Consider the following 113473-nt stretch of genomic DNA (forward strand, 5'->3'; position numbering starts at 1 on the left):
GGTTCAACAGGGCTTTACCCTGATCGAACTGATGATCGTGATTGCGATCGTCGGTATCCTGGCGGCGATCGCGCTGCCGGCGTATCAGGATTACACCATCAGGGCGAAAATGAGCGAGCCGATGGCTTCTCTGGCAGAGGGCAAAACGTCTGTTCAGGAATACTATGTGGCCCGTGGATTCCTGCCAGATTCTGCATCGGAAGCGGGTATCACGGAGTTTCAGAACAAGGACGTGGTCAAGTCTGTCTGGTTCACCTCAGCCGGCGGTCCGGCTCTGTTCGCCAGCGTCCAAACGAGTCTGTATTCCGGCGCTACAGATGGTGCTGATACCTTCATGCTTTCGGGAACCACGCGTTCTGATGGCTCGATCATCTGGAAGTGTAAGCAGGGTACAACAGATGAGATCCCCGCAAAGTACCTGCCTGGATCCTGCCGTTAATTTTGCCTAATAGCAAAAGTGGCACAGACGAAACCCGGCGCTAGCGCCGGGTTTTTTTGTTAGCAGTGGTTCAATATTCGTGATCCTGGAAAAAGGAGAATATTCCTTCAATTTTGACGGAGTCCGGTGGATTCCCGCAGTTGCAGGACTCCTTGTGGTCTGGCTGGTTTACACCATGGGCGCAGGCGCCCCCTTCACCTTTGACGACGAACCGTCGCTGACTGGCAATTATCTCGCGCATTTCTCGCCAGCCGCCCTCGATCACTGGCGAGTGGCCAGTGATAGTTCCGGATCAGGTTCGCTTCGCCGCCCGGTCACGATGTTTACGTTCTACCTCAATTTCGCTCTCAGCGGTGAGTACTCTCCACGGGCAATAAAAGCGACCAACGCATTGATTCACTGCGTGATCGCTGCGCTGTTGTATTTCCTTTTCATCAAGGTGCTGAGAGTTGCCGCCCCAACGCCGCGGAACGCCTGCCACAGGAAATTGAACTGGATGGCTGCGTTGGCAGCCGGAGCCTGGCTCCTGCATCCACTTCACGTGTCAACGGTGCTCTATTCGGTACAGCGAATGGCGCAACTGTCGACTCTCTTTGTCGTACTGGGGCTGTTGTTATTTGTCACCCTCAGAACTCGCTGGAGTCGGCGCGGGGCCACTGTGGCTGAAGTGGTCGCTGGTGGGCTGTGGCTCCTCCTGATCGGTTTGCTGGCCGTTTTCAGTAAGGAAAACGGCATTCTGCTCTGGTGGCTAATCCCGGTCTGTGAGGTTTGTCTGTTTCGCGGCTCCTGGGCCGGTAGCGAGCGCAAGTGGCTGCAATGGCTCGGATGGATCGCGTTCGTCGCGCCCTTGCTATTGATCGCTGCTGTGTTCTGGTGGCAGCCGGACATGTTCACATCGGGATATCTGCAACGCAATTTCACGATGGAAGAGCGTGTGCTGACCCAGGCGCGCCTGCTGTGGCGCTATGCCGGCTGGATTGTCTGGCCCAATATTTTTGATATGGGGTTTCAACACGATGATATACCCATATCCAAGGGGTTGTTGGCGCCGGTCACGACACTGATATCAGTGGCAGGCTTGCTGGGCGTTCTGGCTTTAGGCTTTCTTCTGAGGCGGCGTGTACCACTTCTATTATTCGCCGTCCTGTTTTTCCTGGTGGGCCATTCACTCGAATCCGGGTTTCTTGCTCTGGAGATGGTGTTTGAACACCGAAACTACCTTCCGTCTATCGGCATCTGCCTGTTGCTTGGTAGTCTGCTGCTTCAGGTGTTGAATCGTATCGATGCGTCGCGACGAGTATGGGCAGTAGCGTTTCTTGGCCTGGTGTTGATGTCCCTGCTAGCTGCCCGCGTCCATACCTGGTCCAATGACCTGCGGCTGGCACAAAGCAATCTTGCAAGACATCCTGATTCGGTTCGCTCGAACTATTACTATGCGCATACTCTGTTGCGTTATTACAGCGGTCAAGATGTATTGGGCCTGACGCCAGAACAGGCGAACGATTACCTGCTCAAGGGCCGATATTATTATGAGGTCATGCATCAGCTTGATAAGCAGGACATTGCAGCACTCGTGATGCTTTACTACCTCGATAAAGCGTACTTTCGGGCACTGGATGAGACAACCGACTGGTTAGGTGCGCTGATCGCTGCTTTTGATGGCAAGGTGCTGAAGCAGTCGGACAGGAATGCTTTGGCCGTTCTCGCCGAGTGTATGGGAGACGGCAGTTGCGAGACGAGTGAATCAGAAATGAACGCTATCTACTCGGCGCTCAAAGCGAACTACCCCAATGGCCTGGATGCCGCACTATTCAAGTATTTTTATTACCTGGCTTCCAATGCAACACCACAATTGAAGTTGCAGATGCTGCAGGAAATCCAGTCGATTCGCCCCGGGCTGATTGATCTCAATTTTTCCCGTGTAGCGGAGCTGGGTCGACTCAAAGCCCACGCTGAAATATTTGACACTCTCCTGGAATGGACAGCCGCGGATCCGGATCGCAGGTATTTGCCTGCCCTAAAGCAGCTATTTGAGGGTGGAGCGTCAGAGTGAATTACCCGATGCAGCGGGACTGGCTTTTCTGTGGCTGCCTCCTGGGTGTTGCTCTCGCATTGGCGGCCTGGCTGTACTGGCCTGGCGCAAGCGGGCCGACGATGCTGGATGATCGCTCGAGCTTAGAGGTGCTGAAAGAAGCGGAGCCTGGCGTTCGTTCCCTGGTTGAGCAAATCTTCGCAGATAAATCAGGCCCGCTCGGGCGCCCGGTTGCGATGGCAAGCTTCGTCATGGAACAGTTGGTGGTTGGCCCAACGGGCACCTGGTCAAGCAAGGCGACCAACATCATCCTGCATCTAATAAATGGTGCATTGCTGTTCTGGTTATGCTGCCTGCTCCTATCTGATGCTGGCTACCACGGATCGAAGTGGTATGCGCTGCTGGCCGCAACGATCTGGCTGGCATCTCCCCTGTACGTGAGCACGGTACTTTACGCAGTACAGAGGATGGCGATGCTCGCGGCCACTTTTATGCTGCTGACGTTGATTTCCTACTGTTACTTCCGATCGCGGTTTGTGCGGGGAGAGTTGGCCCGGCGGAGACTGATTCTGGTCATTGTTTTCCTGGTACTGGCGATTCTGTCAAAGGAGACAGGGATCGTTGTGCTGCCTGTCTTAGTGCTAATGGAATTAATGTGGTTCGAGTCGAACAAGGAAAACGCCACAAGAGAGCGGCTTTTGCGCAGGTGTGCCTGCGGTGCGGTAATCACCGGTGTGGCTGCGATAACGCTGGTATTTTTGTTGTATTCCGGGAGCGTTCTCTCGCCCTACGCTATACGAGAGTGGACCCTGCTGGAAAGAGTTCTCACGGAAGGGAGGATACTCTGGGACTATGTAGGGCAACACTACTTCCCCGATGTTAATCGAATGGGGTTGTATCATGACGACATAGTTGTTTCGCGGAGCCTGAGTGAGCCAGCTTCTACGTTTTGGTCCTTGTTGGCCTGGCTGTTTGTTGCTGTTGCTATCCTCGTCGGATTGTTGTCCAGCTTTGGGCGAAAGTTGGGATTTTGTTGGCTCTTCTTTTTGATGGGGCATAGTACTGAATCGACAGTTCTCCCCCTTGAGCTCTATTTCGAACATCGCAATTACTTTCCCGGGATAGGCCTGATTCTCTTTCCTGTGACGGTGGTTGCAGAACTGTCCCGTCGATGGCCTCCGCTAGGAGCGCCACTGCTCGCTTGGGGAGGTGTAGCTGTGACACTCCTTCTGTTCAAGACGAGCTCACAAGTTCAGATTTGGTCCAGTAACGAACTTCTCATCCTTAATCAGGTCACTTATCATCCACGATCTTTTCGCGCGAATGCCGATATGGCTTCGCTTCTGGCTTCAACTGGAGCGCTTGAGCGGGCGCTTGAGTTTTCGGCGGTAGCGCATGAATACTCTTCGGAGCCGGATGGCGACCATCTGCTGCGCAACTATGCCTTGAGCTGCATGGCATCCCGCTTACCTAATCGGCCATGGGCTCCTGGATATGAAGCATTGGCTTCTGCCAGGCCTCTCAGCTCTGTTCCTACCGTATATACGTTTGTTCAAATGGTGCAGGATGGGCGGTGTACTCACCTTGACACTTACGCTATAGCAGATGCTTTGGCGCACACTTACCTGTCTGCACAATCGAAGGTAACAGCTTCAGCGAATATGTACAGTGTTCTGGCTGTCCTGGAAAATTCTCTGGCGAGATGGGGTAATGCGTACTCCTACGCGCAACTTTTTCTTGAAGGAGCGCCAGGGAGTACGCGAGGCCAGCTAATGCAACTGCATTTTACTACCGCCTTAGGTAAAGTAGACGAAGCAGCCGAGCTAAAGGCCCTTCTGCTTGAAAAACAGGCGCATGGCGAACTCACGGTAGCCGAACAAGAGAACTTGGCGCTTTACGTTCAATAATCAGAGTCCGGAGTTCTACACGGGTGCATCTTTCCATCGTCATCCCCGCAAAAAACGAAGAACAGGGCCTGTCCAACACCCTGCCGCGCCTTGCTGAACTCTACCCCGAGGCGGAGATCATCGTTGTCGATGACGGTTCGACGGACGGTACTCGCGGTATCTGCGAAGCATCCGGGGTAAAGGTGCTGTCCCAGCCCTACAGCAAGGGCAATGGCGCGGCCATCAAGGCCGGTGCCCGCGCTGCCAGCGGCGACGTGATTGTATTCATGGACGGTGACGGCCAGCACGACCCCATGGATATTGAACGCCTGCTGTACAAGATGGACGAGGGCTACGACATGGTGGTCGGTGCCCGCAGTGGCCTGTCTGACCAGGCCAGTATCGCGCGCTGGGGGGCGAACGGGTTTTACAATCGCCTGGCCAGCTGGATGGTGAACAAGAACATTCCCGACCTCACCTCGGGCTTTCGCGCGGTGCGGCGCAAGAAGTTCCTCGGCTTCCTCTACCTGCTGCCAAACGGTTTCAGCTATCCCACCACTTCCACCATGGCATTCTTCCGCGCCGGGTATTCGGTGGGCTTTGTGCCGATCTCGGTATCCCAGCGGGTGGGCAAGAGTCACATCAATGTGCTGCGCGACGGGGTGCGCTTCCTGCTGATCATCTTCAAGATCGGCACACTGTACTCGCCGCTCAAGGTTTACTTTCCCACTTCGGTGGCGGTTGCCGGTATTGGCTTCCTCAACTACCTGCTGGCCTGGGCGGCCTCGGGCTCTTTTCGTTTCACCAATATGAGCACGCTGCTGGTGCTGGCGGGCATGATCATCTTCCTCATGGGGTTGCTCTCGGAACAGCTCACCAACCTGCAGTACAAAGACGCGGATGCCGACCCGGACGACGAATGATCAGTAGGGCACTTTCAGTGCCAGCGTCTCCTTCACCTGCTCCATCACCACGTAGCTGGTGGATTCCAGTACACCTGGCAGGGTAAGCAGGGTCTCCCCCAGAAATTCACGGTAGGCGGTCATGTCGGCCACCCGCGCCTTGATCAGGTAGTCGAAGTTACCGGACACCAGGTAGCACTCCTGTACTTCCGGCAGGTCGAAGGCGCTGTTCTTGAATTCCTCGAAGATGTCCTGGGCGGTGCGGTTCAGGCGGATCTGCACGAACACCACCAGGCCGGCATCCAGGTATTCTGGATTGAGGATGGCCTGGTAGCCGCGAATGATGCCCTCGCGCTCCAGGCGTTTGATGCGCTCCTTGCAGGGCGTGGGCGACAGGCCGACTTCTTTGGCCAGGTCCACATAACTCATGCGGGCATCATTCTGCAGCAGGCGCAGGATTTTGCGGTCAATGCGGCTGAGGGTGTGGGCGCGGCGTTCCATGAAATTCCCTGGCAATTTGGTTATAAAAACTGATTCGATTAATACATTTTGGCTTTTAAATAGCTGAAAGCGCTGTTTGCGGGCCTCAAGTTTGTGAATCTACTGATTTGCAGGGAAAACTCCAGTGAAAATCTCCGCTATCGCCTTCTAGACTGGTGGTTTAGACACTTATTTAGCTGGCCCTGACCAAGGAGGCTCACATGTTGATCGGCGTACCCAAGGAAATCAAAAACCACGAATACCGCATCGGCCTTACCCCGGCCGGGGTCAAGGAACTGGTGAGTCACGGTCACAAGGTATTGGTGGAGCACGACGGTGGCCTTGCTATTGGCTTCGACAACGAGCAGTACCTCGGCGCCGGGGCGGAGATTGTCGCCAGCGCCGAGGAAATCTTCAAACGGGCTGACATGATCATCAAGGTAAAGGAGCCCCAGCCCGCGGAGTGTCGCCAGCTGCGCCCGGGCCAGTTGCTGTTCACCTACCTGCACCTGGCCCCGGACCCGGAGCAGACCCGCCTGCTGCTGGAATCCGGCGCCACCGCCATCGCCTACGAGACCGTCACTTCCGACGGTGCCGGCCTGCCGCTGCTGGCGCCCATGAGCGAGGTGGCCGGCCGCATGGCGATCCAGGCCGGCGCTCACAATCTGGAAAAGGCCCAGGGCGGCAACGGCATGCTGCTGGGTGGCGTGCCGGGCGTGGAGCCGGCGAAAGTGCTGGTGATTGGCGGCGGCGTGGTGGGTATCAACGCCGCGCGCATGGCGATGGGGCTGGGGGCGGACGTCACCATCCTCGACAAGTCACTGGATCGCCTGAAAGAGCTGGATATGCACTTCGGCGGGCGCCTGAAAACCATTTACTCCACCGCCGATGCCATCGAGCGCCATGCGCTGGAGGCGGATGTGGTGGTCGGCGCGGTACTGATCCCCGGCGCCGCGGCGCCCAAGCTGATCAGCCGCGAGCTGGTGAGCCGCATGAAGAAAGGCGCGGTGATGGTGGATGTGGCGATTGACCAGGGCGGCTGCTTTGAAACCAGCCGCGCGACCACGCACCAGGACCCGACCTACGTGGTGGACGGCGTGGTGCACTACTGCGTGGCCAACATGCCCGGTGGCGTGGCGCGTACCTCAACCATGGCGCTGACCAATGCAACCCTGCCCTATGCGCTGAAACTGGCGAACCTGGGGGTGGAAGCGGCGCTGGATCGCGATCCGCACCTGCGCAACGGGCTGAATGTGCATGCAGGCATGATTACCTGCGAAGCGGTGGCCGAGGCGCTGGACTATGACTATGTGGAGCCGATGACGGCACTGGGTCGCACGGCGCTGCAGCAGTCTGCTTGAACTGAAAGGCGCCCCGGCTATCGCGGGGGCGCCTGGAAGATTCAAGTCATTGAAGCGGGGCGTTGTTACGCCCCGTATTTCGCTTTTGCTTCCCGCCGCCGCCGGTGCAGGACTGGCTCGGTATAACCGTTGGGCTGCGCGCAGCCCTCGAACACCAGTTCACAGGCCGCCTGGAACGCCACTGAGTCAGCAAAGCCGGGGGCCATATTGCGGTAGCCCGGGTCGCCGGCATTCTGCTCGTCCACCACCGCGGCCATGCGCTGTAGCGTCTCGCGCACCTGCTGTTCACTGCACACGCCGTGGCGCAGCCAGTTGGCAATGTGCTGGCTGGAGATGCGCAGGGTGGCGCGGTCTTCCATCAGGCCCACATTGTTGATGTCCGGCACTTTCGAGCAGCCCACCCCGGCGTCGATCCAGCGTACCACATAGCCGAGAATGCCCTGGGCGTTGTTGTCCAGCTCGCGCTGGATGTCGTCCGCAGATAAACCTTCCGCTCCCTTCAGCGGAATGCTGAGAATGTCGTCCAGCGACGCGCGCTGGCGGTTTGCCAGTTCTTGCTGGCGCGCGGCCACATCCACTGTGTGGTAGTGGGTGGCGTGCAGGGTGGCGGCGGTGGGTGAGGGCACCCAGGCGGTGTTGGCGCCGGCCTGGGGGTGGCCGATCTTGGCTTTCAGCATCTCGGCCATCAGGTCCGGCATGGCCCACATGCCCTTGCCGATCTGGGCGCGGCCGCGCAGGCCGCAGGCCAGGCCGGTGTCCACGTTCCAGTCCTCGTAGGCGTTGATCCAGGGCTCTTGCTTCATGGCGCCCTTGGGCGTCATGGCGCCGGCCTCCATGCTGGTGTGGATTTCGTCGCCGGTGCGGTCGAGGAAGCCGGTGTTGATGAACACCAGCCGTTCGCGGGCGCGGCGAATGCACTCCTTCAGGTTGATGGTGGTGCGGCGCTCTTCGTCCATGATGCCGAGCTTGAGCGTGTTGCGCGCCAGGCCCAGGGCGTCCTCGATACGGTCGAACAGCTCGCAGGTAAAGCTCACTTCCCCGGGGCCGTGCATTTTTGGCTTCACGATGTACACGCTGCCGCAGCGCGAGTTGCGCGGCTCGTCACTGCTTTTCTGCAGGTCGTGCAGGGCAATCAGGGCGGTAAACATGCCGTCCATGATGCCCTCGGGGATCTCGCGGCCCTCGCTGTCGAGGATGGCGTCGTTGGTCATCAGGTGGCCGACGTTGCGCACGAACATCAGGCTGCGGCCGGGCAGTACCAGGTCGTTGCCATCGGCGCCGATAAAGCGGCGATCCGGGTTGAGGCGGCGGGTATGGGTATCGCCATCCTTGCTGATGGATTCGCTGAGGTCGCCGCGCATCAGTCCCAGCCAGTTGCGATAGACCACCACTTTGTCGTCGGCGTCGACCGCGGCAACCGAGTCCTCGCAATCCTGGATGGTGGTCAGGGCGGCTTCCAGGGCGATGTCTTTCACCCCGGCGCGGTCGGTAGCGCCGATGGGATGGGTGGTATCGATCTGGATATCGATGTGCAGGCCGTTGTGGCGCAGCAGCACGTTGGTGGGTGCATTGGGCTCGCCGGCGTAGCCGCGGAACTGGGCCGGGTCGGCGAGCGAGGCGATCTGGCCCTCTTGCAATACCACCTGCAGCACGCCGCCCACCACGGTATAGGCTTTTGCCTGGCTGTGATCGCCGGTGGACAGGGGGCAGTGGGCATTGAGGAAATCGCGGCCCATGGCGATGACCTTGTCGCCGCGCACCGGATTGTAGCCGGGGCCCTTTTCCGCGCCGCCGTCTTCGCGGATTACATCGGTGCCGTACAGGGCGTCGTACAGGCTGCCCCAGCGGGCGTTGGCGGCATTCAGTGCATAGCGTGCGTTCATCACCGGCACCACCAGCTGGGGGCCGGCGAGGGTGGCGACTTCCTCGTCCACGTTCTCGGTGGCGATGGTGACGTCGCCCGGTTCCGGCAGCAGGTAGCCGATTTCTTCAAGGAAGGCTTTGTAGGCGGCGCGATCATAGCCAGCGCCAGGGTGGTCGCGGTGCCAGGCGTCAATCTTCGCCTGCAGCGCGTCGCGCTCGGCCAACAGCGCACGATTGCGCGGGCCGAGCTCGTTGACGATGGCCTCCAGAGCGGACCAGAACGCCTCCGGGGCGACGCCGGTGCCCGGTGCAATATCCCGCTCCAACAGTTCATGCAGAACGGCGGCAATCTGCAGGCCGCCTTGCTGGATACGCTCACTCATGCTGTACATCCTTTGCTGGCCGCGCGAAGCGGCGGGTCTCTGGTAGTAAAGCCGAATTCTAGGAGGGCACCCATAATTTAGCTAATTTATCGTTTTTATCGTGGCCATGCGCTTTGTGAATGGTTGCAGGAGGGCTTGTTGCTAACCCCATCGGGGAATGCGCTGCATCTGGCTGGACAACATAGCGCTCTGCTATTGTTGCCGCCGTCTAAACAGAGGACCATCCATGTCGACACCTTTTCCCTTGATCAAGCTCAACACCCGTGACGTCGAAGCGGAAACCTACTATCTCGACGCCGCCAAGCTTATAGCAGGTAACCCCAGGCAGACCCTCTGGAACCACTACACCGACCCCACCGGCCGCTATTTCGCCGGCTTCTGGCACAGTGAGCCCGGCAAGTGGCACATCAACTACACTGAAGAAGAAACCTGCCATCTGCTGGAGGGTGTCAGTATCGTGACCGACGAGGCGGGAGCCGCAACCACCCTCAGGGCGGGCGACAGCTTTGTGATCCCCCGGGGCTTCACCGGCACCTGGGAGGTGGTCGAAGCCACCCGGAAACTCTACACAATTTACGAAGAACCCGGCCAGTGAGAGGATCGCGCGGTGGCGTTGCAAGCGCCGCCGGACTCAGGCCGCGTGGCAATCGCCATTAGCAGTGGGTATCATGCCCGGCCGCGGCTAAAGTCGCCGGGTTCCCTTTGTCTGCAGGAGTGAAAACGATGGATAACGCAGTTCCCGCCAGAGTCTGGCTTATCGCACATCGTCTCAAATTTGCGGTCCGGGGAATTGTCCATGCCTGCTTCTGTTATCACCCTGCGCGGGGTCACAGCGCTTACGCCTGAAGGGCGCGCGCTCTTCACTCAACTCAATCTCGGTTTTTCCAGCGAGCGCACCGGCCTGGTGGGGCGCAACGGTGTGGGTAAATCCACGCTGTTGCGGTTGATCGCCGGCGACGTGAAGCCGGATGCCGGCGCTGTCGAGTGCTCCGTCACTGTCGTTTGGCTGCGACAGGGCTGCGGGGCGACGATACGCGGTACCGTGGCGGAGCTGTTTGGTATCGAAGCCGCTCTTGCCCGCCTGGCCCGCATAGAAGCGGGGCAGGGCACACTGGCGGATTTCAGCGCAGCGGACTGGACCCTGCCGGCCCGCTTCGAAAGCGCCGTTCTCGGCAGCGGTCTCGATGTACGGGCCGATACGCGCATAGAAACCCTGTCCGGCGGCCAGCGCACCCGCCTGGCGCTGGCGGCGCTGTTGTTTGGCGAGCCGCAATTCCTGCTGCTGGATGAACCCACCAATGACCTCGACAGCGAGGGCCGCGCCGCTGTCCTGGACCTGCTCGCCAACTGGCGTGGCGGCGCGCTGGTGGTCAGCCATGACCGCAACCTGCTGGGCCAGATGGACTGTATCGTTGAACTCACCGGCCTGGGCGCAACGCGCTACGGGGGCAACTGGCTGCATTACCAGGCGTCGAAGCAGGCCGAGCTGGCCGCCGTCGAGCGCGATGTGGCCGATGCCCGCAAGCAACTGGCCGCGACACAGCGCAGCGCGCAACAGCGTGTGGAGCGCAAGGCCCGCAGCGATGGCGCCGGGCGGCGCAAGCGCGCCAGGGGCGATGCCCCGAAGATTCTGCTGGATGCCAGGAAAGAGCGCAGCGAGGCGACCGGCGGCGGCAACGCGCGCCTTGCAGAAGCCCGCCAGGCCGCCGCGGAAAGCGCACTGCAAACCGCGCGCGACAAGGTGGAAATACTGCAAGCGCTCAGTATTGATTTCCCCTCCGTCGGGCTGGCTCGGGGCAAAACGGTCCTCGAACTGGAGGCGGTGACGGCTGGCTACGCGCCTTTGCAGCCGGTGTTGCAGGATGTTTCGCTGAGCGTGAGCGGCCCCGGGCGCGTGGCGCTTACCGGCCCCAACGGTTCCGGCAAATCGACCTTAGTGGCGGTGATTACCGGTGAACTGGCGCCGCTTTCCGGGCGGGTGGCATGCCGGGTGGATTGGGCTCGGCTGGATCAGCGGACCGGGTTACTGGCCGAGCACGCCACCGTGCTGGACAATTTCCGCCGGCAGAATCCCGGGCTGCCGGACGAGGCCTGCCGCGGGGCGCTGGCGCGCCTCGGTTTCCGGGCCGCCGCGGCCCTGCAGGAAGTCGCCAGCCTGAGTGGCGGCGAACGCCTGCGCGCCGCCCTGGCCTGTGTGCTGGGTGGTGAGTCGCCGCCGCAGCTGCTGTTGCTGGACGAACCCACCAATCACCTGGACCTGGAGGCGATCGCCGTCCTGGAAGCCGGGCTCAGGGCCTATGACGGCGCCCTGCTGGTGGTGAGTCACGATGAGGCCTTTCTCGACGCCATCGGGATCGACCGGCGCATCTCCCTCGGGAATTGATCCGGCGCTGGCGCCGTGCTCAGGGCAGGGGCGCCTGCCCGTCCATTTCCCGCGCGGTATCGGCGATCAGCTTGCGCAGCCACTTGTTGGCGGGGTTGTGCTGCAGCAGGGGGCTCCAGGCCATTTTCAGTTCCAGCGGCGGGATATCCAGCGGCGGCTCGCGCAGCACCACCCGCGGGTTGTTGCGCTTGAGCATGGCGGCGCGGGTGGGCAGGGTGACCACCAGGTCGTTCTGCTCCGCCAGGGTCATGGCGGCCTGGTAGTGGCGGGTAAACACACGGATCTGGCGTTTTTTGCCGAGCTTTGACAGGGCGCTGTCCACCCAGCCCAGGCGCTGCACATCGTCCGGGTCCACACCCACGCCCACGCCCATGCCGGTCTTGCTCACCCAGATGTGGTTGGCCTTCAGGTAGTTGTCGAGGGTGAAGTCATCCAGCAGCGGATTTTCCGGGCTCAGCAGGCAGGAGAAGGAGTCGTTCCACAGGTGAATCTGGTGAAAGGACTGGGGCATGGAGTCGAAGCGGTTGATCACCATGTCCACCTTGCCGCGCTCCACATCGAGGAAGCTCACGTCCGAGGGGGTCATGATGTCCAGGGTCAGGCCCGGCGCCTGGGTGCGCAGCTTGCCGAGCACGGTGGGCAGCAGGGTGGATTCGGCGTAGTCGCTGGCCATGATGCGGAAGACGCGGCTGGCCTGGTCCGGCTCAAAGGCGGAGCGCGGCTGCACGGCGCGATCGATTTCCGTCAGCACCTCGCGCACGATGGGCTCCAGTTCCAGGGCGCGCTCGGTGGGCGTCATACCGTCGGAGGTGCGCACCAGCAGCGGGTCGTCGAACAGCTCCCGCAGTCGGCGCAGGCCGTTGCTCATGGCGGGCTGGGACAGGTTCAACTGGTTGGCGGCCTGGGTCACATTGCGCTCCCGCAGCAGCGCGTCCAGGTAGACCAGCAGGTTGAGATCGATACGGTTCAGGTTCACGGGGCCCCCGGTGGCGATTTATTCACCCAGTGAATGCCTGGGATGCTGTGGATCAATTTACGAAATTATACGCGGCCCGATACAATTGCCAATCCGTGCCGCCCTTCCGTGGTGGTATCGTCATCTTTCAGGTATTCAACTCACTGGTATTCCCATGGCCTATTACCGCGCCCCCCTAGACGATATGACCTTTCTCATCGATGAACTGCTGGATGCCGGCAGTCGGCTGGGCAACCTGCCGGCCTACGCGGAGTTGGGCGTGGGGCCGGAACTCACCACCGCCCTGCTGGACGAGGCCGCCAAACTGGCCGGCGATGTGATTTCCCCCCTGCGCCGGGTCGGCGACGAACACCCGGCCACCTGCGCCGATGGTGTAGTGTCGATTTCCCCCGGCTATGCTGAAGCCCTGCAGCAACTGGGTGAAGGCGGGTGGTTCGGGATTGCCGCGGATCCCAACTATGGCGGCCAGGGCTTGCCGGAGCTGTATTCTACGGCGGCCTTTGAAATGTGGAACAGCGCCGACATGGCCTTCGCCCTGCAGCCGATGTTGAGCGCCGGCGCGGCGCTGGCCATTGCCGAACACGGCAGTGATGAACAGAAGCAGCGCTGGTTGCCGAAGATGTACAGCGGCGAGTGGTCCGGCACCATGAACCTGACCGAATCCGGGGCCGGCTCCGACCTGGGTGTGATGAAGGCCCGCGCAGTGCCGGAGGGCGAGCACTATCGCATCCACGGGCAGAAGATATTCATTACCTGGGGCGATCACGAAGCCTGTGAAAACATCGTGCACCTGGTGCTGGCCAAGCTGCCCGACGCGCCCGAGGGCAGCCGCGGGATTTCCCTGTTTATCGTGCCCAAGTACCTGGTCAATGAAGACGGCAGCCTCGGCGAGCGCAACGATGTCTACCCGGTGTCGGTGGAGCATAAGCTCGGCATCCACGGCAGCCCCACCTGCGTGATGGCCTTCGGCGACAACGACGGCGCCATCGGCTATCTGCTGGGCGAGGAGAACCGCGGCCTGGCCTGCATGTTCACCATGATGAACGAAGCGCGCCTGAAAGTCGGCATGCAGGGCCTGGGTATGTCGGTCGGCGCCTACCAGCAGGCGGTGGAGTACGCCCGCGAGCGAGTGCAGGCCGGGGTGCCGATCATCCAGCACCCGGATGTGCGCCGCATGCTGCTGACCATGAACGCACTGAATGAAGCCATGCGCGCCCTGGTGTATACCGAGGCCCTGAGCATGGACCTGGCCCACGCCGGACCCGAGGCGGAGCGCGCCGGCGCCCAGACCCGGGTGGACCTGATGATCCCGGTGATCAAGGGCTGGCTGACCGAGGTGGGCCAGGAACTGACCTCCCTCGGCGTGCAGGTGCACGGCGGCATGGGTTACGTGGAGGAAACCGGCGCGGCGCAGTTCCTGCGCGATGTGCGTATCGCGGCGATTTACGAGGGCACCAACGGCATTCAGGCGGCGGACCTGGTGGGCCGCAAACTCGGTCGCGATGGCGGCGGCGCCATGCTCGATGTGCTGGACCAGGTGGCGGATACCGTGTCCGCCCTCAATGCCAGCGGCGACGCGCAACTGGCGGGCATTGGCGCGGCCCTGGCCGGCGCGGCGGCGGATTTGCGCGGTACCACCGAACAGATCGTCGCCAGCCTGAAGGCCGATGCGGAAGTAGCGCTGGGCGGCTCCTTCGATTACATGATGCAGGCGGGCTATGTGCTGGGCGGCTGGCACCTGGCGCGCGCGGCCCTGTTGTGTCACGAGCGCATCGCCGCGGGTGAAACGCGCGAATTCTATCCGCGCAAGATTGCCACCGCGGCCTTCTACACCGAGGTGATCCTGCCGCGCAGCGCTGGCCACTCAGGAGCCCTGCGCGGCGCCGGTGGTCAACTGAAGGCCTTTCCTGAAAACTGGTTCTAGGGAGACAACTGTGAGTACGCTGTCCACACCCGATCTGTCCGACAATGCCCCCGAGGCGCAGGCCATCGAGTTGCCGTTTGCCAACTACGGGGCGCGCAAGCAGTTCAGCGGCCGCGCTGTCACCATCAAGTGTTTCGAAGACAACTCACTGGTCAAGGCACTGGTGGCCGAACCCGGTGAGGGGCGAGTGATTGTGGTGGACGGCGGCGGTTCCCGCCGCCGCGCCCTGCTGGGTGACATGCTTGCCGAGCAGGCCGCCGCCAGCGGTTGGGCCGGTCTGGTAATTTACGGGGTGATCCGCGATGTGGACGAGATCGGCCGCACGGATCTCGGGGTGCAGGCCCTTGGCACCGTACCGCTCAAGACCGACAAACGCGGTGAGGGGCAGCGGGATATTCCGCTGCATTTCGGCGGTGTGGTGATTGAGCCCGGCGACTATATCTATGCCGATAACAATGGCGTACTGGTGAGCAAGGTAGCGCTGGGCTGAGCGGCCTTAATCCAGCCGCATCGACAAATCCATCGCCTTGCAATCCTTGGTGAGGGCGCCGATAGAGATAAAGTCCACCCCGGTTTCCGCCACCGGGCGCAGGGTCACGTCGGTGATGTTACCGGAGGCCTCCAGTTCTGCCCTGCCCTTGGCCAGGGTCACTGCCTCGCGCATTTTTTCCAGGCTGAAGTTGTCCAGCATGATGCGGTCGGCGCCGGCCTCCAGGGCCTGGGCCAGTTCGTCCATTGATTCCACTTCGACTTCCACCGGCTTGCCCGGGGCGATGCGCCGGGCCGACTGTACCGCTTTGGCAATGCCGCCGCAGGCGTTGATGTGGTTTTCCTTGATCAGGAAAGCGTCGAACAGGCCGATGCGGTGGTTGTGGCAGCCGCCACAGCTCACTGCGTACTTCTGCGCCATGCGCAGGCCGGGAATGGTCTTGCGCGTGTCCAGCAGGCGCACATTGGTGCCCTGTACCTGGTCGGCATAGCGGCGGCAGGCGCTGGCGGTGCCGCTCAGCAACTGCAGGAAGTTGAGGGCGCTGCGCTCGGCCGTGAGCAGGCCGCGAGCGGGGCCGGAGAAGGTGAACAGGGTGTCGTTGGCGGCCACGGCTTCACCGTCCTGGTGTTGCCACTGCAGTTGTATGCCCGGGTCGACGGCCTTGAACACCGCATCCGCCCAGGGGCGCCCGCACAGCACGCCGGCCTCCCGGGTGATGACCCGGCCCGTGGCCAGTGTGTCGGCGCCAATCAGTTCGGCGGTAATATCGCCGCTGCCAATATCCTCGGCGAGGGCGGCCTGGACATTCTGTTGGATGATGTCGGCGGGCAGCTTCAGCATGGTGGTCACTCATCGTGCAGGGGAGGGGGATTCTAGCAGTTGCACCGCGGTGCGTCAGTGGCGGGCAGCAATCGTTGAGCCCGGCGCCGGGCCTCCGCTATGATGCCTGCAGTCACTGGAGAAACCATGTCCTTTTACCTGGAGCAGGGCTGGCTGCGGCCGGCGCGCATCGTTCCTTCCCCCAACTTCGGGCCGCGCCCGGAAGGGGTGGCGCCGGATCTGCTGGTGATCCACAACATCTCGCTGCCGCCGGGGGAATTCGGCGGCGACTGCATAGCGCGGCTGTTTAGCAACTGCCTGGACTGGGGCGCTCACCCCTACTTCGAAACGATTCGCGGGCTGCAAGTGTCCTCCCACCTGCTGATCCGGCGCGATGGCGAGGTACTGCAGTTCGTCAACCTGCTGGAGCGGGCCTGGCACGCCGGCCAGTCGAGCTACCAGGGCCGCGATAACTGCAACGACTTCAGCATCGGCATCGAACTGGAGGGCAGCGACGACACCCCCTATGAGGAGGCCCAGTACCGCGCTCTGGCGGCGGTGAGCGACTGCCTGTTACGGGAATTGCCGGGTATGAGCGCCGAGCGGATTGCCGGCCACAGCGATATAGCGCCCGGGCGCAAGACGGACCCGGGGCCGGCCTTCGACTGGTCGAAATACCGCGGGCTGCTACACTGCGGAAAAGCCCAATAATGTAGGCCCCGTTCATCGCCAATGACTGAGCCACCGCGCACGGAAGCGACTCTCCCCTCCCTGATTGCCAGCCTCGCGGCGGACTATGGCGATTCAGTTCTCAGCCTGACTGTACTCTTTCACCCCGACCCGCGGCGCATCGGCGCCTGGTATGAAACGCCGCTGGGCCAGCACGGCGGTACATTGGAGCTGGGCCGCTTGCAGCCTGTTTTTTGCAGTCGCAGCGGGGAAGAGGCAGCGCTGGGTGAGGGGCATGTGTCGCGGCAGGCGCTGCAGTTACATTACAACCGGAACGGGCTGCGTCTGCAGCGCCGCGCGGGTGCCTGCGCTTGCCGGCTCGATGGCCTCGCTCTCGGCGACGAAGTATTCTCTCTGGATCGAGACGCGCTGAACAGCGGTTGCGTGCTGCAGTTGGGTCACGCGCTCGTCCTGTGGCTGCACTGCGGGCCCGCCCGTGGCGCGCAGCGCGCTGAGGTGGCGCCGGACCTGTTGGGCTCTGGCGCCGCCATGTGCGCCCTGCGTCAGCAAATTGCCCGTGTCGGCCCCACCGACCTGGACGTGCTGATTCTCGGCGAAACCGGTACCGGCAAGGAGGAGGTCGCCACGGCCCTGCACCGGGTCAGCGACCGGGCACGGGAACCGCTGGTGCCCATCAATATGGCGGCGATACCGGCAGGACTGGCTCCGTCCCTCCTGTTTGGCAGTGTACGCGGCGCCTATACCGGCGCGGCCGCCAGCCGGGGCTATTTTCGCCAGGCGGAGGGCGGCACCCTGTTCATGGATGAAATTGGCGCCACGGCGGCCGAGATTCAGCCGCAGTTGTTGCGGGCCCTGCAGCAGCGGCAGGTGCAGGTGGTCGGCGGCGCCCTGGAGGCGGTGAATGTCCGCGTTATCGCGGCTACCGACAGTGACCTGGACGCCGCGGACAGCAACTTCAGCAGCGCCCTGCGCTATCGCCTGGGTAGTATCGAAGTCCTGCTGCCGCCGCTGCGTGAGCGGCGCGAGGATCTGGGTGAACTGTTGCTGGCCTTCCTGCGCCGGGAGGCGGCGGTTCTGGATGCCCATTCGCTGTTACCGGGCAGCGGTGCCGACCCAATGCTCGCGGCGGGTTGGGCCGAGGTCATACAGCGCCTTGCCCGGTACGACTGGCCCGGCAACGTGCGCGAGCTGGCCAATACTGCCCGGCAGTTGTTGCTGGGTGGCGATGGTGGGCTGGTGATGCCGGCGGCCCTGGAGGCGCGATTGCAAGGCGGCGCGGAGAAAGCGCCGCAGGAAAATTCAGTCAATGCGCCAGCGGCCGTTGCGGTGAGTGTCGATGACTTTCGCGCCGCCCACACTGCGGCGGAGTTCGAAGTGGCAGCCACCGCCCGGCGTCTTGGGGTGTCGCGGCAGGCGGTGTACCGTCGGCTGCAGGAGAGCGGTTTCCGGCTGGCCAGCGAAGTGTCGGAAGACGAACTGGCCGCAGCCCTGGCAGAGGCAAATGGCGATGTGCGGCGTGCGGCACTTGCCCTGCGGGTCTCGGCGCAGGGCCTGCGCGCCCGTCTGCGGCAGCGTGGTCGCTGATGGGATCGGCAGCCTTCGGCGCTCCGCGGATCGGGCCCTACCGGGTACTGCGGCTGATACGTCGCGGCGGCCAGGGCAGTGTTTACCTGGGCTACGACACCCGCCTGCAACGACGGGTGGCGATCAAGCTTTACCACCTGCCGCCGGGGCGGGCTGAGCGGCGCAAGGTGGTGGACGAGGCGCGCATCATTGCCGCTATCGACAGCGACCGGGTAGTGCAGATTCACGATGTGATCCTGGCCGGAGACTACCTGGCGATGATCATGGCCTATGTGCCGGGGATCGACCTGGAGGAACTGCTTGCACAGCAGGGGGCGCTGGAACTCGGCGCCCTGCTGAGCCTCGCGACCGATGTGGCGGCGGCGCTGGCGGCGGTGCGCCAGCAGGGGATTGTCCACGGCGATCTCAAGGCCAGCAATGTGCTGGTGTCCGACAACGGTCGCGCCGTGCTCAGCGACTTCGGCATTGCCCGGGCGCCGGGGCGGGCGATCGGCGTTCACGGCGCGGCCAGCGAGAGCGCCCTGAGTCCGGAACACCTCAGCGGAGAAGCGCTGGATGTGCGCTCGGATCTGTTTGCCCTGGGTTGCCTGCTATACCGGATGGCCAGCGGAGAGCATCCCTTTCTGCGCCGCGGAAAACTCGATGTGACGCGGCTGCGGGAGGGGGACGCGCCACCCTTGCCGGACGCCCTTATCGATGGCAAGCCCTTGCCGGAGGGGCTGCGGGACCTGATTCAGCGCCTGCTGCAGAAATCCCCCGCGGATCGACCGGACAATACTCACCGGGTGCGGCAGATACTGCGTCATCTGTCCCACGAACAGCCCCAGAGCCTGCTGCGTCCGCCCCTGGCGGGTTTGCGCTCCAGCCTGCGCCAGGAGTCGGAGGACGATCTGCCGCCCGCCCTGCCGCAGGATTTCCGGCGCCAGGGGCGTTCCCAGCTGTCCGACTGGCGGGGCTTCGAGCAACTGACGTTGTCGGATGTTCGTCGCCTGCTGGGGAGACGGCGGGTTCAGGCTGCCATCGGCGCGGTGGCGGTGCTGACTGCCCTGCTGGTGGCTCTGCTGGTGCCCAGGCCCTACCGGGTGGAGATGGTGATGCCCCGTATTGAAACCAGCTCCGCTTCGCAACTACCCGCCGGTCTCTCCGTGCGCTGGCTGCAGGTGCAAGTGTGTAAGGCGGCGCTGGCGCAGGATGGCAGCCTGTTGTTCTACAATGCGCCGTCGTCCTGTCCGCCCGCCGGTCAGGGCGTGGCCAACAACCGCCAACCGCCGGCGGCGAACGAACAACTGGAAGTTGATCTTCACTGTGGCGAGGAGCTGTGCCTGCTGGGTCTTGCCCGCAGTGGCGCCGGCGTGGAGCGCTACCGCCAGGCTGTGCTGCTGCCGGACATGTCCCTGCGGCGCTGGCAGGCGGTACTGGTCGATCTGACCCGGGACAGCTACGTCACGCGTTAAACGCTGCTCACCGAAGCTGCCAGCAGCAGCTGCGAGACAAAATACAGCGGTGTCCCCCACAGCCCGTTGCGCCGCTCGCTGAGCACAAATTGTTGCCGCGCCACCGCCAGGTCGGACAGGGCGAAGCCCACTGCACCGGGCAGAATCCACAGCGCGGCAGGGTTGCCCCAGGTTGTGGAGGCGGCGAGCAACATGGCGGCGATCACGGCAATGTATAGCCGGACAGCAAGGCGCATGTCGCCCGGCACATGGGGTGCCAGCCAGCGCCAGCTGGCGAACACCAGAATTGCCACCGGCAGGGCGCTGACCCACAGGGCGCCGACGGTGCCGGGCAGTTGGCAAAAGGCCACGATATACAGCAAGTGGCCGACCAGGAAGGCGCCGAGTCCCGCCATGAAGGCGCTTTGCCGCTCAAACATCAGCAGTAGGTCCCCCGCCATACAGGCGACCAGTCCGGCCAGCAACCACTGGCCGTAACTGCTGTGCAACGCGCCCAGGCTCCAGGCCAGCGCCAGGAAGGCGAGGGCGGCCAGGGGTTTGCACAGGTAGCGGCCGGGGCGCCACTGGCGGTAGTCCGCCACCACCAGCGCTGGAATGGTCAGGACGGCGAGCAGCAGGGCTGTGTAAGTGTTTATCATGCTGCTGTCTCCCTGGCTTTGACCGCGCGCCACAGGGCTTCATTGCGGGGGGCGCTAATACCGAATTGCAGCGCCTGCCGCAGTACAAAACCAGTGATGTAGTCGATCTCGCTGCGCCGCCCGGCGCTGAAGTCCTGCAGCATGGAGGAACGGTTCGCCGCGGTGGCGCGAATCACCTCGAATACCTGTGTTTCCAGCCCTTCCAGTGCCGCTGCCTGCCCGGCTGCACGGGCCACCGCGGCGATCTCCCGGCACAGCTCCCCGACCTGGGTGGCCAGTTCCGGGCGTTCGCCCAGTTCACCGTTGGCGCAGTTGTGCAGCGCAGTCAGCGGATTGATGGCGCAGTTGATCGCCAGTTTGCGCCACAGGGCGGCGTTGATATCGCTCTCCCAGCGGCAGTCCGGCAGAGCGTCGGCAAGGGGGGCGAACCAGTCCGGTGCATGCGGAACGCCCGGCATGCCAACGCGGGTGATGCCGTGGCCGGCGTGCAGCACCACCCCGTCTCCCTGGCGGTGGGCGCCCTGTGTGCTGGTGCCAAGGGCCGGGCGCAGTGCCGGCGCCACGGTGCGCAGCTCTTCCGCGTAGCCCATGCCGTTGGCCATCAGGATGACCCGGCTGTCATCGTGGAGGCGGTGGCGTACGGTCGCCAGCGCCGGCGCCACATCGTAGGCCTTGGTAAAGACCAGCAGCTGCTGAATCGGGCCGCTGGCGTCCGGAGACTCCCAGGGCAGGGCGTGGTGGCTGGCGCTGAGGCCGGTGATGTCGATTGCCATCGCTGCGCCGGATGGCGCCGTGCGCGGCAGGAGCACGACCTTCAGCCCGGCGCGACTGAGCTGGGCGGCGTAGAGCCGGCCCATGGCGCCACAGCCGAGAATATGCCAGTGCGAGGCAGACACGGATCAGTCGGCCCGCCGGGGGATTGTAAACTGCGGGAGCCGCATTACCATGTGCACCTCTATGTATGCAGTGGCGAGGATCAGGCACTATGCCATCATTCGACGTGGTATCGGAAGTGGATCTGCACCAGCTCACCAACGCGGTGGACCAGGCTGGGCGTATTGTCAGCAACCGCTTTGATTTCAAGGGCGTGGAGGCGTCTTTCCAGCGCGAGGAGCGCTCCGTGATCATCACCGCAGAGGCCACCTTCCAGATTACCCAGATGGAAGACATGCTGCGCACGGCACTGATCAAGTGCGATATTGCCGCGGCGGCCATGGAGTGCGGCAAGCCGGTGCCCTCCGGCAAGGGGGTGAAGGAGACGGTGACGTTGCGCCACGGCCTGGACAGCGCCCAGTGCAAGCAACTGGTCAAGATGATCAAGGACGCCAAGCTGAAGGTGCAGGCCCAGATCCAGGGCGAACAGGTGCGGGTGACCGGCAAGAAGCGCGATGACCTGCAACAGGTGATCGCCCTGCTAAAAGATGCCGACTTCGAGCAGCCCCTGCAGTTCACCAATTTCCGCGACTGACACCGTCTCGCTAGCCTTGCGGCAGGCCGAGGGTTTGTACCTGGCCTGCCGCGGCAAGCAGTTGATCCACTTTTGCAGCCAGGTCCACGCCTTCGGGGCTGGTATCGGCAAACCACAGTACTTCGATATGGTGGTAGAGCAGGGCGTAGGTGGCCAGCTGCTGCCAGTCGCGCTGCGCCGGCTGGCGCAGCAGGTAGTTTGCCAGCAGCTCCTCGCAGCCCGCCCGGCCCAACTCATCGCCAGCGCAGACCACCGCTAGGTCGAACCAGGGCGACCCCATCGCGCAGTACTCCCAGTCCAGGGCCTGCAGGCGTCCGCCACTGACAATCCTGTTGGCCGCCAGCAGGTCGTTGTGGCACAGGCAGAGGTTGTTCTGGCCCCGCTGCCAGGCGAGGACCTCGTCGATGGTGTGATCGATGGCTGCCAGTGCCTGGGCCAGGCGATGTCCGGGCGTGCAGTGGCGGCGGTAGCGGGTGGTGCGTTCGCCGAGATCCAGGCGGTGATGCAGGGGGGGCAGGGCGTGGATGCTGCGCAGCAGTCGGGCAACGTCGGCGGTGTTGTGTTCGCGTTCTGCATCCAGCGCCAGATAGTCGTACACCAGCGCCCCCAGATCGGGGTTGAAGTAGCGCGGCCGGGGGGCGATACCGGCCCGGTGCGCGCTGTGCAGGGCACGCCACTCAGCCTGGCGACTGATACCGTGGTGGGCGGGATCAACGCCGTCCAGGCGGATTGTGAACAGGCGCCCATCAGCACTGGAAACTTTGTAGCTGCTATTGCTGAAACCCGGGCCGAGTTCGGCCGCGACGGTCGGTTCGGCGGGCAGGGGCGGGTCGCAGTCCCAGTGTCGCCACTGGGACAGGACCCGGGCCAGCCTCAGCTGGCGGTCGCGCGGTAGTGGTGTAACCACTGCCAGAATCCGGCCACAACGATGACCAGGTAGACCGCAAACAGGGCCGAGAAAAGGTAGAGCTCGCGGTCGATATAGAGATAGATGGATGCGCCGTCGATCACCAGCCAGTAGATCCAGTTTTCCAGTACCTTGCGCGCCACCATCCAGGTGGTGAGGATGGCGCCCCAGGTGGTGAAGGAATCCAGGTAGGGCATGGCGGCGTTGGTGTAGGCCGTCAGCAGGTTACCGCTGATGGCCGAGAGTGCCAGTACGGCGGAAATGGCGACGGTGTGCTGGCGCAGGGTCCAGCGACTGATCGGGCGCTGGCCCGCCTCGTCGCTGACACCGCCGCTGCTCTGCTGCCACTGCCACCAGCCGTACACCGCCATCGCCAGGTAGTAGATCTGCAGGGCAGATTCCATCACCAGCCCCACCTGCCAGAACAGGTAGAGGGAAATGGCGGTGCCGACAAATGCGGCGTACCAGCACCACAGGCTCTCGCGCACTGCGAGCAGCAGATAGGCCACACCCAGCACCACGGCGATCAACTCCCAGCCCGACATGGCGGCCAGGGCATTGGCCAGGTGCTGTGTCAGGCCGGGTTCACTCATCGACGCAGCTCCAGTTCACCGGGAATGAATTTGCACACCAGCACCTGCTTGCCGAACGCCTCGAAGTTGGCTTTCAGTTCCTGGCGCACGATGGCGAACACGCGGTCGAAGTCACCGCAGATCTGGGTGCTCATGGCGTTGGTGACAATGACCAGGTCGCCGTGCTCGCGCAAGCGGTCGATAAAACCCTGGATGACGGGAATGTACTCTTCCTGCAGGGGATAGAGGCTGAGTTCGGCGGTGAGTTTCATGCTGTCTCCTTGTGCATCCGTCATCAGAAAGTGTAGCGCCCGTAGACGCCAAAGGTACGCGGTTCGCCATACTGCAGGTAGGGCTCGGTGACATACTCCTTGCGCGGATCGTTGCCGAAGCTGCCGAAACCGCGCACAAAGTAGTCCTCGTCGGTGAGGTTGCGGCCCCACAGGGCGACGCTCCAGTTGTCGGCGCTGTAGCCGATGCGCATGTGCAGCAGGTCAAAGGCAGGCGCTTTCAGCTCGTGCCGGTCGGAGAAGTAGAACTCGTCCTTGCCCTCCAGGTCCAGGCGGGCGTAGAAGCCATCGCCAAAGTCGTAGCGGGCGCCGGTGGCGTACTGGTAACCCGGGGCGTGGGCCTGTTCCCGGCCCGAGAGGTCGGTGCCGGCGGCGTTGACGTAGTCCTTGAACTCGGTTTCCAGCAGGCCGACATGGGCGTAGAGGGACAGGCTGTCAGTCACCACCCAGTCCGCCTCCGCCTCCAGGCCGTAGTTCTCGCCTTCGGCGGCGTTGCTGATGTGGTCGAGGAAGGTGGTGCTGTTGTCATCGCGCACGATCACCAGCGAGCCCTTCACCTGCTGGTCGACACGATCCATGTAGAAGGCGGCGAGTCGCAGGCTGAGCCGGTTGTCCAGCAGCCGCCCTTTGTAGCCCGCCTCGTAGTTGAGCAGTGATTCCTCGTCGAAGGTCTGTACCCGTTCCAGCTGGCTGATAACAGCCGGGTCATCGTAGGCATTCATGCTGGCCAGGATGCCGGCATTGACGCCGTTGGCGCGATAGCCACGGGACAGGCCGCCGTACAGCATGTGGTCGTCGCTCAGCGTGTATTCCAGGGTGATGCGGCCACCCCACAGGGTTTTGCCGGGATCCGAGGCGACCCCGTTGCTGTCGCCGTAGTCGGTATTGCGGCGTTCTACCCGCGCGCCGGTGATCAGGCTCAGGTGCTCTGTGAGGCGGGTGTCGAGCTGGCCGAAGGCGGCGTAGGTGTCGATGTCGTAGCTGCTGCGAAAATCGCTGTCCAGGTAGGTGTAGCGGCGCAGCAGGTCTTCGCGATCGCCGAGGTAGTAGAGCCCCGCCACCCAGTCGCTGCGACCGCCAAACAGGCGGGACTCGTCATTCGACAGCAGGCGCAGCTGGGCGCTGGTGCTGTCGCGATCGCGCAGGTACTGGTCGAAGGAGGAGTATTCCCAGCCGGGGGCGATGCCGACAAAGCTCCAGTCCTCATCGAAGGAGTACTCGGTATCGGAAGTGGCCAGGCTCAGGGTTGCCTCCAGGTCGAAAGCGGTCAGGGATTGCTGCCAGTCCAGGGCCAGGGCGCTGGATTCCTGGCGGTCGCGGCCGGGCTGGTCCGACAGGGTGTGGCGGGTGTTGTCCAGCGAGAAGGCGTCGAAGCCGTTGTCGGCATCCAGGTAGAAGGCCGTGATGTCCAGGGTGGCGCTATCGCTGGCCAGCCAGCGCAGTTTGCCGCGCACGCTGGTCTCGTCGCGATTGTTGGTGTCGTCGCGATCGAGGAAGTCATTCTCGAAATAGCCGTCGCTGCGGTATTCCTGGACCGCAATGCGGTAGAGCAGGCTGTCTTTTACCAGTGGGCCGGTACCGACAATGCCGGTGCTCCAGGTGTCGTAATTGCCGGCAGTGCCCTCCACCGACAGGGAGGGTTCGTTTTCCGGGGCGGCGGTGCGCACGTTGATCAGGCCGGCCAGGGCGTTGGCGCCGTGCAGGGTGCCCTGCGGGCCGCGCAGCACTTCGACCTGCTCCACATCGAACAGGGTGCCTGCGGTGCCGAGGCCACTGAAATCGACGCCGTCGATAATAAAGCCGATAGAAGCGTTCAGGGGCTCCTGGTACTGGCTGCGCTCGCCGATACCGCGAATCTGGAAGAAGCGTGCGCGCGAGGTGCCGCCGGCGAAATTGACGTTGGGGGCCAGGTTCAGCACCTCTTCCAGGTGCTGGGCAGCGCGCTGGCGAATGTCGTCCTGGGTGACGACGCTGGTACTGTTGGGCTGTTGCAGCAGGCTGGTGGGCCGGAACTCGGCAGTGACCAGGATTTCCTCCAGCTCGGCGGCCGCAAGGGGCGCGCTGCTGGCGAGTGCGATGACGGCGGGAAGCAGTCGTTGGCGGAAGTGCATGAATGGTTCTCCTCAAATAAAGCACAAGAGAGAACCGGTTGGACTAGCGGAACGGAAGGAGTGGTGCGCGAGTGTCCGCCATTGCGGCGGGTCGCACATCCGAAGCACCTGTCCCTACGCCGGTTCTAACCGGATCAGGTTCAAAGGGTTCACCAGAAACTGGTATCTCAGGCCGCAGCCACCCCCAGGTTTGCATCGGCATTATAGGGCGCATACACTGAGCTGCCAATAAAAAGAGCCGGGTCAGGCTCACACATGGAATCGTTCAATGGCCGAGCAGCCTTTAGATGAACACCGCTTCACGGAAGAAATAGAAGGCGCCCCTTCGGCGGAGACCCCCGAAGCCATTCGCCAGCGCAATCTCCGGGAAACACTCTCCCTCAATAGCTATCTCTACCGGCAGTCGCGACAGCTGGAATACATGCTGCTGGGCGCCGCCGATCTGCAGTCCCTGCTGGAGGTGCTGCTGGTCAATCTACCGCGGCATTTCGGCCTGAGCGCCGCGGAGCTGTGGTTGTACGACCCGGAACAGGTGCTGGGCGGCCTGATGGCCGACCCTCACCGCTACGGCGCAGACCTGCAGCTACACGGGGATGTTTTCGCCATGCAGGAGCTCTACGACCTGGAGCCGGCGGTGGAACTGGTTGATGCGGCGGACACACGCATGTTCGAAGTGCTGAAATCCAGCCACGGCATCGAGCAGGGTTTGTTGGTCCCCCTGCAGGACGGCGGGCGTGTGATCGGCAGTTTCCACTGTGGCATCGGCGAGCCGTCCTTTCCGCTGGGCGCGAACGAGCTCGCGCATATCGCCCACCTCGGTACCATTATTTCGCTCTGCTTTCGCAATGTAGTGAGCAGCCAGCAGATATCCCGGCTGACCATGATTGACCCGCTGACCCAGATCAGCAACCTGCGGGGTTTCGAAAAGGACATCGCCCGGGAATTGTCCCGGGCGCGCCGGGCGGATCAGCCGGTGTCGGTGCTGATGGTGAATATCGACGAGTACAACGATCTCTATCAGCACTACGGCGAGGTGACCGGCCAGTTCCTGGTCAAGAAAATCTCCGAGCGCATCTCCTCCGGCTTGCGCACCACCGATTATCTGGCGCGCCTGGACAGCGCCCAACTGGCCGTACTGGTGCCGGGCAGTGGTGAAGTGCTGGCGGGGGATATCGCCGAGCGTATTCGCCAGGACATCGAGCACTTTGCCGTGGATGACGGCCGCGGTGCCAGCCTGGAAGTGACCGTCAGTGTGGGCTATGCCTGCTGGGAACCGCAGCAGTTTCCGGCCATCGACATGCGCCAGCTGGCCAGGCAAATCGAGAATACCGCCGCCAAGGCACTGGAGCAGGCCCGTCGGGAGGGGGGCAATCGCTGTCGGGTGAACCGCCTCACCACGCTGATGGTGTAAACTCCCGACACACCCGTTGGGAGGACCACAGCGTGAAAACCATTGAGCAGCTCTTCGACAACAATCGCAGCTGGGCCCAGAGCATCAAGACCAGCGACCCCGACTTCTTCGAGAAACTCGCCAGCCAGCAGAGCCCCGAATACCTCTGGATCGGCTGCTCCGACAGCCGCGTTCCCGCCAACCAGATTATCGGCCTGATGCCAGGCGAGGTTTTCGTGCACCGCAATGTGGCGAACATGGTGGTGCATACCGACTTCAACTGTCTCAGCGTCCTGCAGTACGCGGTGGATGTCCTGAAAGTGAAGTACGTGCTGGTGGTGGGGCACTACGGCTGTGGCGGGGTGCGAGCGGCCTTCGAAAACAGCGAGAACGGCCTCATCGATAACTGGCTGCGCAACGTCAAGGATGTGAAATACCGCTACCGGCAGGAGCTGGAGGACCTGGGTGACGATGACGCCCGGGTAGACAGACTCTGCGAACTCAATGTGATCAGCCAGGTGGCCAATGTGTGTCACACCACCATCGTGCAGAACGCCTGGGCCCGGGGCCAGAAACTGTCGGTACACGGCTGGTGCTACAGCCTGCGCGATGGCCTGCTGCGCGACCTGGACTGCGCGGTTTCCGGGCAGGCGCAGATCTCCGACGCCTATCGTATCGACTGAGGCCACGGCCCTCGCTGGTGAGTCCGTCTGGCCCGTTTGGGTGATGGTGGCAGGCGCGGCAGTCGCTATGCTGGCTTCTGGCCTGCCCGGGCGAGCGTCCGGCGCAGATATTGACCGATAGCAATAACAACATTGAGGAGGCTGTATGCCTTTTGACCCCGTTGAACTCGCCGGCAAGAAAATCCTGATCACCGGTGCCACCGGCCAGGTGGCGCAACCGGTACTGGCCGCCTGGGCCGGGCAGGCCGACGTCTACGCACTGGCGCGCTTTGCCAGGGCCGAGGACCGGGAGCAGGTAGAGGCGCTCGGAGCCACCTGCCTGGCCGCCGATCTCGCCGACCCGAAGGGCCTCGAAGGCCTGCCGGACGACTTTGACTATGTATTGAATTTCGCCGTGGTCAAGACCGATGACTTCGACTACGACCTGGCGGCCAACGGCGAGGGCGTGGGCCGCCTGATGCTGCACTGCCGCAAGGCGAAGGCCTTCCTGCACCTGTCTTCCACCGCCGTCTACGAATACGCCGGCCATGAACCCCGCGCCGAAAACGCCCCGCTGGGGGATAACCACCGGGTCATGTTTCCCACCTACAGCATCAGCAAAATCGCCGCCGAGACCGTGTGCCGCTTTGTCGCCCACCAGTTTGGCATTCCCACCACCATCGCCCGCCTCAGCGTGCCCTACGGCGACAACGGTGGCTGGCCCTGGTATCACCTGCTGATGATGGAACAGGGCATCCCGATCGACGTGCACCCGGATGCGCCGAACTACTACAACCTGCTGCATGTGGATGATTACATCGAAAAACTGCCGCGCCTGCTGGCGGCGGCTACCCCCGAAGTGACCACCGTGAACTTCGGCGGGTCCGAGAAAACCAGTATCGAAGAGTGGTGTGCCTACCTCACCGAACTGACCGGCCTGGAGCCGACCTTCAAGGATAACCCGCAGGCCTTCGGCAGCCTGTGCATCGACGTCGAGCACATGCACGACCTGATCGGCCCCACCGGCGTCGACTGGCGCGATGGCGTGCGCAGCATGGTGGAGAAACTGTCGCCGCAACTGCTCAAGAAATGACCCCGGAGCGCAGCGCCCGCCTGCGGGCAGTGCTGGCGCGGCGCCAGCCGGACCTGACCCTGATCACCGACTTCGTCAACAAACAGCGCAACCTGTCCGCCATCGTGCGCAACTGCGACGCCGCCGGCATCATGCAGGTACATGCCGTGCTGGGGGAGGAGCACTTCCGCGCCTTCCGCGGCACCGCCATGGGCTCCCACCGCTGGGTGGACGTGCAGCGCCATGCCGCCGCGGAAGACGCCATCGACCCCCTGCAGTCGCGTGGCTTTCAGGTATTGGCCGCCCACCTGGGCGAGGGCGCCCGCGACTACCGCGACGTGGACTACTGCCGTCCCACCGCCATACTGCTGGGCGCCGAGCGCCGCGGCGTCAGCGTGGCGGCCCAGACCCGGGTAGACGGCTTTATCACCGTGCCGATGATGGGCATGGTCGAGTCCTTCAACGTCTCCGTCGCCGCCGGCATCATCCTCGCCGAAGCCCAGCGTCAGCGCAGCGCCGCCGGCCTCTACGACCAGCGCCGCATCGATGAGGCGACCTACCGGCGCCTGCTGTTTGAATGGGCCTACCCCGATCTGCGAGACTACTGCGAACAGCGCGGCCTGGCCTATCCGCCGATCGACGACAGCGGCGAACTGATCGACCCCTCGGGCTGGTACGCGGCCGTCAGAGAAGGCCGGGCGCCGCTGGCCGACACCGAAACAGGAGCGACTACGTGAACAACCTGCTGCTGATCCTGCTGCTGATCTTCGCCGGCGTGGCCCTGATGGTGGTGCTGGGCGAGCGCTTCGCCGCCCCGGCCGATCCCGAGAAAATGGCCCGGTTGCGGCGCTGGCTGATTCCCCTGGTGGGACTGATGCTGGTGCTGTCGCTGGTGGATTACTATCTTTAGATTGAGCCGCGCCTACTACAACGTTACCAGACCGAATTCCGGGACGCAGGAGTGTGCAGGGTGCCCGAAGCTCTTCCTGGGCCGTCAGCGGCCTGGACGGCTGCTGCCGAGCCCCCACGGACGGGTACACGGCGTGTCCCGGAAGGGCTTCGGGTGCCGTGCGCACGGCTTCGAAGCTCCAGACTGCTCATCGACAAACCTAGTTTCACAGCTGCATTGGGGTCACCAGCCGATACCACCCGTTAGGGTGATGCCCTTTACCCCGGCCTTTGCCAGACTTGCACTCCCAAAATAACGAGGGCAGACCATGGCCGAGACAACCCCGGAAGCAAAACTCCTGAGCGGCGAACTCTGGAACGAATTCTGCGACGCCCTGAAAACCGCCGGCCAGCAAGTACTGGCCGAAGGCGTGCCCGGCGACGCCCTGACCCGCGCCGAAGGCTATCGCTACCTGACCCGCCTGCTGCGCCTGTCACTGGAAAAACAGATCGAATTCAGCGATGCCCAGCACCCCCAGTTCTACTCCCTGTCCCACGAAACCGCCAAAATCGGCAACGACAACCCCGACAACTTCTACCAGAACTGCGCCGTCGACGGCCGCTTCGAGTACCGCATCCGCGGCAACCGGGGCAGCGTCGACTACCTGAGCATCGAAACCAAGGCCGGTTCCTTCGCCGGGCAGGGTGACATGGCCCCCACCGGCCATATCGAACTGGAAGAGCTGGACGTCGATGCCGACGGCAACTTCGAGCTGATGGTGTCCGCCAGAGAATACAGCGGCAACTGGCTGCCCATGACCGAGGCCAGCGACAACCTGCTGGTGCGCCAGACCTTCAGGGACCGCGCCCGCGAGCGCCGCGCCGAGCTGTCCATCGAGTGCCTGAACCCCGCGCGCGACGCCGTGCTGCAACCGGCCGAGTTCGCGCAGCAGTTGCAGGCGGTCGTGCCCTTCGTGTCCGGCACCGCCGGCCTGTTCCACCAGTGGATGCAGGTGTTCTCCGCACACATCAACCAACTGCCGCCCAACGAGCAAAGCATGTGCCTGCGCGCCGGTGGTGACCCGTCCATTTACTATCACAACAGCTACTGGCAACTGGCCTCGGACGAGGCGCTGGTGGTGGAATTCACCCCGCCCCGGCAGTGCCGCACCTGGAACCTGCAGCTGTCCAATTACTGGATGGAATCCCTCGACTATCGCTATCACCGGGTCTGTGTGAACAAACACAGCGCGGTGCCGGAAGCCGATGGCAGTGTGCGCATTGTGATTGCCGGGAAAAACCCCGGGCAAAACTACCCCAACTGGCTGGATACCGCCGGCCACAGCAACGGCGCCATGCTGCTGCGCTATGTAGAGGCGCAGGACAAGCCGCCGATCAGCACCCGGGTGGTCAAGCTGGCGGCATTGGCCGGATGAGAGAACTGGCTGCCAGACCAGTACGCCGCGTCGCTCCTGCGCAGGCAGGAGCCCATTTTTCGGACGATAACAGCAGGAACCGCTTGCAATGAGTAACGATATTACCTTCGACCCGGAACAGGCCATCGCCGATGCCAAAGCCGTAGACGGCCTCGATGACTTCGGCGATACACTGCACGAAGAGCCCCTGCGCCGCCTGTTCTGGTCGCTGGACAACGAGGCCGATCTCAACGCCTTCGGCCGTGCCGCCATGTACCAGCGGGTGGTGGACATCCTCGCCACCCGTCTGCGGGTGCAGGCCTGGCTCAAGCGCTACCCGGAAATCCGCGACGAGGTGATCGAGGCGCCGCTGGTGATTGTCGGCCTGCCGCGCACCGGCACCACCATGCTGCACCGCACCATCGCCGCCGACCGGCGCATGTACTCCCCCCTGTGGTTCGAGACCCGCTTCCCCTGCCCGGACCTGGACTGGGACTTCACCGCGGATGGGGATCGCCGCATCACCGACGCCAAGGCCGAGGTCAAGGCCATGGTGGACGCCAACCCGGAGTTGATGTCCATCCACCCGATGGATGCGCTGGGGCCGGACGAGGACATCATGCTGCTGGAGCAGTCCTTCTACAGCTTCAATATCCAGTCTTTCGCTTACCTGCCGAGCTACGACGAGTGGATCGAGGCCCAGGACCACACCCCCGGCTACGAATACCTGAAGCTACTGCTGCAGTTCCTGCAATGGCAGAAAAGGCGCAGTGGGCAGCAGGGCCAGCGCTGGGCCCTGAAGGCGCCCCACCATTTGCACTACATGGACCTGGTGTTCAAGGTATTTCCGGACGCAAAGGTAGTACAATCCCACCGCGACCCGGTGGATACCGTGCCCTCCCTGGCCAGCCTGATCTACGGCGTGTGGGTGATCTACTCAGACAGCGCCGACCCGAAAAAGGTGGGCGAGCAGTGGGCGCGCAAGTTTGCCAATGGCATGCGCCACACCATGGCAGTCAGGGAATCCCTGCCCGCCGACGCCTTCCTCGACCTGTGGTTCAAGGACACGGTCAGCCAGCCGCTGGTGGAGATCGAAAAGGTCTACGCCTTCCTGGGTATGGATCTGACGCCCGAGGCGCGGGAGGAGATGGCCAAGTGGCAGGACTTCAACCGCCGCGAGCTGCGCCCGCCCCACGAGTACACCCTTGAACAGTTCGGCCTGAGTGAAGCCGGCCTGAAGGAACAGTACCGGGAGTACCGGGCCGCTTTTATCGACGATTGAACATCGACCAACGCAGGGCCCGGCAGAGGCCCGGCCGGCGCAGATTCTGCGCCGGCGCCAATAACAGCAACCCCGACGATTCACCAACGCAGAGAACTGGAGTTATGGCAGAACAGAAAGCAACCAACGTGCACTGGCACGAGGGCGACATCACCCGCGAGCACCGCGCCAAACTGCTGGGCCACAAGGGCGCTACCCTGTGGTTCACCGGCCTGTCCGGCAGCGGCAAATCCACCGTGGCGGTGGAACTGGAAGGTCGCCTCAGCGAGATGGGCATCCTCGCCTATCGCCTGGACGGCGACAACGTGCGCATGGGCATCAACAAGAACCTGGGTTTTTCCGCCGAGGATCGAACCGAGAACATCCGCCGCATCGGCGAAGTGGCCAAGCTGTTTGTGGACGCCGGCGTCATCGCCCTGTCCAGCTTCATCAGCCCCTACGCCGCCGACCGCGACCAGGTGCGCGATCTGCACGAAGCCGCCGGCATGGACTTTATCGAGATTTTCGTCGACTGCTCCCTGGAGGCCGCCGAAGCCCGCGACCCCAAGGGCCTTTACAAGAAGGCCCGCGCCGGCGAGATCAAGAACTTCACCGGGATCGACGACCCCTACGAGGCGCCGGCCAAACCGGAACTGCACCTGCATTCCGATCAGCAGAGCCTGGACGAGGAAGTGGATGCCATTCTCGCCCTGCTGCGCGAGCGCGGCATTATCGCCGCCTGAGACTGACCTGATTTCCTGGAGACCATCATGATCAAACCCCACGGTTCCGACCAACTGAATCCGCTCTACGTGCAGGATGACGCCGCCCGCGCGACGCTGGCCAAAGAGGCCGAGGGCCTGCCCTCACTGCTGCTGAACTCCGCCGCCGCCGCCAACGCGGTAATGCTGGGTGCCGGTTACTTCAACCCGCTGACCGGCTACATGAACCTGGCCGACGCGCTGAGCGTGGCGGAAAAGCTGCACACCATTGACGGCCTGTTCTGGCCGGTGCCCATCGTCAACCTGACCAGCGCTGATCTTGTGAAAGAAACGGGTATCGAGCCCGGCAGCCGCATCGCCCTGCGCGACCCCAATGTCGAGGGCAACCCGGTACTGGCGGTGATGGATGTGGACGCCGTTGAAGCCGTATCCGACGAACAGATCGACTTCATGGCGGAGAAAATCTTCCGCACCCTCGACCCGGAACACCCCGGCGTGGCGACCTTCAAGAGCCTGGGGCGCACGCTGCTGTCTGGTCCCATTCAGGTGCTGAACTACTCCTACTTCCAGGGCGAGTTTCCAGAGACTTTCCGTACCGCCTACGAGATTCGCGCGGAAATCGCCGAGCGTGGCTGGGAAAAAGTCGTGGCCTTCCAGACCCGCAACCCCATGCACCGCGCTCACGAGGAGCTGTGCCGCATGGCCATGGATGACCTCGGCGCCGACGGTATCCTGATCCACATGCTGCTGGGCAAACTGAAGCCGGGCGACATCCCTGCCGAAGTGCGCGATGCCTCAATCCGCAAAATGGTGGAGGTGTACTTCCCCGAGAACACCGTGATGATTACCGGCTACGGCTTTGACATGCTCTACGCCGGACCCCGGGAAGCTGTCCTGCACGCCGTGTTCCGCCAGAACACCGGCTGTACCCACCTGATCGTGGGCCGCGACCACGCCGGCGTGGGCGACTACTACGGCGGTTTCGACGCCCAGACCATCTTCGATGAAGAGGTGCCGGAAGGCGCCCTGGAACTGGAGATCTACCGCGCCGACCACACCGCCTACAGCAAGAAGCTGGACAAGGTGGTGATGATGCGCGATGCGCCGGATCACAGCAAAGAGGACTTCGTGCTGCTGTCCGGCACCAAGGTGCGCGAGATGCTCGGCAACGGCATCGCCCCGCCCCCCGAGTTCTCCCGCCCGGAAGTGGCCAAGATCCTGATGGACTACTACCAGTCTCTCTAGGTCCCTCGATAAAGGCCTCACCAAGGTGAGGCCTTTATCCCCGATGGGGCGCGTTACTGGGAACTGACTCGCCAGCAGGAGGGAAATTACCGGCAGAACCTCGGTAAATCCCTGCATTTACATCGTATTTCATAATACTGTCACAGTTTTATCTTTTAATCCGGCACCCTATAATCGACGGCATCACCGCCCGGCCGAAACCTTCGCCTGGCACCTGATGGGAGTGCGCTTTGCCAGCTCAATGGCTCGACAATAAAAGTGATGTAGCTGAGCGCGCCGCCGCGAAATTGCAGCAGTTAGTACAGACCCTGGCCAGGCCGCAGCACCTGAAACGCCTGCGCTGGCTGTTGTTGCTGATCCTGCTGGTGTGGGCGGCGGCGGCGCTGGCGCAGCTGATCTGGGCCCTGTGGCCACCGGCCCCGGCTGGCGCGATGCCCGAGCGGGTTATCAACCCGGTCAGTGCCGCCCCATCGGCCAGCACTACGGTCAGCGTCAATCGCGAAGCGCTGGTGACACGGCAGCTGTTCGGCGCGCCGGTCGTGGATGCGCAGGAACTGCCGCTGACGCAGGCCGCCGGCAGTTCCGCCAGCGAGCGCGAGGGCATTGAAAAGGGCGCCCGGGAGACCCGCCTGGAACTCACCCTGCGCGGGGCAGTGGCCTCTTCAGACGATGGGCTGGGTCACGCCATCATCGAATACCGCGGCCAGCAGGCGGTCTACGCCGTGGATGACGAGCTGCCAGTGGCCGGCAACGTGAAACTGGCCAAGGTGATGCCCTCCCAGGTGGTGCTGGACAACAACGGCACCTACGAACTGCTGACCCTGTTCGAGAAAAGCGAATTCGACAGCCAGCTAGCCGGTCTGCCGGCTGCGCCAGCGCCCACAGCAGAACCGCGCAGGGTCGAGGCCGGTGCCGAAGCGGGCGAGCTGGCCAGCGGTTACCGCGCGCAGCTCTACCAGAACCCCGAATCCCTCGCCAGCCTGGTGCGCATCAGCGCGGTGCGCGAGGGCGGCCAGCTGCAGGGATATCGCATCACGCCCGGCAAGGAGGCGGCCCAGTTTACCCAGCTTGGCTTCAAGTCCGGCGACCTGGTAACGGCGGTCAACGGTATCGCCCTGGACAACCCGGCCAACACCATGCAGCTCTACCAGGCCATGCGCACGGCCGAGGAAGTCGTGTTTGAGTTGCAGCGCGATGGCCAGCCCCTGACGGTCTCGGTAACGCTGGGTGCCGCCGAGGGGGAACAGTGATAGAGTCAGCCACACTTTGACGAGGATGCAGGTCTTGCTACAGCGATTGCTAAAGCCCCTGGGCACCGCCCTGTTGATCTCCCTGGCGGGGCTGGCGGCGCAGCCCGTCTTCGCCCAGGAGTTCACGGTCAACCTGAAAGAGACGGATATCCAGGAGCTGATCAAGTTCGTGGCCGAGGCCACCGGCACCACCATCGTGGTCGACCCCTCGGTGAAGGGCAAGGTCAAGGTGGTGTCCTCCAAACCGGTGACCCGGGACGAACTCTACGACCTGTTTCTCTCCATTCTCGAGGTGCACGGCTATACGGCGGTGCGCTCCGGCGGCGTAGTGAGAGTGATCCAGAGCAAGGACGCCCGCTCGGCGCCGGTCAGCGTGCGCGACGTCAAGGCCGGGCAGGGCAATGACGAGTACGTCACCCAGGTGATGAAGCTGGAGAATATCTCCGCCGCCAAGCTGATTCCGGTGCTGCGCCCGCTGGTGCCCCAGCAGGCGCACATGGCAGCCTATGCCCCCAGCAATGCCATTATCATTTCCGACATCGCTTCCAATATCGACCGCATCAGCGACATCATCAAGCGCATGGATCGCTCGGCGGTGCAGGAAACGGATCTGATCAAACTCAAGTATGCGGTGGCCGAGGACGTGGTGCGCATGCTCAACCAGCTCAACGAATCCGAAGCCCAGCAGGGCGGCGGCGTCGAGAGCGAGATGCTGCTGGTGGCCGACAAGCGCACCAACAGCGTGCTGGTCAGCGCCGACGAGCTGGAGCGGGCGCGCATCCGCAAGCTGGTCACCCACCTCGACACGCCGCTGGAGCAGAGCGGCAACGTGAAGGTGGTGTACCTGGAATACGCCAAGGCCGACGAGATTGCCGAAGTGCTGACCCGCGTGATGCAGAACATCAGCCAGCTCGATCCGGACGAAAAACAGCCGCGGCGCAGCACCAGCAATACCTCGACCATCGAAGCGGATGTCGGCACCAACTCCCTGATTATTACCGCCGACGCCGACGAGATGGCCGCCATCGAATCGGTGATCCACCGCCTCGATATCCGCCGCGCCCAGGTGCTGGTGGAGGCGATAATCGTCGAGCTGACTGTCACCGATGGCCAGGACCTCGGCCTGCAGTGGCTGTTCGCCAATGACAGCGGCGCCTTCGGCAGCAACATTACCGCCGGTGACCGGCGTGTGCAGAACATCGGCGGCTCCATTCTCGACCCGGATGGAGGCGACGACGACAGTGGCGGCGGGCCCACCACCGGGGACTTCGACGTGGCGGCTCTCGCCGGCGCCCTGGCGGGCAACGACGGCCTCAACCTGGGGTGGGGTGTGATTGGCGAAGACCTGTCGATGACGGTGATCCTCAACGCCCTGAAAGAGCAGAGCAATGCCAATATCCTGTCCACGCCGAGCCTGCTGACCCTCGACAACCAGGAGGCCTACATCACGGTGGGGCAGAACGTGCCCTTCGTCACGGGTTCCTATACCAACACCGGCGCCGGTGACGGCGTGTCCAACCCCTTCCAGACCATTGAGCGGGAGAATGTGGGTATCACGCTGACGGTCACCCCCAATATCAACGAGGGGGATTCGGTGGTGCTGGAGATTTCCCAGGAGGTGTCCAGTATCAGTAACAGCGCGGCCAGCCTGATCGCCTCGGACATCATCACCAATGAGCGCAAGCTGCAGACCAAGGTGCTGGCGGCGAACAACAGAGTGGTGGTGTTAGGTGGCCTGATCAAGGACGATGTGTCTGACGGCCAGCAGAAAGTCCCGCTGCTGGGCGACATTCCGGTGCTGGGCCGCCTGTTCCGCTCGGATCGTGTGGAGGTCGTGAAGACCAATCTGCTGATCTTTATCCGCCCCACCATCATTCGCGACGACCGTGAGCTGGAAGGCGCTACCGCGGAGAAATACCGCTATATCCGCGGCCAGCAGCAGCTGCGCAAGGAGCGGGGCCTGATGTTCCTTGACGACAGCAACATCCCGGTACTGCCGGAATGGGAAGAGCAAATCAAACAGCTGGAGCAGATTCGCGATGAATCCGCTACAGCCAGCCCCGAGGGCGAGGGCAGTTAGATGTCCGTCGAGGGGCTGAGCCAGCCGGAGCTGCAGGCGGAGGGCGCTGCGATGGATGCCGCGCTGGACGATGTACCGCCCCCGGAAACGCCCGCCGGCAAGGGCCTGCCCTTCGGCTACGCCAAGCTGCACGGCGTGCTGCTGGACCGGGAGGAGCGACCGCCGGTACTTTATTGCCAGGTTGAACCGCCGCTGCAGGTGCTGGTGGAACTGCGCCGCTTTCTCGGCGAAGCCTATCGTCTGCAGGCCGTCGACGAAGCGGACTTCCAGCGTCGCCTGACGCTGGCCTACCAGCGCGGCAACAACGAGGCAGTGCAGATGGCGGAAGACCTTTCCGCCGACGTGGATTTAAGCCGCCTGGCCGACGAAATTCCGGAGGCGGGCGACTTGATGGACGCCGAGGATGACGCGCCCATTATCCGCCTGATCAACGCCATCCTGTCCCAGGCGGTGCGCGAACAGGCCTCCGATATCCATATCGAGACCTTCGAGGACCGCCTCAGCGTGCGCTACCGCATCGACGGGGTGCTGGCGGAAGTACTGTCGCCCAAGCGCATGCTGGCGCCCTTGCTGGTGTCGCGCCTGAAGGTGATGGCGCGGCTGGATATCGCCGAAAAGCGGGTGCCCCAGGACGGCCGCATCTCGGTGCGCATTGCGGGCCACGCGGTGGATATCCGCATGTCCACCATCCCCTCCGCCCACGGCGAGCGGGTGGTGCTGCGGCTGCTGGACAAGCAGGCCGGGCAGCTGCAACTGGAACAGCTCAACATGAACACCCAGGTGTTCGACGCATACCAGCGCGCCCTGCACAGCCCCCATGGCATCATCCTGGTTACCGGCCCCACCGGGTCGGGCAAGACCACTACGCTTTACGCCGGGCTGTCCCACATCAACCAGACTTCGCGCAATATCCTCACCATCGAGGACCCGATCGAGTACATGCTGCCGGGAATTGGCCAGACCCAGGTCAACACCAAGGTGGAGATGACCTTTGCCCGCGGCCTGCGCGCCATTCTGCGCCAGGACCCGGATGTGGTCATGGTGGGTGAGATTCGCGACCTGGAAACGGCGGAGATTGCCGTGCAGGCGTCCCTGACCGGGCACCTGGTGCTGTCCACCCTGCACACCAACACCGCCATCGGCGCGGTGACCCGCCTGCAGGATATGGGTATTGAACCCTTCCTGCTCTCCTCCAGCCTGATCGGGGTGATGGCCCAGCGCCTGGTGCGCCTGCTGTGCCCCGACTGCAAGCAGCCCCACGATGCGCACGATTCGGAGCGGGAAATGCTGGCCGTGGCGCCCGGCGAGCCGTTGCAGCTTTACCGCGCTGTGGGTTGCGAGCGCTGCAATTACAGTGGCTATCGCGGACGTACCGGCATTTATGAACTGATCGAAGTGGACGACACCCTGCGCACCATGATCCATGAAGGTGTCGGGGAGCAGGCCATGCTGGCCGAGGCGCGCAAACACTACCCCGGCATTCAGCAGGACGGGCGTCGTCGCATACTGTCCGGCCAGACCAGTCTCGAAGAGGTACTGCGGGTTACCGCAGTCAACTGAGTCTCCCGTGACTGCGTACCGCTACAAGGCGCTGAACCCCGGCGGCAAACTGGTCAAGGGCGTTGTCGAGGGCGACTCCGAGCGCCAGGTGCGCAACCAGTTGCGCGGCCAGAAGCTGCGCCCGGTGGAAGTGGCAGTGGCCAACCGCCAGGCCGCCAATACGCCAAGGTTTCGCTTCAACCTGTTCCAGCCGCGCATCAGCGTCTCCGAGCTGGCCCTGCTGACCCGTCAGCTGGCCACCCTGGTGCAATCCAACCTGCCGCTGGACGAGTGCCTGCAGGCTGCGGCGGAGCAGAGCCGCAAGGCACGCACCAAGGGCCTGCTGCTGCAGGTGCGCTCGCGGGTGGCAGAGGGCCACACCCTGGCCTACGCCATGGGCGAGTTTCCTGCGGTGTTTAACGACATGTACCGGGCCATGGTCAATGCGGGTGAGCACGCCGGCTATCTCGGGCCGGTGCTGGAGCAACTCGCCGACTACAACGAGCAGCGCCAGTACACCGCCCAGAAGCTGAAAATGGCGATGATCTACCCCTTTATCCTGATCGGGGTGGCGATTGCCGTGGTGGTGGCACTGATGGTGTTCGTGGTGCCGGAGCTGGTGGGTATCTTCGCCCACTCCAAGCGCGAGTTGCCGCTGCTGACCAAGATCCTCATTGCCACCTCGGACTTTTTCCGCGATTACGCGCTCTACGTGCTGGTAGCATTGACGGCGCTGGTGATCGGTCTGCGGCGGCTGTTGCGCGATCCGGCCCGGCGCAAACGCTGGCACCGGCTGCAACTGCGCATCCCGGGGATTTCGCGGCTGGTGATAGCGATGGACACCGCCCGCTTCGCCTCGACCCTGAGCATCCTGATGGCCAGCGGGGTGCCGTTGCTGGAGTCCCTGCGTATCGCCGGCCAGGTGCTGACCAACCTGGTGCTGCGCGACGACAGCGCGGCGGTGGCGGAGCGGGTGCAGGAGGGCTCCAGCCTCAACCGGGCCCTGCGCGAGAACGGCCGCTTCCCGCCGATGATGGTGCACATGGTGGCTTCCGGCGAGACCAGCGGCGAGCTGGAAACCATGCTGGAGCGCTCCGCCACCAACCAGGAGAGGGAGCTGGAGATGACCCTCGGTACGATGATGAGCCTGCTGGAGCCCCTGCTGGTGGTCTTTATGGGTGTGATGGTGCTGACCATTGTCCTCGCCATCCTGCTGCCGATTTTTGATCTGAACACAATGGTGAGATAGCACTATGAGCAATTTTTCAATGCGCCGAGGCAATCGCGGTTTCTCCCTGGTGGAGATTCTGGTGGTGCTGGTAATCATGGGCCTGCTGATCAGCGTGGTGGCTCCCACGGTGTTGAACCGCGCCGACGAGGCCCGGGTGCAGAAGGTCTACGCTGACTTCAAGGCGATAGAGACGGCGCTGAAAATCTACCGCCTGGACAACTACGTCTACCCCACTACCGAGCAGGGCCTGGAGGCGCTGGTCAAGCCCAGTACCCTGTCGCCGGAACCGCGCAATTTCAAAGAGGGCGGCTACCTGGCAGAAGTGCCGCAGGACCCCTGGGGGCGGCCCTATCTTTACCTGAGTCCGGGTGAGAATGGCGAAGTCGACATCTACACCCTCGGCGCCGATGGACTGTCCGGCGGCGAAGGCCAGAACGCCGACTTCGGTAACTGGAAGGAAGAGGAATAAGGTATGCACGGCCCCCGCCAGCGGGGCTTCAGCCTGCTGGAGCTGCTGGTTGCCCTGTTTGTGATCGTACTGGTGACCTCCCTGGCCACCCTCAACGTGGGCTCCGGGGGCTGGGACCGGGGGCTCGAGGCGCAGCTGCAGACCCTGCTCGACACCAATGCCTTCGCCCTGGAAGAGGCGCAGATGAGCGGCCTCGATCACGGCCTGCTGTTGCAACGGGTGGATGTGGATGGCGAGACTGTCTATCGCTACGGCTGGCGCCAGCTGCGCCCGGAGGGCTGGCGCCTGCCGGACAGCGGCGAGGACCTGTTCGAGGACCGCGACTTCGACCCCGAAGTGGCACTGCTGCTGCGCATGGAAGGGCAGGTGGACGGGGAACTGCTGTCTCCCGCGGACCCGGCCACAGCGGCCCCGCAGATCGTGTTCTACGCCAGCGGTGAAGCCAGCCCCGGTGAAATCGATGTGCGCCGGCGCAGCGACGACAGCCTGCTGTGGCGCCTGCAGTGGGATCTGCTGGGCCGCGGTGAATTGCTGCCCCGCGGCGAGGCCAGCCAGCGGGATGACAATGACGACTGAAACCCGCAGCAGCGGCTTCACCCTGGTGGAGGTGATGGTAGCCCTGGCCGTGGTGGCGCTGGCCCTGCCAGCACTGATCATGGCGCTGTACCAGCAGGTGGACGGTACCGAACACCTGCGGGACAAGTCCATGGCGCAGATTGTCGCCGCCAACAAGCTGGCGGAATTGCGCCTGCTCAGCCAGGCCCGCGGCAATCTGCTGCAGGGAGAGGAGAGCGGAGGCAGCGAACTGGCCGGCCGCGACTGGAGCTGGCAGATTCGCAGCAGTAGCACCCCCGTGCAATCCTTCCAGCGTATCGAGATCGAGGTGCGCCGCGGCGAGAACAACACCAGCGGCCCGGCCCTGTATACCCTGAACGCTTTTATGTCGGCGGAGATCGAAAGCGCAGACCAGGAGCCGGTGGCCGATGAGCCCTAGCCGCCTGTCGTATTCGCGCCGGGCCGGCGGCTTCACCCTGGTGGAAGTGCTGATTGCGCTGGCCATTTCCGCGTTTATTGCCGCCGCGGCCTATACCGGCCTCAGCACGGTGATGACCGGCGTTGAGCGCAGCCGCGCCCAGGCCGACCGCACCTGGGAGATCAACCGCGCCCTGACCTTGCTGTCGCGGGACATCCGCCAGTTTGCCAATCGCCCGCTGCGCGATGAATTCGGCGACCTGGAGCCGGCCCTGCAGGGCGGCCCCGCCGCGCGCTTTATGCTCAGCCTGACCCGCGCCGGGTGGTACAACTCGCGCGGGCATCCCCGCAGCTCGCTGGAGCGGGTGAATTATGTGCTGGAGGATGAAGCCCTCTGGCGCGAGTCCTATCCGGTACTGGATCGTGCGGCAAACACCGAACCCCAGCGGGTGCGACTGCTCGACGGGGTGACTGACCTGCGTCTGCTGTTCCTGCGCGATATCGACGCCCTCAACCCGGCGAGCCGGGGCACCGAGGTGGACACCCGCGCCTGGCCGGAAAACTGGGTGGCCAACCTGAGCCAGCCGGATGTGCCGTTGCCACCGCCGGTGGCGCTGGAAGTCCTGCTGGAACTGGAAGACTACGGCGAACTGAGACGACTCTATGTCCTGCCGCCGTACTGATCAGCTAATGCCGGGAGCGGGTACGTCAGTGAGCGCTGCCATCGGCACTCGTTGCGACGGCCGTGCTTCCTGTGCTGTCATGCCAGCGCAGGCTGGCATCCATCGTCCCCGCCAGCAATCCGGCGCGGCGCTGGTGATCGCCCTGCTGGTGTTCGCCATCTGCGCCACCCTGATTGTGGCGATGAAGGCCGATTTCGAACTGTTCCTCCAGCGCGGTGCCAACAGCTTCCTGGCGGAGCAGGGCTACGCCTACCTGCGCGGGGCGGAGGACCTGGCCGCGCTGGCCCTGGTGCTGGACTACGACATGGACAAGGCGGCAGAGACGTCGCGGGATGACCTCACCGAGGAGTGGGCGAAGTCCAGGCTGCCCTTCATGCTGGACGACGGCAGCGGCCAGATGCGCGGCTTGCGCCCCGATCCGCAGAACGCCGGCCGGTTCTTCATCATCGAAGATCTGCAGGGCCGCTTCAACCTGAACAACCTGCTGGATGGTGGCAGTACGCCGCAGGGGCCGGGGGGGGAAGAGGGCGACCCCGGCGCTGTCCCGCGCTATACCCCGGTACAGGCGCAGTTTATTCGCCTGCTCCAGACCTTCGAGGAACCGGCCCTGTCCCAGCAGGAGGCCGCCGCGGTCACCGACGCGGTGCTCGACTGGATGGACAGCGACAATATTCCCCGCCCCTTCGGGGCCGAGGACGACTACTACTTCGGCCGGGAGCCGGCCTATCGCGCGGCCAACCGTCGCCTGTCCAGTGTGTCGGAATTGCGGGCGGTGGCCAACATCACGCCGGAGCTGTATCGGGCCCTGGCGCCCTGGGTGACAGTGTGGCCTCTGGAGGGCCGCAGCAAGCTCAATATCCACACCGCGCCGGCGCGCGTATTGCAGAGCCTGAACGCCGATGATGACCTCAGCCCGCTGGCGCCGGAACAGGCCCAGGCGATGGTCGAACTGCGCGGGGAGGCGGGCTTTGCCGATGTCGATGCTTTTCTCGGGCAGCCGCTGTACGCCGAGCGGGCGACCGACCAGCTGCGAACCCTGCTGGGAGAGAAAAGCGAATGGTTCCTTCTCAGCGCGGTGGCGGAAGTTGCCGACCGCAACCGCCACTTGTACAGTGTGCTGCACCGCAATCAGCGGCGGGTGGAATCCCGGGCGCGCTCGGCTGGCGAGTTGTAGAAGATGATAGACAAGCGCTCAATACAAGCCGCATGGCCTGTGATTTGCCCTGATCGGAGAATGTGTCCTTGCAGAATATTGCCGTAATCCGGCTCCTCGACGAGCAACTGCTGTGCTATCCGCCAGGAGCGGGGGAGCAGGCCTTGTCGCTGGACAGCGAGGATGCCCTGCGGGAGTTTGGCGAACAGGCGGCCCGCAATCGCTGGGGGCTGTGTTTTGCCGCGCCCGCCGCCGAGGTGCGGCTGCTGGACCTGAGCATCAGCGCCGAGGAGAAGAAGCACCTGGCGCGGTCCCTGCCTTTCATGCTGGAAGAGCAGGTGGCCGAGGATATCGACGCACTGCATTTTGCCACCCTGGCGCTGGAGCCGCTGCACTATGCCGTGGCGCTGTGTCGTCACCAGCACATGGAAGGCTGGCGTGAACACCTGGCGCCGCTGGGCGCTACCGTCAATCACTGGTTGCCGGAACCGCTGCTGCTGCCCTGGCAGGCGGGGGAGTGGTGCCTGTTGCTGGAAGGCGATCAGGCGGTGTTGCGCAGCGGAGTCTGCGCCGGTTTCGGTTGCGAACGCGCGCTGTTGCCGCTGTTGCTGGAGGCCGCCCTGGCGGAAGGTGAGCCGGAAGCGGTCATTGTCTACGGCAGCGACCAGGCCGAAGACTGCGCGCTGCTGCCGGCGGTCCTGCAGTCGCGCGCCCGCTGGCGTCGCGGCAACCTGTGCAGCGCCCTGATGCTGGTGGATACGCCGCCGGCCCTGAATCTCTGCCAGGGCAGCTATGCCGCGCGCCTGCCCCTGCAGCGCTGGTGGCAGGAGTGGCGCCTGGTGGCCTCGGTTTTCGCCGCGGTATTCTGCCTGCAACTGCTGGCGACCTGGCTCGACTATCGCTCCCTGGCCGCGGAAAACCTCAACCTGCGCGCGGCGCGGGAGGCCAGTTATCGCCAAGTCAGTCCTCAGGGTGTGGTGAATGAACCGGAATTACTGCTAAAGCGACAACTGGATGCACTGCGCGGCACCGGTGGCGGCGGCGCCTTCGTGCCCCTGCTGGACCGGGTGGGACAGGTCCTGGAGGGCGAGCCTGGCGCGCGCCTGGCCAGCCTCAACTACAGCGATCGCGGCGGCGAGATGCGCATGAATATCGTGGCCAGCGACTATGAGAGCGTGGAGCGTATCCGCGCCGGTATCAATGCCAGTGGGCTCAACGCCACCATGGAGAGCAGCAACGCCCAGGGCGACGGGGTGCGCGCCCGTATTCGCGTGGAGGGCAAGGGATGAACCAGTGGTTTGCACGTTTCAGTGCCCGCGAGCAGCTCAGCCTACTGGTGATGGCCATCGCCCTGCTGCTTTACCTGGCCTTTATGCTGTTGTGGAAACCGCTGGACGCCCGGCGCGACGACATGCAGGCTCGCAACGCCGCCACCGCGGCGTCGCTACAGCGGGTGGATACCATGGTGTCGGAGATCCTGGCGTTGCGCGAAGGCGGAGACGGTGCCCCCCAGCGCCGCAACCTGACCAGCCTGGTGAACCAGACGACCGCGGCGGCGGGGCTGGCGGTCAGCCGGTTGCAGCCCAACAGCCGCGGCGAGATCCAGGTGCGTTTTGAAGGCGTCGAGTACGCGGCCCTGGCGGGCTGGCTGTACGAGGTGGAGTTCGGCCAGGCGCTGCTGGTGCGGGAACTGTCGTTGACCCAGTCCGGCAGCGCCGGGCGGATCGATGCCACGGTTCGTCTGGGCCAGGGCGAATAGGCTATGGCACGTTTTGCGGCGCTGGCCGCCCTGCTGCTGTTATTGCTGGTCTTCCTGATTGTGGGCGCTCCGGCGCGTTTGCTGCCCGCGGTGCTGCCCGCCGGCCAGGTGCAGCTGGATGGACTCAGCGGCACGCTCTGGCGGGGCAGTGCCAGCCGCTGCCTGCTGCAAACCGCCGCCGGCCCCCTGCAACTGGGCCGCGTGGAGTGGCAATTGCGCCCCCTGTCACTGCTAACCCTGGCCCCGGCCCTGGACTTCGACAGCCAGTGGGGTGGCCAGCACGCGTCGGGCCGCGTGAAAATACACGGCGTGAACGATATCGGCCTGAGCCAGCTTTCCGCCCGCGCCGATGCCAGCCTGCTGCGCCAGCTGGCACCGCTGGCGGTGGATGGCGGCTTCTCCCTGCAGGCGGACTACCTGCGCATACGCGACGCCCGCCCCGCGGGCGCCAGGGGGCGACTGGTGTGGGAGCACGGCGCCTGGACTGCGCCCCAGGGGCGCATTGCCCTCGGCAGTTACGCCCTCGATTTTAACCAGCCCGACGCCGATACCGCGCTGGCGGCAGAGGTGATTACCCTGGCCGGGCCGGTGCAGGCCGTCGGCGATGCCAGCCTGGCGGGGCAGGACTATCGCGTCGATATCCGCATCCGGGCGGAACAGGGCGCGCTGGACCCGGCCCTGCAGCAGGGGCTGTCGCTGATGGCGCGCCCCGATGGCAACGGCTACCACCTCACACTGACCGGTGCCCTGTAACCGGTTTCACCCCACACAACAAAACACGAGGAGAAGTTCCATGTCTGCTGCCCCCTATCGCAAGTACGAGTGTGTCATCTGCGGCTTTATCTACGATGAGGCCGAAGGCCTGCCGGACGACGGCATTCCCGCCGGCACACGCTGGGAGGATATCCCCGACGACTGGGAGTGCCCGGACTGCGGTATTGCCAAATCCGAGTTCGACCTGATGGAGGACTGATGCGGCCTTCCGGCAGGTGGTTTGCGTTGCGCCCGGACTGAAGCGGCCCCGGGTTTTGATGTAGACTTGCGCCTGTCTGCCCCGCAGGGGGTGAATAACAATAGTTTCGGAGAGTTTTATGGCGACAGCCAGCGGGGAGCACTGGTCCTCCCGATTTGCATTTTTGATGGCCTCTGTTGGCTTTGCGGTGGGCCTCGGCAATATCTGGCGCTTCCCCTATGTCACCGGTGAAAACGGTGGCGCCGCTTTTGTAATTGTCTATCTGGCCTGTGCCTTCGGCATCGGCGTACCCATCCTGATGGCGGAGCTGCTTATTGGCCGCAGAGGCCAGGGCAGCCCCCCGGATGCCATGGCAAATGTCGCCGTGGAGAGCGGCCGCAGCCGGCAGTGGCAGTGGGTCGGCGGCATGGGACTGCTGGCGGCGTTTACCATCGAGATTGTCTACGCCGGCATCGTCGGCTGGGTACTCTGGTATTTGTACAAGGCCGTTACCACCGGTTTCGTCGATGTCGACGCCACGGCGGCGGCCGGCGAGTTCGCCTCCGTTCTCGACAGCAATATCGGCATGCTGTTCTGGACCCTGGTGGGCCTCGCGATCACCGGCTTCATTATTTTCTCCGGGGTGAAGGACGGCATCGAACGCGCGGTGAGCGTGATGATGCCGCTGATGTTTGTGCTGTTGGTCGGTCTTGCCGGCTACAACTATTTCGCCGGCGGCTTCGATGACGCGCTGGACTACCTGTTTACCCCTGACTTCAGCAAGATCGGCCCGGAAGCGGTGCTGGCGGCGATCGGCCAGGCCTTCTTCTCCATCGGCGTGGCCATGGGCGGCATGATGACCTACGGCTCCTACCTGCCGCGCAGCATCTCCATTACCCAGTCAGTGTTTATCGTTGTCATCGCCGACACCACGGTGGCCCTGCTGGCCGGCCTGGTGATTTTCCCGGCCGTTTTCAACTACGGTCTCGACCCGGCGGCCGGCCCCGGCCTGATTTTCCAGACTCTGCCGGTGGCCTTCGCCCAGATGCCGGGTGGCCATTTGTTCAGCGTGCTGTTCTTCACCATGCTGGCCGTGGCGGGCATCACCTCCATGGTGGGGCTGATCGAATCGGTGAACGCCTGGATCGAGGGCCGCTTCGGGTTCAGCCGTCACAAGAGCGCGGTGCTGGTAGTGGGCTCGGTGGCCCTGCTCAGCGTTATCAGCATCCTGTCCTACAACGTGCTGGAAGGCCTGCGCTTTGGTGGCATGAACTTCAATGACACCATGGACTACTTCTCCAACCAGGTGCTGTTGCCGTTGGGGGGACTGTTCATTGCCATCTTCGCCGGCTGGGCGGTCAAGCGCGCCCACAGCCGCGACGAACTGACTACATTGAACGGACTTGGCTTCAGCGTCTGGCACTTCCTGATTCGCTTCGTGGTGCCGCCGGCCCTGGCCATTATTTTCATCCTGGGCGTATCAGGCTGAAGGTGACGCAACTGACAATGCCCCGGGAGGCATCATGCTCGCAGCGGTAAACGACTTTCTCTGGGGCCAGATACTGGTGGTGGTGCTGGTGGCGGTGGGCCTGCTCTACACCATCGCCTCCCGCGCTGTGCAGTTCCGCTACTTCGGTCGCATGTTCGGCGTATTGGCGGAGGGTCTGCATCACGAAAAGGGGCAGGTCAGCTCCTTCCAGGCGCTGGTGGTGAGCGTGGCCGGCCGGGTCGGCAGCGGCAATATTGCCGGCGTGGCGGTGGCGATCACCCTCGGCGGCCCCGGTGCCGTGTTCTGGATGTGGGTCATCGGCCTGATGGGCATGGCCACCAGCTTCTTCGAATGTTCCCTGGCGCAGCTGTTCAAGCGTCGCGAGCCCGACGGTGGCTTCCGCGGCGGCCCCGCCTACTACCTGACCCACGGTATTCGCCAGCGCTGGCTGGCGATCATTTACTCGGTGTTGCTGCTGGTCACCTTCGGGCTCTGTTTTAACGGCGTGCAGTCCTACGTGGTGGCCAGCTCACTGGAGTCCTCCTTCGGCGTGCCCACCTGGGCCAGCGGCCTGCTGATGGTGGCGCTGCTGGGGGTGATTTTCTTCGGCGGTATCCGCCGCATTGCCGCGGTGGCGGAGATCGTGGTGCCGGTCATGGCGCTGGGCTACCTGCTGGCGGCACTGCTGGTGCTGGGACTGAATATCGAACGCATTCCCGCCATGCTGGGGCTGATTGTGCAGAGCGCCTTCGGCCTGGATTCCGCGGTGGGCGGCGGTCTCGGCGTGGCCCTGATGCAAGGAGTGAAGCGGGGCCTGTTCAGTAACGAAGCTGGCCTGGGCAGTGCCCCCAATGTGGCGGCGGTAGCGGCGGTGTCGCACCCGGCCAAGCAGGGTGTGGTGCAGGCTTTCTCGGTGTTTATCGACACGGTGATCATGTGCACCTGCACCGCCTTGATTATCCTGCTGTCGGATGTCTACCAGCCTGGCGCCGAGGGTGTGGCCGGCGTGGCCCTGACCCAGAACGCACTGGCCAGCCATGTCGGCAGCTGGGGGGCGGGCTTTGTCAGTGTGGCGCTGGTGCTGTTTGCCTTCAGCTCGATCATGTACAACTACTACCTCGGCGAGAACAGCCTGAATTTCTTCAGCGAGGAGAATCAAACGCTGTTCAACGGGTTCCGGGTACTGGTGCTGGGCCTCATTCTCTGGGGCTCGATGCAGGATCTGGGTACGGTGTTTGGTTTTGCCGACCTGACCATGGGCCTGCTGGGCCTGGTCAACCTGGTGGGGCTGGTGTGGATGTTCCGTATCGGGATGCGCTTGCTGGCGGATTACGATAGCCAGCTTGCGGCGGGTGGCGAGCCGAAGCTGCGCGTGGAAGATTATGCTGACCTGGATATTGATCCGGCGGCGTGGCGGGATTGATCGCTGGAAATGGCGGTTACTTGAGATTGGCGGGAGTCGGCTGGTGTAGTTTGGATGCCGCACGCAGGGCACCCGATGCCCTTCCGGATCGCGCCCGGCCCTACGAAGTACCTGCACTTCAGACTTTTGAGTCTCGCAGCAACAATCCGCTGAGCAAGGGCCGACAAAAGTCAGTCAGAGAATCGGCGAAAACAACCGCGCCACCCCGGTGGCAAAGGTAAACCACAGTGGTTTGTCGGCAATCTCCTCTGGCGTGACCCGGTGGCTGTGGGCGATATCGTCCTCCAGCATTTCCTCGATCTCCACACAGAAGTGCTCATCGTGCACCAGCAGCGTGATCTCGAAATTGAGGCGGAAAGAGCGGTTGTCGAAATTGGCCGTGCCGATGCCCGCCACCTTGTTGTCCATCAGCAGCACCTTCTGGTGCATAAAGCCGCCCTGATAGCGGTAGAGTTTAACGCCCGCGGGTAGCAGCTCGCGGGTGAAAGCCCAGTTGGCCAGGCCCACCAGCGGGCCGTCGGGTTCGTCGGGAATAATCAGGCGTACATCCACCCCGCGTAGTGCCGCCAATTGCAGTGCCGAGATGATGCCCCGGTCCGGCACAAAGTAGGGGCTGGCGATCCAGATACGGTAGCGCGCCTCCACAATGACCTGGTGGAACATCAGCCCCGCCTCTTCCAGCGTGCTGGCCGGGTCCGAGGCGAACACCAGCACATCGCTGTTGCCACAGCGCGGCGGTTCCAGCTGGTGCTGTATTTCCAGCGGTTTGCGCGTGGCCCAGCGCCAGTCGGTGGCGAAGGCAAGTTCCACACCCAGAACAGCAGGCCCCTCGAGGCGGGCGTGGGTGTCGCGCCAGAAGCCGCGGCGTTTGTTCAGGCCCAGGTATTCATCGCCGATGTTGTGGCCTCCCACCCAGGCTTGCTTGCCGTCCACCACCACGATTTTCCGGTGGTTGCGGAAGTTGAGCTGGAAGCGGTTGCGGCGGCCCTGGGTGGTGTTGAACGCTGCCACCTCAACGCCGGTTTTCAGTAGCTGCTTGCACATGCGTGTGCGGTGGAAATTGCGGCTGCCGATCTCGTCGTAGAGCAGGTGGACCCGCACGCCCTGCTGGGCCTTCTGCGACAGAATGCGGGTGAAGCGCGCACCGAGATTGTCGTCCCGTATGATGTAAAACTCGATCAGGATGTAGTCCGTGGCGGTCTCCAGCCCGTCGAGAATGCTCTTGAAGGTGGCCTGCCCGTTGACCAGCAACTCGATGCGGTTGCCGCTGGTGGCCGGTGTGCGACTGAGATTGTAGAGGCTGTTGTACAGCGGCAGCTCATCGGAATAGCCAATCAGGTAGTCGTCGAGGGCGTTGTGGGTGCGCTGCAGCAGTTCCCGTGTTTCGTGGGCGATTTCCCGGCGTTGCTCCAGGTAGCCAGCGAATTTGTTGCGCCCGAAAATGAGGTAGCAGGGCAGGGCCAGGTAGGGAATGGTCAGCAGTGACAGGGCCCATGCGATTGCGCCCTGGGCAGTGCGGACACGGATGATGGCATCGACGGCACAGAACACGGCCGTGAGGTAGAACAACACGGCGAGGGCGGCAATAACTTGGCTGTACAGGCTCAGGCTTCTACTCCGATAGTTTGCACTGACACCAGTCTAGCCGCTATTGGCGCTGCCACAAACTGTCGCCGTCCCGCCGGTCGCTGCTTCATCCTGTTCCAGCTGGCCTGCGAAGAAGACGGGCCTGCAACGATTGTCGACTGCCGTTGGAGTGTGGCACTCTCAAGGCATGTCCCGTGTACCTTCACGGCAAACATCGGCACGCCAGCCAGGTCATGCAGCGCTGGTGGCGCCTACAAAGGAGCGCTGACCCAATGACCACTATCGATATCGGCATCACCGCCAGGGATCGCGAGCAGATTGCAGACGGACTGAAACGCCTGCTGGCCGATTCCTATACCCTCTACCTGCAAACCCACAACTTCCACTGGAATGTGACCGGCCCTAAGTTCCGCGAATTGCACCTGATGTTTGAAGAGCACTACACGGAGCTGGCCACCGCGGTGGATGAGATCGCCGAGCGCATCCGCACGCTGGATGTGCCGGCACCGGGGACTTACAAGGAGTTTTCCCGTCTCAGTGCCATCGATGAGGTGGAGGGCGTGCCGGCGGCGGAAGTCATGGTGGATCTGCTGACCCGCGGCCATGAGCAGGTGGTGAAGACCTGCCGCGATGTGCTCAAGCTGGCCCAGGACGGCGACGACGAATCTACCGCGGCGCTGGTGTCGGACCGCATGCGCATTCACGAAAAAACCGCGTGGATGCTGCGTGCGCTGAACCAGTAGGCGCCTGGAAGTGCCGCCCCGGCCACCTGTGGTGTCGGGGCGGTTACCGTGCGCTCCCGGCGACTTTATTGCAGGAGGCTGGCCTGCAGGGTGAGCACGTCTGACTCGCTGAGTTCCAGGCCTTCGCGCACATAGGTATCGAAATCGCCCCAGTGCTCATCGATGCTGGCGAAGGCCGCTTCGATCCAGGGCCGTTGTACCCCCATCATGATGGCGATCTGCTGCGCTGCCTCCTCACCCTTGAACAGGCGCGCCAGCATCAGGTCGCGGCTGTGAGCCTCAAGCGAGATACTGTCGCTGAGCAGGTAGTCCCGAATGATGGTTTCCCGCGGCACACCCAGAATCTCCAACAGGATGGCGGCGGCAAAGCCGGTGCGGTCCTTGCCCGCGGTGCAGTGCCACAGCACCGGTTCGCCCCCGGCGTCGCGCACGGCGTGGATAAACTGACGGAACTGGGGGGTGAACTCGAAGGCGAATTGCCGGTTGGCCCGGGTCATCAGGGCGCCGGGGTCAAAGCCCTCGAAGTTGCCGCTTTCGAAGCGCTCCTTGATTTCCTGGACCATGGCCGAGTTGCCATCGTCCAGGGTGGGAATACTGATTACGTCAAATGCGGGATTCTGCGGCAGGCGGTCGGGTGCCGCGTCTTTCTCGAGCTGGGAGCGGAAGTCGATCAGGGTCTGCAATTGCAGGCGCTGTAGTTGTTCCAGGTCGAAGCGGCTGGCCTCTGACAGGTCGCCGGCGCGATACAGGGCGCCCCAGCGCAACTGGCGGCCGTCCGCGGTGCGGTAGCCGCCGAGATCGCGGAAGTTATCGATGCCCTCGAACGCCAGCAGGCGGTGCTCTGTCCGTTCTGCGGCAGGCAGTTCGGCGGGCAGGGCCAATGGAGCCGGCGGGATAAACTGGATTGTGGCGATAACGCCAATGGCGGCGGCAAGCGCCCATTTCCAAAGGCCTGGTTTCACAGGGCCCTCCAGGTGAGTGTTTTGCGGCCGGCAAGCTTAGCACCATCCGCGCGCGCGTCGGACGCCGGCGCGCCACCACCGCCCGCGGGTTTAATTGGCTGGTCTGCAGGTATAGCTGCGGTAAAGGGGAGGGCCTCACTGCTCCAGCTGGAAGGTGATGCGCGTGGTCATGTCGCGCTGGCCATAGGGAATTCCGTCCTGCACCGGGGCCTTGTACTTCCATTTCGCCAGGGTCTGTATGGCGGCGCGTTCGAACACGCCCTGGGGCTGTGCATCCAGTACCCGGATATTTTCCGTGCGACCACTGGCCGCCACATCAAAGATCAGGTCAACATGCCCTTCAATACCGCGGCGCAGGGCGGATTGCGGGTAGTCCGGTGCAATGCGAAATACCGGCACGATGGTCGAGGTGCCGGCCCCGGAATCGATGCGGCCCACTGCGGTATCCGGTATGAAGCGCGTGGTATCGATGGCTGTGTTTATTGCCACGTCACTCGTGTTGCTGGGCGTTTCCCATTGCGGTGGAGTTTCCGGTTCTGCCGGCTTTTCCGGCGTTTGTTTCTCTTCCACTTTGGGTGGCTCCGGGCGCTCCATGAACGGGTTGAAATAGGTTCGCTCAACTGCCGGTAATTCCGGTAGGTCGGTGGCGATCAATGATTGCATTATTAAAAACAGGGCAGCGGTCACCAGGGCGGCGAGGCCGGCTGCGCCGAGGCGTTGCAGCAGTTGCGGTGCGTAGCTTTGAACATACATGGTCGATTCCTCCGGGCAGCGGCTTGTCGCGGGCAGTCCGCCAGCCTCCTGTCGTCAGCGGGATGATGGTTGTGTGATAGGTGTGTTGCAGGTTGGTGTGGATCGGGTGAGTCAGGGGGGACGATCGGAGACCGGTGAGCGTTGCAGATCGAGCTGAATTAGCGGTTCTACTGCCCCGGATGGGAGGGCGTTGTGCAGCGTGGCAGGCAGTTGCTTTGCCAGCCGATAGTCTGCACGGTTTACCTCCAGCGTCAGGGCTGGCATTTTCGCCGCTGGTGGAATGCGCTCGGGGAGTCGCGCGAAGGGGAGCGCCGTTGGCGTCGGCCCGGCCAGCAACTGCAGCGTGACCTGTTGTTGAGCGGGGCTGAAAGTGACGCTGCCGTTTATAGACGTCGGGTTGAGCCCGGCCAGCGGCAGGATCAGGGCGAGGCTCAGCGGGATCAGCCAGGGCCAGCCGGTGGTGCTGTCGGAGTGGTCGAGGCCCGGCGAGCAGATATTGCGGATGCGCAGTGCCAGGTCCGGTTGCCGGCTGAGGGATACCGCCGCCAGCTGGCGGGGGTGGCGGGCCTGCGCGAGTAGCAGTGCGGCGTAGTCCGGGGGTGAGTGTCGAGCGGCCAGGACGTGGTTGTCGCAGGCCTGTTCCGATTCCAGTGCGAGCTGGGCGAGGGCCTGGCGCAGGCCTGGTATGGGCCAGTACAGCACGCCGGCAATCTGGCCCAGCAGATGGGTCAGCCAGTCGCCGCGGCGGATATGCGCCAGCTCGTGATCCAGTACCATGGCGCGTTCGACTTTGGTCAGGTGCGAGTAGGCCGGCACCAGGATGACCGGGTGCAGCCAGCCCCAGGTCATCGGGCTATCGACCCTGTCGCTGGTCAGAATGCGCAACCGGGCCGGCAGGGGACTATGCCGGCCTGCCAGCAGTGCATACCAGGCGGCGTCCGCCGGACCGGCGGTGACGGTAACGCGCAGCAGCTTCGCCATTTCCCATGCCAGGTGGCTCGCCCTGGCAGCGGCACCGCCAAGATAGATAAGCAGGACAGTGTCTGCGAGAAGCGAGGCGGGCCCGGTGGCACTGGCCGGCAGCAGGGGAAGCGACCACTGCGGTGCCCAGGCGCTGAGCACGGGCAGGCCGACCAGACACAGCAGGGTGGCAAAGGGGGCTCGGTGGCGCACTGCCGCGGAGCTCATGCCGAGGTCACTGGCGAGCAGGGCACCGATGGTCAGGATTAACAGCGCTTTGGCAAACAACAGTGCCAGCCCGCCCGGCGATGGGGTCGAGAAAGCGAGTAACTCGATCCATCCGCTCACGGGTAGCTACTCGCGCCGGCGGGCGCGTTCGCGCTCGATAAGGGCGGCGAGTTCGTCCAGTTCTTCGTCCGCCAGATCGTCGGCTCCCAGCCCCAGCAGAGCGTTGGCCGCACTGTGGGTGGAGCCGCCAAAGAAGGTTTTTACCAGACGCCTCAGGGCCCCCTGGCGGGCGCTGGTGAGGGGCTGCGCCGGTGCATAGATATAGCGCGAGCCCTCCTGCTGGAAGGTGACCTGGCCTTTGTCGACCAGGATGGCGAGCAGAGCGCGCACGGCGGAGTAGCTGGGGGCGCTGGGGAGGGCGGCGTGGATGTCGCGCGCCGAGGCGCGACCGAGTTCGTACAGCAGGTCCATGATCTGCCGTTCCCTGCGACTGAGTTGTTGACCGCCCTGGGCCATCTTTGCTCCTGCTAATTTATTAGCATACTGCTAATAAATTAGCACCTTCGGCGTGCATGTCAAGGCCGCTGAATGCCAGGCATCGCATCCGCGCCTGCAAAGGCGACAGGGGGGATAGCGCAGGTGTGGCAGCAAGTGGTGAGCAGGGATGGCGGGTACAGGGTACCCGCCGGGTAAGAGCGTTAACCCGGGATGGCGTTTTCCGGGCCCCAGTAGGCGCGCATTGAAACCACCTTGCCGGCGTCGTTGAACTCGAACACGTCGATCACGTCCATCTTCATGCCGGGCAGGATGACCTGGAAGGGGAAGGCCACGGCATTGCCGGCGCAGCGCGGGGTGCCGCTGAGGGCCAGCTTGGCGCCGGCGCCCAGGGCGCCTTCATAAAAGGCGCAAATGGCTTCAATACCGCGGTGGGGATCGGTGCCCACCGGATCTTCCACCACGGCGTCGTCGGCGTAGAGCGCGCGAATCATGCCGAGATCGGCCTTTTCAAAGGCCTCGATATAGCGATCGACGGCGGCCAGTTTGTCGGCTGTTTCCATTGCTGCTTCCTCTTATTGTTGCGGTTGTGGTTGATGGATTGTGCGCGGCCTCAGTAGCCGCACAGGCTGGCGTAGCGGTCCTTGTGGAAACCGGTGTCGCCGAGAATCTGCATCGCCGCGCGGGCCCGCTTCAGGAAGAAGCCGATTTCCAGTTCGTCAGTGACACCGATCCCGCCGTGCATCTGCACCGCTTCATTGGTCACCCGTTTGGCCAGTTCGTTCAGTTTGGCCTTGGCCAGGCTGGCCATCAGCGGCAGTTGTTCAGGTTGCTCGTCCACCGCGGACAGCGCCTGCAGTACCACCGACTGGCACAGTTCCAGCTCTACCTGAATCTGGGCCGCGCGGTGCTGAAGGGCCTGGAAACTGCCGATCAGGGCGCCGAACTGTTTGCGCTCCTTGAGGTAGGCCACGGTGCGCTCGAAGCTTTCCTTTGCCAGGCCCAGCATCTCTGCCGCCATGGCCACCCGGCCGCGGTCGAGTACCTGTTCCAGCACCGGCCATGCGGCGCCGGTCTCGCCAATCACGGCATCGGCGGGCACATTGACCTGCTCGAAGCGGATATTGGCGGCGTTGCGGCTGTCGGCCATGATCGTGCGCTGCACCGTGACGCCCGCGGCATCGCGGGGCACCAGCACCAGGCTGAGGCCTTCGCGGCTGTCGGATTCTCCACGGCTGCGCGCGACGACGAGGAGCTGGTCGGCGCTGTGGCCATCGAGAACGAAGCACTTGCTGCCGTTCAGTGTATAGCCGTCAGCGGCGGGGGTGAGGGTGGTTTCGATGTGGTGGGGGCGATGGTGGGGGCCTTCTTCCAGGGCCAGCGCGGTGGTCATTTCGCCGGCGGCGATGGCCGGCAGCCACTGCTCCTTCTGGGCTTCGTCGCCACCCAGCAGAATGGCGGAGGCGCCCAGTACCGCGCTGGCAAACAGCGGGGAGGCGGTGAGGGTGCGCCCGCTTTCCTCAATCACCAGGCCGAGGCCGGCGAAGCCGAACTCCAGGCCGCCGTAGGCTTCGGGCAGGGTAATGCTGGCCCAGCCCAGCTCACACATGTCCCGCCACAGGGCCGGGTCGTAGCCGGTGTCGTCGCGGGTATCGCGCAGTTTGCGCAGGGCTTCCACCGGGGCGCGCCGGGACAGGAAATCCCGCGCGGTGTCCTGCAGCAGGCGCTGCTCTTCATTCAATACCAATGCCATGATGTTTCCTTGCGCGCCCTCAGGACTGGGGGAGTTGTAGTACGTTTTTCGCGATCACGTTGAGCTGCACTTCGGAGGTGCCGCCGGCGATGGTCATCGCCTTGGACATGGCCCACAGCCGCAGGGTGTCCAGCTCCGAGGCGCTGAAGCCCTCGCCTTCCCAGCCCAGGCCGCGACTGCCCATGATCGCCAGCAGTAACTCGCTCTTGATCTTTTCCGCCTCGGTGCCGGCGTATTTCATCACCAGTGGCGCGGCGCTCTGCACTTTTGCGGCGCGCTCTTCGAAGGTGCGGAAGTGGGTCAGGGCGATGGCCTGCATCTGCATTTCGTAGTCGACCAGATCCGAGCGCAGTTGGGCGTCGGCGATTTTACCGTCCCTGAATGCCAGGTACTCGCGCGCGGCCACTGTGGGCGGTACCTGTTCGCGGGGCGAGTCGCTGCCCATCTCGGACATCAGCTTGCGCTCGTGCACCAGCAGGGCCTTGGCGATGGACCAGCCCTTGTTCAGCTCGCCCACCAGGTTTTCCTTGGGCACCTTCACATTGTCGAAGAAGGTCTGGCAGAACTCGGACTCGCCGCTGATCAGTTCGATCGGGGTAACGCTGACCCCCGGTGACGCCATATCGATCAACAGGAAGCTGATGCCCTCCTGCTTCTTGGCCACGGGGTCAGTGCGCACCAGGCAGAAAATCCAGTCGGACTTGTCGGCGTTGGTGGTCCAGATCTTGGAGCCGTTGACCAGGTAGTGGTCGCCCATGTCCTCGGCCCGGGTCTGCAGGCTGGCGAGGTCGGAGCCGGACCCGGGCTCGGAATAGCCCTGGCACCAGCGGATCTCGCCGTTGACGATAGCGCGGATGTGCTCCTGTTTCTGGGCTTCGTTACCGTATTCCAGCAGGGCCGGCCCGAGCATCCAGATGCCGAGACTGTACAGCGGCGTGCGCGCGCGGATACGTTTCATCTCCTCCTTCAGGATGCGCGCCTCCTGCGGGTCGAGGCCGCCACCGCCGTAGGCCTGCGGCCACTCCGGCGCAGTCCAGCCGCGCTCGCGCATGCGCTCAAACCAGAGGCGTGCGTCTTCGCTGGCGAACTGGCCCCGGCGTCCGCCCCAGTATTGTTCTTCGGGGCTGGCCAGGCTGCGCTGGCTCTCGGGGCAGTTGTCCTGCAGCCACTGCCGCACTTCGGTGCGGAAGGTTTCCAGTTGCTCCACGGTTGCGATATCTCCTGTGGTGGGCAAAACGTAATGGGCCAGCATAGCGGCCGGGGCGAGCGAGGCAATGACCATAGCAGTCACCCGCGCTGACAATACAGCACCCCCGCTCGCCGGCTGGCCACTCCCCGCCGCGCGGTACAGTGCCGCGAACCGGGCCACGTTGACCTGTCCTGCCGCCGCGGCCATGCTGGCGACGCCACAATTGCTTTCGTTGATAACAACAAGGAGCGCAACGATGCGTCGATTTGAAAACAAGGTAGTGCTGGTGACGGGTGCCGGCAGCGGGATTGGCCAGGGCAGTGCCCTGCGCATTGCCGCCGAGGGCGGCAGCCTGTTCTGTGTGGACCTGGATCAGGCGAGCGCCGAGGGCACCGCCCAGCAGATACGTGACGCCGGCGGCGAGGCCACGGCCCACGCCTGCGATGTCAGTAACGAGCAGCAGGTGATCGATTGCGTGGCCGCCTGTGTCGCGCACTACGGCAGCCTCTATGCAGTGATCAACATGGCGGGCATCCTGCGCTTCGATGACACCCGCGAGATCGAGCTCGGCAAGTGGCAGAAAGTGCTGGACGTCAATGTCACCGGTACCATGCTGTTCTGTCGCGAAGCCCTGCCGCACCTGATCGACAGCGGCGGCAGTATTGTTAACGCGGCTTCCACGGCGGCGCTCGCCGGCCTGCCCTGCGGGACCGCCTACTCCGCCAGCAAGGGCGCGGTGCTGGCCATGACCCGCAGCATCGCCATCGACTTCGCCAAGCAGGGGGTGCGGGCCAACTGCGTGTGTCCCGGCGATATCAACTCCGGCATGACCGAAGGTATCGAATGGCCTGCCACCATGGACTTCGACCTGATGCCGCGCATCGTATCGATCAGCGGTGCGAAGGGGCCGGAGGCCATCAGCGGGGTGATCGCCATGCTGGCTTCGGAGGACGCCATCCACATTACCGGTGAAGACATCCGGGTGGATGGCGGGACCCTGTCCTGATGCGAGGCCGGCGAGGGTAGCCGCGGCTGGCTATGCAGGCGGTGCGCCCGGGACGGTTCAGTTCTGGGCGCTCAACTCTACGGTAACTTTGCGCTGGTCGTCGCCGTTGCGCACCTCAACTTCGACTTTGTCGCCGGGGCGGTGCTTTTCCAGCACGCTGAGAAAATCGTCGTTGGAACGGATCTCGCGCCCGTCGATGGCGGTGATTATGTCCCCCAGGCTGATTTCGCCGCGGCTGTTGCGGAAGGCGCCGCGAATCCCGGCGTTGGCCGCCGGCATACCGGGGTACACCCGTACCACCGGCAGCCCTTCCATGCGGTAGCGCTGCACCCAGCGATCGCTGGCCAGTTCCAGGCCCATGGCGGGGCGCTGAATGCGGCCGTAGGCGATCAGTTGCGGCACCACCTCGCGCACCGTGTTCACCGGTATGGCAAAGCCGATGCCCGCACTGGCACCGCTGGGGCTGTAGATGGCGGTATTGACGCCGATCAGCTGGCCCAGAGAATTGAGCAGTGGCCCGCCGGAATTACCCGGGTTGATGGCGGCGTCGGTCTGGATCACGCCGCGAATGGTGCGATTGCTGGGTGCCTGGATTTCCCGCCCCAGGGCGCTGACCACGCCGGTGGTAAGGGTGGTGTCCAGGCCGAAGGGGTTGCCGATGGCCAGCACCTTGCGGCCCACGGTCAGCTCTGAAGAGTCCCCCAGCGGCAGAGTGACCAGATCCGCCGGTGGCTCCTGGATGCGCAGTACCGCCAGGTCCTTCTCGGGGGCAATGCCGACCACTTCGGCATCGTGTTCACTCTGGTCCTGCAGGGTCACGGTCAGGCGATGGGCGCCGGCAATGACATGGAAGTTGGTGACGATCAGGCCGTTGTCGTCCCACACGAATCCGGTGCCGGAGCCGCGCGGAATCTCGTGCACATTGAGGGAAAAGAAGTCCCGCCGCAGTGCCTTGTTGGTGACATAGACCACTGCCGGACTGGCCCTGGAGAATATCTCGGTGCTGTTCGCCTCGTCCTCGGTGGCAAAGCTGAGGTAGTCCGGGGCGGCGTTGACTGCGCCGGGCACCGTGACCGCAAGCAGCATGGCGGTCAACAGGCCGAGCTGGCGCAATGGTCGGGCAAACAACAAAAACAGGGTGGGATGTGAACTGTCTGGCATCGGGCCTCCTTGCATACGGCGAGCATATCTCGCCAGTTATGACAGCGCGAGTGTGTACCCGGTTCAACAGAGCAGTCGCGCTTCGCCTTTGCCGGCGCGGTGATTGAGCGTGCCAGTGGCATTTGCTTAACTCGGCGCGAACCTTGACCTTCAACGGTCACCGTGCGGCGACCGCTAGCAGAACAGGATAAGAGACGATGGGACAAGTAACAGTATCAGTGGCGAGCGGAGTCGCCGGTTTGGGAGCAACAGCGGGAGGCGGACTGTGGAAAAACTGATCTATCCCCTGTGGGCGAGCTCCGCCGGTGATGCCCTGCGCGACCGCCTGCTCACCGATATCATCCCCGCGCTGCGCGCCTGCGAGGGCACCCGCGCCGTGCGCCTGACAGTGGCGGACAGTGCGGTGGCAGCCGCTGCCGCCAAACGGGTGGAGCGTCTGCCGCCGGCACCTGACGCGGTACTATCCCTGTGGCTGGACAACGGTGGAGACCGGGCCCGGCAGGAGGCTTTGCTCGCTACGGCCTGCGACCGTTTCGACTGTCTGCTGGTGACCGAGGCGGAGCCCATTGTGAATCGCGACCAGCCTGCGGGCCCCGACGGCCGGGTGCCCGGCTGGTGCCAGGTGGTCTTTCTGGAAACGCCGCCGCGCCTCAGTCGGGCCGAATGGCTGGAGGTCTGGCAGGGCAGCCACACCCGGGTGGCCATCGACGTGCAGGATAACTTCGCCTATCGCCAGAATGTGGTGGTGCGGGCCTTCTGCGAGGGCGAGCGGCTGCCGGATGCGATGATTGAGGAGGACTTTCCCGCCGCAGCGATGACCTCGGATCACGCCTTCTATGGCGCACCGGACGACGCCGAACTACAGCGCCGGGTGCAGGCCATGATGGACAGTTGCGCCCGCTTTATCGATTTCGACCGCATCGATGTCCTGCCGATGAGCGAGTATGTGTTCGGGGACTTGCTGACGGCGCAGTTTGGCTAGCGCAGGCGGGTGCCCTGGCGCGGATTAACCTCCCAGGGCGCGAATGCGATCTTCCAGCGGCGGGTGGGAGCGGAACAGGCCGGTCAGCCCCTCTTTCATCTGTTCGCTGATACCGAAGGCGGTCAGCTCCCCGGGCATATCCTGGGGCAGGCCCTGCTCCGCCCGCAGGCGCTGCAGGGCGGCGATCATGGCGCCGTTGCCGGCGAGGCGCGCACCGGCGGCATCGGCCCGGTACTCGCGCCAGCGCGAGAACCAGAACACGATCATGCTGGCGAGGAAGCCCAGTACCAGTTCCGCGACGATGGTCACTGCATAGTAACCGAGGCCGTAGCCGCGCTCGGTCTTGAATACCACCCGGTCCACCGTGTGGCCGATGATGCGGGCCAGGAACATAACGAAGGTGTTCACCACGCCCTGGATCAGGGTCAGGGTCACCATGTCGCCGTTGGCCACGTGGCCGATTTCATGGGCCAGTACCGCGCGCACTTCGTCCCGGGAAAATCGCTGCAGCAGGCCGGCGCTTACCGCCACCAGGGCGGCGTTGCGGTTCCAGCCAGTGGCGAAGGCATTGGCCGCCTGGGAGGGGAAGATACCGACTTCCGGCATACCCACGCCGGCTTCCTTCGCCAGTTCCGCCACGGTGTCCACCAGCCAGCGCTCTTCCTGGCTGCGGGGCTGTTCGATGATTTCGGTGCCGGTGCCGCGCTTGGCCATCCACTTGGACAGGAACAGGGAGATCATCGAGCCGCCAAAACCAAACATGGCACACATGATCAGCAGGGGGCCGAGGTTCAGGTCGACGCCGTTGGCGGCGAGGATGCCCTCCAGGCCAAGCAGGTTGAAAACAATACTCAGCAGCACCATCACGGCGATATTGGTCGCCAGGAACAGCAGGATTCTCATGTCGGGGCCTCGGTTGTCGTGTAAGTCGCCACAGTGGCGTTTGTTGTGGCGCCCCAGCGGGCGCGACAGCTGGAAACAACTATGGTGGCAGGCTGGCTTTTTTCAAGCGTCCTGCTGCGTTTCATCCGGCGCGGTAGCCGCATCACTGTCGGCACCGGGGGCGGGGTCTTCAGCGGCTTCAGGCGGGGTCGGCAGGGGGATATCGCTGACTTCCAGCAGCGGCTCGCCCTTCGGCCCCAGGTCCGCCGCCACCACTTCGCCGCGCAGACCCACGTCCTTGGCGCTGAGTTCAAACAGAGTGTTAATGCCCTCGTCCTGGTGTTTCACCCGCACCACGGCGCGCGGGTCGCGGCCGTCCACCCAGGCCTTGGACTTGCCCCAGAAGTGGCCGAGCTGGTTGCGGATAACGAATACCTCAGTCATGGTGCTTGTAGGGTCTCCTGCTGGATCGGGGTGACAGAATGGGGCGCAGTTTAAGGCCTGGCTAGCCGAGCAGGAAGTCCTTGGCCTCATTGATGCGCGCCGCCAGGTAGTCGCTGCCACCGCGGTCGGGATGCAGCTTCTGGATCAGGCTGCGGTGGGCGGCGCTGATCTCGTCATCGCTGGCGTCCTGGCCGAGGCCGAGGATGGCCAGGGCTTCTTTGCGCGTCATGCCGCCGCTGTCGGCGCTGCGCTGCTCGCCCCCGGTCTGCTGCTGCCCGCTGTCGCTACCGGGGAAACGCTGTTCCACGTAGCCCGCCAGCAACTGGGCGGAGTCGCTGTCTTCCCGCTGGCAGTACTGCATCAGTTCATCCAGCTGGCCGCGATCCATCTCGTCGAGGAACCAGTCGCTAAACGGTCCTTTCAGCACTTCCCCGCTGAGTTTGCCGGTGACGTGATCCAGGTGAACCCGCAGGCATGCGGTTTCCACCGTCGATTGCTGGGGGCCGCGAGCCTGGGATTTGAGCGAGGTCAGCATCGGGAACAGCCGCAGCAGGGTGGGGCCCATCTGCCGCACGGCCACCAGCAGGCCGGTCAGGGCCGCGCCAATCCAGTGCATGCGGCCGGTGACGGTGAGGCCAATCACCACAATCACCGCGACGATCAGGCCGAGCTTGATGTACTCGGCGCGCCGCTTGTGGGGCGGCTGGCGGCGGGCGCGCTGGTAGAGGATGTAGACAACGGCGGCGATCGCCAGCAGCAGTATGAGACGGGGCACTGTTCCCTCAGGGCTTGAGTTGCTGAAGCAGCAGTTTAGCACCCTTGGTGGTCTGGTTTTCCAGCGCCGCGCGTCCGCCGCTGGCATAGCGGGCCACTGCCCCCAGCAACTCCGCCAGCAGGGCGGCGCTGGCGCTGTCGAAACGGGCCCAGGCACCGCCGGAGAGTTTCGCCATGTCCCTGAAGCAGGTTTCCACCTCGCGGGCATGGCCCTCCTGAAACAGGAACAGGGGGAGCTTGCGCAGGCCACATTCGCCGGCCAGCTGGCACAGTGTGTCGGCGTTTTCTTCCAGTGCATCACCGATGAACACCAGTGCCCGCAGGGGGGAGGCCTGGTGCTCCTTCAGGGCGTGGCGCAGCAGGCGGGCAATCTGGGTGTGGCCGCCCTCGCAGTGCACCCTGCCCATCAGCGAGGCGAGAGAGTCGCCATCCGCCAGCCATTCACTGGCAAAAAAATCGTGAAATCCGCGGTAGTAGCAGAGTTGCAGACTGAGATTGGCGGCGCCGCTGCCGCTGCGAAACATGTCTTGCTGCAGATGCGTGGCGGTATTCCAGGTGGGTTGGCGGCTGGCGGTGGCGTCGATGGCGAAGATCAGGCGCGCTTTGCGCTGCGCGAGGTTGCTGATGGCGCGGCTGGTGCCCAGAAAGCGGGCGATGTCGGTGGAGCTGGCTCGGCGCGAAGGAGGGCGGGCCATGGCGTGGCTCGTTTCAGTGTTGCTCCAGCCGATCCAGGGCCTTGAGGCCCTGCAATTCCTGGAGGTAGTGACGTCGCTCTGACAACTCGCGCACCGCCTGTCTCAGTTCGGCATCGCTGATGTTGCGACGGGTATTGACCAGCTGCCACAGCTTGCGGCTGCACAGCTCGCTGGCGTTAAAGGTATTGGATGTGTTGGTGGTCATGTCGATTGCTGTTCCTTGCGTTTACCGCTCCAGATTGCCATTCCTTTATGACAGCGGCGTGACGTGTAAAGTTTCCGGTTGTTGCAGTCAGCTTACCCCTTCACCGGGGAAAAGGGAAAGGGCGGCTCACCCTCGAAGCGCGGGCTGTCCAATAGCGGTTGCTCGCCAGCCTGCCAGGCCGCCACCTGAAAACGCGCCCGATAGCGGGCCCGCGGCGCGGCGGTAAAAGGGCGCTCGGCATCTTGCACCGCCACCAGTTCCACCATCAGTGCATCGACACCAAAGCGGGCAATACCGTAGCCATGGGCGTCGCTGTCGGCAAAGCGCAATCCCGGATTGGCCGGATTGCCACCCAGCCAGTTGGCCAGGCGTTCACTGCCCAGGCGCTGGTAGGCAAAGGCGGCCAGGACTCCCTGTTGCAGGGTCATATTCCAGTTGGGGTGGGAAATGCCGTCATGCTCGGCGGTGACCAGGGCGGCAAAATCCGGGTGGTCCTCGCCGGCGATGGCGCGCACGCTGTCGTAGAGGGGGGTGGAGCTGATACCGGCACAGTTGAAATCCACCGCCACAGCCGGGCTGTCGGCATCGCCGGGGTCGGCGAGAATGGCGCCGGCGCCATGCATGTGGTGATCGCCCGACAGCGAGACCACTCCGGCGGTGCCGGTGCTTTGCAGGTGTTCCATGATCAGGCGGTATTCGTAGGGATAGCCCTGCCAGGCATCGATGTTGAACACGCAGTCCTCATAACCGGCGAAGGGAATACTGGACAAATCCAGTCGCAGCGGCAGCAGGGGCAGGGGATTGGCCCACAGTTTCCAGGTGGCGCTGGAGCCGCTCATGCCCTGCAACAGCCACTGGCGCTGGGCGCCGCCGAGACAGGTTCCCGGCGCGCGGTCCCGGGCCGGGTTTGGCATCTGCCCGTCACCCCAGGGGAGAGTGGCAGGAGGCTGGCCGCCGTTGTACTCGCGCCCCGCATCCGCCAGTGCCACCAGTTCGACGGAGTTCATTGGCAGGCCCAGAGCTTCCGCGGTGCCCTCCGCCAGGCAGGGCGGGCTGCGGTAGCTGCGGGCGTCGGTGATGAACAGGTCCACCAGGCTGCCCCATTGCAGGCGACGGTAAATGCACAGGCTGTCGCGGGCCAGGCGATTGTCCGACTCGTCGTCTTCGCCGAGCGCGGCGCTGCGCAGGCCGTGGCTGGGCTGGTCGCTGAATTCGTCCAGGGCGCAGGGAATGTATTCGAACCAGGCGCGATTGGCGTCGAGCTTGCGCCGCGCCTCCAGCTGTGGCTCGGGGCCATAGTGACTGTAGCTCTGGAAGTTGTCGTCGCTGAATTCGTGGTCGTCCCAGGTGCAGATAAAGGGCCATCGCGCCCGCGCTTCCTGCAGGTGGGGATCGGCGAGGTAGGTCCGGTAGAGGTGGCGGTAGTCCGCCAGGCTCACCGCATAGCGGTTGCCCTCGCCGCTGGCGCCATCCGGGAAGGGGGGCAGTACCCGGGAGGGAGGGCTGCCGTCCTGGCGGGTATGCCAGCTGCGTTCGTAGATAAAGTCCCCGAGGTGCAGTACAGCGTCGATACCTTCCCCGGGCGGGGCCGCCCTGTCGTCCTCGATCATTCGGGCCCAGGCGCCAAAGTAGGCCTGTTCATAGTTCTGGCAGCTGACGAAGGCCAGCTTCAGGGGCTGTGCCTGATCCGGTGCGGGCGCGGTGCGGGTGCGGCCCGGGCGCGACACACTGTCGTCGGCTCCGCGAAAACGGTAGTAGTACCAGCGCCCCGGCGCGAGACTGTCGATAAACACCCGCAGGGTGTAGTCGTTCTCGGTATGCACTGACAGGGTGCGGGTGAGCAGCAGCTCGGCAAAATCCTCGCGCTCGCTGAATTCGAGGACGACGGCGCACTCCTCGGCGCCATCGCGCGGCACTGCGCGGGTCCACAGCGTGACGCTGCCACTGCGCGGGTCGCCGGAGGCAAGGCCCTGAGGGAAATCCAGCGGTGAGGCGGGCGTAGCGCCATCAACAGTAGCGGCGGCAAGATCGCCGGCGCTCAATAGATAGGTACCGGCGGACAGCAGGGTAATAAATTCTCGGCGTGAAAGGCTCATGGCGGGTTCCTGGCAACGAGCCGATACTCTAGCGATTTCTGTCGCTTCCCCACAGCCCCCCATCGGAAATGGCTGCGATGACAATGTCAGTTCTGATAGTTGAACCACTCTGCCCGATTCCGGCCGGAAGTTTTCGGTGAGCCGGTCTCTGGCAATTTGCCGCCTTGTTGCCCCGGCGGAAACTCGTTCTAATGCAGGGGCGGGCAATGTTGTACCAGAACGGTGGTGTGCGTCTGACCTGCTGCCACCGCGTGCAAAATAATGATAAACCAGAGGTGTGTAATGCCAGTATCTGTACCTTCCCGGAAGGGGTTCGCTCCTGTTCTGATGGCCGCCGCCGTGGCGTCGGCGCTGCAAATAACCCCTGCAACGGCTGTCGCCCAGAACAATGTACTTGAAGAAGTGGTCGTCACCGCACGCCGGCGGGCAGAGAGTCTGCAGGAAACGCCGGTGGCGGTCACCGCCATGGACGCCGCCGCCCTGCGCGATGCCGGTGTGCGCAACCTGTCCGACCTGAACCAGATTGCGCCCAGCATCGATGTTGCCAGCGCCAACGGCAATGCGCCGCTGGCCAACGTCTACATCCGCGGCGTCGGCCAGCGCAATTCCGGCGCCAATATCGACTCCGGCGTGGGTATATACATCGACGACGTTTACGCCGGCCGCCCGGATGGCGCCCTGCTGGACCTGAATGACATCCAGTCCGTACAGGTGCTGCGCGGCCCCCAGGGCACCCTGTTCGGCAAGAACACCACCGGTGGCGCGCTGGTGTTCACCACCAACCGGCCGACCGATGAGTTTGAAGGTTCGGTGGGTGTCCGGGTCGGCAACTACGATCGCCTGGATGGCGACTTTGTGCTCAATGCGCCCCTTACCGACAACCTGTGGACTCGCCTGTCCGGTGTCGCCCGCACCCGCGATGGCTATATCGACAACGGCTTTGACGGCGAGGATTACATGGACGAGGATCGCCAGAGCCTGATCTGGCAGACGCGCTGGGTGCCCACCGACAACCTCACCGTCGATCTCAATGTGAACTGGGCGGAAACCGATCAGACCATGCGGCCGCAGAAGTGCATGCCGGTACCCGAGATTATCGGCTGGCAGGCACAGATCTTCGACACCATCGCCATTGTGCCCGCCACCGGCAAAACCGTGGATGAACACTGCGCCGAAGCCCGTGAAGCCGGCGACAACAATACGGTGATCTCCGACCTCGGCGGCGACTACTACGCCGAGAACAAGGGGACTTCACTGACGGTGGAGTGGGGCCTGACCGATGACCTCAGCCTCAAGAGCATCAGCGCCTGGCGTGGCACCGAGGCATCGCAGAACGACGATCTCGACAGTATCGGGGTGCCCTTCCTGCACCGGACCAATACGGTACACCCGAGCTTCAACAGCCCCTCGGAAAGCGATCAGTATAGCCAGGAGCTGCAACTGGTGGGCAGCGGCTTCGATGAGCGCCTGCAATACGTGACCGGCCTCTACTGGTTCCAGGAGGAGACCGGCGGGCGCGCCAACACCAGCTACCTCGGCCCCTTCGACCCGGCCATTGCCAACCTGTTCTTCCTCAACGTCTCCTCCTCCATCCTGGACGCCGACAACCAGGCAGTGGCGGCTTTCGCCCAGGCGGAATGGGAGTTCAACGACAACTGGCGCGCCACGGTGGGCCTGCGCTACACCGACGAGGAGCGTGAACTCTCCCGCACCAACTACGCCATCGACCCGGCAACCCTCGACGCCAACGGCGGGCCGGCATTCCCTGTGGGCGGTGGTTTGTGGGCGGTGCAACGCCCCGGATTTGTCTACAATCCCGACTTCAGTCTCATGGAGATGGACACTGCCCGTGACAAGGTGTCTAACAGCGATGTCACGCCCATGGCCAGCCTGCAATACCTTATCGACGAGATGGGCTGGATCGACCAGGGCAGCGTGTACCTGACCTACAGCGAGGGCTTCCTTTCCGGCGGCCTGTCCGAGGCACCCACCGGCGATCTGGAAGAGTTCGAGCCGGAAGAGGTGGAAAACTGGGAGCTCGGCTTCAAGCTGGACCTCGCCGATCGCCGGTTGCGGATCAACGGCGCCCTGTTCTTTACCGATTACGTCAACCGCCAGCTCACCACCCTGGTGATCAACCCGGAGACCAACTCACCTTCCGGGGCCACCATCAATGCGGCCAAGTCCAGCATCGACGGGGTGGAGCTGGAAACGACCTGGCTGGCCACCGACAACCTCATGCTGACCTTCAACATGACGCTGGCTGACGGCGATATCCAGGAATTCGACGACACCCAGATCCTGCTGGCCGATACCAGTGTGGCGCCGGGCCCGGGCTGTACCCGCTCCAACCTGAGCCTGGTGGTGGTGGATGCCTGCCCCAACGACCGCTCTGATGAAAACCTGCCGCGCCTGGCCGAGCAGACCTACCTGCTGGCCGCCCAGTACACCATCGAAACCGGTATGGGCACCTTCCTGCCGCGGGTGCAGGCGAGCTGGAAAATGGACATGGAGTTCTGCTTTGATTCCAGCAGTTGCGAAAGCGGCCTGTGGTTCGAGGACGAGCAGTTTGAGCTCAGCGCCCGCCTGACCTGGATATCCCCCAGCGAGCGCTGGGTGGGCTCGCTCTATGGCACCAACCTGACGGACGAGGACTACATCGTGGGCGGTACCGCCCTGGTGGAATCCGAAGGGGTAGGCGGTTTGGCCTACGCGCCGCCGCGCATGTACGGCGCTGAGCTGGAGTACCGCTTCTAGAGGGCGGGCCTAGCAAAAAGGCAGTCAGCAGCCCGGTGACAGCAACCGGCCGAGCAACGCCGTGACCGCGTTTTCTACTCGCAGGATGCGCGGGCCGAGGGATACCGTCTCCAGGCCCGCCTTCTGCAGCATCTCAACCTCATAGGGAATAAAGCCCCCCTCCGGCCCGATGGCCAGGAGCAGGGGCGTATTCGCGTGGTCCGGTGCAGCCGCGGCAGTGGGGGCCGGATGGGCCAGCAGGCCGCGGCGGTTTTGCAGCAGGCCCGGCAGGCGGTCTTCCACGAAGGGCTTGAAGCGCCGCTCCAGGGTGACCGGCGGCAGCATCGTGTCGCGGGACTGCTCCAGGCCCTGCAGCAGGTAGCTGCGCAGGGTGCTGTCATTGAGAACAGGGGTCTGCCAGAAGCTCTTTTCCACCCGGTAGCTGTTGAACAGCACCAGTTGCTCCACGCCGAATTCAGCGGCGGAACGCAGGATACGCCGCAGCATCTTGGGCCGGGGCAGGGCCACCAGCAGAATCACTGGCAGTTTGGCCGGGGGAGGGCAGTCCAGCTGGAAGGTAATGATGGCCCGCGCAGCGCTCAGTTCGGCGATGCGGCCCTCGCCCATATGTCCGCCAATTTCTCCGACGCGGATGCTGTCGCCAACGGCTGCCCGGTGCACGTTGTGCAGATGCTGCAGGCGTTCGTCGCTGATCTGGAGTTGGCCGGGCGCGCCTAGATCGGCAGCGCTGAACAGCAGCAGGTTCACCGGCGGGTTACCCCGCCCAGAGGTCGTATTCGTCGGCGCCGGTCACTTCCGCTTCCACGAAGTCGCCCGGGTTGAGGTCGGTGATGCCATCCAGGTAGACCTTGCCGTCGATTTCCGGCGCATCGGCCGTGGAGCGGCCGATGGCGCCTTCCTCGTCGACCTGGTCGATAAGAATCTCGATGGTCTTGCCGATTTTGGCCTGCAGTTTGGCGGCGCTGATTTCCTGCTGCACTGCCATGAAGCGCTCCCAGCGCTCCTGCTTGACCTCTTCCGGCACATGGTCGGGCAGGTCGTTGGCGGCGGCACCTTTCACCGGCGAGTACTGGAAGCAGCCGACCCGGTCGAGCTGGGCCTCGCGCAGGAAGTCCAGCAGGATGTCGAAATCGCGCTCGGTTTCGCCCGGGAAGCCGACGATGAAGGTACTGCGCAGGGTCAGGTCGGGGCAGATGCTGCGCCAGTTGTGGATGCGATCCAGCACTTTTTCCGCGGCGGCCGGGCGCTTCATGCGCTTGAGGACGTCGGGGCTGCCGTGCTGGAAGGGGATGTCCAGGTAGGGCAGGATCTTGCCCTCGGCCATCAACGGGATGACGTTGTCCACGTGGGGGTAGGGGTAGACGTAGTGCAGGCGCACCCACACGCCGAATTCACCCAGCGCCTCGCACAGCGCCTGCATGTGGGTTTTCAGCGGGCGTCCGTTCCAGAAGCCGGTGCGGTATTTCATATCCACACCGTAGGCGCTGGTGTCCTGGGAAATGACCAGCAGCTCGCGCACCCCGGCCTTCACCAGGCGCTCGGCCTCTTCCATCACGTCGCCAATCGGGCGGCTCACCAGGTCGCCGCGCATGGCGGGGATGATGCAGAACTTGCAGCGGTGGTTGCAGCCTTCGGAGATTTTCAGGTAGGCGTAATGGCGCGGGGTGAGCTTGACGCCCTGGGGCGGCACCAGGTCGGTGTAGGGGTCGTGTACCGGGGTGTGGGGCACGTACTGGTGTACCGCGCCCACCACTTCCTCGTAGGCAGCGGGGCCGGTGACCGAGAGCACTTTGGGGTGCAACTCGCGGATAGCCGCGGCGTCGTCCCCCTTGCCCATGCAGCCGGTGACGATGACCTTGCCGTTTTCACTCAGGGCCTCGCCGATGGCGTCGAGGGACTCCTGCTTGGCGCTGTCGATAAAGCCGCAGGTATTCACCACGACCAGCTCGGCGTCCTCGTAGCTGGGTACGATCTCGTAGCCGTCCAGTTTGAGCTGGGTGAGGATGCGCTCGGAGTCCACCAGCGCCTTGGGGCAGCCGAGACTGACGAAGCCGACCTTGTTACTGGCCATGGGGGAACCTGCTGGAGCTGAAAAAACGGGGGCGGATTATAGCGGACACTGCCGGGCCTGTCTGTGGCAGTATTTCTCCCTGTACCGCGCCTCTCCCGGTCGGTCACCCCCGCAGCAGATACCGCAGGCGATGCTATAGTCGGGGCAGAACAATAACAGCAGGACGACAACGTGGGCAGTGTTCTCCAACTGGCGGCTGCACCGCCAGCCAGTGGCTTTTGTGTTTTCGGCGCCCGGGTCGGCGCCTCGCTGCGGCATCTGGCGGAGCTCGACAGGCGGCTGACGGCAGCGGTGCTGCTGCGCGGCAGCGGCCTGGGCCCGCAGCAGGTCGATGCGCGCAGCGAAAATCACCAGGTGGTCGACGCCGCCGGCCTGTTGCATGTCTATCAGCAGGCCCTGGACCTGACCGGGCGAGCGGATCTCGGCCTGTGCTACGGCGAGGCCGCCGGTGTGACCGAGTACGGCCCCATCGGCTACGCCATGTTGAGCGCCGCCACCGACCTCGAGGCGGTCAATATCGCCCTGACCTACCAGCGCCTCTACTACGGCACCATGGCCAGCATGAGCCTGCATCACGAGGGCGGTCTGGGCCTGATTCGCCTGAGTGAGAGCCTGCCGGGCGGCCCCGCGCGGCGCTTCTTCATGGAAATGCTGCTGGCGGGTTTTCTGCGCTTCAACCACGCCCTGGTGGGCCGCCGCACCCAGCTGCAGGAGTTGCGCCTGGCCTATCCCGCCCCCGGTTACGCCGGGCGCTACCGCGAACTGTTCTGCTGTGACGTCCACTTTGACCAGCCGCGCCACGAATTGCTGTTCGATACCGGCGTGCTGGCTCACTCACTGCCCAATGCCGACCCGATCACGGCCCGCGCCTGCGAGCAGGTGTGCAGCGAACTGCTGGAGCGCTTTGACCGCGGCGAACCCTTCGCTGCACGGGTGCGTCGGGCGCTGGGGGAAGATCGCGAGGCGGCGCTGACCCACATCGCCACCGGGCTGGGCTGCCACGAGCGCACCCTGCACCGGCGCTTGCAGGAAGAGGGCACGGCCTTCCAGCAGATCAAGGACCAGGTCCAGCGCGATCAGGTGCTGGGCGCGCTGGCGGATACCTCCCTCAGTGTCAACGAGGTGGCCCGGCGCCAGGGCTTTGAGTCTCCCTCCAACCTGCGCCGGGCGGTGCGCCGCTGGACCGGCCTCAGCCCCGCTGAATGGCGCCGGCGCCGGGCGCCCGGCGGTATCGAATTCTGACAGGGCAGCGAAAGCCCCTGTCAGTTTTTGACACCACCGCAAAAGCCGTTTGTAAAAACCTTAAAAAACAGCAGGTTGCGACGCTATTGCCCGATTGACGCGTTGGGCCCTGCGGCTATGGTAGAGCTGTGGGGAGCCGCTGCTGGCAACCCTTGAGCCATAACAACAAGCCAGCCGGCGCGGTATTGCCCGCCCGGCGCAAGGAGTGCGCAATGAAGCGAGTGCCATCGACGAGCCTGGCCCTGGCGGCCGGGTTGTTCAGTGTATTGTTGGTGGGGGCGGAGGCGCAGGCCCAGTCCTGCCCCGCCCTGTCCACCCTGGCCAGTTCCTGTCGCAACAACGATTGCGATGCGGAACTGGGGGAGAACGCCCAGAACTGTCCCGAGGACTGCGCCGATCCGGGCAGCCAATTGATGGCCTATTACGCCCAGGGCATGACCTGCGCCCCGGCCCCGATCTACGAGCCCCTGTCCATCGCCGAATTGCAGGACGACATTCGCGCCGTGGTCAGCTCCGGCCTCAAGGTGAAACCCGCCGGCACCAGCCACTCCGCCACCAGTATCATCTGCGGTGACAACGACGCAGCGGTGGTGCGCTCCAACCACCTCACCCACATCGGGCCGGTGGAGGCCTTCGAGTCCTACAGCCACACCGTGAATGTGGAAGCAGGGGTGGAGATCAACGACCTGCAGGAGCACCTGGCGGCCCAGGGTTTCAGCCACGGCTTCGGCGCCACCGGTTTCGGCGGTATCAGCGTGGGCGGTGCCATCGCCACCGGTGCCCACGGCTCTTCCCTGCAGTCTTCCGCCACTATCTCTTCAGCCGTGGTGGCGCTGGATGTGGTCGGCCCCGACGGGCAGTTGACCACTTACAGTGAGGGGACTACTGGAGTATCCGATCCCAACCTGTGGTCGGCCCTGAAAACCAACCTCGGCCTGCTCGGCTATGTGGCCCGGGCGCGACTGAAACTGGAACCGCAGTTCAACGTGGCCATGGAAGTGCGCTATGTGGATGAGACCACCTTTGTCGCCAACGGCGGCGTGGCCGCGGCGGTAGCGGGCTGCGATTACGTGTTCCTGACCTGGTTCCCGGGCCAGGACGAAGTGCAACTGCTATGCGGGGCACGCACCGACAACCCGGTGGACAGCCCCTATGCGCAGAACCAGCTGTTCACGCCCAACCTGTCCGGGCTGGAAACTACCTTCGCAGTCCCCGGCCTGCAGGCCGGCATGTGCAACAAGGGCCTGCAGTGCACCGTGGAGGGGACGCGCCTGTCCCTGTACCGCGATCAGCCGCCGCTCGTGGTGACCCAGGGGCCGGAGCCGCTGTCGCCAGTCGTCTCGCGGCATACTGTGCTGACCGGACCCTCGCACCGCATGATTACCCTGCAGCCGGAGAAGTTCCTCGACAACCAGCCCAGTTTCTCCCAGCTGGAATATGAAGGTGCGCTGCCCTTCAGCCAGATCCAGGCCGCGGTGCAGTACCTCGACAGCATCTACAACCGCGACGATATCTGCCAGCCGCTGATCGGTACCATCATGCGCTTCGATACTGCCGACGACGGCCTGCTGATTTCCAGCAACCATGCCCGCAACGGTATTGCCCACGGCGAGCCCATGGTGCACCTGGAATTCGTGGAGTACTGGGGTTACGGACTCGACGAGGCCGGCCTGGAGGCCCATGTGAACACCCCCTACCGGGAGATCATTACCCACCTGGTGGATAACTATGATTACTGGCCCCACTGGGGCAAGAACGACGAGTGGGTGTTCGAATTGCCCTCGCTGCAGGCCCGCAATGCGCCGGAAGTGGGCAACTTCAACCAGGCCATCGCCCAGCTCGATCCCTACGGTGTGTTCAGCAACAGCTTCACGCGCAATGCCGGCTTTGCCTCGCCCCAGGAGGGCGGCGACTTTGCCCAGGCCTACTACGGCCCCTGCGCGGCACTGGACAGCGACGCCGACGGCATCAGCGACTGCGCCGACAAGGCGCCCAACCAGTTCTCCGGCATGTATGCCCGCATCGACGATCTCGGCTTTGGCGACGGCTTCTTTGCCGACGGCAGCTGCGGCGTGGCCGACGACTGGAACGAGATGAAGGGCAACTTCGGCGCCGAGCAGGAACAGAACATGCGCGCCGGCTGGGACTACGAGTCAGAGAACCACACCTACACTGCCGGGACCTTCAACTGGAGCCCGGCCTGGAGCGGCAATGCCGGCAACTGGAACCGCTCCTGGGAAGTGATGTTCTCTGCGGAGTTCGTGGCGCCGGCAACGGGTCGCTACTGTTTCGGTACTGATAACGGCAGCCCCGGTACCAGCATCATTACCGGCCGCAACAGCTGCTCCTCGGTGTGGATCAACAAGGCCCAGGTGGCGGAGGTCGGCTACAACGCCAGCCCCCGTCGCCCCAGCGGCTGCGTGGATATGGTGGCGGGGCAGAGCTACCGCTATGACCTCTACAACCGCCACCACAATGCCAATGTCTCCAACAGCTTCGTGTCTCACCCCACCTGGTGCTTTGGCGGCAGCGGCGACTGCGTACCGCAGCAGGCGCTGGACCAGAACGACTTTATCGCCAAGCCGGATACCGGTAATTTCTGAGGCTGAAGGGCGCCGGTGCGATACCGGCGCCCGCTGCCGCCTGGCCGGCCGCTAGAACGCCGCGAAGCCGGCACTGCTGTCGCTGCGCACCCGCAACTCGCGGCGCAGCAGTTGCAGCAGGGCCAGGCAGTCCTCGCGGTTGAGGAATTCGCCCACTCTGACCGCTTCGCCGCGATGTTGCAGGCAGATCCCGGGACCCTCCCAGGGATGAGGTTCCCGCTCAATGGCAACGCCGGTATGCGCGCGGTCAAAGCGCCAGCTCTGGCGCGGCAGGTAGAAGCCCTTGTCGATTCGCACTTCGTCGTCGGTGAGGGTGATGACGTGGCGATACTGCAACTTCCAGTTCACCACGTACAGGGCGCTGCCGAGGGCCGCAAGCTCCAGTCCGGCGAAGGGCAGGATGGGCCAGGCCCCGACCATGGCGAAGCCGATGGCGATGCCCAGCGACGGCACCGACAGGGCCAGCAGTACCAGCTTGTTGGCCTGCCAGCTGGCGGATCGATTGGGGTGGGCGACAATCATTAATTGCCGCGGATGGCGAAGGCTGGTGACCACAGTGGGTGTCCCGGTCGGTTTCCTGTTAAGTTTAGACCGACACAGGAGAGCTTTCGATGTCTGATCAACACCTTTCCGTCCAGGCGCGCCTGGTCGCTGCCGATGATGCGGCGCGCCTGCAGCGCGCCACGGTGGTGGACTGCCGGTTTGCCCTCGGCGACCCCGATGCCGGGCGCGCCGCCTATGCAGCCGGGCATATCCCGGGCGCCTTCTACCTCGACCTGGAGCGCGACCTGTCGGCCCCGCAGGCGCAGCACGGTGGTCGTCACCCGCTGCCGACGCCCGAGGACTTTGCCGCCGCGCTGGCCGCCCTGGGCATTCACAAGGGCAGCGAAGTGATTGCCTACGACGACAGCAAACAGGCTTTCGCCGCTCGCCTTTGGTGGATGATGCGCAGCCTGGGCTATCGCCCTCCGCGCTTGCTGGACGGTGGGTACAGCGCCTGGCTGGCCGCCGGCGGGCAGCCGGAAACTGCGCTGCCGATTGCCGACCCCTGCGAGGCACCGGATGTCGGCCACTGGACCGGCGTATGCGATATCGACGGCCTGCGACAGGCCCAGGCGGATGGCGCCCTGGTAGTGGACTCCCGGGAAGCGGCCCGCTACGAGGGGCGTGAGGAGCCCATCGATCCGGTGGCCGGCCATATCCCCGGCGCCGTCAATCGGCCCTGGTTGAATACGGTCGCCGACGGCGGTGGGCAGAAGGGCGAGGAGGGCCTGCGTGAACACTGGGGCGACGCCCTGGCGGCGGAAGATCTGGTGGTCTATTGCGGCTCGGGCGTGACCGCCTGCGTCAATCTGTTCACCCTGTCCCGCCTGGGGCGCAACGACGCCACGCTCTACGCCGGCAGCTGGTCGGACTGGTGCAGTTACCTGTAAGGGAGCGCGCCTAGAAGGGGGGAGGTGATTCGCCTGCCAGCCATTGCCCTGTCGCCGGGTGCTCGAATGCGAGGGTGGTTGCGTGCAGCAGCAGGCGGTCGGCCATGGCTTCGGCCGCCGGGTGGGCGTACATGTCGCAGCCCAGAATCGGGTGGCCCAGCTCCCGCATGTGGATGCGCAGCTGGTGTGAGCGACCGGTGACCGGCGTGAGTTCCAGCCGCGAGCGGTCCCCCCGCCGCTCCAGCACCCGGTAGCGGGTGAGGGCGTGTTTGCCGCGCTCGAAGCAGATTTTCTGCCGCGGCCGGTTGGCCCAGTCGCACACGATGGGCAGCTCGATATCGCCGTTGTTTTGTGCCGGTTCGCCCCACACGATGGCGGTGTAGGTTTTCTCTACCCTGCGCTGCTGGAACTGGCGGCTGATATGGCTGTGGCACGCCCGCGTCAGTGGCACCACCATGATGCCGGAGGTGTCGAGGTCCAGTCGGTGTACGATGCTGGCGCCGGGGTAGCGCTGCTGCAGGCGGGTAATCATGCAGTCTTTGTTCAGGGGATGGCGGCCGGGAATGGTGAGCAGGAAGTGGGGCTTGCGCACCAGCAACAGGTGCTCGTCCTCGTAGAGGATGTCGATCGGTTCCTGTGAGTGGGGAACGATGTAGGGGGGCAGGTCCTGCATGGCGGCGTATGCTAACCGGGTAGGCCTGCCGCCGCCACATTGGCTGGCCCTCTGGATGCCGCCATAATGACGCGTTGTCCACCGCTAGCCTGCTTATGAACTCAATTCAATCCACAACTGCCTCCGAGGCACGTCGCACATTGCAGGGGCGCCTGCAGCAGGTTTTGCCTGCGGCGCGCCTTGAGTCGGTGGCCCTGCCGATTCGCGAACCGTTGCAGCTGTACTTGTTGAACGCCGATTATCCCCAGGGGGAACTGGATGCACAGGCTGTGCAGTTCGTCATGGATAACCCGCTGTACTGGGTCTTCTGCTGGGCTTCCGGCCTGGTGCTGGCGGACTGGCTGTTTGAACAACCCCGGTGGGTGCGCGGCAAGCGCGTGGTGGATTTCGGCTGTGGCTCGGGGGTGGCGGCCATTGCCGCCGCGATGGCCGGCGCGCGCGAGGTGATCGCCTGCGACATCGACCCACAAGCCCTTGCCGCCACTGCCGTCAACGCGGCATTGAATGGTGTTGAGCTGGCGTTGTCAGCCGATTTTCACCGTATAGAAGGGGATATCGATCTGTTGCTCGTGGCCGACGTGCTCTACGACCGCGCTAACCTGCCCTGGCTGGAAGCGTTCATCCAGCGGGCAGATCGCGTTTTGCTCGCGGACTCGCGGGTCAAGGATTTCGACTTTCCCGGCTACCGGCAAATTGCCCGGCGCGAGGCCCATACCCTGCCTGACCTGGATGAGAGCCCGGAGTTTCGGGATGTGCGGGTATATGAGGGACGGTGTTAGCTTTTGTAAGCCTGAGGTCCCTTCCCCCACTGGAAAATCTCGAAGAAATCGTAGGACGGATCCACCTGCTTCGGCTTGCCAATCCGTGACCCCTCAATCATCGGGTGCTCGAGGTTGACCGTGCTCGGCTCGTCCACCTTGACCCAGTCCGCCACCACCGCCCGGTGGCTGTATTTCCACACACCGTCGCGTTTTTCGTACTTGTCGAAGTAGCGCCCGCCGATCAACACGTCCATCGGCCCGTTCTCGCCCTGCACCTGGTGGAAGGCGAGAATGTAGACCTCACCCTCGGCGCGGTCGCCGTCCAGCACGATGTTCAGGGTGGTGACGTTGTGATGGAGAATCAGCATGTTCTCCTGGATGGCCGGCAGGGTGTCGATGAAGGCCATGGCGTTGCCCTCGAAAAACTGGCCGTGCTCGTCGATGGCGTCCTCGTGGTAGAGGCTGCGCATCTTCTCGTTGTCATGGCGGTCGGCGGCGTTGCAGTAGGCGTACACCAGCTCGGTAATGGCCTGCTTGTCGAGCAGGGCCTGCAGACGGGGGTCGATAGGGGCGAGTGAATCAGTCATGGGGCTTCCCTTTGTCGGGCGGCCCCGGAGCGCGGTGCCGCGTCAGTGTTTTCCCAGTGCGCGCTGGTAGGCGGCGACGGTATTCGCCAGGCCAATACGAATGGCGTCCACCGTGAGTGCGTGGCCGATGGAGACCTCCAGCAACCCGGGTATCGCACGGGCGAAATCGGGCAGGTTGTGCAGGTCGAGGTCGTGACCGGCGTTCAGGCCCAGCCCCTCCTCGGTCGCGACTTCAGCAGCGCGTACAAACTGGCCCAGTATGGTATCCACATCGCGCCCGCTGGCGAAGGCGCGCGCATAGCTCTCGGTATAGAGTTCTATACGGTCGGCGCCGGTCTGTGCGGCGAGGCGAATCTGCTCCGGATCCGGGTCCATGAACAGGCTGGTGCGAATGCCCAGGCCCTTCAGCTCGGCGACCAGCGGCGCTACGCTGTCGCCATCGCGTTTCAGGTCAAAGCCGTGGTCGGAGGTGAGCTGGGCATCGCCGTCCGGCACCAGGGTGCACTGGGCGGGCCGGATCTCGCGCACCATCTCCATAAAGCCGGGGTAGTCGCCCACACCGGGGCGCTCGCTTCGGCGCGGCCCGGCCATCGGGTTGCCCTCGATGTTGAACTCCACCGCCAGCATGGCGGCGAGGTCGAAGCAGTCGCTGGCGCGAATGTGGCGCTGGTCCGGGCGCGGGTGCACGGTGATGCCGTCGGCGCCGGCGTCGATGCACATCTGGGCGTGCGCGGGGATATCCGGATTGCGCGTATCCCGTGAATTGCGAATCAGCGCAATCTTGTTGAGATTGACCGAGAGGGCGATCACAGCAGGCTCTTGCGCACAATCTCGTTGATGATCACCGGCTCTACCGGCACATCGGCGTGGGGGCCCACGGTCTGCACCGGCGCGGTGGAGATGTAGTCCACCACGTTCATGCCGTCGGTGACTTCGCCGAATACAGTGTAGCCGGGCTGACCCGGGGCCCAGTCCAGACGCAGGTTGGTGCGCTGGTTGATGAAGAACTGGGCCGTGGCGGAGTCCGGGTCGGCGGTGCGCGCCATGGCGACCGTACCGCGCATATTGTGCAGCTTGTTTTTCGACTCGTTGACAATGGGCTCGCCGGCTTCCTTCTCGCTCAGGTCGGGCAGCATGCCGCCGCCCTGAATCATGAAGTTGGGAATGACGCGGTGGAAGATGGTGCCGCTGTAAAAGCCCTCATCCACATACTTGAGGAAGTTCTCGACAGTGATCGGGGCCTTGTCCCGGAACAGGCGCAGGGTGATGTCGCCCTGGCTGGTCTTGATCACGACCTGGGGGTTGGGCAGGCCGCTGTCGGCGGCAAGCGCCAGCGGCGCGAGCAGCAGTGACAGGCTGAGGATGAGGCTTCTGAGCATGGTGTGTTCTCCGTGGGGGCCGCTTCAGGCCCAGCTTGAACTGCGGCGACGCTTGGGCCAAAGGCGCGGCACCACCAGGGTGATAATCACGCCGAGCAGCACCGCCAGGGCGCCGTCGATAAACTGGCCGCTTTGTAGCTTGTCCTGCAAACGCTGGTTTTCTGCATTCAGGGTGCCCACCTCGGCGCGCAGGGATTCCGCTTCCTCGGTGAGGCGACGGTTGTCGGTATCCAGTTGCACCGCCTTGCCGGAAATCTGCTTCAGCTGTGCCAGTTCCTCGCTGACCTCGGCGAGCTCGGCGCCGGTGTCCCCCATTTCGGTGGACAGCTCGCTGCGCTCGACCTGCAGTTCGGACAGCTGGGTTTCCAGCTCGCTGTTGCGCTGGCGTAACTGCTCGCTGCTGCTGCGCACCTGCTCCAGTTGCGTGGCGGCCGGCACTTCCGACATCAGGTACTGGGCGCGCAACCAGCCCTCGGTACCGTCGCCGGTGGTGATATGGGCCCAGTCGCCATCGTCGCTGGTCTCAATCACCGTCAGGCGGGTGCCCGAGGGCAGGCCGCGGTGAATGATGCGGTAATCGTTGCCGGCGCCGCTGCGCACGGGAATGTACTGGGTGTCGCTGATGTAGCGAGTCTCCTGGGCCAGGGCGCTGGCGCTGCCCAGGGCTAGCAGGGCGAAGAGGGATATCTGGCGGAACAAGGGGGCTTCCTTTACGTTCGGTTATTGGGTTCAGGGCTTAAAAGGGGGCAAGAATAGCACGGCCGGGCGCCGCTCAGGGCAGCACCTTCCTGTAGGGTTTGACCACCACCCGCCGGTACACGCCGGCATCGGCATAGGGGTCGGCATCGGCCCATGCGGTGGCATCTTCCAGGCTGTCGAATTCGGCGATCACCAGGCTGCCGGTAAAGCCCGCCTCGCCGGGATCTTCCGTGTCCAGGGCCGGGTGGGGGCCGGCCACCAGCAGGCGGCCGGCATCGGCCAGGTCCTGCAGGCGCTGCAGGTGGGCAGGACGCGCCTGCTGGCGCAGGGCGAGGCTGTTTTCCACGTCCTCGGCGAGAATGGCGTAGTACATTGGCATGGTCCTAGTTGTCGGTGGCTTCCTGGTCTTTCAGGTGCGGGCTTACGATCAGGGCGGTAATCACGGTCAGTACCAGCGTGAAGCCGATGGCGGAGTAAAGCTTGTAGCTGACCCAGGTCTCCTCGCTGAAGCCGTAGGCCACCACCAGGTTGAGGCCGCCGACAATCAGGAAATTGGCCACCCACAGCAGGTTGAGGCGGGTCCACACGGGGCGCGGCAACTGCAACTGGCTGCCCAGGGTGCGCTCCATCAGATTCCTGTCGCCGACAAACTGGGAGGCGCCGAACACCAGCGCCAGCACCCAGTTGAAGATAGTGGGTTTCCACTGGATGAAGGCCTCGTTGCGGAATACCAGGGTGGCGCCGCCGAAGAGGCACACCGCGAGCAACAGCCACAGCGCGCGGCGCTCCAGCTGGCGGGTCAGGGCCCAGGTCAGCAGGACCTGCAGGGCGGTGGCGGCCATCAGCACCGCGGTGGCGCTGAAAATACCGTCGACGGTGTGGCTCCAGCTGCCGAGGGTGACGGTATCGCCGTTCATCTGGTAGACGATGAAGAACAGGGCGATGGGGACGAATTCGAGAAGTTGTCGCATAGGGAATACTGGCTGGTGGGCGTGCTACCATGCGCGGTAATCGGGAAGGTGGCGCTGCACCCGACTGCGTACGGTTTGTGCCCGGATTGACGGAGCGCCCGGATTAACGAGACGAGAGTTTAAAGTTTGTGCTGATTGACTTCCACACCCATTCTTCGGCATCCGATGGCGAACTGGCGCCGGCGGCATTGCTGGCGCGGGCCCGGGAGCGCGGCATTCGCTGTTTCGCCATTACCGACCACGACACCGTGGGCGGTTACCTCGCCGTGCGCGACAGCGCGCCGGACGATGGTATGACACTGGTTTCCGGGGTGGAGTTCTCCTGCCGCTGGTCCGGTGTGACTATTCACATTGTCGGGCTGGGAATGGATGTGGAACACCCGGCCATGCGGCAGGGGCTGGCGCGGCTGGCCGAGGCGCGGCTTGAGCGCGGGGCAAAGATCGCGACGCGCCTGGCCAAACTCGGCTTTGCAGATGCCCTTGCCGGCGCCGAGACCCGGGCCGGCGACAGCCAACTGGGCCGACCTCACTTTGCCGAGTGGATGCTGGAGCAGGGCTTTGTTGAGAGCATCAACGAGGCTTTCGACAAATACCTTGGGCAGGGCAAAACCGGCGATGTCAAAGCCTTCTGGCCGGAGCTGGAGGAAGTCACCCGCTGGATTGTCGAGGCCGGAGGCACCGCCATTATCGCCCACCCCCTGAAGTATAAATTCACCCATACCAAGCTGCGCGCCCTGGTGGCGGCGTTCAAGGCGGCCGGCGGCACCGCGCTGGAACTGGTTAACGGCCGCCAGAACCCGGAGCAGACCGCCACCCTGCGGCGTCTTGCCCTGGAGTGCGAGCTGGCCGTATCCGCCGGCTCGGACTTTCACCGCGAGAGCAGTTTCGGGCCGAACCTGGGAGTGGAGTTTCGCGCTCCCGAGGGGCTACAGTGTATTGCACAGCAATTTCTGCCGGGTCAGTCGGAGGAGCGCGCGTGAGCCAGTTCTTCCAGATTCATCCTGAATCCCCCCAGGCGCGCCTGGTACGGCAGGCGGTGGACATCATTCGCGGCGGCGGCGTGGTGGTCTACCCCACTGACTCCGCCTATGCCCTGGGCTGCCATATCGGTGACAAGCAGGCGCTGGATCGCATCCGCCGCATCCGCAAGCTGGACGATCGCCACAACTTCACCCTGGTGTGCCGGGACCTGTCGGAAATTGCGACGTATGCGCGGGTCGACAACACTGTCTACCGGCTGCTCAAGCACGTTACCCCCGGGCCTTACACGTTCATACTGAAGGCCACATCGGAGGTGCCCCGGCGCCTGATGCACGCCAAACGCAAGACCGTCGGCCTGCGGGTGCCGGAAAACGCCATTGCCCAGGCCCTGCTGGCCGATCTCGGCCAGCCGCTGATGAGCGTGACGCTGATCATGCCCGGCGACGAATACCCCTTGATTGACCCCTACGATATCCGCCAATCCCTGGAGCACCAGGTGGACCTGGTGATCGACGGCGGTTACTGCGGCATGGAACCGACCACGGTGGTGGATCTGGCGGACGAGGCGCCGGTGGTGTTGCGTAGTGGCAAGGGCGATACGGCGCCCTTCGAAATCTGAGCATCGCGCCGCTGCGAATGGGCGCCAAGCCGCACAGCCTCAGGTATACTCGCAGCGAATGATGGCAGGTGAAGATGTGAACGAGAGAGAGCCCCAGCCGGAGGGCGCCGACACAACTGCTGTGTCGCCGCCTGTCGCCGGCTTCCAGCACCCGCAACAGGGTGAGATGCCCTTTGCCGTGGTAATGGGCAAGGCGGTCACCGAACTGCCCAAGGATCTGTATATTCCACCCCAGGCGCTGGAAGTCTTCCTGGAGGCCTTCGAGGGGCCGCTGGACCTGCTGCTCTACCTGATCCGGCGCCAGAATCTCGATATTCTCGAGATCGATGTGTCCGAAATCACCCAGCAGTACATGCAGTACGTCGAGCTGATGGACGCCATGAAGTTCGAACTGGCGGCCGAGTACCTGCTGATGGCGGCCATGCTGGCGGAGATCAAATCGCGGATGTTGCTGCCGCGCTCGGCCGATATCGAAGAGGACGAGGAAGACCCACGTGCCCAGCTGATTCGCCGTCTGCAGGAGTACGAGCGCTTCAAGAAGGCGGCCGAGGATATCGAGGAGATGCCGCGGCTGGAGCGCGACACCTGGGTCGGCAGCGCCCATCCGCCGGACCTGAACCGCAGCCGGCCGGACCCGGAAGTCGACATGCGCGAGCTGCTGCTGGCTCTCGGCGAGGTGCTGCGGCGGGCGGATATGTTCGAGAGCCACCATATCCAGCGCGAGGCGCTGTCCACCCGCGAGCGTATGTCGGAGGTGCTGGAGCGCCTGGCCGGCGCCCAGTTCGTGCCCTTTGTCGCGCTGTTCTCCCACCGCGAGGGGCGACTGGGGGTGGTGGTGACGTTCCTCGCGGTGATGGAATTGATCAAGGAGTCCCTGGTGGAGATCGTGCAGAGCGAACCCTTTGGGCCCATTCACGTCAAGGCACGATCCGAGTAGCCATGTCAGAAATCAACCTGGTACAGATTATCGAGGGCGCCCTGCTGGCGGCGGGCCGCGCCTTGTCGGTGGCGCAGATCGGCGAACTGTTCGAAGAGCACGAGCGGCCGGATGTCGCCGCCATTCGCGAGGCGCTGGCCGCCATTGACGAGCGCTGCGCGGAGCGCGGTTTCGAATTGCAGGAAGTGGCCAGTGGATTCCGCTTTCAGGTGCGGCAGGAACTCAGCCCCTGGGTGGCCCGGCTGTGGCAGGAGCGTCCCCAGAAGTACTCCCGCGCCCTGCTGGAAACCCTGTCCCTGATCGCCTATCGCCAGCCCATTACCCGGGGCGAGATCGAGGAGATACGCGGTGTGGCGGTCAGCTCCAATATCATCAAGACGCTGCACGAGCGGGAATGGGTGCGTGTAGTGGGCCACCGGGATGTGCCCGGTCGCCCCGCCATGTACGCCACCACTCGCCAGTTTCTGGACTATTTCAACCTGAAAAACCTGGATCAGTTGCCGGCGCTGGCGGAGATACGCGATCTGGAAACACTGAATGCCGAGCTCGGCTTTGCCGACCCGGTGCCGGACACTGCGGCCAACGAAGCCGGTGAGCAGGCGGGCGCAGCAAGCGGTGCTGAACAGGCATCAGTAGAAGATGATGCACCGGTACCGGTGCAGCCGGGCCTGGCGATCGTCGGCGGCACCGCCTTTGACGCCGCCGTGTCCAACGACGACGAAGATGGGGAAGTGCGTGACCGATAATTCCTCTCCCTCGACCGCGGCCGAAGATTCCGGCCGGGCAGGTGAGAAACTGCAGAAAGTACTGGCTCGTACCGGCCTCGGCTCCCGGCGGGAAATGGAGCGCTGGATCGAAGAGGGACGGATTACCGTGAACGGTAAACCGGCGAGCCTCGGTGACCGGGTTGACGACAGCGCCCGGCTGGCGATTGATGGCCGCCCGCTGGACCGGGCCCCGGCGGAGGAAACCCGCTGCATTCTCTATCACAAGCCTACCGGCGAAGTGTGCTCCCGCCGCGACCCCCAGGGCCGGCGCACGGTGTTCGATCGCCTGCCGAAACTCAAGGCCGGGCGCTGGATTTCCATCGGCCGGCTGGATTTCAACACGTCAGGGCTGCTGCTGTTCACCACCGACGGCGAACTCGCCAACGCCCTGATGCACCCCGCATCCAACATCGAGCGCGAATACATGGTGCGGGTGATGGGCGACGTCAAGCCGGAACACCTGGAAGCCCTGCTCAAGGGCGTGATGCTGGAGGACGGGCTGGCCCGTTTCACCGACATTCAGGACGGTGGTGGCGACGGCATCAACCACTGGTATTACGTGGTGATCATGGAAGGGCGCAATCGCGAGGTGCGCCGCCTGTGGGAATCCCAGGGGCTGACCGTATCCCGCCTGAAGCGGGTGCGCTACGGTGAAGTCTTCATCCCGTCGCGGGTCAAGCAGGGGCAGTGGACGGAACTCGAAACCAAAGAAGTCAAGAGCCTGTACCGGATGGCCAGTCTGCCACAGAAGAAAGTGCGCAAGGGCAGTATCCGCGAGCGGGAGAAAATGGAACGCCAGTTCGGCAAGCGCGACGGTCGGGGCAATGCCCGCAAGGGCAATCGTCCCGGCGCTGGAAGCGGAACACCGCGCAAACGCCAGTAGCGGAGCCGTCTCCAGGGCAGCCGGTCGTCAGGTAGTGCGGGGTGGTCATGGGAGTTGCTGTACCAGTGCGCGGGACCTTGGCAGCGCGTTGTTGCTGTTGGGGGCTGGCTCTGGCCCTGTCGTTTTCCGCGGCCGTAACCACGGCCGCTGATGTGCCGCCCGCCGCTGACGCGGGCTCTCCTTACGCGGCCTGGATCGAGGCCATGAAATCCGCCCCCCGCGGACCCTTCAGTCGTATTCGCTGGTTCTGCCGCGACGGCGAGGTCCTGCCGCCGGGCCCGTTCGCCTGCCGCGAACACGGCGGTGGCTACCAGCACGGCGAATGGAGCGAGCAGACCCAGCGTCTGCGCGAGCGCGGCTACTACATCGCCAACTTTCTCGCCGGCATCGATCCGGTCGCCTTTCTCGATGCCGGGCAGGCGACGGATGCCTACGCCCAACTGCTGATCGAGAAATACCTGATCAACGTCGACGACGGCTGGATCATGCGCCAGGCCCGCAACTACCGCGGCGCGGTGCAGGCCGAGGACGAAAGTGCCGGTGGTCGCGTCCTGCTGACGGCGATGGTGCAGCGGCCCGAGTGGACCGGGCCGCGTTTCGCCGCCCTGCGCAGTGGCCTGCGCCTGTTGCCCCACGGTTCGGCAAGCTCCTCGGTGCAGCGCATGCGCGAGCAGGCCGTGGTGCTGGCGGATCGCGATCCGGCATTTGCCGGCCTGCGTGCCAAGATTCACGGCTCGCCCGACGGCGAGGATGCCGGGCGGGTCAGGGCATACGCCCGTCAGTTTCCCGAAGCCGAGCGGGAGCCCTACGAGGCGCTGGCCGCGACCATCGACGAGGTCTACCGCGCCGAACCGATGGCGGGGGAGCTGCTGCGCCTGGCCGACACCTACACCGCAGCGCCGTGGTTGCAGGAGCAACTGCGCAGCGCGGCTGCCGGACTGACACCCGATAGCGATGCCGCTACACGACTGGCTGCCAGCGCCACCTTGCTGGCCGGGCTGCGCGACAACCTGCTGCGCGTGCGTTCGCCCTCGGTACGGATTGAACTGCTGGATCTCGGGGTGGAGCTGGAGCGGGAATTTTTCCGCGCCGCGGGTGACCTCGGGCCACAACTGGCTGACGCCACCCGCCGCCAGCACCTGGAGTGGCTGGTTTTGGCCGCGGATGCCGCCTACGGCGCCGGCCTGCTGAACACCCGACTGCACCGGGCGATGCGGGATGCTGTCGAAGAGGTGACTGGCGCGGATGTGGATCTGAGTGAATACCGCGCATTGCTGCGTTATCTGGGGCGCGTTCCGGGCTGGGGCAGCCAGGCCCTGCGCATGCAGTTTCAGTCCTCGGTGGCGACCCTGGCCGCTATCGAGCCGCGCGCGGAACATTTCATAGCGGACCAGCTGCGCGGCAGCCCGCTGCTGTTTTTCTCCCGTTTGCTGGATGACCTGTCCCGCGATGCCAACCGCCTGGCGGGGGTTCATCACCGCCTGTTCGGACGCGATATCGGTGTGGGCTTCAACGCCCTCAATGCGGGGTTGGCCCAGGGGATTCTGCACACCGCCCCGGACCTGGATGATCCCGGCAGTCTGCAGGCCGACGGCATCTACCTGCTGCCGGAAACCGTGTCCGACCTGCCGCCGGTGGCCGGTATTCTGACCGGCGGCGAGGGGAACCCCCTGTCCCATGTGCAGTTACTCGCCCGCAATCTCGGCATTCCCAATGTCACCGTGGACAGCTCGCTCACGGCCGAGCTTCGCCGTTTCGACGGCCAGCGGGTGGTGTTGGCGGTGAGCGACTCGGGGCTGGTGGAACTGTCCCTGTGGAATGCGGACTGGGAGGCGGTCTTCGCCAGCGATCGTTCTGTGGGCGATGTGCTGATCGAACCGGACCTGGCCAAGCTGGACCTGTCAGAGCAGCGTTTTTTGCCGTTGGCGGAGCTGCGCGCGGATGACTCCGGGCGAGTGGTGGGCCCCAAGGCCGCCAAGCTCGGTGAACTGCGCGCCCTGTTCCCCGGGCAGGTGTCCCGCGGGCTGGCTATTCCCTTCGGCCTGTTTTTCCAGGAAGTACTGGCGCGCCCCTACCCGGGTGGCGATGGCCGTATTTTTGACTGGATGCAGGCGAGCTATGCGCGGCTGGAGCGGCTGCCCACCGGCAGCGAAGCCAGGGCCCGGGCCACAGAGCGTTTCCGCGCTGAACTGTATGACCTGGTGGTGTCCACCGAACCCAGCGCGGCGTTTCGCGAGGCTCTGCGCCGGGCCTACCGGGACACCTTTGGCGATGCGCCCCCCGGGGTGTTTGTGCGCTCCGACACCAATGTCGAGGACTTGCCCGGTTTTACCGGGGCCGGCCTCAACCTGACCCTGCCCAACGTGGCGGGCTTCGACAACCTGCTGCGCAGCATTGCCCGGGTCTGGGCCTCGCCGTTTACTGCCCGCGCCTTCGCCTGGCGCCAGGCGCACATGCGCGAGCCACAGCATGTCTACACCTCCATCCTGCTGCTGGAGTCGGTGGCCTCTGATAAATCCGGGGTGATGGTCACCCAGGATATCGACAGTGGCCGCCGCGATGTAATGTCGGTGGCGGTGAATGAGGGGCTGGGAGGGGCCGTGGACGGCCAGGCGGCAGAATCCCTGCGGGTGTCGCTGGAGACCGGGAAGGTGCGGGTTCTGGCCACGGCCACGGCACCCTGGCGGCGGGTGCCGGATCCCGCAGGCGGCATTCAGCAGCTGCCCGCCACTGGTTCGGACTACGTCTTGCAGCCACAGGAAATTGCGGCGCTGGTGGATTTTGCGAAGGTTCTGCCGGAGCGATTCCCGGCCATTACCGATGACCGCGGCCAGCCCTCGCCGGCGGATGTCGAGTTCGGCTTTGTGGACGGTGAATTGCGCCTGTTCCAGTTGCGCCCTTTTGTGGAGAGCCGCCGCGCCCAGAGCATCGCCTATTTGCAGGGTATGGAGTCCCGGCTCTTCGATGCCGGCACCGTCCGTGTCGATCTGCAGCAGGCGCCGGCAAGGGGCGAGCCGTGAGCCGCTTGTTGCTGTGCACCCTGCTGACCGGACTGTTCGTTCAGCAGGCACAGGCCTATCCCCTGGATGGCTACGCGGATACCGGTATTCGCCGGGTGGAGGGCTCGCGACTGGCCCATGAAGGGGTGATTCAGGACGTCAGGCAGCCCCCCGGCGCACTGCTGCCGACCGCTGCGGTCGATCTTCGTCTGCGCGATTACCCCGGGCTGGTGCTGCCGGAGCCGGATGCAGAGCTGGTCGGGCAGGTGCGGCAGATACTGGATGCCGAGCACATCGACAGTTACGCCATTGCCCTGCTGGACATCAGCGACCCGGACAATCCCGTCTACGCAGAGCACCGCGGCGATCACCGACAGAACGTCGGCAGTGTTGGCAAGCTGCTGGCCGCACTGGGGCTGTTTGAGGCCCTGGCAGAGGCGTGGCCGGATAACGATGAGCGCGTAGCAGTGCTGCGCAATAGCGAGCTGCTGGCGGATGATTTTGCCCACAGTGATCACCACACCATCCGTGTCTTCGATGTGCCCTCGCGCACTCTCGTGCGCCGGCCGATGCAGGATGGTGACCGGGGTTCCCTGTGGGAGTACCTGGACTGGACCCTGTCGGTCAGCTCAAACTCCACCGCCGCGATGGTGATGCGCGATGCCATGATGCTCAAGGCCCTGGGGCGGGACTACCCGCCGCCGCCGGAGCGGGTGTCCGCCTTTTTCAGCAGTCGCAGCCGCGCGGATCTCACCGCGCTGTTCCAGCAGACCTTTTGGGCACCGGTGAGCGACAACGGGCTGTCCCTGGCCGAGTTTCGCCAGGGCAGCTTTTTTACGGCTGGCGGCAAGCGCAGGGTGGACGGCGGCGGCAACAGCTATGCCAGTGCCCGCGGACTGATGAAGTTCGCGCTGAAGATGGAGCAGGGCGGGCTGGTGGACGACTGGAGCAGCCTGCAGTTGAAGCGCCTGCTGTATATGACCGAGCGACGCATCCGCTATGCCTCGGCCCCGGAGCTCAGTGATGCTGCGGTCTACTTCAAGTCGGGATCGCTGTACCGCTGCCAGAAGGAGGAGGGCTTTACCTGCCACCCCTACCACGGCAATGTCTACAACTACATGAACTCCCTGGCCATTGTGGAAGACGAGGTTGATGGTCGGCGCCTGCACTACATTGCGGTGGTGCTCTCCAATGTGCTCAAGCGCAACGGGGCGGTGGACCACCAGACTCTGGGCGGGGCGATTCATCGCCTGATGCGCCAGCGCCACACGGCGCCAGCACTGGCTGAGGAGCCGGCTATGGCCCCTTCAGGGCCAGGGCATTGATCGGTTCCGCCAGCTGTTCCAGCCAGTCGGAGCCGTCCCGGTCCCTGCTCAGGGCCACCAGAACGTAGGCTTCGTTACCGCGCCGCACCAGGGCGCTGTCGGCGTGGAAGGCCTGCCAGGTGCCGGATTTGCGGAACAGTTCCAGCCCTTTTTCCCTGGCCAGTCCTTTCACAAACTTGTGGTTGATGCCCGGGTGGCCGAGGGCCTGCAGCATCATCCTGTCCTGTCGCGGGCTGACCAGTTTGCCCTTGTGCAGGCGACAGTAGAAGCGCGCCACCTGATAGGTGGTGGCGCCGTGGGACAGACCCTTGATCGGGTCGCGGTGATAGGCCGGCGCCTTGCTGTAGGGCTTGCCCATCCACAGTCCCCCGCCTTCGGACGGGTCGTAGAAAGCGTATTTGGGTGACTGCAGCACCTTCAGCAGCCGCTCGCCGCCAACAGCGTCCAGCACCCGGTTGGCGCAGTCGTTGCAGGAAAAGCGGATCATATCCTGAATATCCTGGCGCAGCCGCCGGTCCGGCTTGAGCCAGCCTTCTTCCATACCCACTGCCGCACCCAGCAGAATGGCGATCTTGGGCAGGCTGGCGGCGTAGAGCATTTCGTCGCCGTTGATTTGCGCCAGGCGTGGGTGATCCCGGTCACTTAGCACTAGTAGTGACAGGGCCAGGTCGCCGCGCTCGGTGGCCTCCCTCAGGCCAAGGTCATCAATGAGCCCTTCAAGTGACTGTTGTAGCCGTGGATCTGTCGCCTGTTCCAGCTCGCAGTGACTGGGGGCTTGTCGCTGCGAAGCGGGGGCAAGTACCGTCGGTCCGGCTAGCGCGGAGGTGCTTAATAGTCCAACCGCAAGCACCAGCCAGTTTGGCAGGAAACTAAACACGGGCATCGAAAGCGGTTGTAATGGGTGCCAAAGCTATCCTCTCTGGCTGGCCTTGAGCCGACCAATAAAATCAGAAAACCAGAACGACGAGTCGTCGCCAATGGTGGCGGCCGGCTATGCAACACTGACGGCTGCGATTGTGGTGAGGCCACCGGATCAGGGCGCTATTGTAATTCCGCAACCAGTCTTCTGGAAATACCCCCTCCGGGAGATTTTGCGGCCCGTGAAACCCCAGGAGAACGTGGTCAGGTCAAATGAATGGCAGGTTGCGCCATGTAAAACGCTCCCATGCACCCTCGGGCTGCGCCAGGCGATCGGCGATGATGCAGTGCACAAGGGGTTGGTAGCCGAGACCGCAATGGCTGCCGTAGACGCGAATGTTCTCCGAGGTCGCCGATTCCTCAGACAGGCAGGCGCGCCAGTTGACGATACCGTCCAGCCGCGAATGAATCGAGGTCGCCGGAATCCCTGGTGCTGCATCGATCTCCATCAGGTGCTCGGGGTGTTCGAACTGTCCACTGGCCTGACGGTACAGGGAGTCAGCCGAGGACTGATGTGGATAGCGCAGGGGCGAGCCCAGAGTAATGACCGAGCGGAGGTGCTGGGGATGGGTTTGGGCCAGGATACGGGCGTAAACACCCCCCAGGCTCCAGCCGACCAGGCTCGGCTTTTGGCCCATGCGCTCGTGAATCATTTGCACTCGCTCCAGCAGGGCCGCTTCGGTCGGGCCGACGGGGCCAGTGTTTCGGCCCAGCCTCCAGTCAAAGGTGTAATAGCCCAGCGACCTGAGAAAGTCGCGTAGTCGCTTGGTCGATACGGCGCTGCCCATGAAAGCGGGCACTACGACAACTGGATGGCGGTCACCCTGGGGCAGGTATCGCTGCAGAACCCGGGAAGTGACGCCACACAGGTACTCCGGCACGGCACGTGCTTCAAGCATCCGGTGCAACAGCGGTGGCGGGCCCAGCACTTCTGTTTTGAGTTGGCGTGACATGTCTTCGCGCTTGATAGCTTGTTGCGACCAGCATATAGCAGCCTCTGTAAATTAACAAACAAAACGGCTTGTTTATTAAAATTTTGAATGCTAGCCTGTCAGGCATCCGGATACACGAGCGCACTCCATGGCCGTCGGCCATGTTTGGCGGCTCAGTAATTCATATTAATAACAGCGATATCGGAGAATTATCATGAATGGACATAAGTCAGGTCGCCTGCCGCTGGCGTTCGCTACCGCCGCAGCAATGGCTGCGACAATCCCGGCTAACGCCCAGGACATCCCCGGCGAGGGAGCCCGCACTGGTGGTCTTGAGGAGGTCATTGTTACTGCACGGAAGCGGGAAGAGAGTTTGCAGGATGCACCGCTCACAGTGAGTGCCATGTCTCAGGACCGGATCGAGAAATTTGATGTCAGCAGTCTGGAAAAACTGGCCTCTTTCGCTCCGCAACTGTATGTCGGGCGTTCGTCCAACGGTTCAGGTGCACAGATTACATTGCGGGGTATCGGCTCCAACTCGACCAGTATCGGGATCGAGCAGTCAGTCGCCGTAATACTTGATGGCGTGTACTACGGGCAGGGGCGAGTGCTCAATGAGGGCATGTTCGATATGGCCCAGATAGAGCTGCTCAAAGGGCCGCAAACGCTGTTCTTCGGCAAAAACGCTACCGCCGGTGTGATCTCCCTGACGTCTGCCAAACCCACCGAGGAGTTTGAGGCAACAGGGCGCATTCAGTACGAATGGGAGGCTGAGCAGACGCGGTACGAGGGGATTGTTTCCGGCCCCCTCACCGACCGCATAGGAGCGCGGTTGGCGGTGCGGTATTCGGATATGGATGGAGGTTACTTCGAGAATCAATCGACCAGGCAGCCATACGAGCTCCTCGATGTGGCAACTGGCGACATCATTTCCGACTTCTCTCCGGCAGATAACCGCGATGCTCCCGGTGAAGAGGAGACACTGGCGAGGTTGACGCTGACGTTCGACCCAACGGATCGCCTGGCAATGACCCTGAGTGCTTCAATGACTGATGCCGAGGTCTACCAGTCGTCCTGGAATTACACTGCCTTCAACTGTCCCGGTGGGGTAGGGGGGCTAAACCCGAATCTGCGTTGCGGTGACAACTTCGTCATTGCCCAGAACAGAATGCCCTCGATCCTGGCCCGCTCGCTGCCCTATGCACGCAGCAACGGCGACCTGTTCAACGAGTACGAGTCCTATTCCATCACCGCCAATATCGAGTATGACTTCGGCGATTACAGTCTGGTGTCGATTACCAACCAGCAGGAGAACGAGAATACCTTTGGCTTGTCGGGCGACTTCCAGTCGATACCGTCTGCTACCTTTGCTACCGAGAACAGCACCTGGGAGGCGTTCTCCGAGGAACTTCGACTCGCCAGTCAATTCGACGGCAGGTTCAACTTCATGCTGGGCGTGTTGTACCAGAAAACCGAGCGGGAGTTTGACCAGTGGGTTTCCACGGCTGGCGTGGCGAACACCGCGGCTCCCAGCCCGGAGCTGGTCTATGTGGCCTCACAGAAGCAGAGCTATACCGACGGCGAAACCATTGCGCCCTTCTTTGAAATTACCTACGACCTGACCGAGTCACTGACACTCAGCGCGGGGGCCCGTTATTCCGACGAGACCAAGGAGTCGGAGTTCGTGCACCCCTATAACAATCCCGGCCTTGGCGGCATCTGGCGCACCAACGAAATAGCGGCGGCTGATCAGAGTTTCGAGGAAACCTCTCCGGAGGTGACGCTGTCGTGGCAGATGAACGACAGCATGATGTTGTACGGAGCCTTTAAAACGGCCTACAAGTCTGGAGGGTTCTCCAACAGCGGGATTTTCTCGGCAGACTTCATGGGTGGTTCCGAGTCCGACTTTATCTTCGGGCCGGAAACCGCAGAGGGTTTCGAGTTCGGCATCAAGTCCACGCTGCTTGACAACCAGTTGCGTCTCAACGGCACGGTCTACGACTACGAGTACGACAATTTACAGGTGGACTTCTTCAACTCGCCCACCTTTGCCTTTATCACCCTCAATGCTGGTAAAGCTACGACCCGGGGTTTTGAGCTGGACGCGGAGTACGCACCCTTCAACCTGGCAGGGCTGAGTTTCAGGGGTACGCTTGCCTATAACGAGGCGGAGTATGACGATTTTGTGGCACCTTGCTGGGCGGGGCAGACACAGCAACAGGGGTGTAGCACGACGGTACCGGGAACCAATGGGACACCCGGACAGGACATAAGCGGCGCGCCGACGGCCATGGCGCCGGAGTGGACCGCCTCGTTTGGTGTGAACTACGACGACTATCTGGCCAATGGATGGGGCTATGGTGTCGCGCTGGATGGTGTTTACAGCGACGAGTACAACGCCTCTGCCTTTGATAATCCGCATGCGATGCGAGATTCCTATACCCTTTGGAACATGAGTGCCTATCTCACCGGCAAGGACGATGTCTGGGAGCTGCAACTGCTGGGCAAGAATCTGACGGACGAGCATATCGTGTCAGGCGTGGTCGACGGTCCCAGCACACCGGTGGCTGGCGGCGCCTACGCGGACCAGATGGGCTTTACATCGCTGCCGCGGACGGTGGCCCTGCAATTGACAGTGAGATACAACTAGCAGGAATCCGGCTGTTGGGGTGAGCTGAATCCTGTCTGCCAAATGTTGCAACGATGGAGTAATTCTATGGCTGATCAGGCTGGCGCCGGAGCCCGGCTCCCCCGTCAATACCGCAACTGCCTGCTCGCTGAGATGGCACTGCAGAAAGCGAGCAGCGATCCCGAAGGCGTAGCAATCTACCTGGAGGGACAGCCGCCCATCACCTTTGGCGGCATTGTCGATGAAGCCCGCCGCCTGGCCGGAGGCCTGCGTGACCTGGGCTTTGAGAAGGGCGACGTTATCAGTTTCCAGTTGCCCAACTGGCGCGAAGCGGTGGCACTCGACATTGCGGCTTCGCTGCTCGGCCTTGTGGTTAATCCCATCATTCCGATTTATCGTGATCGGGAGGTCGAGTTTATTCTGCAGGACACCAGGGCCCGCGCTATCCTGGTGCCGGAGCAGTTCCGTGGTTTCGACTTCGTGGCAATGATCGATAATCTGCGACCCGGTTTGCCAGATCTCGAACAGGTCATTGTGGTTCGGGGGGATACACATCACGCGGGTACGGTGAACTACGCTGACCTCCTGGCTTGCGAACCAGTTACCTCGATCGCCGAGGGTGTATCGCCGGACGATGTAAAGATCGTCATGTATACCTCTGGCACAACGGGCCGGGCCAAGGCGGTCAGGCACAGCCACAATACACTGACTCGGGCACTCGACAACGGTTGTGAAGCATGGTCGCTGGGGCCGGATGACGTAATGCTGATGCCTTCACCGGTGACCCACATCACGGGTTTTGTGAATGGCATCGAATTACCGTTTTTCAGTGATGCTCGCTCGGCCTTTATGGAGCGCTGGGAGGTGGGTCAGGCCATCGATCTGATTCAGGGCGTCGGCGCCACCGCCTGCGTCAGCGCCACTCCCTTCCTGCAGGAGCTGGTGCAGCGCGCCGAGGAAACCGGTGTCAGGCTACCCTCGCTGCGCCTGTTTGCCTGCGGCGGCGCCTTGGTGCCACCGGCCTTGATTCAGCGCGCCGGCGAGGTACTGGAGCGCTGCCGCGCCTTCCGGGTCTACGGGAGTACCGAATCGCCCCTGGTAACCGTGGGCTTTGTCGGAGACGATGAAGTACATCTGGCGGCGACCACCGACGGGCGCATCCATAACTGGGATGTGCGGATTCTGGATGACGACGACAACGCGCTGCCTGGTGGGGCGGATGGTGAGATCGTAGTGGCGGGGCCGGCGCTGATGCTGGGCTACGGCGATCCGGAACAGACCCGGGAGTCGATGACTCCCGACGGCTACTTTCGCACCGGCGATATCGGCCACATCACACCTGAAAATGCCATCGTTATCACCGATCGCAAAAAAGACATCATTATCCGTGGCGGAGAAAACCTCAGCGCGCGGGAAATCGAGGAGGTGCTCTACAGTCACCCCGAGATTATCGAGGCCGCGGCGGTTGCAATGCCACATGAACGCCTTGGCGAGGGTGTTTGTGCCTACGTGGTATTGGTCGCCGGGGCCGCCCTAAGCACTCTCGAGGAACTCAAGCCATTCCTGGCTCAGTGTCGCCTGGCGAAGCAAAAATGGCCCGAGCGCCTGGAGATCGCTACTGAATTACCCAAGACGGCCTCGGGCAAAGTACGCAAGGACCTGCTGCGCGCACAACTCAGTGCGACAGATGCGAAGAAGGCGGGTTGAGTGCCGTGTCGGTTATCGACTATCAAAGCCCGCTGCGCGCACTGGTCTCGGTTAAAGGACATCCCTATCCGCGTGATGCTTTCTTTCAGGTTTTCGAGGACATGCCTGGCCTGTCTTACACCGCGGTGGAGCAGCCCGCCAGCCAGGTGTTAATGACTCCCGAGCACGCTGCAGACTACGATGTGATCGTCCTCTACGACATGCCGGGTATCGACTTCAGTACCCAGCCACCGCAACTGGTGGCCCCGCCAGTCAGATTCCAGCAGAAGTTTCTCGACTTGCTGGAGCAGGGCAAGGGGGTGGTGTTTCTGCACCATGCGATTGCTGGCTGGCCACTGTGGCCAGAGTACGCCGAGATTGTCGGCGGACGCTTCCTGTACCTGCCCGGTGAGCTGCGCGGTAAACCGTGTGAAGACTCGGGCTATAGACACGAAGTGACCTATAACGCGCAAGTGTTGGCGCATCACCCGGTCACGCTGGGTGTCGAGCAAGGGTTCGAAATCACTGATGAGCTGTATCTGTACCAGGTGTTCCACGACGATGTTATCCCTTTGCTGTCCAGTGATTTCAGCTTTGATCGCGATCATTTCTATTCCGCCACGCGTGCCGTGAGCGGCGAGATGTATTCCCGCGAGGGGTGGCACCCTCCCTCTGGCAGTCATCTGCTGGGGTGGGTCAAGCATTACCGCAACAGTCCGATCGTCTACTTGCAAATGGGCGATGCACAGGCAGCCTACGATAATCCCGCATACCGCACATTGCTCGACAATGCCCTGCGTTGGGCGAGTTCCACCGCAGCGAGTGAGTGGGCGCGGGAGCGGCACGCAGCGCGCGGGAATGGCGGGAGCACTGCAGGCGCCACCGTGTAGCTGCCCCGGCGCTTGCCGGCCGTTCAGTGGTGCGGTTGCGCTGGTGAACAACTGTCATTAAAATAAACCGTCAAGATTGTTTATGAGGTAATTGCAGGCTGCGACTGGCGCACTGGGTATCGTGTGCCGGGCCAGCCATCGCAGTGAGCAGACTCCTATGGAAAAGCAAGAACACTACGCCGAGTTTCGCCTGCGGGTGCGGGACTTTCTGGACCACCACCTGACCCCCGACCTGAGGCGCGCCGGCCGCCTGATGACCAGTGTGTTCGCCGATTTCGAGGCGACCATGGCCTGGCACCGGATTCTGTTCCAGCAGGGCTGGGTGGCGCCGGATTGGCCACAGGAATACGGCGGTACCGGCTGGGACATCCAGGAGCGCTACATCTTCCAGGAAGAGTGCAAACTGGCCAATGCACCGTCACTCCTGCCCATGGGCCTGCAGATGCTCGGGCCGATGCTGATCCGATACGGCACCGCGGAGCAGAAGGAGTTTTACCTGCCTCGGCTCCTGTCCGGCGAGGATGTCTGGTGCCAGGGTTACTCTGAACCAGGTGCGGGTTCCGACCTGGCGTCCCTGAAAACCAGTGCAGTCCGCGATGGAGACATCTTTCGCATCAATGGCTCGAAAATCTGGACCAGTTACGCTCAGCACTCCAACCGCATTTTTTGCCTGGTTCGCACTTCGAAAGAGGGCAAACCGCAGCAGGGTATCAGCTTCATCCTCGTGGATATGGACGCTCCCGGCATCAAGGTTGATCCGATTGTCGGCCTCGACGGCAGGGTGGAACAGTGCCAGGTATTCTTTGATGATGTCGAGGTGCCTGTCGCCAATCTGGTCGGCGAGGAGAATCAGGGCTGGACCGTGGCCAAATACCTGCTCGAGTTCGAGCGCGGTGGCCACAATTTCACCATCGATCTGAAGAAACAGCTCGGCAAGCTTCACCGTCAGATGGCCGAAACACGTGGTATCAATGGCGCATCGCTGGAGACCTACCCGGTGCTGGGAAGCCGCCTCGCCGATCTCGAGATCGATGCACTGGCGGTGGAGTACACCGAATTGCGTATCAAGGGCGCCAACAGCGCCGGTGAGAATCCGGGCGCGCTTTCCTCGATGGTCAAACTGGTGGGCACCGAACTGGGCCAGGCCTTCAACGAGCTCAGCCTTGATGTCCTGGGGCCGGCCGTTGCGCCATGCCAGCTGGAAGCGCTCGAGCCGTGTTACGACGGGGACATTGTCGGGCCGCGCTACGCCCTGACCGCCATGGCGGAGTACATCAACAATCGGGCCTCCACCATCTATGGTGGCACCGCTGAAATCCAGCGCGACATCATTGCCAAGCAGGTGCTTGGGCTCTGACACGCAGTCACCACGGGAATCTCTCATGTCAATCGAGCTCACAGAAGAACAGAAGATGCTGCAGGACAGCGCCGAACGCTACCTGAAGAACAGCTACGACTTCGATCAGCGCCAGGCGGCGTCGCGCAGTGCCAAAGGCTTCAGCGATGAGCGCTGGGCGCAGTTTGCCGAAATGGGCTGGCTGGCCATGCCATTGCCGGAGGAGCACGGCGGATTTGGCTTCGGCGCCATGGAAATCATGCTGCTGGCCGAACAGATGGGTCGCTACCTGGTGGTCGAACCTTTTCTGGAGACAGTGGTTGTCGGCGGAGGGCTGCTGGCTCGCGGCGCCACCACCGCGCTGGCGGAACGCTACCTGCCGGCCGTTGCGGAGGGGCAGTTGCAAGTGGCTCTGGCCCACGGAGAAGAGGGAAAGCACGCGTCCATGATCAATACTGCCACCACGGCAGTTGACGAGGGCGCTCATTGCCGCCTGAACGGCGTCAAGAGCGTGGTGGCCAATGGCGACCAGGCGGATGTTTTCATTGTTTCCGCGCGGCTTGTCGGTGCGGGGAACTCCGCGGTCACCCTGTTTGCGATACCGGCGGACGCCGAGGGAGTCGAGCGCCGGGGCTACCCGACTTACGACGGCCGCCGGGCCTGTGAATTGACCCTGCGCAATGTCGTCGTTGGCCCGGAGGCGGTAGTGGGCGGGCGCGGCTCGGCCGAGTATCTGCTGGACAGAGTCGCCCTGGATGCGCAACTGGCAGCCTGCGCCGAAGTCATCGGTGGCATGGCTGCCTTGGTGGAGGCGACACAGGATTACATAGGCCAGCGGAAACAGTTCGGCAAGACGCTGTCGTCGTTCCAGGTGCTGCGCCACCGCATGGCAGACATGTACGTGCAACTGGAACTGACCCGCTCACTCATGCTGGCAGCGGCATCGAGCCTCGCCGGGGAAGAGGGCGATGCCGCCAGGCTGATATCCGCGCTCAAGGCGCGTACCGTGAAAGCGGGGCGTTTTGTCAGCCAAAACGCCATTCAGTTGCACGGCGGCATTGCCATGACCGACGAACTGAGTATCGGCCATTACTTCAAGCGCTTTGCCGTGCTCGAAAGCTGGTTCGGCAATCGCGATTTCCATCTGCAGCGCTTTCGGGAGTTGCAGTCGGTTGCCTGAGCAGGGCAATCCACACGCTACACACAGTGTCGGGCACCGCCCGCCTCAATCGCAACGGAGGAAGATAGATTATGGACCTGAAAATAAAAGGCAAAGTGGCGCTCATCAGTGGTGCCACCAAGGGGATCGGCATGAAGGTCGCCGAAACCCTGGCCGCCGAGGGCTGCAAACTCGGCATCTGCGCACGCAGTGAGGACGCGGTGAACAATGCGGTGAAACACCTGGCCGCGCTGGGCGCTGAAGTCTATGGCGAGGTGGCGGACGTGACTGACGCCGAGGCCTACGGTGCGTGGATAGACAATTGCGCCAGCAAGCTCGGCGGTATTGATATCCTGATTCCCATGGTCAGCGCCGGCAATACGCCTTCTGAAGAGGCGGGTTGGCAGACCAGTTTTGAAGCCGACGTTCTTGGCCCGTGGCGCGCCGTGCAGCGAGCGGTTCCCTATCTGGAGAAATCCGACAGCGCGTCGATCATCTTTTTCTCCACCACCGCCGCCTTTGAGGCCTTCGCCGGCCCGGTGCCCTACGGAGCCATGAAAGCGGCCCTGCTCAACTATGCGGGCAACCTGGCCATCGAACTCGCCCCCAGGGGCATTCGCGTGAACACGGTCAGCCCCGGGCCGGTATTCGTCGAGGGCGGCGCCTGGGACGATATCAAGCAGAACATGACGGAAATTTACGACTCCACGGTCGCCGCCATCCCGCTGGGGCGTATGGGCTCAGGGGAAGAAATCGCCAGTCAGGTCGCACTGCTGGCGAGTCCGTTGGCTGGCTATACCTGTGGAGCGAATATCGTTATCGATGGTGCTTTTACGCGCCGGCTACAGTTCTGATGATCTTTCGCCGTCACCACCGTGGTGGCGGCGCTCTCCACCGGGAATCCGGCCTTTTCTGGCGGTCACACTGCCTGTCAGCCCCTGCGCCGGAATGTATTGGGTGTCATCCCTGTCCAGCGCTTGAAAGCCCGTATCAGTGAGCTGGTTTCGGAAAATCCAGCCTGTTCTGCAATATCTTCCAGCGCGCGATGTGAGCGTCGCAGAGCGTCCTTTACGAATTCACGCCGCAGCTCGTCTTTGAGTTGTTTGAACTGGGTCCCCTCCTCGGTCAGCTTGCGTCGAAGGGTTTGCGGCGACATGTGCAGGTGCCCGGCGACTCGGATCAGGCTGGGCATATCCTTTGGCCACTTCTCGCTCAGTTGCCTGATCGCTGCTGAAACCAGCTCGGTGTAGACAGAATCTATCTCCGGAATATCCAGGGGGTTGGCATGACCGGCTGCGACAAGCTCATGCACATCGAGGGAGCTGCGGGTCGGCTCCAGACTGGCAAAGTCACTGCTGAAACGGAAACTGTTGCAGACGCTGTCGAACTGGCAGACCGGGCCGAAAGTACTTGTCAATTCGTCCCTGCTTGGCGGTGCCGCATGACTGAAGGTGACCCGCTCCAGCGGGATGTGACGCCCCACGACCCAGCAGGCGAGGCGGTGCCACGCGCACAACCAGGTCTCCACGAACAAGTCGACATTGGCCCCTTGCGGGTTGCGTAGTCGCACCACCAGTTCTCGCGCATTGTGGTATCGGTAGTAGTTGATTTCCAGGTGGTCAGAGATCAGGTTGAGGAAACGAATGCCTCGAAGGAACATGTCATCGAGATTGCTGCTGTGCACCGCCAGCTCGCACAAGGTTTCGAATGCGCCCGGCTGGCAGCGGCGGGGTGTGCAGCCCAGAAACTCGTCCTGAAGCTGAAACAGCAGCTGGCGGGCGCGCAGCCGGCGAGATTCCGTGCCACCGAAGGAACGCTGATGCAGCGGCACCGTGACGAGGGGACACCACAGAGGGTGCGCCGTGCTGCTGATGGCGGCAAGGGCGTTCATTGATCGCTGTTCGATGTCGCCCCGGCGGCTTGCCTGGCCTGTTCAAATGCGAGGCGTGAATCGGAGTCCACGGGATCAATGGCCCAGTCAATACCGCGCCGAAGCAGCTTGTAGAAGACCGGGAGATCCCAGGCGCAACGCTCTATGGTAGGCCAGAAATCAAGGAGTGGCTGCATGTCGTAGTGATGGCGGCAGTGGCCCAGCGTGAGATACAGCACTGCGCCTTCGCCCACTTCGTGGATATAGAAGACTGGATGGCGGGCCCTGTCCCACTGATTTTCCACGAAGCCCGGCGCGTCACCGCCAAATTCGGTATCGAGCAGTACGTGAAGATCTCCGTAAGTCCGCATGAGATATTGCTCGTCGGTACTTTCGAATGGCTCCAGCCCACGCACCAGTGGGTGCTCGGGGTCGGCTATCTCCACCCGGTAGGGCGCGATGGGCGGGTGGGAGCGAAACATGCTGCCCAGGGTGTCCATGAACAGGGGCGCCCAGTCCGGTGTGCCGTACTGGCCATCCGACATCATGCGGATCACCGAGTTGGTGCCGTGCAGTGCGTACCAGCGCCCGCCGCGGCTGACCCACTCCTTCAATGCCTCCTGGGCAGGCAGCGAGGGCACCACATTGCAGGTGTAGGTAATCAGGAAATCAGCTTCATCGAGGGCGGCCAGGTTCTCGTAATCCTCGAATACCCGAACGCGAATACGGTCTTTCTCGGCCAGCAGCTTCAGCAGTTCCAGGCGGGCGAAATCGATATCGTGCCACATGCCGCCTGCAATCAGGACACAATTTATCCGTCCGGCGCGGTCATTGGGTTTGCTCATAGCGCGGGGCTCCTCCTGCGGGTGGTCATCGACTCAGCCCTGCAGATACTTGTCCAGGGTCTGGTGGAAGTGACGGATGCGGCTCTCCTGGTAGCTGGCCAGGCTTACCGCCCCCTTGCTCGAGTTTTTCATCCCGGCCTGGACGGCGCCCATGTTGCTGTCGTCCTGGTCGAATACCGGGCCCAGCGCGCCGAGTTCCTCAGCCTGGGCGAACGGCTTGTCGTCATCGAGGCGGTGCATGGGCACGGCCTGCGGGCGCTCGCTGCCCTTGGGATAGCGCAGCAGAACCATGACATCGAAAATGCAGCGGTCGGGATTGTTGCCGTCGGGCAGGAAGCGGTAAACGATATTGCCGTGATAGCCGATCCACACCTGGAAGTTGGGGAACAGGCTGTAGAGGATGGCGTCTTCCAGCTCTGCCATGGTGGCATCGGACAGATCCTCGCCGGAGGCCTCCTCGAACACCTGGCGGTTCATGTCCGCCACGTACTTGCGCGCCGTCAACCCGTCGGGCATGTCGATACCTTCGTCGCTGTCCTTGCCCATGCGGCCGGAGAGCTTGAGGATGTCGCGCATGACCTGCTCTTCGCTGATGTCACTGAGATGGGGGCTGGGCACGCCCATGGGGGTGACCGAGCGGCTTACGTGGTCGCCAAAATAGTCGTACTGGGAATTGGCGTCGCCGGTGAAGGTCAGGATCTGGCGATGCGTCTCCACGGTGTGGAAGGATTCCATGAAAGCCTCGGCCCCCACCTTCCAGTTGCAGTTGACCTTGCGCTGGATGTGGACGCCCTTGTAGTAGTCCTCCAGCGGGAAGCGCGAGAAGTGCTCCGGAAAGACGCCGAGATACTCCTCGAAGGGCTGCGGGTTCTCGGCGAAGTTGATGAATACAAAACCGCCCCAGGTGGCGACGTGTACCTGGGGCAGGTTCATGTCCTTTTCTTTGAGGTGCTTGAAGTCCCACTGGCAGGGAATGCCGCGGAAGCTGCCGTCCAGTTCCCAGGTGGCGCCGTGGAAGGGGCAGCGGAACTCATTCACACAGCCGCCTTCATCGCGTAGCAGGCGCCCGCGGTGCAGGCAGGAGTTGATGAAGCCCCTGATCTCGTTCCCGGCGGAGCGAACGATAATGACGGACCTGTCGAACAGGTTGTAGAGCTGGTGATCGCCAACCTCGGGGATATCTTCCTCCCGGCACGCCATCTGCCACACCCGGTTCCACATTTTGTCCCTTTCCAGGTCGTGGAACTGCTGGGAAATATAGCGATCCACCGGGAGATCGTCGTCGCCCATATAGGCGCAGGTGTTCTCCCGCAGGTAGTCGGGCACCGGGACTTCCTCCAGGTCCAGCAGGTCCTGGAAGGAGGGGCCTTCGCAGCGGGCGTTCTCGCCCTGTTGTCGGGTATTGGCCGGATTGTTCATGGTGAGCACCTCACAATCGTGATGTCTTTGTTATCGGGTAATGATGTTCACGCCACTGACGCCCGGTGCGCCGTAGACATGGGTGTAACCTACCGAGGGTTTGCCGGGGACCTGGCGGGCACCGGCGCTGCCGCGCAGCTGGTGGCAGATCTCGTAGACCTGGCGCAGGCCCGAGGCGCCCACCGGCTCGCCGTTGGCCAGGCAGCCGCCGTCGGTGTTCACGGGCAGGCGGCCGTCGATACGGGTGGCGCCCTCGCGCAACAGCTTTTCCTGCTCGCCGTGTTGACAGAAGCCGTTCTCGGCCATGTGCATGATCTCGGCCCCGCTTTCGGTGTCCTGCAGTTGCGCGACCTGGACATCCTCCGGTCCGATGCCCGCCAGCTCGAAGGCGTCGCGGGACGCGGTTACGGTGGCGGACTGGTTTACAGCTGGCGCCTGGGCGGGGCTGAATACTTCGAAACTGCCGTAGTAGCGGGTGCGTACCACGGCGGCTTTCAGGAACAGCGGATGGCGGGTGTACTGATGGGCCCTGTCGGCACGGCACAGCACCAGGGCGGTGCCGCCCTCTGCCGGGCTGCAAAACATGTACTTGCGCAGGGGCTCGCTGATCATCGGCGACGCGGCGATTTCCTCGTAGCTGAGAGCCGTGGTGCGCCAGGCATCGGGGTTGAGAGAGCCGTTGTGGAAGGCTTTTTCCGCCACGCGAATCAGCGCATCGTTGCTGATCCCGTAGTCGTGCATGTAACGCTGGATCTTCATGGCGAAGAACTGGGTAGTGAGCATCAGGCCGACTTCGCCGTACCAGTCATCGAGACCCCAGTCGCCGGGTTTGGGGTTAAAGGCACCCCGCGGGTGCTTGTCGAAGCCCACGGCCACCCCCAGGTCGTACTCGCCGGACTTGATGGCGGAGTAGGCCGAGTGCAGGGCGCTGCCCCCTGTGGCGCAACCGTTCCAGACGTTGGTGAACTGGATGCCGGTCAGGCCGAGTTCGTTGACCAGTGAGTCGGCGTTGCCGGCGTCCTGGCTGCCGCCCACCGCGAACTGCACCTGGGGCCACTCGATACCGGCGTCCTTCAGCGCTGAACGCACGGCGGCGGCGCCCTGCTGCAGGCCGCTCATGTTCTCGGTGCGACCGAAGCGGTGCAGGCCGATGCCAATAATTGCTACATCCATATCAGGCATTTTCCTCACTGCGCTGGAAAGCGAAGGCGAGCACTTCGGTGCCGTCCTCGTCACGGCGGAAGGGCTCGATGCTCAGGCTCATTGCCTGGCCAATCGCCAGCTCTTCCGGTTTGTTTTCCTTCAATCGGGCCTCGACCCGCAGACCGCCGGGCATTTCGATGTAGCCCACACCGTAGGGGCGAAAGGTCTCGGGGGTTTCGTCACTGTGGTAGGGCGACTTGGGCATGAAGCTTTGTATGGTCCAGGTCCAGAGCGTGCCGCGATCCCCGAGCTCAACGATTTCGGTATCGCTGCCACAGCAGTGACGACAGTCGTTCTGGCTGGGAAAGGCCATTTCCCCGCAGGCCCGGCAGCGACTGCCGAGCAGTTGGGGGCGTTCAGCGGGCCAGGTAAACAGGCCTTCGCGAATGGGGCGCTGGTTTGTCATGAATTGGGGGCTCTCTACTGGTTCAATGCGCTGTCATAGGCATCCAGCACCGATTCGTGCATGGCCTCGGACAGGGTGGGGTGGGGGAACACCGCGCGCATCAGGTCGGCTTCGGTGGCCTCCATGCTGCGCGCCAGGGCGAAGCCCTGGATCTGTTCGGTAACCTCCGGGCCCACCATGTGCGCGCCCAGCAGTTCGCCGGTCGCGCTGTCAAACAGGGTTTTCACAAATCCGCTGGCCTCGTCGATCGCCAGTGCCTTGCCGTTGGCGCCGAGATCGAAACGGCCTACCTTCACCGCCCGGCCGCCGGCTTTCGCCTCGGTCTCGGTGAGTCCCACGCTCGCCACCTGCGGGCGGCTGTAGGTACAACCTGGGATATTGTCCGCATCCAGCGGGTGGGCCGAGTCCAGGCCGGCAATCTTCTCGACGCACAGTACCGCCTCGTGACTGGCCTTGTGCGCCAGCCAGGGCGGACCGGCGACATCGCCGATGGCGTACAGGCCCACCACATTGGTGCGGCACCATTCGTCAGTAACAATAAAGCCGCGCTCGATGTGCGCGCCGACGTCTTCCAGACCGAGGTTGTCCACATTGCCGGCCACACCCACCGCGAGAATCACCCGGTCCACCGTCAGCGTCTCTGCGCGCTCGTCGGCGTGACGGAAGCGAACCTCGACGCCCTCACTGCCCGGGCTGGCGGATTCGACACGGGCATCAGTGTGGATGGTGATGCCGCGGCGGCTGAATTCCCGGTGTACGAAGGCGGCTGAATCGGCGTCTTCCGCGGGCAGAATGCGCGGCAGGGCTTCCACCAGGGTGACCTCGCTGCCGAGGTCGCTGTAAAGGCTGGCGAACTCCACGCCGATGGCACCGGCACCGATAATCAGCAGACGCCTCGGCAGGTGCGTCGGCGTCATCGCCTCGCGGGCCCCCCAGATGTGCTCCCCGTCGATGCGGACAGTCGGCAGCTCGCGCGCGTGGGCGCCTGTGGCCAGCACGATATGGTCGGCGGCGATATCGGTCAGGGTCCCGTCCCCGGCGGTGACGGCCAGTTGACACTTGCCGCTCACCCGGGCGCTGCCCTCTATCACCGTGATCCCGTTCTTTTTCATCAGGTAGCCGATACCGCCGGACAGTTTTCCGGCGACCGTGCGGCTGTGCTTGACCAGTTGCTCCAGATCCACCGCACCATCGCACTGGATGCCGAAGGTGGCGGCGTGGCGCAGGTTGTGGGCCAGTTCGGCACCGCGCAGCAGGGCCTTGGTGGGAATACAGCCCCAGTTGAGGCATACCCCGCCCAGCCTGTCCTTCTCTATCAGTGCGGTCTTGAAGCCGAGTTGTGCGGCGCGCACGGCGGCGATGTAGCCACCGGGCCCGCTGCCCACCACGACCAGGTCGAATGTCTGCTTCATTGCCTGCCCCTATCCCAGCATGGTTCCGGGCTGCTCGAGGAAGCCCCGCAGCGCCGCCAGGAATTTCGCCGCCAGAGCGCCGTCGATAATCCGGTGGTCGCTGGACAGGCTGAGCGTCAGTACCGAGGCAGCCTGCCACTCTCCGTCCACCAGCAGCGGCCGCTGTTCCGCGGCCCCGATCGCCAGGATCGCGCCCTGGGGCGGGTTGATGATGGCGTCGAACTGTTTGACGCCGAACATACCCAGGTTGGAAATGCTGAAGGTGCCGCCCTGGAACTCCGCGGCCGACAGCCGCCCGAGCTTGGCCCGGGTGGCCAGGTCGCGCACTTCGTTGGAGATTTCCACCAGACCCTTGCGGTTGGCCTTGCGCACGATGGGGGTAATCAGGCCCTCGTCGAGGGCTACGGCCACCGAGATGTCGGCGTCGGTGAACTGGCGCACGGTCTCACCATCAAACTGCACGTTCACCGCGGGCACCTGGGTCAGGGCACAGGCCGCCGCCTTGATAATGAAGTCATTGACCGAGATTTTGGCATCCGCACGGCTGGCATTGAGCGCCTTGCGCAGCGCCAGCAGCTGGTCGATGGTGGCATCTACCTGCACCCGGAAATGTGGCGCGGTCTGCTTGGAAGACTGCAGGCGCGCGGCGATGGTCTTGCGCATGCCTGACAGGGGTTGTTCCTCAAAGGCCGCGGGCTCCGCTTCGCCATTGGACACAGGCTGGTTGGCCGGTGTTTTCGCCATCAGCGCCGCCCGGGCTTCGACATCGGCCTTGCATACGCGCCCCCGGGTGCCACTGGCGCGACAGTCGAGGAGGTTGATGTTAAGTTCGCTGGCCATGCGTCGCGCGACCGGGGTGGCGGCAACGGCGGCATCGCCGTCGCCGGCGGCCCGTGGCGTGTCGCTGGCCGCTGGATCGGGCAGGCCGATAACCTGGCCACCTGCGGCCACAACGGCCTGTTCCAGATCCGCCTTGGTGACGCGCTCGTGGCGCCCGGTGGGGGAGATGTTGTGCAGGTTGACCCCGTACTGGGCCGCCAGGCGCCGCGCCACCGGGGTCGCCGCCACGGCGGAGTCATCGTCGCCCCCGGCCAGTGCCTGCAACGCGCCGCTGTTGGCCGGTGCCGGCGCCGTGGGTACGCTGCTGAGCTGCGGTTTGCTACTGGCCTGGGCCTGGGTGACCTCCCGTGCGGGGGCGGGATCGTCCGCGGGCGCCGGGGCAGGCTCGGGAGCGGCCGTTGGCGCGACCCCCAGGCTGCTGACGAATGCGTCGATCTCGGCGTCTGGCGTCTCGGCGTCGGCCAGCACACAGAGGGCCGCACCCACCGGATATTCGCCACCCGCCTCGACCAGAATGCGGCGCAGGACGCCGGAGACTGGCGCCGTGACCGTGTTGACGATCTTGCTGGTCTCGATGTCGACCAGATCGTCATCGGCGTTGACCGCGTCCCCCTCGGCGACGTGCCATTCGGCGATAACCCCCTCGGTCATCTCCATGCCCCACTTGGGCATGCTCACTTTCTGAATCTGGCTCATGATTACGCTCCCAGTACGTCGCGTACGGCCTGTTCAATGCGGTCCTCGCTGGGCATGTAGGCATCTTCCAGGACGGGAGAGAAGGGCACTGGCGTGTGCGGTGCGGTGACTTTGCGAATCGGTGCGCGCAGGGCGTGGAAGGCCTTTTCCGCGACGATACTGGAGATATCCGCCGCCAAGCTGCAGCGCTCATGGGCCTCGTCGACAATCACCAGTCGGCCGCTGACCTCGACGCTCTCGATGATGGCTTCGTCATCCAGCGGTGCCAGGGTGCGCGGATCGATAACATCCACATGAATACCTTCCTGCGCCAGTTTGTCGGCCACCGCATTCGCCCTGGGCACCATGGCACCGATGGCAACGATGGTGGCGTCGGATCCCTCGCGGGTGAAAGCGGCCTCGCCGAAGGGGATCACGTAGGGCTCGTCGGGGACTTCACACTTGGTGTCGTACAGCAGTTTGTGTTCCAGGAAGATGACCGGGTCGTCGTCGCGGATGGCGGCGATCAGCAGGCCCTTGGCATCGTAGGCATTGGAGGGAATGACTACCTTGAGTCCGGGCGTGTGCACCACCACCGGGTGCAGCATGCTGGAGTGCTGGGCACCTGCGCGCAGGCCGGCGCCCACCGTTCCGCGGATGACCATGGGGGTACGGGCCTTGCCGCCGAACATGTAGCGGAACTTGGCCGCCTGGTTGAAGATCTGGTCGAAGCATACGCCTATGAAGTCAAAGAACATGAGCTCCGCCACCGGGCGCAGGCCGGTGTTGGCGGCGCCGGCGGCGGCGCCGATGATGGCGGATTCGGAAATCGGGGTGTCGATCACGCGCTCGCGACCGAATTTCGGCATCAGGCCTTTGGTCAGACCGAAAACACCGCCGTAGGCATCGTCCTGCCCCTGGCAGCCGGCGCCACCCGAGACCTCCTCGCCCATGACGATCACGGTGGGATCGCGCTCCATTTCCTGGTGCAGGGCCTCGTTGATGGCTTCGCGCATGGTCTTGATCGAGGACGTTCCGCTTTGCGGGGGGGTGACCACCTGTTGTGGGTTATTCATGGTGCGATCTCCCTTAATAAGAAATGTAGACGTCGGTGTAGAGTTCGGAGATATCGGGCTGCGGTGCGGCCAGTCCCTCGGCGGCAGCTTTTTCAACCAGGGCGGTGACAGATTCGTCGATCTCGTCAAGCTGGGCGTCGCTCAGCCAGCCCTCACCGGTGACGCGGGCGCGGAAGTGCTTCAGGCAGTCACGATCGGCGCGCAACTGTTTGATCTCGCCCTTGGCGCGATAGAGTTGCGGGTCGCCGATAAAGTGGCCATCGAAGCGCACCACGTCGGCTTCCAGGGCGGTGGGCCCCTCACCCCGGCGGGCGCGTTCGACCGCCTCGCGGGTCGCTTCGTAAACGGCGAAGAAGTCGATGCCGTCCATCTTTGCCGAAGGCATGCCGTAGGCACCGGCGCGTCCAGCGACGTCGCCGCTGCCGACTGCATAGTCGGCGCCCGTGCCTTCGCCGTAACCGTTGTTTTCGAACATGAAGACGTGTGGCAGTTTCAGGACCACCGCCAGATTGAGTGCTTCGGCTACCGTGCCCTGGTTGGAGGAGCCATCACCGCTGAAAGACACCGCGACGTCCTTGGTGCCCAGCGTCTTGGCGCTGAGGGCGGCGCCATTGCACAGGGGCGGGCCGCCGCCGACGATGGCATTGGCACCCAGCATGCCCTTGTCGAAATCCGCAATGTGCATGGAGCCGCCCTTGCCTTTGCAGAGGCCGCCGGCCTTGCCCATGATCTCCTTCATCATGCCGACCACGTCGCAGCCCTTGGCGATACAGTGACCGTGTCCCCGGTGAGTGGAGCCGATCACATCTTTATCGGTGAGGTTCATGCAGACGCCCACTGCGACGGCTTCCTGGCCGTCGTAGGCGTGGACGAAGCCGGGAATGTTGCCTGCTTCAAACTCCTTGATCACGCGCTCTTCAAAGAGCCGTATGGTTTTCATGGTGCGGTAGGATTCGAGCAGGAATTCAGGGCTGTAGGACATTGTTATCTCCTGTTAGAGCAGGGTGGTTCGCCTGAGAGGGGTCAATATAGGTATTCAGAATAAAAAAAGCAAGCTTGATTGTTTAGAGCTGTGCTGGTTTTTTTGGGTTAAGATGACGGTGACGGCAGCGAGGGAATTCGGGCTGCTATTTCAATCAGGGTGTGAGGCAGGAGCTGGACTATGACAGCGGCACAAAAAGCGGCGAAGAAAACCCGGGGGCGACCCAGGAGGGGTGACGGCTGGCAGGCAGAAAAGAGTGCGATTACCCGCACGGCGATTCTCGATGCGGCGGAGGAGTGCCTGGTGGAGCGCGGCTACAGCCGTACCACCACGGCGATGATCGCGGAATATGCGGGGGTCTCCCGCGGGGCCATGATGCACCATTTTCCGTCACGGATTGCGGTGATCAGGGCGGTAGTGGACCACTTGCATGAAAAGCGGCTGGGAGAGTACCGCAACCTGATGGAGGGTATCGACAATCCGGAACAGGCCCTGACCCGCGAGGCGATCAGGAAGTCGGTGGAGTCCGCCTGGCGTTACGTGAACCTCCCTTCCTTCGTTGCCTACCAGGAACTGCTGGCCGCGGCGCGGACGGACCCGGAGCTCAACGATGTCCTGGAGCGTACCGAGAAGGATGTCGAGGGACTGTTCTTGCAGACAGTGAAGCAGGTATTTCCGCACTGGGAGAGTCTCGGTGTGCTGGAAGTTGCCAATGACCTGATCCAGTTCTGCATGCGTGGGATGGCCCTCAGTCACATGGCCACCAACAAGAAGCGGCGAGCCAAGCGGATGATCGAACTCATGACCGATCAGCTCGAGGCGCTCTACGCCCAGGCGGAATCGGGCAAGGCCTGACCGGCATTGACCGGGCGGCACCGGGCCCGGTCGCCTCCCTCTCCCCGGATCGTGAAGACACGACACGCAAGACTTGCTTTATTAAAAAACAGGCAGTAATGTTTGTTCTATAAGGCATAACAGGAGGATATCAGCGATGTCGAGACTGGCGGGCAAGGTCGCATCCGTTGTGGGTGCTGCCGGAGACGGCAATATGGGCCAGGTTATCGCGGAGCGATTCGCGAAAGAGGGCGCAACAGTCGTTGTATCCGGGCGGCATGAAACAGCGCTCAAGCACTGTGCGGAACGCATCGGCGGTGACTGGGTACTCTGTGATTTCACCAGTAAACCCTCCATCGACACCATGCTCGATACCGTCGTCGAGCGCCACGGGCGGATCGATATCGCCGTTAATGCCACCGGCTGGGGGCTGCTGACGCCCTTCCTGGACAACACAGAAGAAGAACTGGATCGCATGGTCGATCTGCAGTTCAAGGGGCCTTTTTTCTGGCTGCAGAAGCTGGCCGCCCTGATGTCCGCCAGCGGCGGCGGCTCGATCATCCAGATATCGTCCGCCACTGCCAAGATCATGCTGGATAACCATGCGGCCTACATGGGCACCAAGGCGGGCGTCGACCACGTGGTGCGGACAGTGGCCAATGAATTTGGCGAGCAGGGCATTCGCGCCAACAGCATCTCCCCCGGCCTGACCGCCTCGCCGATGACGGCAGCGGCCATGGACAGTCCGTCACTGGTGGAGACCTTCCGCAAGTGTTATCCGCTGAGCCGCATCGGTACCAGCGAGGATATCGCTGCGGCGGCGGTGTTCCTGGCCTCGGACGAGTGCTTTATGACGGGAGAAAACCTTCAGGTTAACGGCGGGTTGTGTCTGCGCCGTAATCCAAGAGGACAGGAGCTGGCCGAGGCCGCGATAGCTGCAGGCGAAGCCGCACCCTGATCCAGCCCCGAGCCTGACCGCGTACAGCGGCCGCCGCGATAGCAATCCGAGAGGAAAAAACCAATGAAAAGACTGCAAGACAAGGTGTGCCTGGTGACGGGCGCTGCTTCCAACCCCGGGCTCGGCTACGCTACCGCGCTGCTGTTTGCGCAGGAGGGTGCGCGCCTGGTTATCACCGATATTGATGAGGCCGGGCTGGCAAAATGTGCCGCGGAAATTACCGAGGCGGGGGGCGAAGTCGTCTACTGGAAGCAGGATGTGACTTCGGAGGCGGAATGGCAGCACACGATGTCCGAAATCGAGAGACGTTTCGGGCGGCTGGATGCCCTGGTCAACAATGCCGGTATCGCCGTGCTCAAGCCACTGGAAGCTTTCACCCTGGCAGAATACGAGCGCCAGATGCAGGTGAATATGACCAGCGTGTTTCTCGGCTCCCAGGCTGGCGTCGCCCTGATGCGCAAAGTGGGTGATGGCGGCTCCATAGTGAACATGTCATCGACCGCGGGCCTGGTGGGTGTACCCGGGGTATCTGTCTACGCTGCCAGCAAGGGCGGCGTGCGACTGTTCAGCAAGACCGTGGCAATGGAAACGGCTGCCGAGAATATACGGTGCAATACGGTGCACCCCGGTATGATCGCCACCAACATGCAATTGCTGGCACTGCGGGACAACCCGGAGCAGTACGAGATCCTCACCAACTCGATTCCCATGCGCAGCATGGGGAAACCCGAGGATATTGCACAGGCCGTGCTGTTTCTGGCTTCCGACGAATCTGCCTATATCACCGGTACTGAGTTGGTGGTGGATGGCGGAATGACGGCGCAATAACAGCGCTGCTGCTGAATGATGCGGCCTATACTACCAGGCGAGGCCGCGGTGCTGGGGCTGACCCGCTCCGTCGCCGCCTGGTGCGCGAAAGCGGGCAATGGTATCCGTACCCACCCGACCATGGATCTCTAATGCGCTTCAGTCCGGCACTTCTACTCGCACCAGTTGGGCGGTGTTCTTGTTGGGAATCCAGATGGTGGTGCGGTCGGTGCCATCCACCACCACGATTTTGCGCGCGTCGTAGTACACCGGCATCAGGTACTGCACCAGTTCACCGGTCGCAGGGTTGAAGCGCAGCAGACGGTCGGAGCCCGTGCTCGACGCCCAGATGCGGCCCTTGCCGTCGGGGTGGGCGTAGTAGGGCGAGATGAAGTCTATACCCAGCGAGTATTCAGTAATCTCATTGCTCTCCAGGTCGATCACCGCCAGCTGGTCGGCAAAGAACTCGGTAAACCAGAAACGGTTGTCACTTGCGAGCCGGCCGCGGCGCGGGTAGGCATGGGGCGTCGGCGTGGGGGTAAAGGTGACCTTGCCACTGGTGTCGGCGCGGGCGATGCCGGAGCCCTCAGGTACGGTGCACAGGAAGTTGCCATCCCGATCCTGGTCCATCATGTAGCAGTAGTTCATCTGGTCGGCGCGATCCGGGTCTTCCGGCTGGTCGAGGCC

108 protein-coding genes and 1 riboswitch (2 of these 109 running past the window's edge) are annotated in these 113473 nt (G+C 63.6%); of the genes, 61 read left to right on the forward strand and 47 right to left on the reverse strand.

Going from position 1 to position 113473, the window contains the following annotated elements; genetic code table 11:
- The 4 genes from FVW59_RS03385 to FVW59_RS03400 form a co-directional block, all read left to right on the forward strand.
- On the forward strand, positions 1 to 439 hold the 3' portion of the coding sequence (locus tag FVW59_RS03385; protein WP_425468389.1) for a pilin. Its footprint begins 17 nt before the window's first position; only the last 439 of its 456 coding nucleotides appear in the window; its start codon lies off the left edge, out of view; the stop codon is at positions 437 to 439.
- A 79-nt stretch (positions 440 to 518) separates the two neighbouring features.
- Positions 519 to 2492 (forward strand): hypothetical protein, encoded by a 1974-nt coding sequence (locus FVW59_RS03390; RefSeq protein WP_148062799.1) that lies wholly within the window; start codon positions 519 to 521, stop codon positions 2490 to 2492.
- Positions 2489 to 4378, forward strand: a complete 1890-nt coding sequence (locus tag FVW59_RS03395; RefSeq protein ID WP_148062800.1) for a hypothetical protein — start codon at positions 2489 to 2491, stop codon at positions 4376 to 4378. The genes FVW59_RS03390 and FVW59_RS03395 overlap by 4 nt, the downstream gene beginning before the upstream one ends.
- A gap of 23 nt (positions 4379 to 4401) precedes the next feature.
- Positions 4402 to 5280 (forward strand): glycosyltransferase family 2 protein, encoded by an 879-nt coding sequence (locus tag FVW59_RS03400; RefSeq protein ID WP_148062801.1) that lies wholly within the window; start codon positions 4402 to 4404, stop codon positions 5278 to 5280.
- Here the strand turns inward: FVW59_RS03400 and FVW59_RS03405 are convergent, their stop codons facing one another.
- Complete coding sequence (locus FVW59_RS03405) at positions 5281 to 5760, reverse strand: winged helix-turn-helix transcriptional regulator (RefSeq protein ID WP_116368614.1); 480 nt, start codon at positions 5758 to 5760, stop codon at positions 5281 to 5283.
- Positions 5761 to 5960: 200 nt separating this feature from the next.
- On the opposite strand from FVW59_RS03405, the gene ald reads away from it, so the two are divergent.
- Complete coding sequence (gene ald, locus FVW59_RS03410) at positions 5961 to 7100, forward strand: alanine dehydrogenase (protein WP_148062802.1); 1140 nt, start codon at positions 5961 to 5963, stop codon at positions 7098 to 7100.
- A 65-nt stretch (positions 7101 to 7165) separates the two neighbouring features.
- Here the strand turns inward: ald and FVW59_RS03415 are convergent, their stop codons facing one another.
- Complete coding sequence (locus FVW59_RS03415; RefSeq protein ID WP_148062803.1) at positions 7166 to 9346, reverse strand: malate synthase G; 2181 nt, start codon at positions 9344 to 9346, stop codon at positions 7166 to 7168.
- Positions 9347 to 9572: 226 nt separating this feature from the next.
- On the opposite strand from FVW59_RS03415, the gene FVW59_RS03420 reads away from it, so the two are divergent.
- Positions 9573 to 9941: a cupin domain-containing protein gene (locus FVW59_RS03420; RefSeq protein ID WP_148062804.1), complete on the forward strand. Its 369-nt coding sequence runs from the start codon at positions 9573 to 9575 to the stop codon at positions 9939 to 9941.
- Between the two features lie 201 nt (positions 9942 to 10142).
- The gene (locus tag FVW59_RS03425) at positions 10143 to 11729 is read left to right on the forward strand and encodes an ABC-F family ATP-binding cassette domain-containing protein (protein ID WP_148062805.1); all 1587 of its coding nucleotides are present in this window, start codon (positions 10143 to 10145) and stop codon (positions 11727 to 11729) included.
- A 19-nt stretch (positions 11730 to 11748) separates the two neighbouring features.
- Here the strand turns inward: FVW59_RS03425 and FVW59_RS03430 are convergent, their stop codons facing one another.
- The gene (locus FVW59_RS03430) at positions 11749 to 12705 is read right to left on the reverse strand and encodes a LysR family transcriptional regulator (protein WP_148062806.1); all 957 of its coding nucleotides are present in this window, start codon (positions 12703 to 12705) and stop codon (positions 11749 to 11751) included.
- A gap of 154 nt (positions 12706 to 12859) precedes the next feature.
- Between FVW59_RS03430 and FVW59_RS03435 the strand changes: the two genes are divergently transcribed.
- Together FVW59_RS03435 and rraA are read left to right on the forward strand one after the other, a co-directional pair.
- On the forward strand, positions 12860 to 14629 hold the full coding sequence (locus FVW59_RS03435) for an acyl-CoA dehydrogenase (RefSeq protein ID WP_148062807.1): 1770 nt from the start codon (positions 12860 to 12862) through the stop codon (positions 14627 to 14629).
- A gap of 10 nt (positions 14630 to 14639) precedes the next feature.
- Complete coding sequence (rraA, locus tag FVW59_RS03440; protein ID WP_148062808.1) at positions 14640 to 15119, forward strand: ribonuclease E activity regulator RraA; 480 nt, start codon at positions 14640 to 14642, stop codon at positions 15117 to 15119.
- Between the two features lie 6 nt (positions 15120 to 15125).
- Here the strand turns inward: rraA and nadC are convergent, their stop codons facing one another.
- Positions 15126 to 15959, reverse strand: a complete 834-nt coding sequence (gene nadC / locus FVW59_RS03445; protein WP_148062809.1) for a carboxylating nicotinate-nucleotide diphosphorylase — start codon at positions 15957 to 15959, stop codon at positions 15126 to 15128.
- 126 nt (positions 15960 to 16085) lie between these two features.
- Here nadC and ampD point away from each other — a divergent pair, with 126 nt between their 5' ends.
- From ampD to FVW59_RS03460, 3 genes are read left to right on the forward strand one after another with little or no spacing between them, the layout of a single operon-like run.
- Positions 16086 to 16649: a 1,6-anhydro-N-acetylmuramyl-L-alanine amidase AmpD gene (ampD, locus tag FVW59_RS03450; protein ID WP_148062810.1), complete on the forward strand. Its 564-nt coding sequence runs from the start codon at positions 16086 to 16088 to the stop codon at positions 16647 to 16649.
- Positions 16650 to 16670: 21 nt separating this feature from the next.
- Positions 16671 to 18212 (forward strand): sigma 54-interacting transcriptional regulator, encoded by a 1542-nt coding sequence (locus FVW59_RS03455; protein WP_148062811.1) that lies wholly within the window; start codon positions 16671 to 16673, stop codon positions 18210 to 18212.
- Complete coding sequence (locus FVW59_RS03460; RefSeq protein WP_148062812.1) at positions 18212 to 19666, forward strand: serine/threonine-protein kinase; 1455 nt, start codon at positions 18212 to 18214, stop codon at positions 19664 to 19666. The genes FVW59_RS03455 and FVW59_RS03460 overlap by 1 nt, the downstream gene beginning before the upstream one ends.
- On the opposite strand, the gene FVW59_RS03465 is transcribed toward FVW59_RS03460, so the two are convergent.
- Positions 19663 to 20304 (reverse strand): lysoplasmalogenase, encoded by a 642-nt coding sequence (locus FVW59_RS03465; RefSeq protein ID WP_148062813.1) that lies wholly within the window; start codon positions 20302 to 20304, stop codon positions 19663 to 19665. The genes FVW59_RS03460 and FVW59_RS03465 overlap by 4 nt on opposite strands.
- Positions 20301 to 21200 carry a 2-dehydropantoate 2-reductase gene (locus FVW59_RS03470; protein WP_148062814.1) on the reverse strand — a complete coding sequence of 300 codons (900 nt, stop codon included), beginning with the start codon at positions 21198 to 21200 and terminating at the stop codon, positions 20301 to 20303. Before FVW59_RS03470 ends, FVW59_RS03465 begins: the two co-directional genes overlap by 4 nt.
- Positions 21201 to 21289: 89 nt before the next feature.
- Between FVW59_RS03470 and FVW59_RS03475 the strand changes: the two genes are divergently transcribed.
- A complete protein-coding gene (locus FVW59_RS03475; RefSeq protein ID WP_148062815.1) occupies positions 21290 to 21772 on the forward strand; it encodes a YajQ family cyclic di-GMP-binding protein in 483 nt (160 codons plus the stop codon).
- Between the two features lie 10 nt (positions 21773 to 21782).
- On the opposite strand, the gene FVW59_RS03480 is transcribed toward FVW59_RS03475, so the two are convergent.
- The 4 genes from FVW59_RS03480 to FVW59_RS03495 are packed head-to-tail and all read right to left on the reverse strand — an operon-like array spanning position 21783 to position 25652.
- Positions 21783 to 22679: a phosphotransferase gene (locus tag FVW59_RS03480; RefSeq protein WP_187275729.1), complete on the reverse strand. Its 897-nt coding sequence runs from the start codon at positions 22677 to 22679 to the stop codon at positions 21783 to 21785.
- The gene (gene pnuC, locus FVW59_RS03485; RefSeq protein WP_148062817.1) at positions 22646 to 23272 is read right to left on the reverse strand and encodes a nicotinamide riboside transporter PnuC; all 627 of its coding nucleotides are present in this window, start codon (positions 23270 to 23272) and stop codon (positions 22646 to 22648) included. Before pnuC ends, FVW59_RS03480 begins: the two co-directional genes overlap by 34 nt.
- A complete protein-coding gene (locus tag FVW59_RS03490) occupies positions 23269 to 23523 on the reverse strand; it encodes a YkoF family thiamine/hydroxymethylpyrimidine-binding protein (protein ID WP_148062818.1) in 255 nt (84 codons plus the stop codon). Before FVW59_RS03490 ends, pnuC begins: the two co-directional genes overlap by 4 nt.
- A 23-nt stretch (positions 23524 to 23546) precedes the next feature.
- Complete coding sequence (locus tag FVW59_RS03495; RefSeq protein WP_148062819.1) at positions 23547 to 25652, reverse strand: TonB-dependent receptor; 2106 nt, start codon at positions 25650 to 25652, stop codon at positions 23547 to 23549.
- A gap of 93 nt (positions 25653 to 25745) precedes the next feature.
- Positions 25746 to 25848, reverse strand: a riboswitch (TPP riboswitch).
- Positions 25849 to 25920: 72 nt separating this feature from the next.
- Between FVW59_RS03495 and FVW59_RS03500 the strand changes: the two genes are divergently transcribed.
- The 24 genes from FVW59_RS03500 to FVW59_RS03610 all read left to right on the forward strand — a co-directional run bounded on the left by FVW59_RS03500 (position 25921) and on the right by FVW59_RS03610 (position 49307).
- Positions 25921 to 27063 carry a GGDEF domain-containing protein gene (locus FVW59_RS03500; protein ID WP_148062820.1) on the forward strand — a complete coding sequence of 381 codons (1143 nt, stop codon included), beginning with the start codon at positions 25921 to 25923 and terminating at the stop codon, positions 27061 to 27063.
- A 32-nt stretch (positions 27064 to 27095) separates the two neighbouring features.
- Positions 27096 to 27725 carry a carbonate dehydratase gene (gene can, locus FVW59_RS03505; protein WP_148062821.1) on the forward strand — a complete coding sequence of 210 codons (630 nt, stop codon included), beginning with the start codon at positions 27096 to 27098 and terminating at the stop codon, positions 27723 to 27725.
- 145 nt (positions 27726 to 27870) lie between these two features.
- Entirely contained in the window at positions 27871 to 28797 is a 927-nt protein-coding gene (locus FVW59_RS03510; RefSeq protein ID WP_148062822.1) for an NAD-dependent epimerase/dehydratase family protein, read from the forward strand.
- Complete coding sequence (gene trmH, locus FVW59_RS03515) at positions 28794 to 29513, forward strand: tRNA (guanosine(18)-2'-O)-methyltransferase TrmH (RefSeq protein WP_148062823.1); 720 nt, start codon at positions 28794 to 28796, stop codon at positions 29511 to 29513. Before FVW59_RS03510 ends, trmH begins: the two co-directional genes overlap by 4 nt.
- A complete protein-coding gene (locus FVW59_RS19570) occupies positions 29510 to 29686 on the forward strand; it encodes a hypothetical protein (protein WP_187275730.1) in 177 nt (58 codons plus the stop codon). Before trmH ends, FVW59_RS19570 begins: the two co-directional genes overlap by 4 nt.
- A gap of 307 nt (positions 29687 to 29993) precedes the next feature.
- A complete protein-coding gene (locus tag FVW59_RS03520) occupies positions 29994 to 31100 on the forward strand; it encodes a DUF1214 domain-containing protein (RefSeq protein WP_148062824.1) in 1107 nt (368 codons plus the stop codon).
- An 88-nt stretch (positions 31101 to 31188) separates the two neighbouring features.
- Complete coding sequence (locus FVW59_RS03525; protein WP_148062825.1) at positions 31189 to 32361, forward strand: sulfotransferase family protein; 1173 nt, start codon at positions 31189 to 31191, stop codon at positions 32359 to 32361.
- Positions 32362 to 32465: 104 nt separating this feature from the next.
- Positions 32466 to 33083, forward strand: a complete 618-nt coding sequence (cysC, locus tag FVW59_RS03530; RefSeq protein ID WP_148062826.1) for an adenylyl-sulfate kinase — start codon at positions 32466 to 32468, stop codon at positions 33081 to 33083.
- A 27-nt stretch (positions 33084 to 33110) separates the two neighbouring features.
- The gene (gene sat / locus FVW59_RS03535) at positions 33111 to 34307 is read left to right on the forward strand and encodes a sulfate adenylyltransferase (RefSeq protein ID WP_148062827.1); all 1197 of its coding nucleotides are present in this window, start codon (positions 33111 to 33113) and stop codon (positions 34305 to 34307) included.
- A 230-nt stretch (positions 34308 to 34537) separates the two neighbouring features.
- Entirely contained in the window at positions 34538 to 35557 is a 1020-nt protein-coding gene (gene gspC, locus FVW59_RS03540; RefSeq protein ID WP_246139610.1) for a type II secretion system protein GspC, read from the forward strand.
- Between the two features lie 25 nt (positions 35558 to 35582).
- Positions 35583 to 37637, forward strand: a complete 2055-nt coding sequence (gspD, locus tag FVW59_RS03545) for a type II secretion system secretin GspD (RefSeq protein WP_148063005.1) — start codon at positions 35583 to 35585, stop codon at positions 37635 to 37637.
- On the forward strand, positions 37638 to 39197 hold the full coding sequence (gene gspE, locus FVW59_RS03550) for a type II secretion system ATPase GspE (protein WP_425468390.1): 1560 nt from the start codon (positions 37638 to 37640) through the stop codon (positions 39195 to 39197).
- Positions 39198 to 39204: 7 nt separating this feature from the next.
- Positions 39205 to 40425, forward strand: coding sequence for a type II secretion system inner membrane protein GspF (gene gspF / locus FVW59_RS03555; protein WP_148062828.1), 1221 nt, complete (start codon positions 39205 to 39207; stop codon positions 40423 to 40425).
- A 4-nt stretch (positions 40426 to 40429) separates the two neighbouring features.
- Positions 40430 to 40876 (forward strand): type II secretion system major pseudopilin GspG, encoded by a 447-nt coding sequence (gene gspG, locus FVW59_RS03560; RefSeq protein ID WP_425468391.1) that lies wholly within the window; start codon positions 40430 to 40432, stop codon positions 40874 to 40876.
- Positions 40877 to 40879: 3 nt separating this feature from the next.
- Positions 40880 to 41452 carry a GspH/FimT family pseudopilin gene (locus FVW59_RS03565; RefSeq protein WP_148062829.1) on the forward strand — a complete coding sequence of 191 codons (573 nt, stop codon included), beginning with the start codon at positions 40880 to 40882 and terminating at the stop codon, positions 41450 to 41452.
- Entirely contained in the window at positions 41442 to 41870 is a 429-nt protein-coding gene (gene gspI, locus FVW59_RS03570; protein ID WP_148062830.1) for a type II secretion system minor pseudopilin GspI, read from the forward strand. The genes FVW59_RS03565 and gspI overlap by 11 nt, the downstream gene beginning before the upstream one ends.
- Complete coding sequence (gene gspJ, locus FVW59_RS03575; protein WP_148062831.1) at positions 41860 to 42531, forward strand: type II secretion system minor pseudopilin GspJ; 672 nt, start codon at positions 41860 to 41862, stop codon at positions 42529 to 42531. The genes gspI and gspJ overlap by 11 nt, the downstream gene beginning before the upstream one ends.
- Before the next feature lie 79 nt (positions 42532 to 42610).
- Positions 42611 to 43705 carry a type II secretion system minor pseudopilin GspK gene (gspK, locus tag FVW59_RS03580; RefSeq protein WP_187275731.1) on the forward strand — a complete coding sequence of 365 codons (1095 nt, stop codon included), beginning with the start codon at positions 42611 to 42613 and terminating at the stop codon, positions 43703 to 43705.
- 68 nt (positions 43706 to 43773) lie between these two features.
- Positions 43774 to 44973, forward strand: a complete 1200-nt coding sequence (gene gspL / locus FVW59_RS03585; protein WP_187275732.1) for a type II secretion system protein GspL — start codon at positions 43774 to 43776, stop codon at positions 44971 to 44973.
- Positions 44970 to 45443 carry a type II secretion system protein GspM gene (gene gspM, locus FVW59_RS03590; RefSeq protein ID WP_148062834.1) on the forward strand — a complete coding sequence of 158 codons (474 nt, stop codon included), beginning with the start codon at positions 44970 to 44972 and terminating at the stop codon, positions 45441 to 45443. The genes gspL and gspM overlap by 4 nt, the downstream gene beginning before the upstream one ends.
- 3 nt (positions 45444 to 45446) lie before the next feature.
- The gene (locus tag FVW59_RS03595) at positions 45447 to 46196 is read left to right on the forward strand and encodes a type II secretion system protein N (protein ID WP_148062835.1); all 750 of its coding nucleotides are present in this window, start codon (positions 45447 to 45449) and stop codon (positions 46194 to 46196) included.
- Positions 46197 to 46236: 40 nt separating this feature from the next.
- Positions 46237 to 46416 carry a rubredoxin gene (locus FVW59_RS03600; RefSeq protein WP_148062836.1) on the forward strand — a complete coding sequence of 60 codons (180 nt, stop codon included), beginning with the start codon at positions 46237 to 46239 and terminating at the stop codon, positions 46414 to 46416.
- 118 nt (positions 46417 to 46534) lie between these two features.
- Entirely contained in the window at positions 46535 to 47884 is a 1350-nt protein-coding gene (locus FVW59_RS03605; RefSeq protein ID WP_148062837.1) for a sodium-dependent transporter, read from the forward strand.
- Positions 47885 to 47918: 34 nt separating this feature from the next.
- Positions 47919 to 49307, forward strand: a complete 1389-nt coding sequence (locus tag FVW59_RS03610; RefSeq protein WP_148062838.1) for an alanine/glycine:cation symporter family protein — start codon at positions 47919 to 47921, stop codon at positions 49305 to 49307.
- Positions 49308 to 49481: 174 nt separating this feature from the next.
- Here FVW59_RS03610 and cls read toward each other — a convergent pair whose 3' ends face one another.
- Positions 49482 to 50879, reverse strand: coding sequence for a cardiolipin synthase (gene cls, locus FVW59_RS03615; protein WP_246139611.1), 1398 nt, complete (start codon positions 50877 to 50879; stop codon positions 49482 to 49484).
- Positions 50880 to 51166: 287 nt separating this feature from the next.
- Between cls and FVW59_RS03620 the strand changes: the two genes are divergently transcribed.
- A complete protein-coding gene (locus tag FVW59_RS03620; RefSeq protein ID WP_148062840.1) occupies positions 51167 to 51637 on the forward strand; it encodes a Dps family protein in 471 nt (156 codons plus the stop codon).
- Positions 51638 to 51702: 65 nt separating this feature from the next.
- Here FVW59_RS03620 and FVW59_RS03625 read toward each other — a convergent pair whose 3' ends face one another.
- The 7 genes from FVW59_RS03625 to FVW59_RS03655 form a co-directional block, all read right to left on the reverse strand.
- The gene (locus FVW59_RS03625) at positions 51703 to 52599 is read right to left on the reverse strand and encodes a tyrosine-protein phosphatase (protein WP_187275733.1); all 897 of its coding nucleotides are present in this window, start codon (positions 52597 to 52599) and stop codon (positions 51703 to 51705) included.
- Positions 52600 to 52734: 135 nt separating this feature from the next.
- A complete protein-coding gene (locus FVW59_RS03630; RefSeq protein ID WP_148062842.1) occupies positions 52735 to 53352 on the reverse strand; it encodes an energy transducer TonB in 618 nt (205 codons plus the stop codon).
- Positions 53353 to 53463: 111 nt separating this feature from the next.
- Complete coding sequence (locus FVW59_RS03635) at positions 53464 to 54660, reverse strand: M56 family metallopeptidase (RefSeq protein WP_148062843.1); 1197 nt, start codon at positions 54658 to 54660, stop codon at positions 53464 to 53466.
- 6 nt (positions 54661 to 54666) lie between these two features.
- Positions 54667 to 55056 carry a BlaI/MecI/CopY family transcriptional regulator gene (locus tag FVW59_RS03640; RefSeq protein ID WP_148062844.1) on the reverse strand — a complete coding sequence of 130 codons (390 nt, stop codon included), beginning with the start codon at positions 55054 to 55056 and terminating at the stop codon, positions 54667 to 54669.
- Between the two features lie 182 nt (positions 55057 to 55238).
- Entirely contained in the window at positions 55239 to 55598 is a 360-nt protein-coding gene (locus FVW59_RS03645) for a nuclear transport factor 2 family protein (RefSeq protein ID WP_148062845.1), read from the reverse strand.
- Between the two features lie 50 nt (positions 55599 to 55648).
- Positions 55649 to 56788, reverse strand: a complete 1140-nt coding sequence (locus tag FVW59_RS03650; protein WP_148062846.1) for an acyl-CoA dehydrogenase family protein — start codon at positions 56786 to 56788, stop codon at positions 55649 to 55651.
- A 19-nt stretch (positions 56789 to 56807) separates the two neighbouring features.
- Complete coding sequence (locus tag FVW59_RS03655; RefSeq protein WP_187275734.1) at positions 56808 to 57995, reverse strand: acyl-CoA dehydrogenase family protein; 1188 nt, start codon at positions 57993 to 57995, stop codon at positions 56808 to 56810.
- A 238-nt stretch (positions 57996 to 58233) separates the two neighbouring features.
- Between FVW59_RS03655 and FVW59_RS03660 the strand changes: the two genes are divergently transcribed.
- Positions 58234 to 58983 (forward strand): SDR family NAD(P)-dependent oxidoreductase, encoded by a 750-nt coding sequence (locus tag FVW59_RS03660; protein ID WP_187275735.1) that lies wholly within the window; start codon positions 58234 to 58236, stop codon positions 58981 to 58983.
- Between the two features lie 57 nt (positions 58984 to 59040).
- Here FVW59_RS03660 and FVW59_RS03665 read toward each other — a convergent pair whose 3' ends face one another.
- Positions 59041 to 60144: a S1C family serine protease gene (locus FVW59_RS03665; protein ID WP_425468392.1), complete on the reverse strand. Its 1104-nt coding sequence runs from the start codon at positions 60142 to 60144 to the stop codon at positions 59041 to 59043.
- A gap of 265 nt (positions 60145 to 60409) precedes the next feature.
- Between FVW59_RS03665 and FVW59_RS03670 the strand changes: the two genes are divergently transcribed.
- The gene (locus tag FVW59_RS03670) at positions 60410 to 61126 is read left to right on the forward strand and encodes an EthD domain-containing protein (protein ID WP_187275736.1); all 717 of its coding nucleotides are present in this window, start codon (positions 60410 to 60412) and stop codon (positions 61124 to 61126) included.
- 24 nt (positions 61127 to 61150) lie between these two features.
- Here FVW59_RS03670 and htpX read toward each other — a convergent pair whose 3' ends face one another.
- From htpX to FVW59_RS03700, 6 genes are all read right to left on the reverse strand, one after another.
- Entirely contained in the window at positions 61151 to 62029 is an 879-nt protein-coding gene (htpX, locus tag FVW59_RS03675) for a protease HtpX (protein WP_148062849.1), read from the reverse strand.
- Positions 62030 to 62131: 102 nt separating this feature from the next.
- Positions 62132 to 62452 carry a hypothetical protein gene (locus tag FVW59_RS03680; protein ID WP_148062850.1) on the reverse strand — a complete coding sequence of 107 codons (321 nt, stop codon included), beginning with the start codon at positions 62450 to 62452 and terminating at the stop codon, positions 62132 to 62134.
- 61 nt (positions 62453 to 62513) lie between these two features.
- Positions 62514 to 63227: a DnaJ domain-containing protein gene (locus FVW59_RS03685; RefSeq protein ID WP_148062851.1), complete on the reverse strand. Its 714-nt coding sequence runs from the start codon at positions 63225 to 63227 to the stop codon at positions 62514 to 62516.
- 7 nt (positions 63228 to 63234) lie between these two features.
- On the reverse strand, positions 63235 to 63921 hold the full coding sequence (locus tag FVW59_RS03690) for a VWA domain-containing protein (RefSeq protein WP_148062852.1): 687 nt from the start codon (positions 63919 to 63921) through the stop codon (positions 63235 to 63237).
- Between the two features lie 13 nt (positions 63922 to 63934).
- Positions 63935 to 64126, reverse strand: a complete 192-nt coding sequence (locus FVW59_RS03695) for a hypothetical protein (RefSeq protein WP_148062853.1) — start codon at positions 64124 to 64126, stop codon at positions 63935 to 63937.
- A gap of 92 nt (positions 64127 to 64218) precedes the next feature.
- A complete protein-coding gene (locus FVW59_RS03700) occupies positions 64219 to 66222 on the reverse strand; it encodes an alkaline phosphatase D family protein (protein WP_187275737.1) in 2004 nt (667 codons plus the stop codon).
- A 327-nt stretch (positions 66223 to 66549) separates the two neighbouring features.
- Between FVW59_RS03700 and FVW59_RS03705 the strand changes: the two genes are divergently transcribed.
- Complete coding sequence (locus FVW59_RS03705; protein ID WP_187275738.1) at positions 66550 to 68979, forward strand: TonB-dependent receptor; 2430 nt, start codon at positions 66550 to 66552, stop codon at positions 68977 to 68979.
- Positions 68980 to 69003: 24 nt separating this feature from the next.
- Here the strand turns inward: FVW59_RS03705 and FVW59_RS03710 are convergent, their stop codons facing one another.
- Together FVW59_RS03710 and rimO are read right to left on the reverse strand one after the other, a co-directional pair.
- The gene (locus tag FVW59_RS03710; protein WP_148062856.1) at positions 69004 to 69726 is read right to left on the reverse strand and encodes a 16S rRNA (uracil(1498)-N(3))-methyltransferase; all 723 of its coding nucleotides are present in this window, start codon (positions 69724 to 69726) and stop codon (positions 69004 to 69006) included.
- A gap of 7 nt (positions 69727 to 69733) precedes the next feature.
- The gene (rimO, locus tag FVW59_RS03715) at positions 69734 to 71050 is read right to left on the reverse strand and encodes a 30S ribosomal protein S12 methylthiotransferase RimO (RefSeq protein WP_148062857.1); all 1317 of its coding nucleotides are present in this window, start codon (positions 71048 to 71050) and stop codon (positions 69734 to 69736) included.
- 171 nt (positions 71051 to 71221) lie between these two features.
- Here rimO and FVW59_RS03720 point away from each other — a divergent pair, with 171 nt between their 5' ends.
- Complete coding sequence (locus FVW59_RS03720) at positions 71222 to 72292, forward strand: AraC family transcriptional regulator (RefSeq protein WP_148062858.1); 1071 nt, start codon at positions 71222 to 71224, stop codon at positions 72290 to 72292.
- A gap of 212 nt (positions 72293 to 72504) precedes the next feature.
- Positions 72505 to 74895, forward strand: a complete 2391-nt coding sequence (locus tag FVW59_RS03725; protein ID WP_148062859.1) for an FAD-binding protein — start codon at positions 72505 to 72507, stop codon at positions 74893 to 74895.
- Positions 74896 to 74946: 51 nt separating this feature from the next.
- Here FVW59_RS03725 and FVW59_RS03730 read toward each other — a convergent pair whose 3' ends face one another.
- Positions 74947 to 75450, reverse strand: coding sequence for a DUF2244 domain-containing protein (locus FVW59_RS03730; RefSeq protein WP_148062860.1), 504 nt, complete (start codon positions 75448 to 75450; stop codon positions 74947 to 74949).
- Between the two features lie 56 nt (positions 75451 to 75506).
- On the opposite strand from FVW59_RS03730, the gene FVW59_RS03735 reads away from it, so the two are divergent.
- Complete coding sequence (locus FVW59_RS03735; protein WP_148062861.1) at positions 75507 to 76328, forward strand: sulfurtransferase; 822 nt, start codon at positions 75507 to 75509, stop codon at positions 76326 to 76328.
- Between the two features lie 10 nt (positions 76329 to 76338).
- On the opposite strand, the gene FVW59_RS03740 is transcribed toward FVW59_RS03735, so the two are convergent.
- Positions 76339 to 77001, reverse strand: coding sequence for a pseudouridine synthase (locus tag FVW59_RS03740; protein WP_148062862.1), 663 nt, complete (start codon positions 76999 to 77001; stop codon positions 76339 to 76341).
- A 95-nt stretch (positions 77002 to 77096) separates the two neighbouring features.
- Here FVW59_RS03740 and FVW59_RS03745 point away from each other — a divergent pair, with 95 nt between their 5' ends.
- Complete coding sequence (locus tag FVW59_RS03745) at positions 77097 to 77780, forward strand: class I SAM-dependent methyltransferase (RefSeq protein ID WP_148062863.1); 684 nt, start codon at positions 77097 to 77099, stop codon at positions 77778 to 77780.
- Here FVW59_RS03745 and FVW59_RS03750 read toward each other — a convergent pair.
- The 6 genes from FVW59_RS03750 to FVW59_RS03775 all read right to left on the reverse strand — a co-directional run bounded on the left by FVW59_RS03750 (position 77777) and on the right by FVW59_RS03775 (position 81398).
- A complete protein-coding gene (locus FVW59_RS03750) occupies positions 77777 to 78349 on the reverse strand; it encodes a nuclear transport factor 2 family protein (protein WP_148062864.1) in 573 nt (190 codons plus the stop codon). The two genes, FVW59_RS03745 and FVW59_RS03750, sit on opposite strands and share 4 nt — an antisense overlap.
- 42 nt (positions 78350 to 78391) lie before the next feature.
- Positions 78392 to 79159, reverse strand: coding sequence for a pyridoxine 5'-phosphate synthase (locus tag FVW59_RS03755; RefSeq protein WP_148062865.1), 768 nt, complete (start codon positions 79157 to 79159; stop codon positions 78392 to 78394).
- Positions 79156 to 79728 carry a peptidylprolyl isomerase gene (locus FVW59_RS03760; RefSeq protein WP_148062866.1) on the reverse strand — a complete coding sequence of 191 codons (573 nt, stop codon included), beginning with the start codon at positions 79726 to 79728 and terminating at the stop codon, positions 79156 to 79158. The genes FVW59_RS03755 and FVW59_RS03760 overlap by 4 nt, the downstream gene beginning before the upstream one ends.
- Before the next feature lie 24 nt (positions 79729 to 79752).
- Positions 79753 to 80427, reverse strand: a complete 675-nt coding sequence (locus FVW59_RS03765) for a TIGR04211 family SH3 domain-containing protein (protein WP_246139612.1) — start codon at positions 80425 to 80427, stop codon at positions 79753 to 79755.
- Between the two features lie 73 nt (positions 80428 to 80500).
- A complete protein-coding gene (locus tag FVW59_RS03770) occupies positions 80501 to 80800 on the reverse strand; it encodes a YciI family protein (RefSeq protein WP_148062867.1) in 300 nt (99 codons plus the stop codon).
- Between the two features lie 10 nt (positions 80801 to 80810).
- Positions 80811 to 81398 (reverse strand): inner membrane-spanning protein YciB, encoded by a 588-nt coding sequence (locus FVW59_RS03775; RefSeq protein WP_148062868.1) that lies wholly within the window; start codon positions 81396 to 81398, stop codon positions 80811 to 80813.
- 128 nt (positions 81399 to 81526) lie between these two features.
- On the opposite strand from FVW59_RS03775, the gene FVW59_RS03780 reads away from it, so the two are divergent.
- The 7 genes from FVW59_RS03780 (at position 81527) to FVW59_RS03810 (ending at position 89909) form a co-directional block, all read left to right on the forward strand.
- A complete protein-coding gene (locus FVW59_RS03780; protein WP_246139613.1) occupies positions 81527 to 82378 on the forward strand; it encodes a PHP domain-containing protein in 852 nt (283 codons plus the stop codon).
- Positions 82375 to 82998 carry an L-threonylcarbamoyladenylate synthase gene (locus tag FVW59_RS03785; RefSeq protein ID WP_148062869.1) on the forward strand — a complete coding sequence of 208 codons (624 nt, stop codon included), beginning with the start codon at positions 82375 to 82377 and terminating at the stop codon, positions 82996 to 82998. Before FVW59_RS03780 ends, FVW59_RS03785 begins: the two co-directional genes overlap by 4 nt.
- Before the next feature lie 58 nt (positions 82999 to 83056).
- Positions 83057 to 83935, forward strand: a complete 879-nt coding sequence (locus tag FVW59_RS03790) for a segregation and condensation protein A (protein WP_425468393.1) — start codon at positions 83057 to 83059, stop codon at positions 83933 to 83935.
- Between the two features lie 2 nt (positions 83936 to 83937).
- The gene (gene scpB, locus FVW59_RS03795; RefSeq protein WP_148062870.1) at positions 83938 to 84681 is read left to right on the forward strand and encodes an SMC-Scp complex subunit ScpB; all 744 of its coding nucleotides are present in this window, start codon (positions 83938 to 83940) and stop codon (positions 84679 to 84681) included.
- Complete coding sequence (gene rluB / locus FVW59_RS03800; RefSeq protein WP_246139614.1) at positions 84671 to 85585, forward strand: 23S rRNA pseudouridine(2605) synthase RluB; 915 nt, start codon at positions 84671 to 84673, stop codon at positions 85583 to 85585. Before scpB ends, rluB begins: the two co-directional genes overlap by 11 nt.
- A gap of 203 nt (positions 85586 to 85788) precedes the next feature.
- Positions 85789 to 88605, forward strand: coding sequence for a PEP/pyruvate-binding domain-containing protein (locus tag FVW59_RS03805; protein ID WP_148062872.1), 2817 nt, complete (start codon positions 85789 to 85791; stop codon positions 88603 to 88605).
- Positions 88602 to 89909, forward strand: a complete 1308-nt coding sequence (locus FVW59_RS03810; protein WP_148062873.1) for a serine hydrolase — start codon at positions 88602 to 88604, stop codon at positions 89907 to 89909. The genes FVW59_RS03805 and FVW59_RS03810 overlap by 4 nt, the downstream gene beginning before the upstream one ends.
- Here FVW59_RS03810 and FVW59_RS03815 read toward each other — a convergent pair.
- Together FVW59_RS03815 and FVW59_RS03820 are read right to left on the reverse strand one after the other, a co-directional pair.
- Positions 89881 to 90792, reverse strand: coding sequence for a serine hydrolase (locus FVW59_RS03815; RefSeq protein WP_148062874.1), 912 nt, complete (start codon positions 90790 to 90792; stop codon positions 89881 to 89883). The two genes, FVW59_RS03810 and FVW59_RS03815, sit on opposite strands and share 29 nt — an antisense overlap.
- A 244-nt stretch (positions 90793 to 91036) precedes the next feature.
- A complete protein-coding gene (locus FVW59_RS03820; RefSeq protein ID WP_148062875.1) occupies positions 91037 to 91780 on the reverse strand; it encodes a lipase family alpha/beta hydrolase in 744 nt (247 codons plus the stop codon).
- Positions 91781 to 91973: 193 nt separating this feature from the next.
- Here FVW59_RS03820 and FVW59_RS03825 point away from each other — a divergent pair, with 193 nt between their 5' ends.
- The 6 genes from FVW59_RS03825 to FVW59_RS03850 all read left to right on the forward strand — a co-directional run bounded on the left by FVW59_RS03825 (position 91974) and on the right by FVW59_RS03850 (position 100313).
- Positions 91974 to 94409, forward strand: a complete 2436-nt coding sequence (locus FVW59_RS03825; RefSeq protein ID WP_148062876.1) for a TonB-dependent receptor — start codon at positions 91974 to 91976, stop codon at positions 94407 to 94409.
- 66 nt (positions 94410 to 94475) lie between these two features.
- Complete coding sequence (locus tag FVW59_RS03830) at positions 94476 to 96095, forward strand: AMP-binding protein (protein WP_187275739.1); 1620 nt, start codon at positions 94476 to 94478, stop codon at positions 96093 to 96095.
- 5 nt (positions 96096 to 96100) lie between these two features.
- Positions 96101 to 96964, forward strand: coding sequence for a ThuA domain-containing protein (locus FVW59_RS03835; protein ID WP_148062878.1), 864 nt, complete (start codon positions 96101 to 96103; stop codon positions 96962 to 96964).
- A gap of 157 nt (positions 96965 to 97121) precedes the next feature.
- A complete protein-coding gene (locus tag FVW59_RS03840) occupies positions 97122 to 98321 on the forward strand; it encodes an acyl-CoA dehydrogenase family protein (protein WP_148062879.1) in 1200 nt (399 codons plus the stop codon).
- 25 nt (positions 98322 to 98346) lie between these two features.
- Positions 98347 to 99480 (forward strand): acyl-CoA dehydrogenase family protein, encoded by a 1134-nt coding sequence (locus FVW59_RS03845; RefSeq protein ID WP_187275740.1) that lies wholly within the window; start codon positions 98347 to 98349, stop codon positions 99478 to 99480.
- A gap of 71 nt (positions 99481 to 99551) precedes the next feature.
- Positions 99552 to 100313, forward strand: a complete 762-nt coding sequence (locus FVW59_RS03850; RefSeq protein WP_148062881.1) for an SDR family NAD(P)-dependent oxidoreductase — start codon at positions 99552 to 99554, stop codon at positions 100311 to 100313.
- Between the two features lie 77 nt (positions 100314 to 100390).
- Here the strand turns inward: FVW59_RS03850 and FVW59_RS03855 are convergent, their stop codons facing one another.
- Genes FVW59_RS03855 through FVW59_RS03895 form a run of 9 tightly spaced genes read right to left on the reverse strand, consistent with a single transcriptional unit; the run spans position 100391 to position 110187 of the window.
- On the reverse strand, positions 100391 to 101350 hold the full coding sequence (locus FVW59_RS03855) for an AraC family transcriptional regulator (RefSeq protein ID WP_148062882.1): 960 nt from the start codon (positions 101348 to 101350) through the stop codon (positions 100391 to 100393).
- Positions 101347 to 102174, reverse strand: a complete 828-nt coding sequence (locus FVW59_RS03860; protein WP_148062883.1) for a ThuA domain-containing protein — start codon at positions 102172 to 102174, stop codon at positions 101347 to 101349. The genes FVW59_RS03855 and FVW59_RS03860 overlap by 4 nt, the downstream gene beginning before the upstream one ends.
- 33 nt (positions 102175 to 102207) lie before the next feature.
- Complete coding sequence (locus FVW59_RS03865) at positions 102208 to 103593, reverse strand: aromatic ring-hydroxylating oxygenase subunit alpha (RefSeq protein ID WP_148062884.1); 1386 nt, start codon at positions 103591 to 103593, stop codon at positions 102208 to 102210.
- A 30-nt stretch (positions 103594 to 103623) separates the two neighbouring features.
- The gene (locus FVW59_RS03870; RefSeq protein WP_148062885.1) at positions 103624 to 104766 is read right to left on the reverse strand and encodes a thiolase family protein; all 1143 of its coding nucleotides are present in this window, start codon (positions 104764 to 104766) and stop codon (positions 103624 to 103626) included.
- A gap of 1 nt (position 104767) precedes the next feature.
- On the reverse strand, positions 104768 to 105202 hold the full coding sequence (locus tag FVW59_RS03875; protein WP_148062886.1) for a Zn-ribbon domain-containing OB-fold protein: 435 nt from the start codon (positions 105200 to 105202) through the stop codon (positions 104768 to 104770).
- A 14-nt stretch (positions 105203 to 105216) separates the two neighbouring features.
- Positions 105217 to 106614, reverse strand: coding sequence for a dihydrolipoyl dehydrogenase (gene lpdA, locus FVW59_RS03880; protein WP_148062887.1), 1398 nt, complete (start codon positions 106612 to 106614; stop codon positions 105217 to 105219).
- Positions 106615 to 106623: 9 nt separating this feature from the next.
- Entirely contained in the window at positions 106624 to 108150 is a 1527-nt protein-coding gene (locus FVW59_RS03885) for a 2-oxo acid dehydrogenase subunit E2 (protein ID WP_148062888.1), read from the reverse strand.
- 2 nt (positions 108151 to 108152) lie between these two features.
- On the reverse strand, positions 108153 to 109205 hold the full coding sequence (locus FVW59_RS03890) for an alpha-ketoacid dehydrogenase subunit beta (protein ID WP_148062889.1): 1053 nt from the start codon (positions 109203 to 109205) through the stop codon (positions 108153 to 108155).
- Between the two features lie 13 nt (positions 109206 to 109218).
- On the reverse strand, positions 109219 to 110187 hold the full coding sequence (locus FVW59_RS03895) for a thiamine pyrophosphate-dependent dehydrogenase E1 component subunit alpha (RefSeq protein WP_148062890.1): 969 nt from the start codon (positions 110185 to 110187) through the stop codon (positions 109219 to 109221).
- Between the two features lie 180 nt (positions 110188 to 110367).
- Here FVW59_RS03895 and FVW59_RS03900 point away from each other — a divergent pair, with 180 nt between their 5' ends.
- From FVW59_RS03900 to FVW59_RS03910, 3 genes are all read left to right on the forward strand, one after another.
- The gene (locus tag FVW59_RS03900) at positions 110368 to 111042 is read left to right on the forward strand and encodes a TetR/AcrR family transcriptional regulator (RefSeq protein ID WP_148062891.1); all 675 of its coding nucleotides are present in this window, start codon (positions 110368 to 110370) and stop codon (positions 111040 to 111042) included.
- 136 nt (positions 111043 to 111178) lie between these two features.
- A complete protein-coding gene (locus tag FVW59_RS03905; RefSeq protein ID WP_148062892.1) occupies positions 111179 to 111979 on the forward strand; it encodes an SDR family NAD(P)-dependent oxidoreductase in 801 nt (266 codons plus the stop codon).
- Between the two features lie 63 nt (positions 111980 to 112042).
- Positions 112043 to 112807 carry an SDR family NAD(P)-dependent oxidoreductase gene (locus tag FVW59_RS03910; protein ID WP_148062893.1) on the forward strand — a complete coding sequence of 255 codons (765 nt, stop codon included), beginning with the start codon at positions 112043 to 112045 and terminating at the stop codon, positions 112805 to 112807.
- Between the two features lie 138 nt (positions 112808 to 112945).
- Here the strand turns inward: FVW59_RS03910 and FVW59_RS03915 are convergent, their stop codons facing one another.
- A protein-coding gene (locus tag FVW59_RS03915) for a carboxypeptidase regulatory-like domain-containing protein (RefSeq protein WP_148062894.1) crosses the window boundary here: on the reverse strand, positions 112946 to 113473 show its final stretch. Its footprint extends 1278 nt past the window's final position; only the last 528 of its 1806 coding nucleotides appear in the window; its start codon lies beyond the right edge, outside the window — the gene reads right to left on this strand; the stop codon is at positions 112946 to 112948.

The organism is Parahaliea aestuarii (assembly GCF_008064635.1).
GTDB lineage: Bacteria > Pseudomonadota > Gammaproteobacteria > Pseudomonadales > Halieaceae > Parahaliea > Parahaliea aestuarii.

Coding starts and splice junctions, on each gene's coding strand:
- FVW59_RS03455 (WP_148062811.1), top strand. CDS start 16,671: ATGACTGAGCCACCGCGCACGGAAGCGACTCTCCCCTCCCTGATTGCC.
- gspD (WP_148063005.1), top strand. CDS start 35,583: ATGCAGGTCTTGCTACAGCGATTGCTAAAGCCCCTGGGCACCGCCCTG.
- FVW59_RS03415 (WP_148062803.1), bottom strand. CDS start 9,346: ATGAGTGAGCGTATCCAGCAAGGCGGCCTGCAGATTGCCGCCGTTCTG.
- FVW59_RS03820 (WP_148062875.1), bottom strand. CDS start 91,780: ATGTCACGCCAACTCAAAACAGAAGTGCTGGGCCCGCCACCGCTGTTG.
- FVW59_RS03435 (WP_148062807.1), top strand. CDS start 12,860: ATGGCCTATTACCGCGCCCCCCTAGACGATATGACCTTTCTCATCGAT.
- FVW59_RS03420 (WP_148062804.1), top strand. CDS start 9,573: ATGTCGACACCTTTTCCCTTGATCAAGCTCAACACCCGTGACGTCGAA.
- FVW59_RS03805 (WP_148062872.1), top strand. CDS start 85,789: ATGAAATCCGCCCCCCGCGGACCCTTCAGTCGTATTCGCTGGTTCTGC.
- FVW59_RS03510 (WP_148062822.1), top strand. CDS start 27,871: ATGCCTTTTGACCCCGTTGAACTCGCCGGCAAGAAAATCCTGATCACC.
- gspJ (WP_148062831.1), top strand. CDS start 41,860: ATGAGCCCTAGCCGCCTGTCGTATTCGCGCCGGGCCGGCGGCTTCACC.
- FVW59_RS03725 (WP_148062859.1), top strand. CDS start 72,505: ATGAAGCGAGTGCCATCGACGAGCCTGGCCCTGGCGGCCGGGTTGTTC.
- FVW59_RS03690 (WP_148062852.1), bottom strand. CDS start 63,921: ATGGCCCGCCCTCCTTCGCGCCGAGCCAGCTCCACCGACATCGCCCGC.
- FVW59_RS03610 (WP_148062838.1), top strand. CDS start 47,919: ATGCTCGCAGCGGTAAACGACTTTCTCTGGGGCCAGATACTGGTGGTG.
- FVW59_RS03695 (WP_148062853.1), bottom strand. CDS start 64,126: ATGACCACCAACACATCCAATACCTTTAACGCCAGCGAGCTGTGCAGC.
- pnuC (WP_148062817.1), bottom strand. CDS start 23,272: ATGAGTGAACCCGGCCTGACACAGCACCTGGCCAATGCCCTGGCCGCC.
- FVW59_RS03460 (WP_148062812.1), top strand. CDS start 18,212: ATGGGATCGGCAGCCTTCGGCGCTCCGCGGATCGGGCCCTACCGGGTA.
- FVW59_RS03840 (WP_148062879.1), top strand. CDS start 97,122: ATGGAAAAGCAAGAACACTACGCCGAGTTTCGCCTGCGGGTGCGGGAC.
- FVW59_RS03600 (WP_148062836.1), top strand. CDS start 46,237: ATGTCTGCTGCCCCCTATCGCAAGTACGAGTGTGTCATCTGCGGCTTT.
- FVW59_RS03705 (WP_187275738.1), top strand. CDS start 66,550: ATGGCCGCCGCCGTGGCGTCGGCGCTGCAAATAACCCCTGCAACGGCT.
- FVW59_RS03525 (WP_148062825.1), top strand. CDS start 31,189: ATGAGTAACGATATTACCTTCGACCCGGAACAGGCCATCGCCGATGCC.
- FVW59_RS03870 (WP_148062885.1), bottom strand. CDS start 104,766: ATGGATGTAGCAATTATTGGCATCGGCCTGCACCGCTTCGGTCGCACC.
- scpB (WP_148062870.1), top strand. CDS start 83,938: ATGTCAGAAATCAACCTGGTACAGATTATCGAGGGCGCCCTGCTGGCG.
- gspE (WP_425468390.1), top strand. CDS start 37,638: ATGTCCGTCGAGGGGCTGAGCCAGCCGGAGCTGCAGGCGGAGGGCGCT.
- nadC (WP_148062809.1), bottom strand. CDS start 15,959: ATGCTGAAGCTGCCCGCCGACATCATCCAACAGAATGTCCAGGCCGCC.
- FVW59_RS03735 (WP_148062861.1), top strand. CDS start 75,507: ATGTCTGATCAACACCTTTCCGTCCAGGCGCGCCTGGTCGCTGCCGAT.
- FVW59_RS03595 (WP_148062835.1), top strand. CDS start 45,447: ATGGCACGTTTTGCGGCGCTGGCCGCCCTGCTGCTGTTATTGCTGGTC.
- FVW59_RS03850 (WP_148062881.1), top strand. CDS start 99,552: ATGGACCTGAAAATAAAAGGCAAAGTGGCGCTCATCAGTGGTGCCACC.
- sat (WP_148062827.1), top strand. CDS start 33,111: ATGATCAAACCCCACGGTTCCGACCAACTGAATCCGCTCTACGTGCAG.
- FVW59_RS03905 (WP_148062892.1), top strand. CDS start 111,179: ATGTCGAGACTGGCGGGCAAGGTCGCATCCGTTGTGGGTGCTGCCGGA.
- lpdA (WP_148062887.1), bottom strand. CDS start 106,614: ATGAAGCAGACATTCGACCTGGTCGTGGTGGGCAGCGGGCCCGGTGGC.
- trmH (WP_148062823.1), top strand. CDS start 28,794: ATGACCCCGGAGCGCAGCGCCCGCCTGCGGGCAGTGCTGGCGCGGCGC.
- FVW59_RS03680 (WP_148062850.1), bottom strand. CDS start 62,452: ATGACTGAGGTATTCGTTATCCGCAACCAGCTCGGCCACTTCTGGGGC.
- FVW59_RS03860 (WP_148062883.1), bottom strand. CDS start 102,174: ATGAGCAAACCCAATGACCGCGCCGGACGGATAAATTGTGTCCTGATT.
- FVW59_RS03660 (WP_187275735.1), top strand. CDS start 58,234: ATGCGTCGATTTGAAAACAAGGTAGTGCTGGTGACGGGTGCCGGCAGC.
- FVW59_RS03750 (WP_148062864.1), bottom strand. CDS start 78,349: ATGACTGATTCACTCGCCCCTATCGACCCCCGTCTGCAGGCCCTGCTC.
- rimO (WP_148062857.1), bottom strand. CDS start 71,050: ATGGCCAGTAACAAGGTCGGCTTCGTCAGTCTCGGCTGCCCCAAGGCG.
- FVW59_RS03500 (WP_148062820.1), top strand. CDS start 25,921: ATGGCCGAGCAGCCTTTAGATGAACACCGCTTCACGGAAGAAATAGAA.
- htpX (WP_148062849.1), bottom strand. CDS start 62,029: ATGAGAATCCTGCTGTTCCTGGCGACCAATATCGCCGTGATGGTGCTG.
- FVW59_RS03885 (WP_148062888.1), bottom strand. CDS start 108,150: ATGAGCCAGATTCAGAAAGTGAGCATGCCCAAGTGGGGCATGGAGATG.
- FVW59_RS03770 (WP_148062867.1), bottom strand. CDS start 80,800: ATGTACTACGCCATTCTCGCCGAGGACGTGGAAAACAGCCTCGCCCTG.
- FVW59_RS03645 (WP_148062845.1), bottom strand. CDS start 55,598: ATGGAAACAGCCGACAAACTGGCCGCCGTCGATCGCTATATCGAGGCC.
- gspI (WP_148062830.1), top strand. CDS start 41,442: ATGACGACTGAAACCCGCAGCAGCGGCTTCACCCTGGTGGAGGTGATG.
- FVW59_RS03465 (WP_148062813.1), bottom strand. CDS start 20,304: ATGATAAACACTTACACAGCCCTGCTGCTCGCCGTCCTGACCATTCCA.
- FVW59_RS03760 (WP_148062866.1), bottom strand. CDS start 79,728: ATGCTCAGAAGCCTCATCCTCAGCCTGTCACTGCTGCTCGCGCCGCTG.
- FVW59_RS03815 (WP_148062874.1), bottom strand. CDS start 90,792: ATGCCCGTGTTTAGTTTCCTGCCAAACTGGCTGGTGCTTGCGGTTGGA.
- FVW59_RS03875 (WP_148062886.1), bottom strand. CDS start 105,202: ATGACAAACCAGCGCCCCATTCGCGAAGGCCTGTTTACCTGGCCCGCT.
- FVW59_RS03740 (WP_148062862.1), bottom strand. CDS start 77,001: ATGCAGGACCTGCCCCCCTACATCGTTCCCCACTCACAGGAACCGATC.
- FVW59_RS03640 (WP_148062844.1), bottom strand. CDS start 55,056: ATGGCCCAGGGCGGTCAACAACTCAGTCGCAGGGAACGGCAGATCATG.
- gspG (WP_425468391.1), top strand. CDS start 40,430: ATGAGCAATTTTTCAATGCGCCGAGGCAATCGCGGTTTCTCCCTGGTG.
- FVW59_RS03475 (WP_148062815.1), top strand. CDS start 21,290: ATGCCATCATTCGACGTGGTATCGGAAGTGGATCTGCACCAGCTCACC.
- FVW59_RS03865 (WP_148062884.1), bottom strand. CDS start 103,593: ATGAACAATCCGGCCAATACCCGACAACAGGGCGAGAACGCCCGCTGC.
- FVW59_RS03910 (WP_148062893.1), top strand. CDS start 112,043: ATGAAAAGACTGCAAGACAAGGTGTGCCTGGTGACGGGCGCTGCTTCC.
- FVW59_RS03825 (WP_148062876.1), top strand. CDS start 91,974: ATGAATGGACATAAGTCAGGTCGCCTGCCGCTGGCGTTCGCTACCGCC.
- FVW59_RS03565 (WP_148062829.1), top strand. CDS start 40,880: ATGCACGGCCCCCGCCAGCGGGGCTTCAGCCTGCTGGAGCTGCTGGTT.
- FVW59_RS03845 (WP_187275740.1), top strand. CDS start 98,347: ATGTCAATCGAGCTCACAGAAGAACAGAAGATGCTGCAGGACAGCGCC.
- FVW59_RS03605 (WP_148062837.1), top strand. CDS start 46,535: ATGGCGACAGCCAGCGGGGAGCACTGGTCCTCCCGATTTGCATTTTTG.
- FVW59_RS03790 (WP_425468393.1), top strand. CDS start 83,057: ATGATGGCAGGTGAAGATGTGAACGAGAGAGAGCCCCAGCCGGAGGGC.
- gspM (WP_148062834.1), top strand. CDS start 44,970: ATGAACCAGTGGTTTGCACGTTTCAGTGCCCGCGAGCAGCTCAGCCTA.
- FVW59_RS03490 (WP_148062818.1), bottom strand. CDS start 23,523: ATGAAACTCACCGCCGAACTCAGCCTCTATCCCCTGCAGGAAGAGTAC.
- FVW59_RS03405 (WP_116368614.1), bottom strand. CDS start 5,760: ATGGAACGCCGCGCCCACACCCTCAGCCGCATTGACCGCAAAATCCTG.
- FVW59_RS03890 (WP_148062889.1), bottom strand. CDS start 109,205: ATGAATAACCCACAACAGGTGGTCACCCCCCCGCAAAGCGGAACGTCC.
- FVW59_RS03700 (WP_187275737.1), bottom strand. CDS start 66,222: ATGAGCCTTTCACGCCGAGAATTTATTACCCTGCTGTCCGCCGGTACC.
- FVW59_RS03745 (WP_148062863.1), top strand. CDS start 77,097: ATGAACTCAATTCAATCCACAACTGCCTCCGAGGCACGTCGCACATTG.
- cysC (WP_148062826.1), top strand. CDS start 32,466: ATGGCAGAACAGAAAGCAACCAACGTGCACTGGCACGAGGGCGACATC.
- FVW59_RS03650 (WP_148062846.1), bottom strand. CDS start 56,788: ATGGCATTGGTATTGAATGAAGAGCAGCGCCTGCTGCAGGACACCGCG.
- FVW59_RS03425 (WP_148062805.1), top strand. CDS start 10,143: ATGCCTGCTTCTGTTATCACCCTGCGCGGGGTCACAGCGCTTACGCCT.
- FVW59_RS03630 (WP_148062842.1), bottom strand. CDS start 53,352: ATGTATGTTCAAAGCTACGCACCGCAACTGCTGCAACGCCTCGGCGCA.
- FVW59_RS03620 (WP_148062840.1), top strand. CDS start 51,167: ATGACCACTATCGATATCGGCATCACCGCCAGGGATCGCGAGCAGATT.
- FVW59_RS03900 (WP_148062891.1), top strand. CDS start 110,368: ATGACAGCGGCACAAAAAGCGGCGAAGAAAACCCGGGGGCGACCCAGG.
- FVW59_RS03895 (WP_148062890.1), bottom strand. CDS start 110,187: ATGTCCTACAGCCCTGAATTCCTGCTCGAATCCTACCGCACCATGAAA.
- FVW59_RS03855 (WP_148062882.1), bottom strand. CDS start 101,350: ATGAACGCCCTTGCCGCCATCAGCAGCACGGCGCACCCTCTGTGGTGT.
- ampD (WP_148062810.1), top strand. CDS start 16,086: ATGTCCTTTTACCTGGAGCAGGGCTGGCTGCGGCCGGCGCGCATCGTT.
- FVW59_RS03775 (WP_148062868.1), bottom strand. CDS start 81,398: ATGCGACAACTTCTCGAATTCGTCCCCATCGCCCTGTTCTTCATCGTC.
- FVW59_RS03520 (WP_148062824.1), top strand. CDS start 29,994: ATGGCCGAGACAACCCCGGAAGCAAAACTCCTGAGCGGCGAACTCTGG.
- FVW59_RS03495 (WP_148062819.1), bottom strand. CDS start 25,652: ATGCACTTCCGCCAACGACTGCTTCCCGCCGTCATCGCACTCGCCAGC.
- gspK (WP_187275731.1), top strand. CDS start 42,611: ATGCCAGCGCAGGCTGGCATCCATCGTCCCCGCCAGCAATCCGGCGCG.
- FVW59_RS03830 (WP_187275739.1), top strand. CDS start 94,476: ATGGCTGATCAGGCTGGCGCCGGAGCCCGGCTCCCCCGTCAATACCGC.
- FVW59_RS03665 (WP_425468392.1), bottom strand. CDS start 60,144: ATGCCAGACAGTTCACATCCCACCCTGTTTTTGTTGTTTGCCCGACCA.
- ald (WP_148062802.1), top strand. CDS start 5,961: ATGTTGATCGGCGTACCCAAGGAAATCAAAAACCACGAATACCGCATC.